Below are 82,847 nucleotides of genomic sequence, written 5' to 3'. Positions count from 1 at the left end.
AGGCCACCAAACTCCCGCTTGTCCCGGCAGTTTGATGGCCCCAGGCTTTTTGAATAAACAAGAGGCGGTCCTGGACGTACCGGCGGCAGGCAGATTCAGCTGCTATAGCTATATAAGGCTGTAATACTGTTCATCCGGCCCGTCCAGGACGCCGCAAAAAAGGGAGGAGTGATTAGGAGAAAACGGCCTTGATATCAAGCGGCTAAACAAGTTCTACCACGTCCGCCAGACCGAGACCGCCGGCGACACACAGGGTCGCCAGTCCATATCTGGCCTTGCGGCGCTTCATTTCATACAGCAGGGTGGTCATGATCCGGGCGCCTGTGCAGCCCAGGGGATGGCCCAGGGCGATGGCCCCTCCATTCACATTTACGATTGACTGGTCCAGATCCAATTCCTTAATACAGGCTAAAGATTGAGCAGCGAAGGCCTCGTTCAATTCAATCAGGTCAATTTGGTTCAGCTTTAATCCGGCCAGTTCCAGCGCTTTCCTGCTGGCGTTGACCGGCCCTATGCCCATAATCCGGGGGTCCACTCCGACTGCCGCCTGGCTGCGGAGTACAGCCAGAGGCTTTAGCCCTTCCCTTTGCGCTCTTTTGGCCGACATCAACAGCAGCGCGCTGGCCCCGTCGTTCCGTCCCGAAGAATTCCCGGCAGTGACGGTACCCCCCTCTTTGAAAGCGGGCGGCAGCTTGGCCATTTTCTCCAGGGTCGTCTGCTTGGGAAACTCATCCGTATCAAACAGCAGCGGTTCGCCTTTTTTCTGCTTGACGGGAACCGGAACAATCTCTTCCTTGAATCTTCCGGTTTGGATAGCCTTATTGGCTTTCTCCTGGCTCCTGAAGGCGAAAAGGTCTTGCTCTTCCCGGGCAATCCGGTATTTTTCAGCCAGGTTTTCTGCCGTCATGCCCATGTTAAAGACTCCAAACATGTCCTGAGGCTGGGACCTGAATTGGCTCTCCGTATTGGAATCCACCAGGACCCCGTTGCCGGACCGGTAGCCATACCTGGCCTGGCGCAAATAAAACACAGCATTGCTCATGCTCTCCGTCCCGGCAGCGAGAACCACCTCCGCTTGACCGCTCATAATGGCCTGCGCTCCGGAGTTAACTGCCTGCAGGCCGGACCCGCACTGGCGCGAGACGGTATAAGCCGGCACTTCTATGGGCACTCCCGCCATTAAAGCTGCCGTGCGCGCGATATTGGGCGCATCAGCGGAAATCTTCGTCTGCCCCACAATTACCTCGTCCACTGCGGCAGGATCCAGCTTCGTCCGTTCCAGCAGCGCTTTAAGCACCAAGCAGGCCAAGTCTTCCCCAGAGATATCCTTCAATGTCCCGCCCATGTTGCCGATGGGGGTCCGTATCGCGTCGACAATCACTACTTCCTCACGCATAATTTAATCTCTCCTTTTGCTTACAGTTTCTTCAACTGAATATCTCCACTTACCCAGTGGTCATCCGTCCTGAGCGACGTCTTCCAGGGCGCGTAGCCCGGCATCTCAATGGTGAGGAAATATTCCGCTCCCTTGGGAAGGTCCTCAAATTCAAAATCGCCGAAACCGTTGGCTGTTACGGTCTTAACGGTTCCGTCGCCCGACAGGGTAACGCGGGCGCCTTTGGCGCACTCTTTGACATCGGTCAGGAAAATGGTGCCGGCCACCAGCATGCCGGGCACATTAAGATACTTGACCAGCGGCATCATCGAGTCATTCCCCGGAGGCAGAACTACAGCCCCTCCAGCCATTTTTTTGGAAACCTCGCTTTCAGGATCGTCCAAATCTCCAAAAGTCAATGCTCCCGTGGGGCACACCTCCACGCAGCGCGGCTCTTTGTATCCCGCATCCAAGAAATGGGCGCACATCGTGCATTTTTGCGGCAGGCTTTCTCCCTCGTTCCAGTATACTGCACCATATGGACAGGCCTCTACCAGCTGCTTCTGCCCTTTGGCCTTAACCGGGTCAATCAGTACTATCCCGTCAGGCCGGCGCGTCACTGCCCCATTCTGGGCCGCTTTCTCGCACGGGGCATCCTGGCAATGCATGCAGGGCACCGGGATGGAGGCCACTTTGACCCTGGCCGTTTTTCCCCGCTCGATATCCCGGATGTTCATCCAGCGGTGTCCCATATGCGGCTGAGCGGCTGCCACGGGCAAGTGAGCCTGGTTGCAGTGTTCGTCTTTACAGGCCAGGAAACAGGCATAGCAACTGGAACACAAATTTATGTCAATAACCATGCCGTATCGTGCCATTTTACTGTCCCTCCCACTTTTCAATATCAATCAGACAAGAGTTGGGGGCAAATCCGGCAACATTTTTCGACATGAAACGTTTCGAGGTCAGGATGTTTACGCAACCGCCCTTGTCCGGACTTGGTTTCCCCGGTTCCAGAGGTCTGTATATCCCAGAGGACGTGTAAACATGGATCACATTGGGCCGCACCCTTTCCGTCAGGCGGGCAATGCCGAGCACCGCGCCCCGGTCATTGAACAGTTTCACAATATCCCCTTCTTTAATGCCCTTTGCTTGGGCGTTGTCGGGATGAATGCGCACCACGATATAGGGGTTGCCGTCCTTAATGACCCTGTGCTCGGGAATCTCCCACAGCCATTTGGCATGAGCGTCATAATGGGTATGGTAACCATAACGGGGGTGAGGACTGATCATGTGGAAGGGATATTTCTTGTAAAGCTCGGATTTATGGCCCTCCCAGCTGTCCTGGTAACGCGGCATGGGCCCGCGCTCGGTATCGTGCGGGGTGAAGTGTTTCAGGCTCTCGGAAACAAACTCGATCTTGCCGGTATAGGTGTGCAGCTTATCTGTCTTCTTGGGCGACGGATCGGGGGTATCGCACACCCGGTCTTCATAAAACCAGCGGTAGGCCGGGGTCGGCTTGTAATTTTCCGGCATGGGCACCACAAAATACCCCTTTTTATAGAACTCTTCCCAGCTGATGTATTTTGAAGCATCGGAAAACTCGAAAAAGCGTCTGCACCAGCCTAACTCGTCCAGACCTTCTGTGTACTGGTCCTTAAAGCCCAAGCGTTCGGCCAGCTCGGTGAAAATCTGGTAGTCGGATTTTGATTCGTACAAGGGTTCGATGCACTTTTTCTGCATTACGCATATCCGGCGATTACAGCCGCTGGACGCGTGCTGTGAATAACCACCCGAACTGGAGGCCTCCGCGATGTCATACCGCTCCAGGTTTGTGCAGGCCGGCAGGATGACGTCTGCAAACTTCATTTCGGGAGTCCACCAGATATCCTGGCCAACCACACATTCCAGCCTTGGACTCTGGTACATGGCGATATAATCGTTGGTCTCGCACATAGTGCCAAAGAACGAGCCGCCATAACGATAGAACATCTTGACTTCAGAGTGGCCGGCCATAGGATAGCGGTACGGAGTGAATTGCTGTTCCAAACTCTCTCCGCAAAAACCCTCGCCAAACCAGCTGACGGGCGGCTTGGTAAAGGCTTTCGGCAGCAACAGCCTGTAAAGTTTTTGTTTTACCGGGTTTACAGGCACGATTTTGGCCACCGCGGGGCTGGCAATATTGCCATATTTATCGGCATAACCCGGAAAGACAAAATCGGTGTTGCACGGCGCGCCCAGAACAGCGCCCCAGAAATTGGACCCCGGCCTGCCCATGCCCTGCATGGCTGCCAACAGCACCATCAGGCGCGCCCATTCATGGCCATAGGCCGTGCGCATGGCACCGCCGAATCCGCCCCGGGCGCCGCAAGCCAGCATGGTGCGGTGACTGGCCCATTCCCTGGCCAGGGCTTTGATGGTAGCCTCGGGAAGCTCGGTCAACTCCGCCCCATAGACTGGGTCTTTGGGTTTGCCGTCTGTCTGGCCAAGCACATACGCCTTGAATTCATCAAAACCATGGGCTTTCCTGGCTATGAAATCCTTGTCATATGTCCCTTCGGTAATCCAAACATAGGCGATGGCTTCCGCCAGGGCAGCTTCTGTCCCCGGGCGCGGCGCCAGCCATTTATAGGCATCCTTCACGGCCGTAAAGTTGCAGAAGGGATCGATATAGACCATTTTAATGCCCAGTTTTCTCATCCAGACCCGCCAGATGGCTGATTCCTGCCCTGCATAACCGCCGCGGATTGTATCCGGGTCATTGGCCCAGTGAACAATCATATCGGTATTTTTCAAACAATCCTCCAACAGATCATACGGCTCCGGAGCCCCCAAACGCCACCAATAACCGTATGTGTGGGTGGCTCCCCAATGAAATCCTTCCCAGCTGTCGGGATTGTCATATACTTGGGTATAACCGGTAAAACTGAAGAATCTTTTGAACGCGCTGGCCTTATAGCCCACCAGACCCCAGCAGTGGTGAGAAGAAGTCATGGCGCATAAGGCTTCTTTGCCATAGACGCTCTGAACCCGCTTGATTTCTGAAGACACAATGTCAAGAGCCTCATCCCAACTGATCCGGCGGTAACCGGACTTACCCCTGTTTTGAGGGTTTCTTTCGCCGTTTGGATTAAAATCCTCACGAATCATCGGATACTTTATCCGGTCTTCGGCATAAACCCGGTCTTTTTCAGTCATGGTGGGCTGGCCTACGGTAACCCGCCGGGGAGGCGTAAATCTATGTCCCCGGGCTTCAATTGTCCAGTCCTTGGGATCGCTGTCGTCCAACTGCAATGGCCTGATGCGGGTAATTTTACCGTCTTCCACATGCACATGCACCGGACCGCAAACGGTATTATTGGTAAATATCTGTTCTGCCATCCCGTTTCCTCCTTTGAAATAAAATAACGATAATACTAACCAATGGCTGTGAGGCCGCCGTCGGGGTAAATGATATTGCCGGTCACAAAGCAGGACGCTTCCGAGCAAAGAAATATTGCCGGCCCAACGCAGTCGGAGGGCAAGGCCATTCTCCTCAAGGGCAGCGCCTCTGCCAGTCTTTTTCTTTCGTCCGGCCCGCGGCTGTTTAGAATTTCCGTCATCATCGGCGTCTCAGTCACCGTCGGGCCAATGGCATTGACGGTAATACCATAAGGGCCGAACTCGGCCGCCAGTTGGCGGGTGATCATGTCAATAGCGCCCTTGGTGCCGCAATACCCTGCATTTCCCGGCCCCTTGGTGGCAATCCTGCCGCGGACGGATGACAAGTTAACTATCTTGCCATAGCCGTTTTTAATCATGTGTTTGCCAAAATGCTTGCAGCACATCATGACCCCAGCCACGTTGACGTCAAACATCTCCTTAAATACGTCCATGGGGAATTCTTCAGCGGGGAACTTTTTATTGTAACCCTGGGCGTTCACCAGAATATCCACCCTGCCAAAATCTTTCACTGTGGAGTCAACCAGGGCTTGGATGCTCTCCTCTGAGGTGGCGTCGACCGTGTAATATGTTACGTCGCAGCCGCTGGCTTCTTTTATTTCCTTAACAGCTCTCCTCAGGGATTCCTCTTTGCGGCTGGCAATCGCCACTCTGGCGCCCGCTTCGGCAAGACCCTGGGCTATTGCTTGCCCGAGGCCGCCGGCGCCCCCGATCACCACAGCGTTTCTCCCTGTCAAATCAAACAATTTCATGGTAAATGCCTCTCCCTAAATCAATAATTAAACTTCTTGATTCCGAGGATCGCCCTGGCTTCATCAGGCGTGCAGGGTTCAAGATTCAGTTCCCGGGCAATCCGCACCGTCCGCGCAACCAATTCGGCATTGCTTTTTGCCAGGCGGCCTTTGGCGTACATGATGTTATCTTCAATTCCAACGCGGGCATTGCCGCCGATAATCATCCCCATAGTGGTGATCGGCAGCTGGGCAGAGCCTACAGCCGTTACGTTGAACATGGCTTCCCTGGGCATAAGCTGCTTCATGGACATCAAATATTCCGGCGTAGCGTCAACCGCGCCCTGGTACTTCATGCCCATAACGAAATTGATCAAATAAGGTGTTTCCAGCAGCCCTTTTTTGATGAGATTTTGCACTTCCCTGAACATGGCCTGGGAATAGCACTCCATTTCAGGCTTTATTCCCAATTCTTTCATTTTTACAGCCCAGGCCTCGATATCTTCCGGTTTGTTGATCCACGGAGTCCCAGCCCCGGCCCCCGCCGTGCGCAGCATGGTGCCCATGTTCAAGGAGGCGCACTCTGGCATGGCTTCCAGGCATTTAATCCGTTCTTCGATGGTCAGATTGGAACCGCCGCCGGTAGTGGCGTTGGTGACGATGTCGCATTTTTTCCTGATCAGTTCAAATGTTTTGGCAAAATAGTCTTTGGAGCCGGTCGGCTTACCGTCGGCCTCCCGGCCATGGATGTGTATGACCGCCGCGCCCTCGTTATAGCACTCATAGGCGTCTTTGGCCACTTCTTCCGGGGTATAGGGCACAGCCGGGGTCATGTCCTTGGTCACAAAAGCCCCGTTGACTGCAACGGTGATTATTACTTTTCCTTTCGGCATATCCATGTCGATTTCAATCTCCTGTCATCTAGATTTTTTTATTCCTCAACAATAGCCACTAACCGCACCATACCGCCGTCGGCCACCTCGCAACGGAACGGGAAGGCCGCGATGGTGCAGCGTTTCCCCGTCACCAAGTCAACGTCTCCGCCGGCATTCTCAATAGTCACAATGCCGTTCCGCATCAAAGACCTGTGGCATGGTTCATAATCGGGGAACAATTCATCAGGGTTATTTCCCGTTTCTTTCCTGTACTCCCGGTCAAGCCAGGGCATTGTCTGCGCGAGAGGGTAGTGCCACAGCGGGCTGTCGGTTGCTCCCCATGTGCCGGCAACGCCTTTTATGCCTTTGTTGATTAACCAGTCGGCAGCTTCCGGGCCAAGACCCGCATAATGGTTAAAGTATTTATAGTTGTTATGGCGCCAATAATGATGCATGCCCGTATTGAAGACCACAAAATCGCCTTTTTCAATCTTGGGCGTCGCCTTTTCAAGATCATCCGGTGTAACAATGTGCCACTTCATATCCTTCATGTGACGAAAATCAACAATGACACCTGTGCCGTAGCAGTTTTCCAGCGGGACTTTGTCCAGCATGACGCCGCCTTCTTCCGGATGCAGAACATGGCTCGGCGCATCCATATGAGTGCCCGCATGCAGTGTTCCGGTGTAGACGACGCTCCTCTTGTGAAAGCGGCCTAAGTATTCTGCCCTTGGGAACATCAAATCTTGGCGCGGCCCAGGAAAAGGCCAAAGGGGTGTATCAACGCCAAAGGGCTGTGACAAATCATAGATTCTTGTTTTGCTCATTTCCTGATTCCTCCTTGTGCTGTACAACCTAATTCTTTAAGCTCATTCAGACTTTTTCATAGATGAATTCTTTGGTGTTTTTCAAGACCTTAAGCAGCATCTTGTCCCGTTTCTTCAGGACCTCCTCCAGGGACCGTCCGCTATAATCGTAAAACCCTTTGCCCGTCTTCGCGCCGTAATTACCGGCGTCCACCAGATCATAGATGCACCTGGGATGTTTATCCATGGGCGGGTCTATGACATCCTTGTTCTCCAGGTTTTTGGCGGTCAAGTCAATCCCGGTAAAGTCGTAGCGCTGAACCAGGCCCAAAACCATGCCCCTTGGCATCAAGCTCGCTTTTACAGCCAAGTCCAACTGTTCCGGGGTAATGTACCCGTTATCAAGCAGGTAAAAGGTCTCCCAGCCAAGCACCCGCTGAATCCGGTTTACAACAAACCCTGGAATGAACTTCTCCATAACAACCGGGACCTTGTCAACCTTTTTCATCAGGGCTACCACCAAGTCCAAGGTTTCTTGCAGCGTGCTTTCTCCCTTGCACACTTCCACCAGCGGGATGATATGCGGCGGGGCAAACCAGTGGGCGCTTACGGCAAATGGTTTTCTTCTCTCCGGAATAAAATCGTCGATATTCATGAATGAAGTATTGCTCGTCATTATAACATCAAGCCCGCAAAGTTGGTCCAATTCCTCAAAGATCGCCTTCTTGGCATCCTTCTTCTCAACGATGGTCTCAACAATATAATCTGCTCCCTTAACAGCTTCAGGGACTGAAGATGTGTAGTGAATTCGTTTTTGAATGCCATCGATCTGGTCGGCTTGAACCAATCCTCCTTCAGCAAAGGTCTCCAGGTTTGTCTTGACTATTGTTTTTGCTGTTTTCAGGGTCCCTTCCGAACGGGAATATATGCTTACGTCATACCCGGCCATGGCAAAGGTTTGGGCAATCCCCGGTCCCATGGTCCCCGCTCCCAGGACCGCCACTTTTTCAATATCTTTAAGCTGCTTCATTTTTTAACCTCGTCTTTCATAACCATGATCACCAAAACCCATGCTGCGACAAGGCCGTTAACGGATATGCTCCGCTTTTCACCGGGCGGGATATGGATCAAGTCATTTTCTTCCAGAACATGTTTGTTCCCTGTTTCGTCCTCAATGGTGACGGAACCCCTCAGGACGTAATAGATCCTCTCCTTGTCCGAAGAGGACATGGCAGCGCCGCCGTCCGGCAGGAACTCCGAAATAGAAACGTTAATCCCCTTGGCCCCTTCTGGTGGGCCAAACTTGCGAACCCCCCACATTCCATAATGATTGGGGGCTTCGTATACCGTACCCTCGTTAGCCTTAACAACTTTCACAGGATTTCGCACCCCCGACCAAGCTCATAATGCTTTTTATAAGGTCAACAACCAGTGTCAGGCCGAAAACAGCCATTCCTATTAAAACGACCAGATAGAAAGGATAAATCTTTATATACAATACGGCTGTTGTCATTTTTTCCTTCATCACGGTGACAGTCTGGAGATAGGTGGCATAAGTGATAATCGCCGTCATAACCACCGCCAGGGACAAGGTTATGATCCCAAAAAACCTTCTTACGGTTAAGGGCAGGATGTTGGTCACGACGTCTACTGAAACATGCCCTTTTTTCACTTGGGTCTGGGCAAAGGAGAAAAATACCACCACCACCATCATCAGCTCAACAATTTCAAAAGCCCCAAGAATCGGGGAACTGAACAAAAACCGCAAGGCAATGTCCGTCACCATTAAAAGCATCATTAAAAAAGTCGTCAACATGCTTATGATGTTCAGTCCAAAGCTAAGCTTTTCCACAAGTTTTTCAAAGGACCGCACAGCAACACCTTCTTTCGCTTGATAGCCAACAAAACTTTCTATAATGCCGGGGCTGAAACCGGGCACCTGTCGTTTCAGCCCCGGCATTAAAAGCCAGATGGTCTATTTCTTCGCAGCTTCAGCCTTTACGAAATCGAACACTTTTTGGGCCGGCAACCCTTTGGCCTCGCCAGCCTTAATCCATATGTCCCAGACAGATTTGGCGGCTTTTTCAAAATCTGCCTTCAGGGCCGGGGTCATTTCGTTTACATGGCCATTGTTCGCCTTGATCAAGCCAATTGTCTCGTCGCGGGTGTCTTGCCAGTTTTTGCCGGCCGCCGCAACAGCATACTGCCCTGCCTTTTCGTCGATGGCTTTCTTGGCCTCCGGCGGCAACGATTCATATACTTTCTTGTTCATGACACAGAACAGCGGGCCGGTGTATAGTCTTACGTCCAAATACTCCTTGGCCTGTTCAATAATCTTGAAGGACTTCAGGAGGTGCCAGTCGGCAGCTATACCGTCCAACACGCCTTTCTCCATGGATGTATATACATCCGTCGCAGGCATGGCAATGGGAGAAGCTCCCAACGCCTTAAAGAATTCAGTAGGCATGCTGCCGGCCACCCTGACCTTCACGCCTTTGAGATCGGAAGTTTTGGTTATGGCCTTGTTTTTCAGGGCCAGGGGTACATCGGCATGGCAGTGGAGAAAGAGCACCTTGAACGGTTCGTATTCTTTTTTCAGGTAATCGGTTTTAGTGTAGAGGTCCCAGAAAATCTGGCTGCCTTCCTCGGCTGTTTCAATACCCAACAGGGGAAGATTAAAAACGTCGGTCATGTCAAAACGTCCCGGGAAATAAGCCGTTACGCCCCAGGCCATATCAACTGTCCCGTTGACAACCATGTCATAAGTGTCCTTCGCGGAACCAAGCGCGCCGCCATGGAAAACAGTAATCTTCAATGTTCCATTGGAAGCGGCTTCAATCTCTTTGCACCACTTTTCAAAGAATTTGCCGGCAGCGCTGGTGGCTGGATCGTGGTGATGGAATTTCAGTTCTACAACCTTTTTCCCGGAAGCGGCCTGCTGTTGCTCGGCAGGTTTTGACTGGCCGCCGCCGCAACCCGTCACCATCAGCATTACAATCATCGCCAGGGCTATTAACCAGGTCATCTGCTTTTTACTTCTCATACCTCTTCATTCCTCCTAGTCAGATTGATTCATGAATTAGACCGGGGAAAAATAAAACGTAACCCTCCTTTCTCTGCCGTTTCATTTTCACGCATAGATTTCCCCGCATTAATAAAGGAGACCGGGAAGCCACAGGGAAAGCTGCGGGAAAGCGATCATAACGACGAGAGCCACGATAATTGCGAAGACATGGGGAATAACTCCCCTGAAAATGGTTCCCATGCTGACTTCGTCTCCTACCACACCCTTGATGACGTATATGTTCATCCCCACCGGCGGAGTGATCATGCCCATTTCCATAACCATTACCATTAATACCCCGAACCAGATGGGGTCAAAACCCAGCCCGATGATAACCGGGTAGAAAATAGGAACGGTCAGGAGAACCATAGCCAAAGAGTCCATTAAACAACCCAAAAAAGCATACATCAACATGATGATTGACAAGATGATATACCTGTTGACTGCCAGGCCCGAGATGAAAGCGGCCAGGTTCATGGGGATCTTCGTTACAGCCAGGAAATACCCGAAGACATAAGCGCCGATGATGACCAGGAAGATCATGGCTGTCGTCCGCATCGTATCCTGGAGGGATTTCATCACATTGCTCAGGGTTATCCGCTTGCACCAGCCAAGATAGAGGAACGTGCCGAAAGCCCCCACCGCCGCTCCTTCATTGGCCGTAAAAATGCCGGTAAAAATGCCGCCGATGACGAAGACAAACAACAGCAGCACCGGCAGAACGTCTTGAAGGGCTGCCAGCCGTTCCCGCCAGCTGAAGCGTTCCGACGGAGGCCCTATCTCCGGTTTTCTCTTGACTTGAAGCACAACAGCCGTCATGTAGCTCAGCGCAAGGATAAATCCCGGAATGAAGCCGGCGGCAAAAAGGCGGCCGATCGACTGTTCGGTTATGACCCCATAGAGGATGAATCCAACGCTGGGCGGTATCAGGATGCCGAGAGTGCCTCCCGCGACAATAGCCCCGGTTGCCAGCCCTGGTTCATAGCGGTACTTCTTCATCTCCGGGAAGGAGACGGTACCGAAGGTCGCTGCCGTAGCCGTGCTGGACCCGCAGATGGCCGCAAAAAAAGCGCAGGCTCCGATCGTGGCCACCGCAAGTCCGCCGGGCAGGTGTCCCAGCCATTTGTACGACGCATCGTACAGCTTCTTGCTTAGTCCCGAATAGTAAGCGAATTGACCCATCAATACGAAGAGAGGTATGACAGTCAAGGTATAATTACTGCCTGTGGTGTACAGTATAGTTTTCAACACTCCCAAGGCCCCTATCGGGTTGACCACATAAGCATATCCGGCAAAACCGACTATTAACATGGTCATGCCAACATGCAACCCCATGAACAACAATATGACCAACACCACAATCCCGATAAGCCCAACTATAATCGGATCCACAATCAATCCCCCCAAAAGAATTTGTCTGCCTTTCTTTCATGCTTGTCACGTGCGGTCACCAATCAAGACAACTTCATCCCCTTTGCTCCATTGTTATTTTCCGTAATTTTAAGAACATTGGTAATTAGACCCCAACCCCGGGCTTCATGTTTGACTATCAATCTCAGGGGGTTAAAGAATTCAGGTGTTTCATTGCGGTTGGGGTCTAAGATTGTCTCTTTGTCGACGCCTCATGATTGCCGTTTATCATTCCCGGCCTGAGATTTCCGGGGTGTTTCCAACCCCTCGCCTAAATTATGCAAACTGCATGCCAAGTCCAAGAACAACCGGGAAACATGTGAAAACCGGGACAAAGTCTGGCCTTTTACCTCGTCTTTTATCGGGAACTGTGCATCGTTGTTCCCATATTGCACATTCTCATGTGTATTTCTTCTCCCTGGCGTTATGCCGAGCTGGAATGCCTATCCAGCCTTATTCCATATTTTTTTATTTTATTGTAAAGCGTGCGGCGGTGGATTTTTAAAACCCGGGCCGCCTGCACCACATTCATGTTTGTCTGTCGGAGAATGCGGAGAATGTGTTCCTTTTCCTGAACTTCCACATGCTTAAACAACTGGCCGGAGTCTTCCGGTTTATTGAATCTGGGATATGATTCCGGGAGCTTGAGTAGTTCCCTGATATCCTCTTCCTCGATCATTTTCTTGTCTTTCAGGATATCCATGGCATTAACCATGTTCCGAAGCTGGCGCACATTGCCCGGCCAGTCGTAATTGATCAGCAGGTTCAGCGCTTGGGGGCTAAAAGGCATATTCAATCCGGCACGGCTCATAAAATGGCTCAACAAGAGCGGGATGTCTTCCCGGCGTTCCCGCAGAGACGGTATATAAACCTCAAAAGTGCACAGGCGATAATACAAATCAGAACGAAAATTCCCCTGCTCGCACAGGGCTTGAAGGTTTTTGTTGGTGGAGGCGATGATCCTGGCTTTCAGGGGTATCAGGCAGTTTCCACCCACCCGTTCGAATTCTTTTTCCTCCAGTACCCGCAACAGCTTAGCCTGGATCTTCAGGTCCATTTCGCCGATTTCGTCCAGCAGAATTGATCCGTTTTCGGCCAGTTCGAATTTCCCTTTCTTGCTGGAGACTGCGCCCGTAAAAGCGCCTTTTTCATGGCCGAAAAGCTCTGACTCCAATAACTCGCTGGGGATGGCCGAACAGTTTATTTTGACCAAAGGCGACCTGCAGCTCTGGCGGCCAGCGGCATGGATGCCGCTGGCCAGAATCTCTTTCCCGGTCCCCGTTTCGCCAATGATCAAGACAGAATGCTTCAGCGGGGCAAGCTTATTGCACCTTTCCAGGACCCTGCGCACCACCGGAGACTGGCCGATAAAATCGCTGAAGGTATAATTGGTCTCTATCCGGGCGATTTGGTCGTAAAGACTGTGATTATCCTCCTGCTCCACATTGTGTTCTAAAAGTATTTTCTTTAACCCCGAAAGATTTCGAAAAATGATCCCGCCCAGCACGGCGATCATCTCATTCCCACAATAAATGGGGATCATGTGTTGTATGCAGTTATGCCCTTGGATCATCGCAAAAGAATAGCGCGACGCTTTGCCGGTTTTAATCACCCCTTCGAAATCCGACACAGGGTCCAGTTCCTTGATGTGCCTGCCCGCCGCCTCCTCGGAACTCAGTCCGTTGCAGAGTTCGATTGCTCCCGCGCTGTGGTGTATGATTCGAAGATTCATGTCAATCAGAACGGCGGCATCAAAACAGTTATCCATCATCTCGTCGAACAGCCCGCCCCGGGTGTAAATGTCTTCCCTGGTTGCCTGGATCGCCATGGCATCTTCTCCTCCTTTAAATCATCTTTTTCCTACTCTCACTAAAAGCAGCCTTAACATGTACCTCCTTGGGATTTAGAGCAAATTAAAAAGCCCAGCCTCGAAAACACAACAATACAACTCGTCATGTTTTCATGAGCTAGGCTTGACTACTCAGTATTAAGAGATCGTCTTAATACCATATCCAAGCTACTCGTGATAACATCATCCAGCCTGGTATTCTTTTATCTTTATTTAATTATAACCTTTTATACAATACGCAATCAATAGTATTTAACAAACTAATATGCATTTATTAAACTGGAGTGTGTTCATTCTGTGATGATTTCCCCCCTAAATATTTTTATTTACAGTTGCCACACAATCAGCCGCCGCTTGGAACAGCAGAGAACAGATGAATGACGTCATGTTCATGGACTTCCGTGTCCATATTTTTTATTATTTTCCGGTTGACCAGAACCATTCCGACATCATTTTCATCTATTTCCAGGTGTGCAAAAACATCCTTGATTCTCATGTTCTCTTTACACTCGACCGTTATGCCCCTTTCACCGTCATAGTCCTGATATTTCATTCTTAATAAAGAATAGAGTTTTATTTGCATACTCAATTTGCATTATCCTGTTATCCTAGTATTGTACAGCTTTTTGCAGCTCGTCCCCGCTAATATCGAATATAGTGTTTTGCGGCGCCAAAGTTTCCTGATACATAAACTCCGGCAGTATATCGTCCTTTTCTGTAAAGCCCGCCTTTTTGTTAAAGTTTCTTTCCAGGCGCAATGTTTGCACTCCAATTCCCAACAGTCTCTGGACACTCCATTCCCCGCCCAAATAAGCTTCCATCATTTCTAGTAATGCCGCCATATTCTTGGGATCAGCCGTACAAAATTCTGAAAAATGGCACATCCCTAAGTTATCAAATGCGGCAACTTCTATCTGAGTGTTTTTGGACAATTCTACTTGCCCTTCTTTTTTATGAGGATCGACCGTGGGATTTCCTAGAGTATTGCCGCATGTATGATCCGCGCCCATCGGCGATGTGGCATAGGTAACTCCGGTTCCTTTCAAGGACCTGGGATCATATCCGGCCATAGACTGGCCTTTCACCGCAGGAATTCTTTTTACGCCCAGTTTTTGACCGACATACTGGGTGCCTTGGCCAAGGAGCTTGCCAAAGTCAGTTCCTTCCGCCATTTCCCGGAGCAAACCAAAAACCCCGTCAATATCCCCAAATCTCAGCTTGCCTGCTTCCATGCAAACAGCCATTGTACAACCGGTCTCCATAGTATCCAGGCCAAAATCATCACAAAACCTGTCTATCTTGGCAATGGCATCCAAGGAAGATATGCCACAGTTTGCACCGTTTAAGGCAATGGTTTCGTATTCTAATCCGGATGTGAGATAGTTGCCGTTTTCATCATTATAAATGTTCGAGCATTTTATTACACATCCGGGATGGCAATTGTGTCCGGTCTTGCCGTTTCTGGTTTTCTGCAATTCAGCCAGTTTTTCGCCGGAAATATCTTCTGCTTTGTCGAAAGACCCCTGTTGATAATTCATCGTCGGCAGTGCTCCCAGGGCGTTTACCATATTTACCAGGCTGGCTGTGCCTAAAGCCGGCAAACCTTGCCCGGAAACAGGATGCTCGGTGATACCTTTGGCGTACTTTCGGGCTGCCTGGGAAAATTTGGCCTGATCCAGATACTGAGGAACACTTTTGGGTGCATCCAGGATTATGGCTTTGATCCCTTTTGATCCCATCACAGAACCTAATCCGCCTCGTCCGGCAGCGCGGCTGGGATGTCCTAATGTATCAGTAATCTGGATACTGGAGTTTTTATAACCCCGTTCCCCTGCTCCCCCAATGGAAATTATGCCAATGTTCGAACCATAATCCTTTTGCAAAACACTTGTTAATTCATAATTATTCATTAAAGAAAACTTTTCGGCCGGAATCAGCTTGGCCCCATCTGCCCTAACCAAGAGAAAAAACAGTTCCCCCGGCTTGGGCTTTCCCTCAATAATTATCCCCTTTAAATTCAAGCGAGCGATCATCTGGGAGGCAGTACCACCGGAATTCGATTCTTTGATGGTTCCGGTCAACGGACTTTTTGCCCCGATTGATAAGCGGCCGGAGCAAGGCGCCATGGTCCCTGTCAACAATCCAGGACATACTATGAGTTTGTTTTCTTCACCGAGCGGATCACACTTGGGATCGATTTCATCATTTAAGATTTTGGCAATAAGACCCCGTCCTCCAAAGAAAGCATAATCGTTTTTCACGTCCTCATAGACAATGGACTTATCCTTCATATTTACTCGTAAGAATTTTAGCATCGGTTGGCCTCCTCGTCATCATTTGAAAACACTTGTCCTGGAATAATGAGACTATGTGCCCTGTTTACCTAAAAAGCTTGCTCCAGCAAAGCCAAAATTTCACCTTTGCTTGGCTTGCGGGGATTAAACATCAAAGCCCCTTCCTTCAAAGCATCCTCAGCAATTGTGTTAAAAATTGTCCTGGGCACACCAAGGTCTTTCAAAGTGCGTATTCCTATTTCCTTGGACAGCTCCTTAATCGCCTTAAAGGCCATATCCGCTGCTTCCGCCGCACTTTTACCCTCGACATCAATCCCCATGGCTTCGGCGATATCCTTGGTTTTTTCCGGCACCACAGCAGCGTTGTAAGATACAACATAGGGCAGCATAGCAGCATTGGCATCGCCATGAGCCAGACCGCAATGGGCGCTAAGCGGATGGGCAATGGCATGAACAAGTCCCAGGTCGGCGTTGCAGAAAGCGATACCGGCAAGCAGACAACCGAGCATCATGTTAGACCTTGCTTCTTTGTTGCTCCCGTTTTTGACCGCTTCGGGCAGGTTATTAACAATAATTTCGATTGCTTTAAGGGAGTTGATCTCAGTAGCTACAGAAGCTGTAACAGAAGTATAAGATTCAATTGCATGGGTCAAAGCATCCATACCGGTGGCGGCAGTGATGGCAGGCGGCAAACCAAGGGTGAGCAGAGGATCAATTAGAGCATATGTAGCGCCTACGTTTTGGCCGAGAATAACCATTTTCTTGATTTGTTTTGTATCAGTTATTACCGTAACTCTGGTTACCTCACTGGAAGTGCCGGCAGTAGTAGGAATGGCTATTAAGGGTTTGCCTGGATTTTGCACTTTGTTGGGACCATCATACTGGTTAATGGGAGATGGATTGGATAGCAGGATGTTGATAGCTTTGGCGCAATCAATCGAGCTGCCGCCACCGATAGCTACCACAATATCGACATTTGCTCCCCTGGCGATTTGGGCAGCCTCTTCGACGATCGTATCAGGCGGATTGGGCAGAACTCCGTCATATTCCATAACTTCAACGCCCGCGCCTTTAATAATCTCAATAAGATTGTCAACAATACCGGCAGCCTTTACCCCTTTATCATACACGCAAAAAGCCTTTTTACAATTTAAGGATTTAATAAGATCTCCGACTTGTTTTGAACTGTCCTCACCAAAAAAAGTAAAAGCAGGAATTCCAAACATAAAACTCATTTTTGATACTCCTCCTGGAATTTTTATCATAAATAAACAATTGAAAATTGCTTGCTGCCCTTTATTAACACTGGTTTAGCCTTCCCCAATGTTTATTATTACCTTCATGACTTTGTTGCTTCCGGATAAGATAAATCTATACGCCTCAAGGTATTCTTTCATCGAGAAGTGTGCTGTGATCAGGGGAGCCAACGCTACTTTGCCCCGTTGGATGAGGGAAATCGATTCAAGATAGTCTTGTTCCCGGTACATCTGCGATCCATACACCGTCAACTCTTTATCCTGGATGATGCCTACAGCGATCGAGAGTTTTTCCCCAATTACACCGGTTATTACTGCTTTTCCGCCTTTTCTGCAGTAAGCAAATGACTGGTTAACCGATGATTCCACTCCGATGCACTCGAACGTTACATCAGCTCCTTGCCCAAAAACCTTTTGCAAAGCGTTCCCCACATCTTCTTTAGAATCATTGATACAATAGTGAATGCCTAGCTGTTTAGCATACTCCAAACGGTAGTCCGTACGGCCGGTTATCATTACTTTGGCGTCTTTCGCTTTTGCAACCTGCGCAACAAGATTTCCAACGGTTCCTGCCCCAATTATCAAGACGTTTTTGTTTTCGACACTTCCAACCAAATTGACAGCATGAACAGCTACAGAAAGAGGCTCTATCATCGTCCCCACATCCAAGGGTATATCTTCGGGTATTATTACGGCCATTTTCTCAGGCACGGCTACATATTCCGAAGACAAGCCCGGGGTATGGATGCCCATAATCTGCAAGTTGTCGCAAATGTGATAACTGCCATTCCGGCAAGGATCACATCTTCCACATACCTTTTGCGGCCTAACTATTACTCTGTCTCCTACTTTGATTTTTTTGCAATCATTTGCTTCAACAACCACCCCTGTACCCTCATGCCCCTGAACTATAGGGTATTTAACAAAGGGGAGCTTGCCATGATAAACATGCAAGTCAGATCCGCAAATCCCGACACATTTCATCCGGATCAGAATCTCGCCAGGCTTTAAGCTTGGCTTTGGGCACATCTTCAAAGTTTATTCTTCCCGGAGATATCATTACTTCTTGAAGCATAATCATCTCCTCACCTTTCAGATTCCGACATTTTTCTACTTCATTGCTTCCATCAGCATATTATTCTTATCGCCGAGAGTTATTGTGGCATACAGGTTTTTGATCGTTGAGATATTATCATTCACTTGAGGGACCTCCTCAAACAGGCTCAACACCGGTAGGATAGCAGTTGTAACTCATTCTTTGAATAAATGAGCCAGCACGGGTGTTCTCAATTTTCCCGTCTTTGGTTATCCCAATGAATTTTCCTGTGCAACGCCCTATCTTGTAATCAAAGAAAAAGACGGAAGCGCAAGGGATAATCTTTTCCCTAAAAGTAAAAACATACATTTTATCTTCCAGTTTATAGTAACTGGCATAATCCATGTCACCGTGGCCCCGTTGCACACCGTTCAAGCACTGCCATGCGTAACGCTGCGAATTCACATAAATATGTTCATAAGTATGGTTGGGGCTGTACACATTGATTTGACGGTAACCAATCAAATCACGGGTGGGACCTGGCACTTCACCGCTGGGATTTCCGCCGAGGATGTCTCCTACAAGAAACTCCTGAGTCACACGCGGTTCGCCGGCAGGAACCTGCTCACGCACGATTGAGCGCACAGTGATTGCCCGTCGTGTTTGACTGTTCATGACAATTGTCAAGCATTCATTGGCTCTTTTGGCAAATTGAATGTCTATAAAGTAATGATTGGGAGAAGTGCAAACTTCTTCATAAGTATCTTTACCTGTTTCGCCGTTGTAATCCCATTTTACCTTTTCTCTTTCAAAAGACAGTTTCAGTGTTTTATGGTTTTCCAGTTTAATACTCAGTTCTTTTCCTACCCAATGGTCGGTATTTGGCAAGCGGTTTGTCTCTTGCCCGGCTGCAAAATCATCGTAGTTCTTCCAGCCTTTCTCAGCGCCTTCAGCCAATACGCCACTCATAACATCCTTCTCCTCCCATTCAAATTACCATACTTTGCTTAAAGCAAGGGAGTGAACGGGGGATCAATATAACAACGCAATTTCTTGACATAATATTTGTATATTTTCCCCCGCCCAGTTTACAGAAGATTAGTTGAATAGATTTAAGCGCCTATCGTACGGGTTTGTCCGTTGATTTATCAGAACCCTTGTTCGAGAAGACAAAATACGAAATTGCATAAATCAACATTACAACAATGACACCCATCATCCAATATTTGGTTACGATCACGTCTTCCATTAGCTCTTGCTCTCCTTCCCTCTAAACAGTAATGAGTAAAGCATCTGACCAATTACTACTTCAATCAACAAAATTATCAACACTTTTAGAAAAAACGGCCAAAACATCGATAATCACCTCTCCAAACAAAATTAATTCAGTAGTGGCGTGGAGTAATGCGCGGCCCAAAGCACTTTTCTTTTAATTATTCAGCACTGGATACAGAAACCAAATTTTCCTTGCGTTCTTTGAAAAGCCCGGGCTTTCCGTCCATAGCGGCAAACAAGACAATGCCCAATACCAAGGTTATCGAAACCGTTATATAGCCATTTATGTCCTGAGGCATATTTAAAAGTTTTGGCAATGAAGTGAATGACCATAAAATGTTTACTATCCATGCAACCAAAATAGTTATTGTACCCGCTGCCTCCGACCTTTTCCAGAACAGTCCTGCCACCAGGACAAAGAATAAAGGAGCCAAGAACGAATTCAGCCAAGATACAGCGGCCACAATAGTGGGAAGGAACGTGCCTACCGCGGTAGCCGAAGCAGCCAAAAGCAAAATCAGGATGCGGCAAAGCCTGGTCTGCTCTTCTTCTGTGGCATTTGGCTTGTAGCGGTTGACATAGATATCTTTGACAAACAATGTTGCCGTTGACATGGAGTGCATAGCAAAAGTAGATAAAACAGCCGCTAAAAAGCCGGCCAACAACCAGGCCACCAACCACGGCGGAAGGTAATTGACGATCATAGTGGGGCCAGCCATTTTCGGCCCTAATTTGGCATATTCCGGTACGCTTGCTGCCGCAATACCCATAGCAACGGTGAAAACACCAAACAGACCATTAACCGGCACAGCAACCCAGGTGGATTTTCTGATGCTTGCCTCATCATCTGCAGATATTGCAGATTGTAAAAGAGTCTGGCTGACAGCATTGGCAAAAGCTGTTGCTACCAGCAAACTCAAGGCAAAACCGTAGAGAATTTCCGGAGTTGACAATATGTTCAGCATCCATGCCTGGGATTTTTGCAAGTAAAAATTGTTTACTTGTTCCCAGTTTCCACCAGGTAATTTTGCGGAAAAGAAGACAATCCCCACGATTAAGCCACTATATATGACTACCGTATTTACCAGGTTAAGCCAGCCGATTTGTTTCATACCTGCCAGATAAACGTACAGAAGTCCAAGTACCGCACCCAGAATAATAGCAGGCTTGATATCCCACCCGGTAAACAACGAAAAAAGAATTCCTAAACCTTGTGTTTCTAAGGTTAAATATCCCCAAACCACGCCTACGGTACCACACACGGCAAGCAACCTAATCTTTTCGCCAAATATCGCAGCAAAAAACTCAGGCATCGTGGCAAACTTCAGCTTGCGTACCCACGGGCCTGTAAAGAATCCGGCGAGGACAATGCTGAAGGCAACGGCCAGGGAAAACCATATTGCCCCGGCGCCCATGATGAAGCCCATCTCCAGCAGTCCAAACACGTGTACCGCCCCGAGGACGGTCAATCCCATGGTTACCCCTACCACGTACCACGGCAAACTATGGCTTGCCAGCATAAAATTGTCTTTACCGGCCTTTTCATTTCTTTTTACTAAATAAGTAGTGATAAGCGATATTCCCACAGTATATACAATAACAGCGATTAAAACTCCCATATGGATATTCCCTCCCCTTCATATCTAACGTCATACGAAAGAACAAGTCTGATTTAAAGATAGACTAGGATCCGCGAGGTAATTATTAATATTTTCAGACATTCTTTTTACCGGAACTCAGTTAATCGCCTCCCCATGCAAAGATTTTTCTCGGATTTATAAACGCTATCACCTCCTTAATAATCAAACTGCGATTATATAATGTTTCAGGTTATTTGATAGAAGCAATTTCTATGCCAAAAACAGAGTTTGCCAATAATCACTTTGGCATGATTTTTTAAACATAAAAGAAACAAAAAAACCTAGTTAATTCAAGCCCTGAGCTATAATTATAAAAAATGTATCCGCATCAGGGGCGAGTAAAACACGCCCCTTCTTTTTAAAAATGCAAAAGGGCGTGTAAATTTTATTTACACGCCCAGCATTTCGAAACAGCATACAGACTTTTCTCAATAAAAAACAAGAGTTTTCTCCTATGTAAACATATTTTACACTTCGTATGGTTGTAAAACAATTTTACAACCATGCATCCTTAATCTACTTAATTTCATTTTCCTGCATTTTTTTATAAAGTGTAGGCCGGCTAATCCCCAGTCTTTCTGCAGTTTTTGTAATATTGCCCCCTTCTTCCTTTAGGATTGATTCAATCACATACTTTTCAATATCTCGGAGTATCCCCCTGCTCGCTTCATCTTTATTAGCTTTTATAATAGCTTCTATTTTCTGTTTTTTGCTGTGGTATTCATAGGATTTAATAATTCTTTCCGGCAAAGCCGCAATTGTCAATTGCCTTTCATTGCCTAACAATAGCATTGCTCTTTCGATGACATTCCTCAGCTCGCGAATATTGCCGCGCCAATTATAACTGGACAATGCCTGCATAAATTCGTTCGTTACAGTAACGCCTTCGATTTCCAGCTGCTTGGAAAACATGCGGATAAAATAACTTACCAACAAAGGAATATCTTCTTTTCTTTCGCGCAGGGGAGGAATCTTAAGGGTTATTACACTGATACGAAAATAAAAATCCTCCCTGAAACTGCCTTGCTCCACTTCTTTTAAAAGATCTTTCTTCGTAGCTGAAATTATCCTGACATCGATCGGCACCTCGTTTATACCGCCGATCTTTGTTATTTTATTGGTTGAAAGGACCCTCAACAGTTTTATTTGCACATGTAACGGCATGCTTTCAACCTCGTCTAAAAACAAAGTCCCGCCCGATGCCGCTTCCAGCTTCCCTATTTTTCCGCCTTTTAAGGCGCCGGTAAAAGACCCGGGTTCATAGCCGAAGAGCTCGCTTTCAATCAATTCTGAAGGAATAGCCCCGCAGTTTATGGCTACAAAAGGTTTATCCCTGCGCAAACTTGCGTTGTGTATGCCCTGGGCAAGCAATTCTTTCCCTGTGCCGTTATCGCCATAGATTAGAATCGCAGAAGATGACTTGGCAATTTTATTGGCCATTTTTTTAAGCTCTGTTATTTCTCTGCTCTCGCCGACAATATCCGCAAACGTATAGATGGCGCCGTCGCCTCTGAAAGTGTTGCGCAGGATTTTATGCGTATCTTCAAAAACAACTAATTTGCCTTTGATTTGTTGTTGTTTATCCAAGATATCTTTTATTGAAATGAGAAAAGACTTCTTAATATTGTTTACCTCTAAAACAATTTCCCTTTGATCGAGTTCTTTTTTGCTGGCAAGAGAGTCGATTTGTTTTAGATATCTTCCAAGCCTCTCTTTAGATAAGTTGTAGTCTTTATGAGCTTCTTCCATCTCCAACATGCGGAAAACCTTTTTATTGTAGCTCTCAATCTGATTCTGGCTGTTAACCCAGATTATCCCTTGGGGCAAGTATTCGATGATTTCATTTAAAGTTGAATTGTAAACAGTCAATTGATCCAACATATTCCTAATGAGCGTATAGTCATCCAGTATCTTGGCGATACTTGTCACTAAACCTAATGTTTCAACGGTCTGAGATTTACTGTGACTAACAATATTTATTGCCCCGATAATCTTCCCATTGACATCATGAATAGGAGCCGCGGAACAATTGGCATTTTGCAAGCCATGGTTAAAATGCTCCGGCCCTCTTAACTGAATGGGTTTTCCTTCTTTTAAAGCCAGGATAACCGCATTAGTCCCTATCTTTTCTTCGGATAAGTCCCGGAAGATAATATATTTTTGCTGGGGTTCCTTATTAAGATGAAAAACGCCGGAAAAAGCAAGGATGCCTTGAATTCTGGCGTTTTGATCAAATATTTCAACAGTAAGCTCCATTTCAAGAGCTACATCTTTGATGGCGCTCACTATATCTCCGTACGATTCTTTTATATGTTCAAGAGCCGATAATTTCTCTATTTCCTCATTAGACAAAAACAGTTCTTCGCTTATTTGATAGGGATTAACCTTAAAGGCAAGGCTTCTTTGCCATGATTCACGTATGTACGGTTTGACAATGTTTGTATTGACAGCTTGACCGTTGGTCATTTTTATCCATTCTTTTTTTATTTCATCCAAATCTGTTCTTAACATAGGCATCCTCCCTGTTGGTTTTAAAACTTGAGAGAATCATCCTGACAAAAAACAAAAGCCTAACTCTCCAGAACACATAACCATGCATTCAAAGAGCTAGGCTTGATTACTCTATATCGGAAGTGCGTTCCGATACCGTAGCCAAGCTACTCCATAATACCCATCGTACCTTGATTGATTGTTAAAGAAATTCTATCAAACCGGCTGAATTTGTCAAGTTTAACAGCCGGCTAGGTGTTAATTGCCGATTTCGTTCCCGTATATTTGCTTATCAGGGTTCCGATTATCATGGCAATTATGGTGGGAACCAGCCACGCAAAGCCCGAACTGGCCAAGGGCATTGCTTTTAGTATGTTGTTAAAAACCGGCACATTAAACCCGGCTACACCCACGGCTTCCATCGCCCCAAAGATTAGCCCCGCTGCAGAGCCCCAGGTCATGGACGCCCTGTTCTTCTCAAGTAAGCCGCAGACAGTACCCACAATCATCACAATCAAGGCAGGGTAAGTTAAATTCAGCCAGGGCACTGTCCACCTCACAATTTTGTCCAAACCAAAATTGGCCAGGGCAAAACCAACTAAGGAACTGGCAATAACGACTGACCTGTATTTTAACCGGCCCTGGCTCAAATCCTCAAAAAAATGCCCAGAGGTGGCTGTCAGTCCGGCAGATGTGGTAAAACAGGCCAAGGCCATTAGCAGGGCAAATATTACAACCCCGACCTGCCCATATAAACTAGTTGTAATTTTAACCGGCAAGGACCCCAAGGTGGCATCCTTCATTAAGCTGCCGGTAGACGCGCCAAGGTAAATCTCTGATGCCTGGGTAACAGCCAACAATACTACAGTTATTACTCCAACTTTGAGCAATCCTTCGTATTGAGCCTTTTTCTCCGTCACATTGCGTCTTTTAAATTCGGCCAGAATCCATCCCCCAAATAAAACTGCCCCAATAGCATCCATTGTGTTATAACCATATGTAAACCCTACTCCGAAAGGAGATTTGACACCCAAATCAACAGGAGCCGAAATGGGTGAAAAAATACCTTTTATGAGGACAAGAGCAATCGACAAAACCAATAGCGGAGAAAGTATCTGTCCCAGACGATCAACAACTTTGCTGGGGTTAAGGCAGACATAAGCATTCAACAGGAAGAAGACCGCTACGGTTGCCACCAGCGGCACTCCGGGAAATATTGGCAAAACAGACATTTCATGGGTTGCTGATGATACCCTGGGCAGGATAAAAACCGGTCCTATAATCAACATCAGAATCGTTGCATAAACTTTCCCGAAGGTAGGATTCAATACCCTAGAGGCTATGTTAACGATATTGTTATTCGTCATGGCTACAGCCAAATACCCCAGCATAGGCAACAGCGAATCGACAACGGCATAACCAATAGCGGCCATTAACCATGCCGTACCGGTTTCATGCCCCAGTTTCATGGGAAAAATGGTATTGCCAACGCCAAAATGACCAGCAAAAAGAGCAGCGCCAATAACAATTACCTCGCCTAGGGTTAGCTTTCTCATATAATTATTCACCTCATCCCGTTTATTTCTTTAAACTTCTAAACAGTATAGACATTGCCTGATGATAGATGATGAAAACGATCATTTAAAACGTTTTTCAGGACAACTTCGGCCTCGAAACCAGTGCAATGCCCGGCTGCAATCCAGGCAGGTCTTAAATCTTCCAAGGCTGACGCTGTCTTTGAAATTCGTTCCGGCCCAGATCCTACAAGGTGAAATCCCCCTAGTATGCCTTCGATCTTCTCAACCCCTGTCAGTTTTATGGCTTGCCGGCAAATATTGACAATTCCGGCATGACTGCAACCTGAAACAATCACTAATCCTTTCCCGGCTACATTGGCAATAAGGGCAAGATCATCCTTCATTTGGTCCGCTTCTATGCGGCCATTAGCCAAGGTGTACAACGGTATTCCCACTTCTTCAAAATCAGTTGTCCTTTCAATTTCGCCGCTGGTAATAAGCCCTTCCATTAGCTCCAGCGGTTCGGAAACTAAAAACAGTCTCCCGCCGTTTTTTACCACTTCGTCCGGCTGATCCCCGTTCATTACGCCGACATGCATCAAATATGGTCTTGTCACAAAATTCAGTCTGAACAGCGAAGGATGAGCCACCACAGGGACATTATCCTTTCCGATCCTGGAAAGGACTGCGGCCAAGCCTTTGGTGTGGTCGTAGTGACAATGGGTGAGCACAACCATGTCAATGCTGGCAGGGTCCACCTTTAATTGCTCCATATTATGCAAAAGTCCTTGGGGATTCTGTCCAACATCGACTAAGACATTTACTTTATGCCCGTTTTTAAATGCTTCAACCAAATAGGAAATACCGTGCTGGCCAGATAAGCGGCTCTCATAGGGTACGGAATCTTCAGCCAATACAGTAATTTCGAGAGCATCCAATTGACCCATATTGAACCTCATAAATATAATCTCACCTCCTCTCCCCATAATTTGCATCTGTTTTAAGCATATGCCCTAAACGTTTATTTGTCAATTAAATTAAATATAATAGTCAATGCCAACCATCTTGCAAAACGGCTATTATTGGCCATAATAACCTTTTGTATCAGAGCTTTTCCTCGATGGCGCCTTCCATTTCCAGGCTGGCCTCGCGGAGTTTTTCCAGCTCTTCGTCGCCGGCCAGCCAGTATCCTCGCTTGTTCGCTTCCAGCAGCCTGTCAATTATTTCGGCGGCAGCCCAGCGGTTGTTTTCCTGCAGCCGCTTCCTCATTTCTTCGTCGAACACATAGCGTTCGGCGACCTTGCTCCATATCCAGTTGTCGACCCTGTTGGTGGCCGCCGCCAAACCCAGCAGATTCTCCACCCGGTCTGAAATGTGCTGGACTCCGTGATAGTCGTGCTTCAGCAGACCCTTAATCCATTTGGGATTTAAAAGGCGTGTCCTCACCCCCCTGTTGATGGCCGCCGCCACATTCTCCGTAATGATCACCTCTTTTGTCGTGTCGTTGAACAGCATTTCCGGCTTCATCCCGCCGGCGGCCTCAACGGATTTGGCTAGCCCGCCAAAATACTCATAATAATGGTCCAAATCGGTGATTTCGTAGTCATGCGAACAAGGGGATTGATGCGCCGGGTCACCTGCAATCCTGTTTTTTGCACCCTGACGGCACGAACGCGCTCAGTCCTAACAACATCAACAATATCCAGGCAAATTTCCTCATTTTTTGACCCTCTTCATCTGATCATCTTACCCCTGTCAATATGCCCTGCAACTTCTGCCGGTCGAGGGCCGGCTCCTGAAAAGGCTTGCGGCGCATGCGGTGAAGCAAGGCCAAATCAACCGATTCCAGGACATCATCCTTGATTACCTCTACCCTGCCGTTCAAGGCGGCCGTGGTTTTGGCGGCCTTCATCATCACCAGGTCGGCCCGGTGCCCGTCCACCCCCATCTCCACCGCTATATGCGCAATCAGGTACAGCATATCGTCCGATATTGTCACCCGGGGCAAAAGCTCCATGGCTTTGCTTATCTGCAGCCTGAGCTTTTCCTCTTCCGGCTCCCAGCGCCTGATGAATTCATCCGGTCTTTCTTCAAAATCAAGCCGCCGCCGGACCACTTCCACCCGCAGGACCGGGTCAAGAATCCCGCTGATTGTTACGCACAAGCCGAAACGGTCCAACAGCTGGGGCCTGAGCTCCCCTTCCTCGGGGTTCATGGTGCCGACCAGGATGAAATTGGCGGGGTGGCTGAAAGACACCCCCTCCCTTTCCACAGTGTTAACCCCCATGGCCGCGGAGTCCAGCAGCACGTCCACGATGTGATCGTCCAGGAGGTTGACCTCATCGACATACAGAATGCCCCTGTTGGCCTGGGCCAGCACCCCCGGCTCAAAATGCTTTTCCCCCTTCTTGATAGCCTTTTCTATATCCAGGCTGCCGACCACCCGGTCTTCGGTGGCCGACACCGGCAGGTCGACAACCCTCATTTTGCGCCTGGCCCGCGGCAGTTTTTCGCCGGACTCCAACCGCTGGCGGCAGCCGCTGCACATGGTGGCAATGTCGCCTGGATCGCAGCTAAATACGCAGTCCGCCACGACCTCTATTTCCGGCAAAACTGCTGCCAGGGCCCGCACGGCGGTTGATTTGGCCGTCCCTTTTTCCCCGCGGATGAGGATCCCCGACAGTTTGGGGTTTATAGCATTCAGCAGCAACCCTTTTTTCATTTCTTCTTGCCCGACAATTGCGGCAAAGGGATATGTTTTATTCACGTCATTTTTACCTCCGTTCGCGCAACAGCTTGTTCTTTTTCCCGCACATACCGCAAAAACACTTGCTTGAGAAGACAGTCGCCCGAATATACCGCATCGACCCCGCCCGTATAGGCATAAGCACGGGCCAGACATCCTCCGCCGCAGAGCCACCGGTCAGGGCATTCCCGGCATCTTGCCGGCCCGTGGGCCGCACCCTTCAACGATGGCGTCCGGGATAAAGCTCTGGCCAGGGAAAAATCACGGTCAGCGATGTTTCCCTGGCAAAAGCCGGTAACATCAGCCAGAGAAGAGCAGGGATAAACCTCGCCCCGCGGCGTTACAGCCATGGATTGGCCTGTGGTGGCATAGCAATAATGTTTTCGGGCTATTCCGCGATGCAGTTGGTACTTTAGCCTCTCGACCTCCCTGAACCTGACCTGGCTGCCTCCCATACCGGACAACTCCTCGGCCCTGCTTAAAGCGGCTCTGACTTGGCCTGCCAGCAATTCCGGCGCCGGCGGCAAGACATTGTTTTGCGCGGCGCGCCCCAAGGGCCGTAACAAGTCAAGGGCAATGCCATAAATGTTCCCCAGGTAGCTGGCCAACTCCACCAATTGCGGCAACCCGGCAACATTATCTGCCGTCAAGACAGCGGTGAGTCCCACCTTTATCCCGGCCGACTTCAGGTTGTGCAAGCCCTGCAAGACGGCAAGAGCCGAACCGCCCCCATGGGCCGCGGGGCGCAACCAATCGTTGGTCTTGGGCATGCCGTCCAGGCTGACCCCTACGGCAACCCCCAGGTACTTCAATTCCCTGGCAATCCCCGGCGTAATCAAGGTGCCGTTGGTCTGCAGTTGGTAGACAACCGCTGATGAACACCGGCTGTTGGCATAGTCTATGATTTTTTTGATTAAAGGAAATTCCAGGAGTGGTTCACCGCCGGTAAACTGTATTTTAAATGACTTGCTGCGGGCGGCTGCATAATCAATCGCTTGTCGGGCGACATCCAGGCTCATGCGGTCGCGGTTGTCCCCGCCGCGGGCATAACAATACCGGCAGCGCAAGTTGCAGTCGTTCGTCACCCGCAGGACGAGAAGTTTGATTAACTCATTGCCGCCGTTCATTTGCTCATCCTGCTGCGCATCATTGTCATTGTATTTTCAAAACATAAAGGCCATGCCTGCCGAACTTATTGACGCCTACCCGGGTCGGCCAAGTGGTGGCGCAAATGGTCTGCCCGTCTTGCGAGGCGCCCAGGCAATCATAAAGAACAGCCCCATCCGTCCGGTAGAAACCGATATACCTGTCCACAACGCTTTTTTCCGCCATGTTCAGTTCTGTGCTCGAGGCCTCCTGGGTAAGGTCAAAGGCGTAAACCCCGCAATAATCATAGTCCATCGTATATTGGTTATGCATTGTTCCCAGCAAAAGAAATTTGCCTTTCACCAATAAGCTTGAGACCTTACCGCCCAAACGAAACTTCCATTTCATGTTTCCATTCAGGTCGTACACCATGATTGAATTGGCATCGGGATGCTCGACTTGCGCTTTTACATTGCTGGCGCCTTTGACAATGGTGCTGCCAGGGGCAATAATGATCTCGTCCTGGCCGGGGGCCAGGCCACTGTTATAAACGCTCGTGTACAAAGTGACATTCTGGTATTGCTCCGGTTTGAAAACAATAAAGTCTTTGATTTTCCGCCCATTGACATCCAGAATATACACTTTCCCGAAGTTGGCAACAGCTATTATTTTGTCACCCACCACATCGGCGGCTACGTTAGTGCTCTTTGAACTGGCCAGCCCCGGGTCGTTTTCGATATCATATTTCCATACTTCTTCCCCGGTATTAATGTCGAAGGCATGAACGCAGGCGGGCCCATTGATCTCGTCGCCGTAGCTGTAGTTTCCCATTACCAGCTTCCCCGCAACAACTTTCATATTGCTCATGCTGATTAAACCGGGATACCCATAATACTCCCTTTTCCAGATCTGCCGGCCGTTCTGGTCCAAGCACAAGAGTATTTCCGCCTTGTTTTTGTTTATGCCCTCACTCCACGAGGTGCTGCCGATCACGTAAACCTTGCCTGCATCCAAGGCCGTTTTTATATAACAGCAAATGTCCGGTGGCACAGCCTGGGGCTTATGTTTTGACACGGCGGGCGCCAGGTCTTTTTGAACGTCGTACTTCCATAGTTCTTTGCCGGTATCGCTGTCCAGGCAAATGATATAGCCGTGTTCTTTATCACGTTTGTTCGCGTATTTCTCAATCATGTACAACCGGGCATCATCGACAACGTAAGAGCTTATGCCTCCATAAGTCGCCCTGCTCCACTTTTCGGCCCCCGTGGAAATATCAAACCAGGACATCTTTTCTTCCTTAACCACCAGCACATGCTTGCCGTCCGGCGCTACCAGCGGCATGCTGGGCTGTACGCCGAACGACCACCGGTCCGTGGTAACGTCAGGAATCCTATCCTCCGCCGCATTGCCCAGCGATATTTCATGAACGAGTTCCAAATGCGGCTTTAGGCTTGCCGGTTTATGCCCTGATTTTCTGCCATCTTGACTGCACCCTCCAACCACCAGAACCAAAACTGCCGCCAGCACAAAGAGGCGGCTTTTTCCTCTTATTGGTAACCGCAACATCCTGATTTGCCTCCCTATAATTAACCTTTATTTCCTAACACTGATTCCATTCCGGTTTGTTTCCTGTACCAGCACAGCCCTCTGCCGGAAGAATATCTTCCGCGCTGCACTCCAGCGAGATCTTCCCGTCACGCATCACCACTATCCTGTCGCTGTATTCGGCAGCGACTTCAAAATCATGGGTTATAAAGACCACTGCCTTGCCCTGCTTGGCCAACTCCCGGCACAGCCCCATCAGCTTCCTGATATGCAATATATCCTGCCCGCTGGTAGGCTCGTCCAGCAGAATGACCGCCGGGCTCATGGAGAGAATGGCGGCAGCCGCGCATCTCAGGCGCTGGCCGCCTGACAAGGACTGGGGATGATATGGCGCCAAATCCTCCAATTCCATCAGCACCAAGCATTCGGCAACGCGATTGCTAATATCTTCTTTCCGCAATCTCAAATTCCGCGGCCCAAAGGCCACTTCGTCATAGACGGTGTCGCAGGTCAGCATTAACGAAGGGTTTTGAAAAAGAATCCCCGCCGTGCCCGCAAGCCGGTACGCATTATTCTTTATAGTGTCCTTTCCTGCCACCGTCACTCTGCCCTTTTGGGGCTTATGCAGCCCGGCCAGGTGATGCAGCAGGGTAGTCTTTCCGCTCCCGTTATTCCCCAGCACAGCGACAACTTCGCCCGCATATATATCCAGATCAATCCCTTTTAACACCCAATTTTCTTTGTTGCGCGCCTTCCTGGAGTTATAGGCAAACCATAAATCCCTCACCTCAATAAGCTTTCTTTGGCGTTTTGCGCTGTCGGCTCCCTCGTTCTCAATAACCTCGTTCTCAATAGCCTCTACTTTATGCTCTCCCTTCACCGCGCCCGGGAATATCATAGCCTGCATCACCGGCCTTAAGCCCTTCTTGACTATTGGATTTCTCAAGCCGAGCTTTTCGAAACAATCGAGGTGCTCGTGCACTTTTCGGGCCGACGTATCCAGTTCTATCATGCCGTCATTCATGACAATCACCCGGTCCGCCCATGAGGCAACCTCGTGAAGACGGTGTTCCACCAGGATGATGGTGATCCCCTCATCACTAAGTTTTTTCACCACTTCGAGGACTTCCTGGGCCCCTTGTGGATCCAACTGGCTGATCGGCTCGTCCAGCACCAGCACTCCCGGTTTCAAGGCCAGCATCGAAGCAACGGCCACCCTCTGTTTTTGCCCTCCTGACAGGGAATTGGTGCTGCTGTTTATGTGCCCGGCCATCCCTACCTTCTCCAATGCCCACTCTATCCTGGCCAGCATTTCATCTCGGCGGCAGCAGAGATTTTCCAGGCCGAAAGCGACCTCATCCACCACCCTGGTCGAGAAGATCTGCTCATCGGGGTTCTGGAACACCAGGCCAACCTTTTGGGCTAAGACCCTGACAGGGTATTCCCTGGTATTCAGGCCATCGATCCAGACCTGGCCGTGAAACTCTCCTGCGGATTCGTGGGGAATGATCCCGTTCAAGCATTTCAGCAAGGTCGTTTTGCCACATCCCGTAGGGCCGGCAAGCAGGACGAACTCGCCCTCATTTACCCGCAAATTGATGCCCTGTAAGGCAAAATCTTTTCTTGTCGGATACCTGAACGAAACATTTTCTATTATTATCATCGCCAATGCTCCTCGACCAGCATCCTCAATCAAAGGTATCTGTGGGCAATCCAATAGATGGGCAGCAGGGTGTCGTTCGTGTACCTGTCGGACACGGACAGATAAAACAGGAATTTGGAGGCCAAGACCATAAAAGTGGCGCCAACAAAGAACAGAATCATTATTCCATCCGCCGCCTTAATTTTAGTTTCCCGCAGTTCCGTCCGCTCTTCGGAGGCCCGGAAAGCCCGGGAATCGGCGCTCTTGGCCATATTGGCGGCCTTTCTCACGCAATTGGCCAGAAGAGGCATCATCACCTGCACTGTAGTCCGATAAATGCCGTAGCCAAGCAGGATGCCTTTTGGATCAAACGGCTTGTACCTGCGCAGGCGCTGCGAACCGATGGTTACCTTTGCTTCCGCAAAAGCGATGGGTATAAAGCGCAGGCAGGTCATCACCATAAAGGATACGGCGTAGGGAAGTTTGAGTTTGTTCAAACCTGTCAGCACCCTTACAGGGTCCTCCGTCCAGAAAATGAGCAGCCCGAGTGTCATGGGAGCGATCATCCGCAAGGACTGGGCCATTCCATAGGTGAATCCCTCGTAGTAAATGGCAATCCCCTCCCATAATCCGCCTATCACCGGCGTTGATGGATTAACCAGCATGGGCGGGAGCAGGTAAATGAGGGGAGTGCGGGGGTAGGCGTCATAAAAAACAGCCTGCACCCACATGATCCCCCACATTGTCAGGAAAGTAATGACGCCCAGCGCCTTCCACTTGTCGCCGGAAAGACGGGCCAGGGCGGCCAGGCTTAACACCGCCAGGTAAATGAAGGCCAAAGCCTTCCATTGATTCAAAGCCATCCCAAGCACGGCCACGCAAAACAGCATTATCAGCTTGGTTCGCACATCCAGCCGGTGAAACGGCGTCTCTTTCAGTTCCGCTTCGATAAACTTCAGGCGCACTATCCATTCACCCGCTTCAACCTGTTGCCCAGGTACACACCCATCACGGCACCCAGGGCGGAGTACGCTGCCGAAACAATGGCGCTGATGTTTATATACCAGTTCGGATAAAACAGACGATACAAATACATCCAGATGTAATAAAAGGTATAGGTCGAATAAACGTGCTGCATAGCGAAGATAACCCCCAACACGGAAAATGTCGACAAGCGCTCTTGAAAGGCCCTTTTTTGGCTGGTGAAACCGGTAAAATACAGCAGTGCATCGGCCAGAAAGGCATAAGAGAGCATCAGCAGGATGGTCACGGGATTAAATGTGCCAAAGGCAATGCCCTGCAGGATTATTCTCACCGCCGAGGAAATGATGACCACTCCCGGCTTGGAAATCAGGACAACCAAAGATACCAGAAACATGGCATTGATAATGTCCCAGAAAACGCCGGTGACAAGATGCATGAACGGACCCATCGGACCCAGGACAGCCCTGATCACATCGCCAAAAACAAACCAGGGAACATCCACAATTGAGAATTTTACCGCCGCAAACAGGGCAATCAGAATGATTTCGCTGGTCTTAAGCCGCCCCGCCCAGCTTTTGTTTTTAAGGACCATCAACAGTACGCTCAGCAAAGACAAGACAATGGCCAAAAATCCGGTAATTATCTGGATCTGGCTTTCCTTTTCTACATGAAGGTCGAATTCCCGAACGACAACATCAGTGCTGGTGCCGAACAGGGAAACCTTTAACACGGCCGGGTAGATGCCGGGTTTTACCGAGTAAGCGTCTGCAAACAGCGGCACCTTAAAGTCCTGGGCTGAGGCCGCCTCTACGCTTATTACGGTTTCCGGCACCGGCGGGGCTTCCGTTCCCCCTTCTCTTTGAAAATGTTCGCCCCTGAAACAAGGAATTTCTTGCCAGTTTGCATCCAGCACCGAGAGTTTCACCCGCAGGAGCAAGTTGTATGATGTGCCGTTTTCCAAAACCCCGCAGGCCATACCCGCCGGTTTGTCGTATTCCTCTTCGGCGCCAAACAGCTTGTGGAATGAAGAGAAAACGTCTTCTTTTACCTTGACATAATTTTTAAGCTCTTTTTTCAGGGTAACCTTATGCGAACTGTGCTGGACGGGATAAACCCCTTCCTTCCGCAGGCGGATGCTGCCGGAGATGCTCTCCAGTTCCGGGCAAGCCATATCCTTATCCACCCTCTGGGTTTCATCGCCCAACCGGGCTTGCGCCACTACCCTGCCAGGCCCGGAACCTTTCACCGTGACGGCGAAGGATTCTTCCGCATAGCCCGGCCCCATTGCCAGCGGCATTAGCAAAGTGTGACCCTCAACCAGCTTCAGCTTTGCATCATCGTAGGAAATTATCGTTACCGTTTCCGGAAGGGTAACGGTTAACTCTCCCTTTTGACTTTTGTCCAAAAACGCCCTTACCATTACCTGAATCGGAGATTCCACTCCTTTAATCAGGTAAAAATCCTTATCGTTGCCCTGAGGCACCTGCAATTGTAAATGTATGCCCGTTGGCAGGCCAGCCCCGTTTCCCCGGCCGGGATTTGGTTGTTTTGCATATTCCTCGATCATAAAATCTTTGATCTCTGTAAAGTCTGCAGCATTAAGGCCGATGCGCACATTCTCCACGCCGACTTCTTTTTGGCCGTAATACCGGCGATAGTCTTCCAGCAAGTCTACCAAAACCGTACCCTGGGGAAGTTCCAACACGGTGGGGACCATGATCCTGGGAACGCCATTCTGGTCAATAAAGGTTACTTTATCGGCCTTGGGCGGTTCAGAGCCTTTCATTATGTAATAAATGACATTCTTGTCGGTATACTCTGCCATCGCCCAGACCTGGCCGGCGCCGCGCCAGGCCCATTTCAGCTTCCGGGGATGCGCGTCTTCCTGAACAGCCAGCTGAAAAACCGCCCGGCCCTTATTGACGGATACGCCATTATCCCAGCGCAGGTCTCCTTCCACCGTATCAAAGCTCACGTTTCTTGAAGGCCCCACCGGCACGGCTTGCGCCGCAGGCCTTGCGCCTGCGATTCCGGACAACGCCAGGCATAGGCCTGAGAACAATCCCAAGATTAGTTTCGGATTAATCCAACGCTTAATCATCTGAATACGCCACCAACCCCGTACTTTGGGCAAAGCACCGCCCGGCAAACCTGCAAACAAGCCCATCCCCCGTCAATGACCGGTAGGCGCCTCCAGCTCTCCTTCCACATCCAGGTAAATCTCTTTTAGTTCCTCCGCCATCTCGGGGCTGGCTTCCCACATCCCCCGCTTTATGGCCTCAAGCAAGCGTTCAGTTATATTCTGCAGGGCGTACGGGTTGACTTTTTTAAACCATTCCTGCATCTTGGGATCCAGGGCGTAGGTTCGCGCCAGCCGCTCGTACATCCAGTCTTCCATCACCTCAGCGGTGGCATCCAGGCCAAAAATGTTGTCAACCAGAGCTGACATATCGCCGGCCCCTTTATAACCGTGTCTTTGCATGCTGGCGATCCACTTGGGGTTTAAGACGCGGCTGCGGAAAACATGCTTGGTCTCCTCTGCCGTGGAGCGCATTTTTACCCTGTCCGGGTCGGAACTGTCCCCGCTGTAAGCCCGGGGCAGCGCTCCCTTGAAGGCTTTAACCGCAGCGACCATCCCGCCGTGGTATGAATAGAAATCATCGCTGTCGAGGATGTCGTGTTCCCGGGTATCTTCGTTTTTTACTGCCAAATCCAGCCGGCTCAACCGTTTCTTGAACACTTCCGGGACGGTCTTGCCGTACACTTTGCGCCCGTATGCATACCCTCCCCAGGTCACATACACCTGCCCCAAATCCTTTTCGTCCTGCCAGTTCTTCGCCTCAATGACATTGCTTACCCCTGCGCCATATGCCCCGGGGCGGCAGCCGAAAATCCTGAAACCGGCCAATTCCCTGGCCGTTTTCTCGTCCAGGCCCGCCTTAACGTTCTCTTCAATTTCTTGCCGCACATGCTTGGCCAGGTAGTTTTCGTCGTCTCTTTCCTCCAGTCTTGCCACCATCTCCACCGCTTCATCCAGCAAAGCGACAATATTGGGGAAAGCGTCGCGGAAAAAACCGCTGATGCGCATGGTCACATCGATCCGCGGGCGGTTCAGCTCATCCAGCGGTATGATGCCAAGCCCTTTCACCCGCCCGCTCTTTTCTTCCCAGACGGGCTTGACCCCCATCAGGTATAATATTTCGGCTATATCGTCCCCTTTGGTCCTCATGGTCGGGCTGCCCCAGACTATGATGCCGATGCTCTCAGGGTAACGTCCCTCATCAGCCAGGTACCTTTCCAAGAGCGCATCACCCAGGGCAACTCCTGTTTTCCAGGCGGCTGGGGAAGGGATTGCCTGGGGGTCAACGGAATAGAAGTTGCGCCCCGTAGGCAGTATATCAGCCATGCCCCTGGTAGGCGCCCCGGACGGGCCAGGCGGCGTATACCCGCCAGCCAAAGCATTCAGGATATTGGAAAGCTCAGCGGTTGTCTCACCCAGTTTTTTCACCAGAGTCGTGGCGGCATAACGCAATGCCTCCTCGACGGGTGCTGCTGTTTTATTCAAGTACTGCCTGCAAATCGCCGGAATTTCTTCCGGGCAAAAGTTTTTTTGGTGCAGCTCTTCCATCATCTTCATAACAACGGCATTAATCTCATCCAGTATTTGCCCGCAGGTCCGTCCTGCCGCTGGAATCAACCTGCCCCTTTTGGCCAACAGGTCCTCATAATCATAGCCCAGCGCTTCGGCCACCGCCTGTCGCAAGGAAGGGACCGGGCCATTGGCCAGCCTGGTCAAGGCAACCAGCATTTCCACCAGCCGACCGTCACGCGGAGGCTCGCCCAAAATGTGCAGCCCGTCCCGGATCTGGGTATCTTTTATCTCACTTAAATAGCCGTGCAGCTTCTCCAGAAATCCGTCAAAATCCTGCAGCGCAGTTTGTTTATCCACAGCAAGGTCTTTATCAAGGTTGGCCTGGACGACCTTTTCCCAAATAAGCTTCTTAAAGTGCGGCAACTTATCCGGGTCAAGGGTTTTTGCCTGGTAATAATCCTCCAGCTGGACCTCAATCTCCGCCATTTCATCGTAGGAATCAGCATTGGTCATCACCGGAACCAAGTGGTCGATAATGCAGGCATAGCTCCTGCGTTTGGCCTGGGTTCCCTCCCCGGGATTGTTGATTATGTAGGGATAAATGTGCGGCAGGTCGGTGATGGCCAGATCAGGGTAACAGCTTGCGGAAAGGCCCACCGATTTTCCGGGCAGCCACTCCAAAGAACCGTGCTTGCCAATATGCAGAACCGCATCGGCCTTGAAATCATCCCTGATCCAGCGGTAATAAGCCAGGTAATGGTGTGTGGGCGATGCATCCGGGCTGTGGTAAATTTTGGCCGGGTCTTCCCCAAACCCCCGGGGAGGCTGCAAACCGATAAAAACGTTCCCGTTGATGATGCCGGGGATCAGCAGCCTGCCGCCATAATTGAACACCTCCCCCGGCGCCCGTCCCCAATCGGAGTTCATTTTTTCCCGCACTTCCGGGGGTAAACGCTCAAACCACGCTCCGTACTCTTGCGGGGTCACTCCGTCGACTGCCAGACCGGCCATCTGTTCTGCACTGGCCCAACGGCGGTCATTCGTCACCCTGTTAATAATCTGTTCCATCAATTCCTGCCCGTTTTCCGGCAATGATTCCAGCACATAACCCGCTTTTTGCAAGTCCTTCAAGATGTTCCACACGCTCGCGGCCGAATCCAGCCCAAAAGCGCAGCCGATCCGGTCGTTGCGGGGAGGATAATTATGGAATATGATCGCTATTTTCTTTTCAGCGTTGGGTTTATGCCGCAGCTTTCCCCAATTAACGGCCAATCCTGCCACTTTGTCCACCCGCTCAGGGACAGGCTTGTAACAAACGGGAGCGGCGCCGGTCGAAGCGTCCCGTTCCCCGTATTCCCTGGTAGCTACCGGCACGGTAATCAGGGTCCCGTCAAACTCGGGCATGGCCACGCTCATGCTCACATCCAAGGGGCCCAACCCCTGAATCGACCCGGACCACTCTTGATAATTGTTCATGGACGTAATGGCCTTGATGACCGGCACCCCTAATTCCAATAAACAGTTATCCGTGCTCGATTCTTTGATTTTATGGCCTAACCCTGTGAAAGGCGAAAAGCTCAGCAGGCTGACCAGAACATCAATCACCGGCCTTCCGCCCTGCATGAAATAGTTTTCTATCACCCACTCGAGGCCTTTGGTGCCGAGTTCCGCATCGCGGACAGCGTGAAGAAACACCGGAACAACGTTGACATCGCGCTTTTCCAAAGCCTCGATGAGGGCATCCACGAACAACGTATTTTCGGCTATCCAGTGGCTCCGGTAAAATGCTATCCCGACCGCGATGCGGTTCAACAGGCAGTTTTGCCGCCAATAGCTTGTTTGATCAATCCCGGCCGGAAATCGCGGATGATAAATCCCTTCCCAGGGCAGCATCTTCGGCTCCGCTGCCGCCAAGGCAAGCCCTCCAAAACGGTTGGCTGCCCACAGCAACAGGTTGATAAAATTTTCAGTCCCCCCGTAATGAATATACCTTTGCGCCAGGGAATAATCCTGAGCGGAAACCGTGGAGATTTTCCTCAGTTCCTGGCTGTTTTCGGCCGAGGAGGGTTGGGCGTGGAGAGGAACACCATTCTTAAGGGCCTCTTTCACCACCCGGTCGAAACCCGGCAGGCTTTCCTTGCCTCCCATCAGATTAAATATAACCAAACCGGCCTCCCTAACCTCATTAAGCAATCGAACAATATTGTCCTCATCAGCCAAGTCGCTTTTGGCCCGGGCGTAAACCCGGACAACCGGGCCATGTTCCTCTTTAATTCGATTGACAGCCTGGACCAGGGTATGAATGTCGTTTTCGATCGACGTAAGATAGATCACTTTGAACGACATGTTTCCATTCCCTCCCTACGCATCATTACCGCCCAATCTGGCTAGCCGGGCCGGACATGGGGCCATGACTGTGGTCCGTGCCCTGTGGTTGAACAAACCCGGGCAAGTCAACTTTGCGGCTGGTCAATTCCACAAACACGTCTTCCAGATTGCCCTCTCTGATCAACACGCTGCCCCTGAGGCCGGCGGCAAAGCTGATGGCGTCTTCCCGTCTGGAGAAAAACTTGTTCCTGGTGGTTCCGTCTTCCAGGTATTCCACCACTGTTTCTCCCACCTTCTGCAGCAGTTCCCGCGGGCTGCCCAGGGCAATCAGCCTTCCTTGATTAATCAGTCCCACGCAATGGCATAAGGCTTCTGCTTCCTCGATATAATGGGTCGTCAGAAGCACCGTCATCCCCATGGCATTCATATTCTTTATCAAGTCCCAGATGCTGCGCCGGGAATGGGGATCCAGCCCGACCGTCGGCTCATCCAAAAACAGGATCGACGGCCGGTGGATAAGGGCCCGGGCGATCATCATCCGCCGCTTCATCCCGCCGGACAAAACTCCCGCCAGATCATCCGCGCGGTCTGCCAGGCCGACAAACCGGAGCATCTCCTGTATCCGTTGGGCGCGCTCCGCGTGTTTTATCCTGTGCAACCGGCAGTGCAGGTCCAGGTTTTCCCGCACGGTCAGCTCAATATCCACATTAAGATGCTGGGGGACAACCCCGATCTGCCTTTTTATTTCGACCAGGTCGCGGTTCATGTTGTACCCATTGATGATAATCTGCCCGCTGCTGGGGCGGGCCAGTGTCGTCAGGAGGCGGACCGTGGTGGTCTTGCCCGCTCCATTGGGACCCAACAGGCCGAATACTGTTCCCCGCTCTATATGAAGATTCAAATCATTTACGGCAATTACGGATTTGTATTTTTTTACCACATGCTCAAGCCTGATCAAGAACCGACCCTCCCTGGACAGCATGTCACTCAACTCTCCTGGCAATATGGACTCCCCACCCGAACAGCACCGCCGAGTACAGCATTAAGACCAGCAGAGAGGCGAGCGGGAAACCGTGTCCCAGGGCAATCGATCGCAGCGACTGGCTGGCGTGAGTCAAGGGCAGGGCCCGGATCAGCCAGCCCGCCCATTCCGGCAGCTTGTCGACCGAGAAGAAAGTGCCGCACAGGAAAGTCATCGGCAGGATTACAAACGTCCCAAACTGGTTCATATCCTCATGGGATGTTATGATGAGCGCCGCCACCAGGCCCAGGGAAGCGAACAAAAAGCTCGTCAAAAAAAGTGCAACGAAAAACCACAGGTTTAATACCAACCGGGTGCCCATGCCGTAAGCAAGAGCAAGTATAAGCAAGGAAGAAAAGGAACCGCGTACGCAGCCGGCCATTATTTTACCCAGCACCAAAGAGAAGGGAGTGATGGGGGCTATCAGATACTCTTCCCAGGTCTTGTGGTAAAACCGGCTGATGTTTACCGGCACGCCGGTCGCGTTGTAGCTGCCGTTCATCGCGCTCAAGGCGATAATACCCGGCACCACAAACGCCAGGTAGTCGGTGCCGTTTGTCTGCAGGCCGCGTCCCAATCCCCAGCCGAAGGCAATCATGTACAACAGAGGGCTCACCATGCTGCCAGCGAAAAATTTAAACAGCCTCTTTTTTAAAACCACCATCTCACGCCAAAAAACCGTGTACCAGTCCATACTTCTCCCCTTCCCTGCCTGCTGTTCATTTTTTGCTGCCTGCTGTCTCTGCTTCTATAGCCCAATGCCCCGCACCGCTTAATACCCGCCTGACCTCAGACCTTCTTTACAGCCTGCACCAGCTCATCCGCTTTTAAATCGTCTATTTTATAATAGTCGCCGCCCAGGGCTTGAGCCAGTTCTCGGGCCAGGCCCAGGGAGACGAACCCGTCTTTTTCCACATCAATAACCAGCGTCTTAATCCTTTCCTCTTGTTGAATGATCCCTGCCATCTTCTGCACTTCAGACCAGGGCTTGTCGGTGCCCATACTCACGTTCCCTTTCCCGTCGGAGACAATAATCAACAGCGGGGAAATGTTCGGGTCTTTATGGAGACAGGTTTTCGCTGCCTCATAAGCCTTGCACAGGCCGGCGGATAACGGCGTCTTCCCACCCGTGGGCAGGTCCTCCAGCAGTTTCTGTCCCATCTCCACGCTATTGGTGGGCGGCAGGAGCATCTCGGCTGCATTTCCCTTAAAGGCGATCAGGCCGATTTTGTCTCTCTTCTGGTAAGCGTCCAGCAGCAAGGAAAGGATGGCCCCCTTGGTTTCCACCATCCTCTGCCGGGCTCCCATTGACCCGCTGGCATCAACCACGAACAGCAACAGATTTCCGATGCGTTTCTCCCGCACCTTCTCACGGATATCGGCTGGTTCGATGGCCAGCGCCACGCCCTTCTTGCAGCGATAGGGCTGGTAAGGGGCCGCGGAGCGCATGGTGGCATCGAAGGCCAGGTCGTTGTTCCTGCGCTGCGTGGTGCTGCGCACATAGCGCCCGGCCCGGGAAGCTGTCCTGGTGCGGGAACGCCGACCCGACCCCTGGCGCAGTACCCGGTCCCGTTCTTTGGTAATCTTCCGGACCGCAAACGGTTGGCCTACGGCAAACACCCTTTCGGATGCTCCAGCCGGGAGAATGGCGTTTGTCTCATCTTCGTTAGCCACCCTTTCGCCTTCACGCCGCTCGTTTTCTCCAAGCTCTTTTTGCTCTTTTGGTTCATACTCCGGCGGCGATTCCGGCCGGGCATCGCTCTCCCGTTCGGGCGGTTCCGGTTGTTCACCCCCGCTCTCCGCCTGCTCCAGCGGCGGCCGGGGGATGTTCCGGCAACGGTGGGGCAGGACCAGTTCCGCCGCCTCACGGACGTCCTCTTCCTTCACTTCCGTCCGCCCGTGCCAGGCCGCCAGGGTAAGGGCTGTCGTTATCAAGGCGATATCGGCGCGGTGCCCGGCCACGTTTTCCTGCAGGCATAACCTGGCGGCCAGTTCAAACATCTCCTGGGACGCTTTGACCTGGGGCAGCAGATGCCTGGCGGCAGCTATGCGTTCCTTCAGTTTCTGTTCTTCCCCGGCCCAGCGGGAAACAAACTCCAGGGGATTGGCGTCGAACTCTTCGCGGCGTTTGACGATTTCCACCCTCATCCTGGGGTCTTTAACCCCTTCGACCTGGACGCACAGGCCGAAGCGGTCCAACAACTGGGGACGAAGCTCTCCTTCTTCCGGGTTCATGGTGCCCACCAGGATGATCTCTGCCGGATGAGAAAAAGATATTCCTTCCCTTTCCACCACGTTTGTTCCCATGGCAGCCGCATCAAGGAGCACATCCACGATGTGGTCGTCCAACAGATTGACTTCGTCTATGTACAGGATGCCACGGTTGGCTCTGGCCAGAAGACCTGGTTCGAACCGCGGCCGGCCATGTTTTATGGCGTATTCAAAGTCCAGGCTCCCAACCACCCGGTCTTCAGTGGCCGAAACCGGCAGGTCTATTACCTGCACCCGGCGAAGTTTTGTTTCCAGTGCCCGTCCCGCTGAGATTTCGGCCCTGCAGGATTCGCACATCCGGGCCGGGTCGCCGGGATTGCAATTGTACGGGCATCCGGATACCGCCTCGATTTCCGGAAGCAGAGCCGCAAGCGCGCGGACGGCGGTTGACTTGGCCGTCCCTTTTTCCCCCCGGATCAAAATGCCGTTTATCTTCGGGTTAATCGCATTCAATACCAGGCCCGTTTGCAGTTTCTCCTGACCGATTATCGCTGTAAACGGGTAGACCACGCGACCGATATTTTCCATTTAGCCGACCACTCTTTGGGGAATGATATGAGGGCAGGCGTTGGTTTTGTCTTCGAGCATATCGGCTTCTATCCGGAATATCGTCTTTAACAGGTCTCCGGTTAAAACCTTTTGGGGCTCGCCAGCACTGCGGACTTCGCCGTCTTTGACCGCCACGATCCTGTGAGAATAACGGGCGGCGTGATTCAAATCGTGCAACACCATGACAATCGTCAACCCCAAGGTTTCGTTCAACTCCTTGACCAGTTCCAAAACCTCCAATTGGTAAGAAATATCGAGAAAGGCGGTAGGCTCATCCAAGAGCATGATTTCCGGTTTTTGGGCAAGAGCCATGGCGATCCACGCCCTCTGCCTTTCACCGCCGGAAAGCGTGGCCAACGGCCGGTGACGCAGTTCGGACAACCCTGTTCTTTCCAGGGCCCAGTCCACAATACGGTGATCCTCCTCGTTCATTCGCCGGCCAAACTTCAGATGGGGGTAGCGCCCATACTCTATCAAGTCTTTCACCTTCAAATCTCCGGCTGCGCTTTTTACCTGCGGCAGAACCGCTATCCTCCGGGCCACGTACCTGGTATTCAATTGGAAAATATCTTGGTCTTCCAAATACACCTTGCCTTGTTGGGGTTTCAAGTACCGGGCCAGGGATTTGAGTATGGTTGTTTTGCCTGAGCCGTTAGGTCCGATGATGCTGACGATTTCCCCCTTGCTGACATTCAAATTGAAGTCCTCCACCACACTCTTCTTCCCATAACCGAGGTAAACATGCTCGGCCCGTAGAACCATCCTCAATGCACCCCTTTTTCTCTCAACAAATACAGGAAAAACGGCCCGCCCAATATTGCCATGATAATCCCGACCGGGATTTCCACCGGATCAAACAGGAGCCGAGCCACAGTATCGCATAACACGACTGTTGCCGCCCCCAGGACGGCTGTGGCCGGGAATAAATACCGGTAGTCGGAACCGATCAAAAGCCGTGCCGTGTGCGGGACAATCAGTCCCACAAAGCCGAGAAGTCCCGCCACGCTGACAGCGCTTGCGGCCAGCAGCGAAGCTATAGCGATAAACAGCAGCCTGGTGCGCTCGACATTCAACCCCAGGCCGGTGGCAATCTCATCCCCCAGCATCAGGATGTTCAGCCTTTGCGGGAACAAAAAAGCCGTCACAATCCCCAGAGTCGCATAGGGCCACAACAGGTTGAAATGCGGCCAGGTCCTCCCCGCCAGACCCCCTACCATAAAACTTGTAATTCCCGCCAAACGGTCAGGGTAAAAGATCATCAGGGCATTGATCCCGGCACTGAGCAAGGACGAAATAGCTACGCCGGCCAAAACAAGCCGCATCGGATGAGCCCCCTGCCTCCAGGCCAGCAAATAAATGGCGAGCGTGGCCAGCAAGGCCCCGATGAACGCCCCGCCAGGCACCAGGTAATACCAATCCGGAAACAGTATCAGGACCAGGTAGGCCATAAAACCCGCGCCGGCTGAAACGCCGATTATGTTGGGCGCAGCCAGCGGGTTCCGCAAGACACCCTGCAGGATTGCCCCTGATAAGGACAGGCAGATGCCCACCATCCCGGCTGTCAGCGTTCTCGGCAGGCGAACGTTCCAAATGACCTGGTGGTTCAAGGTGTCAGTCTCCAAAAAAATGGCTTTAAGCACCTGTCCCATGGAGATGTTCAACGACCCTTTACCCACGCTGATTAAAAAACTCAAAAAACACGCCGCCAACAAAACAAACAGGATTGTAAGCCTTCTATTGCTTTCGTTTTGCACGTTTTCACCGTTTCCAGACCGTTGCATTCGCCAAGCTCCTTGAATTCTCCTTAAAAATAAGTTGGCTACTTGAACACTTCCGGGTAAAGTATCCTGGCCAGCCCCTCATAGGCTTCCGCATATCTTTCATTGGGCTTGTAAAGATAGAGGTCTTTCGGCAAAACTATGTACCGTCCTTCTTTAACGGCCCTCAAGGTTTTCCAGGCCGGATTGGCCGACGTTTCTTCCGCTACCCGGGCCTTGATCTTTTCCAAGTCGCTGCCCATAGTTTGCAAGAAAATGAAGTCCGGGTCCTTTTCCAGGATACGCTCCATGCTAAACACCTGCATTTCGGCTTCGGTCAAACGGGAATCCTGGGCGATATTCACGGTCCCCAAATCCTTCAACATATAGCCGACCGTGGTGTTGGGCAGCCTGACCCTTAAGCTGGTAGCCGTGCCGAAGAGCAACAGGACGGTTGGGTGTTTGTCTTTGGGAACCCTGGCCAGTATTTCGTTCACTTCCCGCTGGAGCTTGTTGCCTATCCTGTCGTACAAGTCGGGCCTTTCCGTAATTTCAGTCATGGTTTTAAGGACCTGCAGGTATTCTTGGAGGTTCTCATAGGATATGGCCATGTATGGTATGTTGTTCTGTTTCAAGATGGGGATCAGGGCTTTTTGCCCGCCTATTCCTGCCGACAAGAGCACCAGATCCGGTCTTAATGACAGTATTTTTTCCACGTTCGGATTGCCCATGCTGCCGCAGACCTCTGCCGAAAGGGCCTTTTTCGTCAATTGCTCAGTGCTGTCAATCCTGCCAATTACTTCCCCGCCCGCCGAATACCATACATTGGTGTAGGAGTTATACAGCGAAATCACTCTCTGCGGCCTCTTCTTAATACGGACCGTCTCTCCCAGGCTGTCCACAAAAGTCACATACTCACTCCCGCGGGATCCGGCTGGTTCCTGCCCACTTCCGCCCGCCGGAGGAGACGCCTCTTTCTCTTTGCCAGGCGTCTCAGAGGCCTCGCCCTGTCCATCCTGAATCTTGTTTTCTTCCGGACTGGTTTTCCCTACATTTTCTATATTTTCTTTTTGACCTTGAATCGCTCCACCGGCTGGCTTTCCTTCAGCCGCATCCACTTCCGGGGTACCCTTGCTGCCGCTGCTCGCTTCAGCGCCCGGGGCGACCTGTTGCGGCCCGGTCTTTTCGTCTCTGATGCAACCGGCGGACGAGAACAGACTTAACATCAAGCAGACCACCAGGATAACCGATATCCATCTTCTCATAGTGCGTACTTTGCCCCCCTTGAAATCTGTTGTTGACGACTTAACGCTTCATCCCATCATCAGCGGAGAGAGAGCCGGCTGCTTCACTGGCTGAATTCAACGCCCACCACCTTGTCTGAACTGTCAAGAAACGGCTCCACCGTTACCCCGAAGGCTTCCCCAATCACCCTGAACGGAATGAAGGTGCGGCCGTCAATTATCATCGGCACCCCGTCGGCCATGAAAGCCGGCCCGTAGCTCACCTTGACCAGGCTGCTGCCGATGGTTGCGGTCACGACCCTGTCCTCCCTCTTTAAAGTTACGGTCTGCGACTCTTCGTCCCACTCTGTTTCCGCCATCAATTCATCGGCAACCGGCCGCAGCGGGACATACACCCTGTTGGCCAGGATAAACGGCGCCCCCTCCATGGTTTTGACTTTGCCGTCCGCATAATAGCTGGTATTGCCTATAAACATCACGACCTTCTGAGCTCCATATTTTTCCCGGGATACAAAGCGCACTGTTTTTTCCTTGACGAAACGCAAATTATCTTTGCTGCTCCCGTCATTTTTATATTTCTCGATGTTAAGCGTTACGGCGAAGGTAACCTCGCCCGGCTTATCGCAAAAAATGTCAAACTTGCCGTAGCCGTAATCCTCCAGGTCGGTCAACAGGCTCTCGCTCTCCCGAAGATAAACCTTGGCCCCTTCAGGCTTTTGGGTTACTACATAATCAAAACTTACTGATTTTAAGTCTCCGGGGTATGTTTCCTTTCCCTCAACATCCAACAGCTTGATTTTCCCCGTTGTCTCCTTGTTTACAGGGATGTTGCCGTCCAAATCGCAAACCTTTATGCCGCTTAGCAGATCGTTGATCTCAATGTTGCAGGTTGCCGCCTTGTTGTTCACCGTATCAATCGCTGTTACAGTTATCGGCCCTTTGTTTTCCCTGGTAGCCGTCGTGTGGATTCGGCCTTTGGCCGCATTTAAATCCGCTTTGTTCGGATTCAGTTTGGTGATGTCGCTTACGGAAAAAACAATTTTGCTGCCGAAATCGCTGGAACTGACTGATTCAGACAAACCCGCGGCATTATAGCGGTACACCTTGGGATACACCGAGACGGAGTCCAGGGGCAAGGCTTTGCTGTAAGAAAGCGTTATTCTGGTCACTTCCCCGAAATCTCCGGCCTGAAAAACGAACTCGTGGGATTTGCCGCTGGTCAGAAGACACATCTTCAACACATACTCGCCTTTTTTGTCCAGTTTCGGCAGGGCGACAACGACATAGCCGCTGGAAGTATAGTACATGTGTTGATTGGGGCTGTTTTGGTCAGTCTGGAGCTTTCCGGACAGCAGGCCGTCAAATGCCCAGTCGTTGGCTAGATTTGAACCCTCGGGCTGCTTTAACCATTCAAAGGAGATGATGTTTTGAATCTGCAAATTGGCCGGGTTCACCAAACTGCCGTCACTGTCGTACAGTTTCAGGTACTGCTTGTCCGGCTTGTCGATTCCTACGGGGACCACGTCATCAATTTTCATGGAGGAGAGTTCCCAGGTTGCCGGGTTGTTGCTGGCAAAGCTGAAGTATACCTCTTTCGACTTGTCTCCCGCAGCCGCCTTGACCGCATATGTACCGCTTTTTTGGGCATAAATCCGGACTGCTGCCATCCCCCCCGCATCTGTGGTTGCGGAATTTTTGCTCAGGACTATTTGAGGGTAGTTCGTAGAAAACTGCACTTCAACTCCGGGGATAGGGGCTCCGTTATGCCCCTTTACCTTGAATTCGACTTCAAAATAATCAACTCCGTTCCCGTTCACTTCCGGTGAAGCGCCGCCGGTGTTCGCCTTGTAAGGCGACCCCTTCGTCCCGTTCCCGCTTATTGTCCCTTCATTGGGAACAGGCTTTCCGGAAACTTCGATCTCAGCGATGTCGGTGTCCACAAAGCGTATTTCAATTACCCTTATGAGGCCCACCGAAGAAGCGTTGGCCGCAGGGTTTTCAACCAGATACTGGTAGACGCTGCTGGCATCGCCTGCCGGTTGGACCAGGCCGACTCCAATTTTGGCCGTGCCGGTTATAGAAGACTTAACCTTGAATTCCGCTTTTCCGTCCGCAGCGACAGGCGCCTCGAAAACATTGGGCTGCCCGGCAGCCGCAAGCGGTGTGACGCCGTCATCCGCAAAGAACTTGTCGACTGTGCCTCCCCGGCTGGAAGCGACAAACACTTTCTGGTTATCGGCAATCTGATTGGTCCCGTCCAGCAAGTATACCGTAAACTTTACAAATTCCGAACCGTCCGCCTGCAAACAATCCCTGTCCGCCGCCACTATTGAAGCAAAACGGTTGGCTTCAGCGGCATATGCTGCTTCAAGCAGCATCGCCAGTGAAAACACGAGCATGATAATTAATACCGCTAATACCGCCGAAAATCTTTTCAGCACTGTTTATCCCCCCCTTTTTTCTCCAAAAAAACATAGTCTCTTAGTTTCCTAAGAGACTTTTCCCATCTTAAAGCCGCCGGCTGGTGAAGGCAACGAAATCTTCCCCCTTTCGTCAACCATCGATAATAATTCAAGGCAGGTCTCCTGACTCGCGGCTTGTCCTCCTCCCCGCCTTCCCGGCTCAACCCAGTGGCATTTTCCGGGGATTTGTAACCGCTTACAGTGGTGGGTCCGTGCCGGACTTTCACCGGCTTCCCTATTCTCCCTCTCTCAAGGGCACCTTGAATCTGGCATGTATTAACTTTTCATCAATAATTTTAGTTCTGCGCCCCTGCTTTTGTCAATAAAAATCCGCCTGGGGTCTACCTGGGTCGTGTCCATTTGTATTAAGCCAGCCGGAAATGCGGGCTTGCTTTTTTGGCCGCCATCAGTGCTGCCCGGTATTCATGTTTCGTGATCCGCCGGTTTAGCTCGGGATGGTCTTTTGCTTTGTGGGCAGGGTAATACTGGTCCATAATGTTGACATAGGAACGAGGCGATATTTCCCTGGCGATGAAATCAAGCACCTCCGCAGTCCCCGCCAAACCACCCGGCAAAACCAGGTGACGGACGATCAGGCCGCGCTTGGCGATTCCCCGCTTATCCACCGCCAGATCGCCCACCTGGCGGTGCATTTCTTTTATGGCGGTTTTCGCAATTTCAGGATAAGAGTCGACGCCGGACAGCTTCTTCCCCACTTCCGGGTCGGCGTACTTGAAATCCGGCATGTAAATGTCCACCAGCCCATCGATTTGTTCCAGAGTAGCCTTTTCGTCGTATCCCCCGCAATTGTATACCAGGGGTATCCGCAGGCCCCTGCCGGCTGCCGCCGCCAGGGCGGCTACAATCTGCGGGACATAGTGCGATGGGGATACGAGATTGATATTGTGGCAGCCCTGGCGTTGCAGAGCGAGCATGATGTCCGCCAGTTCCTCCGGAGTTGCCTCCTGGCCGTGCCGGCGACTGGTGTCCCAGTTTTGGCAATACACACACCCCAAATTACAGTGGCTAAAAAAGATGGTACCTGACCCATAACTACCCACTAGCGGGGGCTCTTCTCCGAAATGTGGTCCATAACCGCTGATTTCTGCATCCCAACCCGCGTGACAATAGCCCAGTTCACCTTTATGTCGGTTGACGTGGCAGTGATGTGGGCAAACGGTGCAATCCTCTAAGCAGGACATAAGCACTTGTGCCTTTTGTCGCAGGCCTTCTCCATCAAGATGTGTCAGATAACTGGGATATTTATTCATCATTATTACCCATTCCTTTCGCTTCGCTCAAGGCACAAAACGGCATGAAACCGTTGCCCTTGAGCTTTTTTTATTTTAAAACTATCTTGTTGAGATTACAGGCAACTACAAATCACGTGGAGGTGAGTGCGCTGCTCCTTTGGGAGTAGACCGCATTATTATATGTGTAGGTTGTCCTATCAAGCACAAATAAGTGTGCCACCTGAGCACGAAGACTTATCTTTGTATAAACAACTCGTTTATAGCTGGACAATCAGTCAATGCCTGCTTTTCTCAATAATTTTTTTTGCGAAGGGAGACATTCATGTTAAAAATCGTTTACCCCATCTGTTGTGGAATTGATGTCCACAAAAAGTTTCTTGTTGCCTGTATTGCCATTACCAATGACAAAGGGGTTACCACTTACAAGTCCAGACGCTTTTCTACCTTCACCAACGATTTGCGAAAGCTCTCGGAGTGGCTTTTCTCTAATTCCTGTACACAAGTTTGCATGGAATCTACTGGTAAGTACTGGATACCTGTGTACAATATTTTGGAAGCTACCTGTAAAATTACCCTGGCCCACCCAAAGTACGTAAAGGCGATTCGCGGCAAGAAAACCGATAAAAAGGATGCCAAGTGGATTGCTGACCTGTTTAAGCACGACCTCGTTGCCGGAAGCTTTATGCCCCCCCTTCCAATTCGTCAATTGCGTGACTTGATGCGTTACCGTTTTAAGCTCACAAACTTTTGTTCCAGCGAGAAGAACCGGATTCAAAATTGTCTTACTGTATCAAATATCCAGCTTGCCAACGTGGTATCTGATACTTTCGGTAAGAGTTCAATGAGAATCATTGACTACTTGCTTGAAAATCCTGATGATAAGGATTTCGATTTTGTTCCTCTTCTTCACCCATCCATGCTGGATAAGGTGGATAAGATCCGCCTTGCTTTAGACGGAATGATTACACCCGAACAACAGCAAAAAATGAATATTATCCTTCAGCATTACGACGGATTGGAAAAGTGCAAGTCCAATCTTGAATCCTTAATTCTTTCGCTTTCAGAGCCCTATGCCAGGGAACTTTCTTTAGTGTCGACTGTACCAGGTATCAAAAATCTTTTTTCTGCCATCGCTATAATCTCAGAAATCGGTGTTGATATGTCTGCGTTCTCCTCAGCCAAACACTTGTGTTCCTGGGCAGGGGTGACTCCTCAAAACAACGAGAGTGCGGGCAAGAAACTTTCTGTTCGCATTTCCCGTGCCGGTGTTTATATCAAACCTCTTTTAGTCCAATGCGCGAACGCGATTGTTAAAAGTGATAAACACCCTGAAATCAAAGGCCGCTATTTATCTATTAAAAAGCGACGTGGTCATAAGCGTGCTATTATAGCGGTTGCTCGAATGTTGCTTACTGCTATATATCACATCCTGAAAAAAGGGGAACCTTACAATCCCGAACTATACAAAAAGGCGGAAATTATGCCGCAGACTCGCAATATCACTGTAGAGCAAGCTATTTTAATAGCTCAAAGACACGGGTACTCAGTAATTAAAGGTTGATAGTAATTCAAAGTTATCCTTATTAAATTTTCAAAAACCGTCCCATGGATGGTTTGTTTGCTATACCCTTTTTTAGGTAATATCACCCGCGGGCATAGTTTCAGACTTTATCTCTCCTCCTGTTTTTAATACTATACCAATAAAATAAAATGGCTATACTGGTCCGTATAGCCTGAAGAATTGGAGAGTACTTTAGATAATACTTAGTCCACTTAATTCTATTGCCGGACTTAGTACCTGGCCCCCACCTCTCCTTTAATCTTGGGCGGCACCTGCGGTTTCACGCGTTTTTTCGGATAATAGCTGCTGAAAGTCCTTGTATGGCATAACATTTTCGAATCGCATGGACAGTTTGAGGATTAACGTGGTACTGTTCAGCAATTTCCTTTTCACTGAGTTTGGGGTTGCTGATGGTTTCGTCAGCAGAAAGAAGCACATTGGCATGCATGATTGCTTTAGCCGAAACAAATCCTTTAGTAACCAACTTGCTAGTCTAAAGATGAATAATCCCTTCCTAAAGGCAGAGAATAATGATGACTATTCTTATGTTGTCTGAGGGAGGATTCTTCTAATATGTCTGAAAAAAACATCTTGGCTTTTTTTAAAAGTCCTGAACTGGCCCAAAGGGCTGCTAAGACTTTACAAGAGTTAGGTATCGAAGAAATTCAAATTGATCGTTATCAAAGTTATCCAGGTGACGGGATTAATCGTTTTATGAATCCCCTTACTGGACAAACAGAAAGCCTGGCCGGATTAACCCTGGGACTTGAAGAGACAGGCCCTGATTCCAGAGTATTATTGGATGCCAGTGTTAGTGCAAGCGGTATGAGCGATGGAGGAAATGACGTTGTTTCAGGACATGACATCCTTTTAACGATAGTAGTCGATGAGTCCCTTCACCATCAAGCACTAAAAGTCCTAAAGGATTCAGGGGCATTAGTATAAAATGGTATTACGGTAAGCTGCTGTTAATATTGCTAGTGTTAATGCAAAAAGACCGCCACAGGATGTGTGCGGTCTTTTTCATATTATTTCTTCCAGAAGCTGCTCAGCTTGTTTTCCCACAGGCGCGGGTCGTCCACTTTCACTTCCGTGGGGACCAGGGGACCCTGCAGGATCATATAACCGCCTTCTTCAGCCCAGGGATTCTTGACCACCGTAGCCGGGGACCAGATTGCGCCGTCCTGTTTCACCGTGTCACCGATTTGGGGAATGGGTTTGCCTTTCTTCAGGTCATATAGATACTGGACAGCCAAAACGGCAGAATCGTAGGCAGGCTGTTCGACAGCCGCCAGCATTTTACCCTGTTTTATCAGGTCAATACCTTCCGGTCCGATGCAGATCCCGGCGATACCGAAATCTTTGGGATCGAGCTTGTGGGATTCAATAGCAGTAACTACACCCGGGGCCATGATGTCAGGAGTATGTACGTAAATCCCCAGGACTTCTTTGCCGTAACGTGTCAGGAGGTCGCTGGCCCGTTCATGGGAGATGGTATTGTCCCATTTGCCCTCACCCTGTACCACCTTGAGCTGGGGATACTGGCTGATGACTGCCTGGAAACCCTTGTTGCAGGCCCGGGTGAACATGTCTTCCAGGGCGCCGGTGATTTCGATGACTACGCCGTTGGGCACCTGGCCGCCGTTGCGGTCCTTGATACCCTGTACAAATGCTTCGGTGGCCTTCTTGCTGGCCTGTTCAATGTCAAAGGAAATGAAAAGGTCTACCTTACCGCCTTCCGGGGAGGTATCCAGCGCCATGATAGGGATCTTGGCTTCGTTCAGTTTCTTGACGCCGGGCACGATGGCTTTAAGGTCAACAGCCCCAGCCATGATGAAACCATCTACCTTCTGTGTAATGTAGTTGTCCATCAGTTCCATGATTTTCAGGGAGTCGGCCTGGCCGTCCTTGATGTCAACGGTAATGCCCAATTCCTTGGCCTTGGCCTTGGCTCCTTCGGCAAAGGCCACTTCATAGGGCGCCGTCGGGTCTTTGATGACCATTCCGATGGTCATGGGTTTTTCCGCCTGTGTCTCGGCCTTTTTCTCGGCAGGCTTTTGAGCGCAGCCAGCAAAGAGGGCAACCGCCAGCGCAACGATAAATACAGGCAGGATGTTTTTCTTCACCATAATAGAATGCCTCCTTGATAATTTATTTGTCTGTAACCAGTTAAAAGAACGGAGCAAACACGGTTTGCCGGAAAAATATGCACTTTGCGGTATAACTCAGGCGACCGGGCACGGCAGGTCAGCCGGAGACGGGAGGCGCCGCACCCCCTTCGTCTTCACGCTGCTCCAGGGCCAGTTTGCGCAGCTGCTCCTGGTGAAGCAGGCGGTTGCGTATGTAAATTCGCAGACGGTCAATGATGATGGCCAGGAATATCAAGGCGCCCTGGGTCGCATAGACCAGCGTGGCCTGCACCCCGAGCAGCGTCAGGGAGTTGGAAATCATCCCCAGCAGGATAGCCCCGCCCAGCATGCCGACAGGCGTGCCTTTGCCGCCTTCCAGGCTGGCGCCGCCCAGGATGGCGCCGGCGAAGGCCAGCATGACCATCCCGGTCCCCATGGAGTTATTGACGGAACCCTGCCGGCCGGCTGCCAGCAGCCCGGCCACGGCTGCCAATAACCCGCTCAAAACAAAAGCGATAATTACCATGCGGGAGGTGTTAATCCCGGAGACGAAACTGGCCTTTGGGTTGCCTCCCGTCGCCATGTACTTGCGCCCGAAGGTGGTGTACTGGAGCACGAGATGGAAGCCAAGATAGATGACAAAAACCGCCAGAATAGCGGCGGGGATTTTATCGAAAACCCAGCCCTGCCCTAAATAGGCGTAAGTCTCTGGCAGCGGGAAGATGGAAAACGGGACCAAAAAGAGGACCAGTCCCCGCAACATTATCAGCATGGAAAGCGTCTGCAAGAAGGGATTGACCTGAACCCGGGATATCAGGATGCCGTTAAACAGCCCTATCAAAGCCCCAACCAGCAGGGTAATGAGGATGCAGGCCACAGGCCCAAAGGCGCCCGGAAACCACTTGACTGCCAGGAGCATGGCCATCCCGGGCGCAAAGGCCAGGATGGATTCAAGGGATAAATCCAGGTTCCCGATGATCAGGATCAGTCCTTCGCCCAGGACCAGCATGCTCATGATCGACGAATGGTACAGTATATTGATGATGTTGCGGGTTGTGGCGAAGTTGGGAGTGACGATGGCGTTGAACAGGAAAAAAAACGCGACCAGGACCCAGATCAGGTTTTCCAATAAAAACAATTCGATTTTCAGCTTTTTTGACATGCCGTTCACCCTCAATAATTCAATTGGCTGTTGCGCCGGTATGGGACGATTGGGCCAATTCGCCCTGCATGGCCATAAAAATCTGCCCCTCGTTGAACTCCGCACGCTCAAACCCGGCGACAATCCTGCCTTTATACAGGACAAGGATGCGGTCACAGATAAGCAGGAGGTCATCGAGGCCGGGCGAGGTTATGACAACGCCGGCCTGGGCGGCCAGTTTTTCGCGAATGGTGCGCAGGATGCTGTCCTTGGTGGCGATGTCGATACCCCGGGTGGGTTCGTCCAACAGGTAAACCAACGGTCCGAAGGCCGAAATCCTGCCTACCACCACCTTCTGCTTGTTGCCTCCGCTCAACTGGCCTACTTCCTGTGCCGGGGCGGCGGTCACAATCCCAAGTGTTTTTATCAGGCGTGAAACCAGGCTGTCTTCCTTTTTCCGGTCAATAAGCGTGGCCTTGCTAATCTGGGCAAGGGAATTAAGAACCAGGTTTTCCCGCACGCTCAAACCGGCAACCAGTCCTTCCTTCTCCCTGTCTTCCGGCAAGTAAACAATGCCCCGTTCCAGGGCCTGCGAGGGCGAGGCCACCGTGCATTTGCAGCCGGCGATCTCAAGTGTGCCCGCATCGTGGGGGTCAATGCCCACTATGCTTTTGAAGAGTTCCGTGCGGCCGCTGCCCCGCAAACCGGCCAGCCCCACGACTTCCCCTTTCTTTAAAGCAAAATGGACATTCTCAAAACAGCCTGCGCGGGTGAACCCTTCCACCTTCAGGACAACCTCGCCCCCCGCCTGAGCCCGCGAACTCCCGGCCATAACATGTTGCTCCCGGCCGGACTCATCTCCTACTATCAGGGCGGAAAGCTGCTGCCTGTCCAATCCCTCACAGGATATGGTCTTGACCGAGCGCCCGTCACGGATCACGGTGACCCGGTTGCAGACCTTAAGTATTTCATCGGTGCGGTGGGAAATGAGGATAATGGTCTTGCCCATCCTTTTTTGCTCCCCAAGGAGGGAGAAAAAAACGCTCTCATCATCATGGGAAAGGGAGGCCGAGGCCTCGTCCAGAATGATGATGTCGGCTTGTTCCACGCCGCAGGCTTTCGCCAGCAAAAGGAGCTGCTGCTCACTAATGGACAGCTCCCCCGCCTTGGCCCGGGCGTTGATATTTAGCCCCGTCCGCCGCAAGATGTCCTCGGCGCGGCGGAACATTTCCGGCCAGTTGACCAATGGCCCCTGGTGTGGATAGTCGCCCAGGAAGAGGTTTTCCGCGACTGTGAAATCGCTGATCACCTGGGGTTCCTGAGGCACAATGGCAATCCGTTCCCGCTTGGCGTCCAGCCTTGAAAGATGGGCCAGTTTGCGCCCTTTAATCAAAATCTCTCCGCCGGAGGAGGCAACCATCCCGGAGATGATGCCTACCAACGTGGATTTGCCGGCGCCGTTCTTGCCGATGATGCCGTGAACCTCGCCCCGCATTACCTCCAGGTTGACCTTTTGCAAGGCCACGGTGCCCGGATAGATTTTGGTTATGTTTTTCAGTTGCAGGATGACTTCCCGCTTGGGCTGTTCTCCCTGCAACAGGTCATGCGCTCCCCTTTTTGCGGCGTTCATTTTATGCTGCAGCTCCTTAGCTCTGATTCCCGTCCATATTGCTTTCCCGTCAATCCCTGGCAAACCGCTCCAGGATGGCGTTTCCATGGGCGGGGAAGCCTTCGTAGTCGGCCAGTTTGACCATGGCGTCCTTGAGATTGGTCAAACCTTCTTTGGAAAAATATTCAAAGGTAACGTGCTTGACGAAATCCAGGGTCTTTAAGCCCCCGGAGACGGTTGCTTTACGGCCGGTGGGCAGCACATGGTTTGGCCCGGAGCCGAAACAGCCTGTAGAGAGGGGGGTGTAGTGACCCAGGTAGATGCCGCCGGCATTCTTGACTTTCTGCATGTCGTGGAGGGGGTCTTTGGTCATTAGTTCCAGGTGCTCCACCGCATATTCATTGGCATAAGCAAGGGATTCCTCCAGGGAATCGGTTAGGATAATGGCCCCGTACTTGCGCAGGGACTCCACCACGAAGTCCCGGCGGTAATCGCTGAGCCGTTCGATGTGGCGGCCGATGCGTTTCTGAACCTCGTAAGCCAGTTCCGGAACATGGGTGACCAGGACGCCAGAAGAATCAAGACCGTGTTCCGCCTGGATGCAGATGTCGGCGGCGGCAAATTCCGGGTCAGCCGACTCGTCGGCCACGATAAGCCCTTCGCCAGGACCGGCGTGGGTGCCGATTTCCACCTGCCCGTAAAGGAGTTTAAAGGCTGCCAGGACCCACTTGCTGCCCGGTCCCACTATCTTGTCAACCTTGGGCACCGTCTCGGTCCCATAGGCCATAGCCGCTACAGCCTGGCTGCCGCCGATGCGGAAAACGGCGTCTGCGCCGCAGATGTCGCAGGCGATGAGGGTACCTGCAGGCACGGAGCCGTCGGGTGTCGAAGGGGTACAGACCACAACCTGGGACACCCCGGCCACCTTGGCCGGCAGTACGGACATCATCACGGCCGAGGGGAACCATCCGCGGCCGCCCGGCACGTAACAACCCACTTTTTCCAGGGGGATCAGAACCTGCCCGGCCACCAGCCCGGGGGAGATTTCCATGGACCACATCTTTTGCGGGAGCTGGGCGGCATGGAATCTCTTGACGTTGCCGGCAAGCGTCTCAATGGCCTCAACCGTATCCTGGTCAACCTTGTCATAGGCGTCCTTGATTTCCCTGGCCGAAACCTGCACCTGGTCCTTTGTGATGTCGATGCCTTCAAACTGCTTGGTATACTCCACCAGCGCAGCGTCGCCGCGCGCCCTGACTTCATTGATGACCTTTTCCACGGCGGGCAGTATATCGGCGGTCTCCGTCTCGCTGCGTTTCATGATGCGTTCGTAGTCCTGTTTGGCCATCTCCTTAAGCCTATAGACCGGAATATACATTAACATCTCCTCCCATCTTGCTTGTTGCTGCTTAATCCGTCTTTCACCACATAAAACAGGCACACTCCACGCCTACGGGAGCCTGCCCGCTTGCTCTCTCTTAATAATGCAACAAAAATCCCCATCAAGAGTTGTTATTATTAAAACCGGATTCATTATATTGGTATTATATTAGCAATTCAGCGCTTTAATAAAATAATACAACCCGCACGGTTGTTGTGTCAACCAACGTCTTGGGTGACTTCTTTTATTTATGCGCCAGCACTGTTAGGTGACATAAAAAAACAGGTTATCAACTTTCAACCTGCCAAATCGACATCAAACCAGAACTCGACGCCTTCTTTCACGTTGTTGACCCCGTATTCGTTCCGGTGGGCTTCCTGGATGGCCTTCACAATGGATAATCCCAAACCCATCCCGCCGCTTTTTCTCGTCCGCGCCTTGTCAACCTTATAAAAGCCGGTCCAGATCTTGTCCAGGGACTCAGCGGGAATGCGGGCGCCGGTATTGTACACCGAAATCCTGGCTTTGCCGTTAACCCCGCTTATGCTTATCCTGACGATTTTTCTGCCGCCCGCATGGTTTATCGCATTGTTGAGATAATTTACCAAGACTTGTTCGGTCCGCACCGGATCGGCGTTAACCATCAAGCTTTCCGGCGCCTGCGTTTCCAAACTGATGCCCTTTTCCGCAAAGGAGGGTTCGAGTTTTTTGAGCACGTCTTTCACCAGCAGCGCAAGGTCAAAATCAACCCTCTTGATTGAAAACATGCCGGATTCCATCATTGATAAATCCAGGAGGTCCTTAACTAGGATGTCCATTTTATTCGCCTCGTCCATAATGACGTCGCAGTAGAAATTTCTTTTGTCTTCATCGTGGGCGATATTGCTCCTCAGCCCCTCCGCGTATCCTTGAATCAAAAAGAGGGGTGTTTTCAGCTCGTGCGAGACGCTGGAAATGAATTCGCGCCTCATTCTGTCCAGCTTTCTTTCGCGGTCGATGTCCTGTTCCAGCTGCTTGTTCTTTTGATCCAGTTCTCGGATGGCCTTGTCCAGCTTGCAGGAGAGGTTGTTAATGCTTTGCGAGAGCTGGCTGATCTCGTCTTGGCCGGCAACCTGCAGCGTCTCTGAAAAATCAAGCTCCGACATCTTCCTGGTGATCCTGTTCATCTGTTTTATCGGCCGGGTAAACTTTTCGGAGATGAACAGCGCCCATATCCCGGTCACGAAAACGGTAAGCACCGCAATGAGGGCGGTAAAGTTGTTGGATATGGCTGCGCTTTCCGCGATTTCCGCCATCGGCACCCACAGAAGCAGTATAAGCCCGTTGTCCAGCTCCGCTTGGTATCTCAGGGTGTCAATCATTAATCTCGGGTCCTTGGTGATGATGAAGAACGAATTATCCGGGCGCACCTCCCAGCTTTTAATGCCATTGGGGGGAGGCGCCGGAGACTTCTGCGCCGGTTTTGGCGGCCCGTCTCCACTCCTGTCGATGACAAAAAAGGGGTTGTTGTCGCCCGCTTTTTTGGGGAAACCACCAAACTCATGCGGGAAGGGGTAATAAATGTCGCCATCCAGCGTGCCGATGCTGATGGCTATTCCCCTGCTCTTGCCGATCTTTTCCAAGGCAAAAACAAGGTCCTCGTCTTCGAAATCTTCATGCCTGGTCTTTCCCTCTGTCAACCGGCTCAACTCTTGCCTGACCTCGATCAGCGCCTCTTTCTTATGATTGGTGTAATACCTCTCAATAAAGAAGATGTTGAAGCCGTACAACAGGGCGGCAAAAAGCAATATGCCGGCCGTCATGTACAAAAACAGTTTGAGGCGGATGGACATGCTCATAACCTATCCCTCAAAACGGTAGCCAAAACCGCGGATGGTGGTGATGGCGTTCCCCTTTTTTCCCAGTTTCATTCTCAGCCTGTTGATATGGGTATCCACGGTCCTAAGCCCTCCGTAATACTCATACCCCCAAACCTGGTTCATCAACTCTTCGCGGGAAACGACCCGCCCCTTCTTTTCGACCAGGATGTACAATAGCGCATATTCCTTGGGACTTAAAATTATTTCTTTTTTGTCCACAGTAACCACATGCGAGGCGTCGTCAATTTCTAACCCGCCTGAAACCAGCCGTTTTTTTTCGTCCCTGTGCTTCTCTATCCGGCGAAACAAGGCATGAACCCTCGCAATCAAAGCCGTGAGTTTCACCGGTTTGACCACGTAATCGTCCGCGCCGATCTCAAAGCCGTGCACCTCGTCAAACTCTTCGCTCCTGGCGGTAAGCATAATCACCGGCACGTTGGACCTTTTCCTGATCTCCCTGCATACTGTCCAGCCGTCATAGCAGGGCAGCATTACATCGAGCAAAACAAGGTCAACCTTGTTCAAAGACTGAAAAATGTGGAGAGCCTGTTTGCCGTTCTCTGCTTCAACCACATTGAAACCTTCCTTTTCCAGGAAGTCCCTTAGCAATACCCGTATCTTGAATTCATCGTCCACTACCAGCACGGTTTTCTTTTCCACAAGACAACATCCCTCTGACCGCAATATCTCTCACTCATTTTATAACACTTTTCGAATTTTATGTCCATCGACCGGCCGCATTGTTGACAATACTGTAACCAAAAGTTTTTATTCCTGTAACACTCCAAACAAATTGCTGTGAAATTGGAAGGCTATATTGGTAGTGTAAACTTGCCAAAAAGAGGCAAAAACTCGTCAATACTCTACTTTACTTGCGGGGAGAGATGCATGTGATCAGGATCATAAACCGTCTGAAGCCTGGCCGGTGGTCAAGAAAAAGGCTGATAATTGCCGCTGCCGCCGCAACTGCCGTCTTGCTTGCTTCCTTTTTGTTCGTTTATAAAAGCAGCAAGGCTGGCGCGGCTGCCGCAAACTTCGCCACGGCAACAGTACAGCGCGGCACCATCGAGTACAGCATTGACGGCACCGGCACTTTGAGACCTGCCGAACGTTACGCCCTAAAAACGTGGGCCGGCGGCACAGTCACAGAAGTTCTGGTGACGGAAGGAGAACAAGTAAAAAAAGGCCAGCTTCTCATGCGTGTGAAAAACAACGAGCTTGACTCCGCTGCCAAGCAGGCCGCCCTGGAATGGGAAATCGCCCAAAGCGATCTGGAGGAAATGTACAGTCCCCCTTCCGAAACCAATTATGAGCGGCGGGCGGCGGAATTAAAAGTGGAGCAGTACAGGCTGTCCTTGGAAGACAAAAAAGAACAGCAAGAAAAGCTGACGATCAAGGCGCCTTTTGACGGCACTCTCCTGGAAACCAAACTGCTGTTGGGACAGAGAGTGAATTCCGGTGTAACGGCGGCAACCTTCGCCACCACTGACGTGATCGAGATGGTAGCCGACTTTTCCTCCGAGGACGTTCTGGTGATAAGCCCTGGAAAAGAGGCCAACATAAACGTATCAGGCCTCAACAGGACATACAAAGGCCATGTCAGGGAAGTCGCTTTCGTGGGCGATTCTTCCAGCGGGACCTTTGAAACGATAATTGAGATCGACGACCCGGACGAGTACCTGCGCGAGGGCATGAAAGCATATAGCATTGTGATAATAGCAAGGGATCCGGACCAGGACATTTTTATCTTCAAGTCTGCTTCAGGTTATCTTCGCTACGCCCAGTCCGAGGACATAGTCACCGAAGTGAGCGGCACGGTGGCGGAAATCTACCATAAACCGGGGGACAGGATCTTAAAAGGCGAACCGATCATGCGCCTGGCCAACGACGAGTATGCCCGCCAGGTGAAAGAAGCGGAAAACCAGCTGGCTAACGCCGAAGAGGAACTGCGGCTCCTGCTCCATCCGGATCAGGACACGATAAAGGCGCAGGAACTGAAAGTGGAACAGAATTACCAGAAAGTGCTGGCGGCGAACAAAAAATTGGAGAGCCTGAACGTGATCGCTCCTATCGACGGGGTGGTGACCAGCATAGCGGTCAGCCCAGGCGACGAGCTGGGCGAAGACACCTCCAGCGCCGGCCAAGAACTTCTGGTGGTTTGCAACTTTGAAAAGAACTACCTTGAAATACAAGTGGACGAGCTGGACATAAACAAAATAAAATTCGGGCAGGAGTCCTCAGTTAAAATCGATGCCCTGCCGGACGCCGTCGCCACCGGCAAAGTGATCGGGATTGCCCAGGAGGGCACCACCAGCGACGGGGTGACAACCTACACCGTGACCCTGGAGGTGGGCTATGTCGAAGGCATCAAGGGCGGCATGTCGGCCACGGCGACCATCTCCCTGGAGAAAAAAGAAAACGTGCTGCGCATCCCGTCGGAAGCCTTGGTAACCAGCAACGGCGCCAGTTCGGTCCAGGTGCTGGAAAACGGCCAGGCAATAACCAAGCCCGTGAAAACCGGCGTCAACACCGGCAGGTGGGTGGAAATCACCAGCGGCCTGGAGGAGGGAGAGCAGGTCATCATCGCCAAAGTTTCCAGCACCTCCACCACCCAACAGGCCGGTCCGCCGCCGGATATGGGCGGTCCGGGCGGCATGGGCGGCGCACCCGGGCAGCAGCGCTCCACCACCACTAAGAAGTAGAAAGGGACGTGAACGAAGATGCTGCAGGTCAAAGACCTTTACAAGGAATACTCGATAGGCCCCAACACGGTAACCGCCCTGCAGGGCATCAACCTGGCCGTGGAAAAGGGCGAGTACATCGCGGTCATGGGGCCGTCCGGCTCGGGGAAATCAACCTTCATGAACATTTTAGGCTGCCTTGACCGGCCAACGAAGGGCACCTATTGCCTGGCCGGCGAAGATGTCGGCGCGAAAAGCGATGACGAACTGGCCTTGATCCGCAACCAATACATCGGGTTTATCTTTCAGAGTTTCAACCTCCTCCCCAGACTGAACGCCCTGGAAAACGTGGCCCTGCCCTTGATCTACCGCGGGCTGCCCGCCGGAGAACGCATCCGCAAAGCCAAGGAGGCTTTGGAAGCCGTCGGCTTGCACGAGCGCATCCATCACCTGCCGTCGGAGCTGTCAGGCGGGCAACAGCAGAGAGTGGCCATTGCCAGGGCCCTGGCCGGCAACCCGCTCCTGATCCTGGCCGATGAACCGACGGGCAACCTGGACAGCCGTTCCGGCTCCGAAGTTATGGGCATCTTCCGAAAACTGAACATGGAAGGCATCACCATCATTCTCGTCACCCATGACGAACAGGTCGCCTTGCAGACCAAAAGGGTCATCCGTTTTAAAGACGGCGTGATGCAAAGCGACGAAAGGACAGGTCAGCCCTCTCCATTGAAAACGCATCCGGCCGGCGGGGTGGTGAACCTATGAGTTTCCTGGAAGTGCTGAAAATGGCTTTTGCCGCGATGCGCGGCAACAAGCTTCGATCCCTGCTGACCGCGCTGGGCATCATCTTCGGGGTTGGGGCGGTTATCGCCATGATCTCCATCGGCCAGGGCGCCTCGAAAGATGTCTCGGACAGGATTTCCAACATGGGCTCGAACATGATCATCGTCTCCCCGATGAGGGGAACCAGGCTGAGCCTGGACGACGCCCAGGAACTGCTGGAACGGGTTCCCAGCGTCACCAACGCCATGCCTTATGTTTCGTTTTCGGTAACGGCCAAGTGGTCCAATCAAACCTACGACACCTCCGTGCAGGGCGTTACCGAGGACTATACGGTGATCAGGTCCGCCGGCATTGCCTCAGGCCGGCTTTTTACCCGGGATGAGGTGTCCAACAGGGAACTGGTGGCGGTAGTCGGCCAGACGGTGGTCAAAGAACTCTTCTCGGGAAAATCGCCGCTGGGAGAAAAAATCATGATCAAGGGCAAGTCTTTCCTGGTGGTCGGAGTGCTGGCGGCAAAAGGTTCCAGCATGGGGAGAGACAGCGACGACACCATCCTGATACCAGTTACGGTCGCTCAGCGGATCACCGGTTCCACCCAGGTTAACTCCATTTACCTGAAAGCGGCCAGCGCCGATAAGGCTGCCCTGGCCGTGGCGCACATCACTTCTATTTTCAACCAGAAATTCAAGAGGGAAAACACGGTCAGAGTGACCAGCCAGGACGAACTGTTGGAAACCATTAACACGACCACCCGCACCTTTACCATCATGCTTGGCGCCATAGCCGGCATCTCCCTCCTGGTGGGCGGGATCGGCATCATGAACATCATGCTGGTTTCAGTCACTGAACGGACGCGGGAAATCGGCATCCGCAAAGCCCTGGGCGCCAAGCGCAAAAACATCATGTGGCAGTTTCTGGTCGAGTCGGTATTTTTGAGCGTGAGCGGCGGGATTTTAGGAGTCTTTTTTGGGATAGGTGTTTCCAAGGCCGTGTCTTACCTGGCCAAATGGACCACTGTCATTTCCTTTGCCGCTGTTTTTGTTTCCTTCCTTTTCGCCTTGGCGGTCGGCCTCTTCTTCGGGGTTTACCCGGCCTATAAAGCGGCCAACCTTGACCCGATCGTGGCCTTAAGGCACGAGTAATCCGTTTAACAAAACTTCAGGCTAATGTCCAAGGCTTTAGCCGAATGGGTTATCGCTCCTACGGAAATGATATCGACGCCGGTTTCCGCCACCTGACGAACATTGGCCAGGCTGATGCCACCCGAAGCCTCGAGGATCGCCCTGCCTTTGTTCCGCCGAACCGCTTCTTTCATCGTCGCGACATCCATATTGTCCAGCAAGACAATATCCGCTCCCGAGCTTACCGCCTCTTCCAGCTGTTCCAGCGTTTCCACCTCCACCTCTATTTTCATGGTATGGGAAACCGCTTTCTTAATCTTCCAGACGGCTTCCTTAATGCCGCCGCTGGCTTTGATATGATTGTCCTTAACCAGCACGGCCTCGGACAAATTGAAGCGGTGGTTACATCCGCCGCCAACCCGCACCGCGTACTTCTCCAAAATCCTCAATCCCGGCGTCGTCTTTCTGGTATCCACCAGCTTTGTGTTCAACCCTCGCAACAGCTCCACGTATTTGGCGGTTTCGGTGGCAATGCCCGACATCCGTTGCAGAATATTCAGGGCCAGCCGTTCGCCCTGCAGGATGCTCCTGGTCTTGCCTTGAACAACAGCCAGGACCTTTCCTTTTCCCATCCGCTCGCCGTCTTTTTTCAGGCTGTCGACGACAATGCCGCCATCAAGGATTTGAAAGACCCTCTTCATAACCTCCAGCCCCGCTGCCACGCCGCTTTCCCTGGCAATTAATCTTGCTGCGGAAACGGCATCCTCATCGATTAAAAAATCGGTGGTCACATCGCCGTTGTTCATGTCTTCTTCCAGCCACTCCCTGATTTTTCTATCTATTATCAACCAGTTCATCCTCAAAATCGCCCCTTCCCTCGCTTAAATAATGCGCGCCAATGCTTTTGGGCCGCTGCATCGCCTGGCGGACAACCAGCCGGGCAACGGTCAACATGTTCAAGCATTCCATGAACTCTTTGTTAAGACAACTTTTTCCCTGAAGGCTTTTTTCTGTCTTGGCCAGCTCCGCCAAGCACCTTTGCAACCCCTCCCGGTCCCTGATTATCCCCGCATATTGCCGCATGGCCGCCTGGATGCTCTTTTTTTCTTCTGAGACATCGCACCGCTTTGCCTGGCAATGTCCTGCCTTTCTACCCGTTTCGCCACCGGCAGCAACGGCTTCGATCCCTTCAATGCTGTCGTTGATCGCCCGGGCAACCCTGCCGGCAAAGACCAGGGCTTCCAGCAAAGAATTAGAGGCCAGGCGGTTGGCCCCGTGCACGCCTGTGCAGGCCGCCTCGCCGCAGGCGTACAGCCCGGGGACGCTTGTCCGGCCCCACGTGTCGGTCTTAACGCCGCCCATCAAATAATGCTGGGCGGGAGAAACCGGGATCATATCCCTCGATAAATCGAGGCCGTATTCCCTGCATTTTGCTGATATATGCGGGAACCGCTTGAATATGTGTTCGCTGTTCAAGTGGGTCAGGTCAAGGAAAACGTGTTCCGCACCCGTTCTTTTCATCTCCCGGGTTATTGCCCGGGAAACAACGTCCCTGGGCGCCAGTTCCTGCCGTTCGTCATACCTGGGCATAAACCTTTCGCCGTTGATGTTCCTCAGGACAGCGCCCTCACCTCTTACGGCTTCCGAAATCAAAAACCTCCTCTGCTCCTTGTTATGGAAAACCGTGGGATGGAACTGGACGAATTCCATCCCGGCTATTTCCGCTCCCGCCCTTGCGGCCATGGCCACCGCATCGCCCGTAATGGTGAAAGAGTTGGTGGTAACCCCGTAGACCATCCCGATACCACCCGCCGCCAGGACAACAGACCGCGCATAATAGTTCGTCAAGCCGTTTTCCTCCAGGGCTGCGGCACCAATACACCGGCTGTTTTTCAGTAAAAAGTCCAGGCAGAAGCTGTATTCTTTTATTTCAATATTCGGCCTTTGCCGGGCATTCTTAAACAGCGTTTCCATGATGCCCTTACCGGTGGCGTCGCCACCGGCGTGAACGATTCTCGCCCTGCTGTGACCGCCTTCGGTGGCCAGGGACAGTCTGCCGTTTTCCCGGTCAAAGTCTACGCCCATCCTTTGCAAAATAGTGATGTTTTTTTCCGCCTCGTTCACCAGTATGCGCAAAGCACAGAGATTGCAGGCGCCCGCGCCGGCGCGGAGCGTATCGTGAAAATGGAGTTTTCGGCTGTCGTTTTCTTTGTCAAGAGTAACGGCAATCCCTCCTTGCGCAAGGTATGAGTTGGACTCTTCCTTCCGGTCTTTCGTCAAAACGACCACCTTTAAGGACCCATCAAGCCGCAAGGCTGCATAAAGCCCGGCCAGCCCGCTGCCGATTATGACCACATCGCATTTTTTATCCATGACATCACCTTATGATCACGTCGTGAAATACAAATCAGGAAAACTGCAGCATCTTATTCAATGCTGCAACCGCTTTTTCGCGCGTTTTATCCTCCACCTCGATCTGATTTCCCATTGTCCGCAGGGCTTTATACACATCTTCAAGCTTCGTCTTCTTCATATTTGAACAAACCAGGCGGGGTGAAAGCAAGTAAAAATTCTTTCGAGGATTTTCCTTTCGAAGCCTGTACAATACTCCCATCTCCGTGCCGATAATAAAATTCTCCGCGCTGCTTTCCTTGGCATATTTCAAAATGCGGGAAGTGCTTCCCACAAAATCCGCTTTCGCCAAAACCTCCGGCCGGCATTCCGGATGGACCAGGATGAGGGCTTCGGGGTGTTCACGCCTTACCTCATCCACGTCTTCTTCCGTGATGCCGTGGTGAACATAACAAACGCCTTCCCACAGGATAATCCTTTTTCTCGGCGCGTGTTGGGCCGCAAACCTGCCCAGGTTCGCATCCGGGACAAAAATCACCTCCTTTTCCGGTATGTTACGGACAATGCCAACCGCGTTGGAAGAAGTGCAGCAATAATCGCTGACCGCTTTAACCTCGGCCGGAGAATTGATGTAGCATACCACCGCCGCCCCGGGGTTCTCTTCTTTCAGCCTGGCGACGTCTTCCGCGGTGATCATGCCGGCCAGCGGGCAATACGCGTCCATAACCGGCAGCAAAACCGTTTTATCTGGGGAAAGTATCTTGGCTGTCTCCGCCATAAACCTCACGCCGCAGAACACAATTGTCTCAGCATCCGTTTCAGCCGCCTTCCTGCTCAGTTCCAACGAATCGCCCGTATAATCCGCTGTTTCCTGGACCTCCTCGACCTGGTAAAGGTGAGCGAGGATCACCGCTTTTCTTTGCTTCTTCAGTCGCTTTATTTCTCCCGCCAGCTGTTTTGTATCCATAATACCCCCACATCCGGCTGTCTTGTCATCTGTCTTGTCAGTTGTAAATTATTATAAATTGTTATAGGTAATTTTGCAAACCAAAGATCCCGCTTAATAAAGAAAAAAAGGATTCAAATCAGAATCCTTAACACTGCGCGCCTGCCGTTTTAAGACCGGTATCGTGCCGCTTTTACTCTATCAGCCTTGGAGTTAGAACATATCCCTTTTAACAAGATAAACAATTGCCGTGCCGCTTAAAACGACAGAAAACGCTACAATAATGGCAAAACCATACGGAGACTGTTGAAACGGCAAATCCACGTTCATGCCGAAAAAACTGGCCACCATCGTGGGCAGGGCAAGGACAATCGTCACCGCCGCAAGAAACTTCATGACTATGTTTAAGTTATTTGAAATAATTGAAGCAAAAGCGTCCATCATGCCGCTGAGAATATTGCTGTATATGTTGGCCATCTCAATCGCTTGCTTGTTTTCGATGATAACATCTTCAAGGAGGTCTTGATCTTCTTCGTACATCTTGATCAGCTTACCCCGCAGCAGCTTTTCCATAACTATTTCATTTGACCGCAGCGAGGTCGTAAAATAGACAAGGCTTTTTTCCAGGTTGAGAAGCTTGATCAGTTCCCTGTTTTTCATTGACTTGTGCAATTCCAGTTCTATTTCATCCGTCTTTTTGTCAATTTCCCTCAAGTATTTCAGGTACATGGCGGAATTTTTAAACAGGATCTGGAAGACAAAGCGCGTCCTTTTATTCGTGGCAAAGCCCTTTATTCTTCTTGAATAAAAATCTTTTATTATTTCGACTTCCTCCAGGCAGGCAGTAACAATATGGTCATCCGTTACAATTATCCCCAGAGGGATGGTTTCGTAAATAACGTCTCTATGCCGGATCACCGGAACGTTGATCAGTATCAACAGCTGGTTATCCTCAAATTCGATATGGGGTCGTTCTTCTTCGTCAAGCGGGTATCTGATGAATTCATTGTAAATGCCCGTATGCGCCGAGACGATATTTATTTCCTCTTCGGAAGGGTTGACCAGATTAATCCACGTTCCTTTTTCAAAGTTCCGGACTTCAAATATTTCGTCTTCGTTTCCACTTTTGTAGATTTTTAGCATGATTCTCCCTCCTAATATTAGGAGGTTCGCCGCAATTGGCGATTTATATGCAGCGGACCTCGCCGGTATTTGATTTTTTGTGTAGTTCGATCAGGCCCAGGGTCCATATAAATCACCTCCCTAAAACATAAAATCCCCACTCCGTTAGCGGGTGAGGAAAAAAGGTGTAATGACCGTCTTTTCCCCCTCGTAAAAGCTTTAGCACTATACAACGTAGGGTTTCCCCCAGCTACATTAGGTAACACCTTAAGCCGATGTTGCCTGCTGACCCTTTGGCATCTCTCGATGTTTCAGGGTAGTAGCATCTTTTTGTATAGTAACCTCACCTAACGGAGTTTTCAAAGCCTATTATACTACTTCTGATAAAATATTCAACACTGTCCAAATTTCTTTCCAATCTCCATATAACCATCATACATCAACATTGCCTTCAACCAGGCTTCTTGTTCTTTACCCTTGGGCTCGTGGCTGTATCGGTAATCCGTTTTCCGGAAATACTCGTCTAAATCGGCGCTGATTTCTTCGATATTTTTTATTGCCGCCCCCAGCAGGACCATTTTCTTGCTGTGGTCACAGGCTTCCAGGGCTTCAAAGAGGTGGCTGCGGCAAAGTCCCGGCGATTTTCTGTACAGGCGCACGTTCTCCTCATCGTCCAGGCTTTTGATCAACCTGTCTATGATATATTCGCCCGAAATTTTTCGGGAATCACAAAATGGGCAGCTGCGTTTTTGTTTCTTTATTAGATCTTCTTTTTTATCTGGAAATAAAAACGAAAAAAACCGTTTAATCCCCTTTTGTTCGCTTATACTCTTTCCAATATTATCTTTTAAGTGCCTCAACACGTTCCCATAATGTTTTATTACAGCCCTGTAGGCGAACGACATCTCCTTACCATGCGGCCCGTTAATTATTTGCCAGGAGTGAACCGGGCACAAGCCGCCTTCGGCCAGCCTCTTAATAAAGGGGGCTGAAGAGCGGTATTCAATGAAAAGCCAGCGAAACTGCCTGTCCAAAGACTCGTTTATATAAAAGCAGACCGGGCAATACGGTTGTTTCAGCAATTCCTTTATATCGGCAAAGGAATCCAACCGGCTCACTCCTTTCTTTCAAATCATTTGACGACCAACACCGGTATTTTCGAGTAACTGACCACTTTTTGGGCCACACTACCAATGACCAGACTTTTAAACCCGCCAATGCCGCGAGTCCCCACGATGATCAAATCCGCCTTGCACTCCGCTGCAAATTTGACGATGCTTTCCGCAGGATGTCCTCTTAAAATAGCGGTCTCAATCTCTACTCCTTGAGCCGAGTATACTTTTTTCAATTCGTCAAGCCACGGTCGAACCTGTTTTTCCGCGTGGGTGAAAGACTCGTCTATTTCATCTATGGTCGCGCTGAATTCCGGATTTCTCAACACCGTCACTACCACCAGCGAGGAGCCCAGCTTTTGGGCCATAACCAGGCCGGTATCAAGAGCTTTCTTGCTGTATTCCGAACTGTCATACCCAATAACTATTTTGCGAAAAGACATATTAACCTCCATTCCGCCGCTACCGCCGGCGGCACAAATAGTAATGAAAAAATAGTGTGCGGTTTTCACCACTTTGTTATCATTAAGCTGAGGGGCGAAGATATACTACAAAGCACGGTGGGGTGAGTCGTAGACTGCTCTTCTCAGCTTAAATCAGTATATTAACCAGTGTAAGAATCACCTTTCAAGCACAAATAAGTGGCTCTATAAGACCGCAAGCTAATCATTGCTTTAGCTTCTCGTTAAATGTGTGGTGATTCAGTCAATGTCTTCCTCCTCAACTACTAATTTCTCAAAGGAGGTTGGGCCATGAAAGTTGTTTACCCTATCTGCTGCGGCGTCGATGTTCATAAGACTTTTCTCGTCGCCACGCTCATTACTACACAGGGAATCGTCCCACATTACTCAAAAAAGCGATTTTCCACCTTCAACAATTCCATCTTACAGTTTAAACAGTGGTTAATCGACAACAACTGCTTTGACATCTGCATGGAATCCACCGGGAAGTATTGGGTCCCAGTCTACAATCTTTTGGAAGATACCATCCGTATCACTGTCGCCAACCCCAAATGGGTGAAGGCTGTAAAAGGAAACAAGGATGATAAGAAAGATTCCAAGTGGATCGGAGACCTCTTCCGCCTCGGTTTAGTCCCGGGAAGTTATATCCCCGACAAACCAATCCGTATTCTTCGTGAATACACCCGATACCGTTACAAACTTGTTTGCTGTAAAAGCAGTGAAAAGAACCGTTTTCAAAATGCTTTCACTGTTTGCAATGTAGCCCTTGATGCTGTCGTCTCCGACATGTTTGGCAAATCTGCCTCTTCCATCACGGACTACTTGGTTTCCTCTGATTCCTTTGACCCGGTACACTGTTCGTCCCTTCTTCACAAATCCTTGAAGAAAAAAGCAGATACCGTGATTGAATCCATTGAAGGATACCAGATGACCCAGGAACAAAAGGAACGTATCGGAATGGTCCGCTCCCATCTGGAATTCGTCCAACAGTCTATTGCCAAGCTGGATGAAAAGTTAGACAAAATGGTTGCTCCTTATGAAAGCGCCATTAGTCTACTCTGTACCATTCCCGGAGTTGATAGGGAATCTGCCATCACCATCATCTCCGAGATTGGCACAGATATGTCTCAGTTTGCCAACTCCAAGCGTTTGTGTTGTTGGGCGGGACTAACCCCGGGCAACAACGAATCTGCCGGTAAGAAGAAATCTGTCCGGATTACACGTGCCGGTGTCTACCTCAAACCTGCATTGGTGCAAGTTGCCCATGCAGCCGTGAAATCGGATAAGGCTCCTTACTACAAAATCAAGTACGAACGTCTTTATAAAAGGAGGGGCAAAAAAAGAGCCATTATTGCTATCGCAAGGATGATACTCACCGCTATATACAATATGTTTGTTACCGGCGAAGAGTGGAATCCAAGCGATTTGTACAAAATTGACATGCCACAAGAAATGCTGGAAAAACAGAAGGAGAAAGCAATTAAACAGGCTGTAAAACTCCTCGTTTCCAATGGTGTGATAAAAGCTACTGACATTTCTGTGGCTTAAACTTACAGCTATTAAATTTTCAAAGGATAATAGTACCTTTATTTAAGTGCGCCCATTTTTAAACTACGTTGAGTTATTTTTCAAGCTAGCTAATACCTCCAATCTTTAATCCGCATTAATCCACATTATCGTTTCCATTAGGCATTGGATAAAAAAACTTTTGGGCAATCAGAGTCGGCACAACGGCGCTCAGGATTACTGCGGCCACCAGCACGCTGTACTGATCCCTGGTTATATAATGATGCGTGTAACCATATAAGGACGAGATCGTGCCGAAAGTTAAACCGGTGCTCATCAAAAGGGTGGTATAGATTCCCCGTCTTTTGCCGTAACCAAAATATTTTGTGGTCGGCAGCACTCCAATAAATTTTGCGAGTGTTTTAAACAACAGGTAGACTAAAATGGCTCCCGCCGTCGCAACCAACGCGTTAAAGGAAACAAGAATACCGGCTTTAATAAAGTAGAACGGCGTAAAAGCCGTGAAGATTATGGCCCGGATTTTGTGAAGTGTTGCTTTGTACATAGTAAAAAAACCTGCCATGACCATCCCCAGGATATAAGCCGGCAATACCGCTTCGCTGCCGCCGTACAAGGCTGCATAAGCCAGCAATGCCAGCACGAAAAAGATGAATTTTATTTCGGGTTCACTGACTTTGCCGCTGTATTTTTGAAATATCCTAGAGGCTAATGGTGTGCTAACCAGCACGGTGACTACCAAAACTATCGAAAACATGAGGAGTTTCATGGTGAAACCTGTAAACAACAAACCAAGCGCCAAAACAGTGCCAAGGTCATTGACAAAGCAAGCGGCTAGTATAGCCTGCCCAAGCGAAGTTGATGACAGCCCGCTCTCAATCATGACAGCATACACAACCGCCACGGAAGTTGTCGATAAAGCGATGCCGGCAATCTTGGAAGCATTCGGGTCCCAGTGAAACACATAATATGCTCCTGCCATGCAGACTAAAAAGGGTAATAGAAAAGCCAATGTTCCGATGATGATGCTCTCCCAGAAGTGTTCTTTCAATGTCCTCGGTTCAATTTCAGCCCCCGCCATAAAAGTCAAAATAACGGCTCCAAACCCGGCCAGAAAATTTACCCATTCAGTAATTTCTAGCTGGATAATATTCCCTGCCATTATTCCCACCATTATTTCGATCAAAGCCACCGAAATGCCGACGCGAATGGAAATTAGACTGGCAACAAGAGCGCAGAACAACCATTGCGCGGCTACCAGGTAATTGTGCTCTATCAATTCATACCTCCGTTTCAAAATTTTAAACTGCTGGCACTGGATTGTTTTAGAAATAAATTGTCTTTGCCTCCTTTCATAAGCATCTTGGGCAGGAGTCATTAACTGCGCGGCAGTGGTTTATGGTGAACTCCATCACCGTAACAATTGTTTCTTAATACTTTCTAGTTTCTCCACATCCGCCTCGCATTTCCTCATATGTTCTCCTTGTTCCTTCTCCGTTTTTTCTTTGAGTTTCACAACCCGCTCAATAATGCTGCGAATGGCGGCCAGAACGGTTTCATACTGTTCGCCCAGCTGCCTGGTATATGCCTGGACGCTTTTCATGACCCTTTCCGAATAGTCCGCCTGAAGCCGGCCACAGGTGCGGTCCACATCCCATTCGATATTTTCCAGGTTCCGTTTGCGAAAAGAAGGGCGGACAATAAATTTCGGCAGCAGTGAAGCAAGAGCCAGCAAGGACAAATTCATTAACTCGACTTTCTCTGTAAATTTATAATAAAAGTCCAGTGAAGGGACAATGGGCTTTATATCGCTGTCAATATCGATCCGGACTTCGAAAAGCTCCCTTACAAGGCTGTGAATTTCTTCAATTGCCTGGTTTACCGCTTGCGTGTATCGCTGGAGCATTTTCCCGTAAATATCTTGAATTTTTCTTTCCTCATCGCTCCTCCAGCCGTCATAGAATTCCGCAATGTTTTTTTGGGCGACAGTATTTAATTCGTTGTACTCTTGCAGGACAGGCAAGCGCGCCACTCGCTGGTAATGGGCCTTGATAATCTCTTTCGTGTCGGCAATAAGAGGAGCGTTTGTGTTTTCCAGGTCTTCCTGGATTATTTTTATCAATTTAGTGGTCTCGGCCTTGAGGAGGATGTCGTTGTCTTCTTTCAGGCGGTTGATCTGGTGCAGTTTGTCCAGAAATATTCGTTGTTTTTCCTGCAGTTTTTCCAGGGACAGGCGTGCAGTGCTGAGTTCCAGCGAGCGGTGATAACACAGCTGGTCAATGATGCCAGCCGTCCTTTTGGCAGCCGCCGCCAGCGATTCATGCGCCTTTTGGGCGTAAAAGAACTCCTTTAAACGCTCTTCAAAACTCATTAATCCACTTTCCTTATACTCGCCAGCACACCCCTTTTGTTTTGCTTTAAGGGCGCGTTTGGCGGAAAGCGAATAAAACTCCACGTCCTTTCCGGTAATTTCCCGGACAATATTCTTGTTGAAGGAACAAGCTTCCTCGGTTTCGTCCGCGTCAAGAGCATCAATCTTGTTTAAGACAAAGAAAACAGTGCGCACATGTTTGGTTATCTCATGCAAATATTCACGTTCCGCCTGGCTGATGGGCGGGTCGGCGGACAAAACGAAGACCACGGCATCAGCCATTGGAAGATATGCGTAAGCCTCATCCGTATTATGCACAAAAGTCGACCCGATCCCCGGGGTGTCAACGAGCACGATCCCGTTCCGCAAAAAATCGGCCTTAATCTTAACTTCGGCTTTGGTCACCTTCTTTTTGTTAAAAGGATTCCCCTTTTCCGTAATATAATTGCCTAAATCATCTATTTCCGTTACCACAGGCGAACCATTTTGAAAATGTATGACGGCCTGCTCCCGCTCCCCGAAAGAAACTTCCGTAACAATGGACGTGAGGGGGACAACGGCGCTGGGCAGCAGTTCTTGGCCTAACAAAGCGTTGATCAAGGTGGATTTGCCCCGTTTAAACTGTCCAACAACCACCAGCACGAATTTCTTTTCCTTTAATCTTTCTATCGTTTCTTCAATTTGTTTGATCAGCACGGGAGAGTCGCCGGGACCGCAAAGCTCCCTGAGCTCTTCCAGTTTTGACAACAGTTTTTCCGCGCTTTCAATGTTACTAGACAACATACCAATCTCCCTTTTAATTATTGGCAAAACAAAAAGCTCCCGCCCGTATGACTTACGGGTAGGAGCTATTAGCCTTATCGCGTTTATGGTGAGCTCCATCACCTATTTGTATGGTTATATTATACAAGAAACAGCCGCGTTTAGGCTATAGATTTGTTTTAATTGTTTTTGGTTTATATTTTGTGATATATTATTTAATGTTGATGGAGCCCATCGATGAGCATTAAGAAATATTAAGGAGTTAAAGTTATGTCCGGCGCGCAGGAAGAAAGCAGAGTCAAAAAGCCCCTCAAATTCGTTTTATTATTAGGCGTGGTTAGTTTATTTGCCGATATGACCTACGAGGGAGCCCGCAGCATTATCGGCCCCTACCTTGCCGTTTTGGGAGCAAGCGGCGCAGCGGTTGGCGTCATCGCCGGGCTGGGCGAATTATTGGGCTACGGCGTGAGACTGCTGTCTGGATATATAAGCGACAGAACGGGAAAGTACTGGTTCATCACGTTTTTCGGTTATTTTTTAAACTTGTTCGCTGTTCCAATGTTGGCTTTAGCCGGAAGATGGGAAACTGCCGCCATTCTGATGATGGCTGAAAGAATAGGCAAAGCGGTCCGCGTTCCACCCCGTGACACCATGCTCTCCCATGCCACAAAAGAAATCGGCAGGGGATGGGGATTCGGGCTGCATGAAGCCCTTGACCAAACTGGAGCAATGTTAGGACCTTTAATTGTCTCTTTGGTTATGGTTATCAACGGCCGGTACGAGAGCGGTTTTGCCGTGCTCGCCGTCCCCGCTGTTTTGGCAATCAGTGTACTTGCAACGGCAAGGCTCCTGTACCCAAATCCCCGTGATTTTGAAAAGTCGATTGATAAAATTGAATACAGCCGTTTCCCGAAAAAGTACTGGTTTTATCTTCTGGCAGTTGCTTTCATCGCTTTTGGATATGTGGATTATCCATTGATTGCCTTTCATTTCAAAAAAATCTCAATGGCGGCTGATAATCTGATTCCCATTTTTTACGCTGTGGCCATGGGCGTTGACGCCCTGGCGGCCCTGATCTTGGGCCGTTTGTTCGACCGGTATGGGCTTGCGGTTTTGATCGTCGCGGCGGCCTTCTCCATGTTTTTTGCCCCGCTGGTGTTTGGGGGAAGTTTCTATTTCGCTCTTATCGGAATGGTCTTGTGGGGAATTGGTATGGGCGCCCAGGAGTCGATCATGAGAGCGGTTATAGCGGAAATGATTCCCTTGAACAAACGAGGCTCGGCATACGGCCTGTTTAACGCCGGGTACGGGCTTTTTTGGTTTATGGGAAGCGCTTTGCTGGGGATCGTTTATGATATTTCGATACCAGCTTTGATAGCGGTATCCGTTTTAGCCCAGCTGGCTGCCCTACCGCTGCTTATCAAGATTATTAAGCTGAACGAATAGGGAACAGGCAATCAAGATCAAACCCTTATTTTGCAGGGCTTGTATTAGGATTGGTTTTGGGGGGAGTTCCATGCTCGAAGTCGACATACCCGGCTTGGGACGGCAAAACTTTGAAATTCTCGTGCTTGATTACAATGGGACGCTGGCCCTGGATGGAATGCTTCTCCAGTCCACCCGCGAAGCTTTAACCGCCCTGTCAGACCTTCTTGAAATCCACATCCTGACCTCCGATACCTTTGGAACCGTTCAGGAACAATGCAAACTCCTGCCGGTCACTGTGCACGTCCTGAAAAGCGGCAACCATGCCGAAGAAAAAGCGCAATACCTAAACAGATTCGCCCCCCAAAAAATTGTGGCGATAGGCAACGGTGCAAACGACAGGCTGTTGATCGAGAAATCCCACCTGGGCATCGTGGTCATGGGGCCGGAAGGATGTTCCGCCCGAACGCTCCAGCAGGCGGATGTCGTCGTCAGCCACATTGACGCTGCGCTGGGTTTGCTGTTAAACCCCAAAAGACTGGCCGCCACTTTAAGATGTTAGGAAAAAGCAAAGAACCTGTTTACCTCCCGGTAGACAGGTTCTTTTCCCTTTTGCCCGTCATTCCAGGCTGCTGTAAATCTGCCTGGCTTCAGGCTGGTCTATTTGGAAAAGTCTTTCGATGTCCTCGCTGATGAAATCGTTTATATCGCCGTCCAACCGGAATTTGACCCCAATGCCGCAGTTGGAGCTGAACCTGCGGGGCACGGGCATGGTTTCAGCCGCAATCCCTTTCCCCTGCAGGTACCGGCAATATTTCAACGCCCCGGAGTGGGTGTGAAAGGTGGCCAGGTATTCCATCGAACCACCCGCCTGCCTATTCCCTGGTTATCGTCAAAACATAATCGTTGCCGTCCTGTTCCACCTTAACCCGGTAGCCGTTCCCTCGGGCGAACCTGCTGACATTCTCCCGGGCCGTATTATTGTCCACAATGACCTGGAAACCTGCCGGCGATTCGCCCATAGCCTTTTTGGTCATCAATAACGGTTCCGGGCAGGACATACCTCTTGCGTCAACCTGCATTAGAGTCAACTTTTATTCCTCCCTTCATTTTTACCGCCGGGCTTCTGTCCATATTGAAATAAGCGACGGCAAACACCACCACAAAGCCAATGATTACGGCCACCTGCCCATTAAAGGTGGGCCCGTTGGTCGAAGAAGCCAGGTTGAAATTGTGGGCGAAGGCCGCTCCTGCCGCCATGCCCAGCACGGCAATCACGGAGTCGATGTTCCCTTCCCCGGACAAGATGAGCTGTCTCAACGGGCAGCCGCCCAGCAGGACAGACCCCCAACCGGCCAAAGCCATGCCCAGAAAATTCCACAGGCCGTCTGTATGGGCGATGGATTGCCCCGCAAAGCCGGGGTTGAACTTGCCCACCGCCAGGTTGCCAGCCAAAGCGGCGGCGAATATGGCCAGGAAGCCCAGGAGAAGATGCCATTCACGGAAAAGAACAGCGTCCCTGATCCCGCCGACCATGCAAAGCCTTGTTCTTTGCGCGGCAGCCCCCACAACCAGACCGGCGGCCAGGGAAATCAAAAGCGGCGCATGAGCGGCTCCCGGTCCTTTAACGCTGAAAAAGATAAACGGAGGCGTAGCCGTCAGCAATGCAAGGACGACCAGGTTTATGCCCGGAAAAACATACCCTTCCGCTTGGGAAAGCGCATACGTCCTTTTTAGGCTAAAGCCCCTGTTCAAGAACTGGATGCCGGTGACAATGCCGGCGATGAAGCCCAACAGCCCAAAGACAGCATTGAGGTCTCCCCCGGCAAGCCTGAGGACCATCCGCAGGGGACAGCCCAGGAACATTAAAGCACCGATGATTACAAAAAAACCCAGGATAAAACGTATTAACGGCGCCGATCCGCCGCGCGGGGAGAATTCCTTCTTGACTGCGGCCGTAAGAAAAGCGCCCAGACCTATTCCCAGCAGTTCCGGCCTGATATACTGCACAACCTCGGCCCTGTGGAGCCCCAATGCCCCCACCGTATCGCGAATAAAGCAGGCTATGCAGATCCCGTAATTGACGGCATTGCCCGCCTGTACCAGGACAACCGCAAGCGCGCCTATGACCGCGCCTGCTAAAACGATCCCTCTTTTATCGTCCAAATCCCATCACTCCCAATTTCTATAGTCATGATTCTATTATAGTGCTCCGGAGGATTAACTTTGATTGTATCTGTCTATGCGACCGCAAGAAGGTATTTGAATTATCTATCGAAAGGGGTAACCCGAACACAAATCGCACGTCAATAATGTAAAATGAGGAGAGAGACTAACCGGAAAGGAGAAAAACCAAATGAGCGCGCCCCGTGATTTTATATACCTTGATAACGCGGCCACCAGCTTCCCCAAGGCGCCCGGTGTAGTGGAAAAAATGAAAAACTACCTGGAAAACGTGGGATGTAACATTAAAAGAGGCAGCTATGCCAGCGCATTCTCGGCAGAAGAGATTGTCCTGGAAACCAGGGAAAAACTGTGCCGGCTTTTTAACTTTCCCCAACCGGACAACGTGGTCTTTACTCTGAATGTAACCCAGGCCTTGAATTTCCTGATTAAAGGGCTTCTCAAACCCGGCGACCACTGCATCGTGTCCTCCATGGAACACAACGCGGTTATGCGGCCCCTTTCCCAAGTCGCCGAAATGGGGGTACAGTTCACCAGGGCTGCCTGCGACCGGCTGGGTAGACTGGATCCGGAAAACATAACGAAAGCTTTCCGGGACAATACGAAAGCGGTGATCATAGCGCACGCCTCCAACGTTTGCGGTACCATCCTGCCCCTGGAAGCGGTCGGTGCTGCCTGCCGGAAAAACGGCGCGTTTTTCCTGGTCGATGCCGCCCAGACAGCGGGAACCATTGAGATAGATTTTCAAAAGTCCGGCCTGGACGCACTGGCTTTTACAGGTCATAAAGGACTTTTAGGTCCGCAGGGCACGGGGGGATTTATCATTTCCGACCGTCTTGTTCCTGTCCTGGACACCCTTATCAGCGGCGGCACCGGAAGCCTGTCGGACAGGGAGGAAGTGCCGCCGTTCATGCCGGACAAATACGAAGCCGGGACACCGAACATACCGGGACTGTTCGGTCTCCACGCCGCCTTGAGCTACCTGGAAAAGGAAGGGTTGGAAAGCATCAGGCAAACAGAGTTTGAATTGACGGCCCAGTTCCTTAAAGAAGCCGGGAACTTGCCCAAGGCGCGGTGTGTGGGTCTGGAAGACCCAGAAGGAAGAACGGCCGTAGTATCGCTTGATTTCCCGGGCAAAGACAACAGCGAGGTGGCCTATGAGCTTAGCAAAACTTACGGTATTATGACCCGCTCAGGCATGCACTGCGCCCCTTCTGCTCACAAGACCCTGGGAACCTATCCTGGGGGCACGGTGCGTTTCAGTTTCAGTCATTTCAATACAAGAAAAGAAATTGCCCTTGCCATCGAGGCCTTGCATAAGATAACTAAAACGGGCTAGCCTGGAGGGCCGGCCCGTTTCTGCATTAAGTTTTTTTCTTTTCTCCAGCCGCCTTTTGCAAATTGCCCGCGGTCTTTCCCTGGAAATAACTCGTTAAAAACTCTTTAAAAGCCTGGACTACGGGTGACAGCGGCCTGTTTTTAACCGTAACCATATAAAACGCCCGTTTTAGTTCCAGGTCCTTTATTCGAAACGCACGGATCAAACCGAGATTCACATAATCCGATATGCTCAAGGAAGACACAACGGAGACCCCCACTCCCTGCCTTACGGCCTGAATCACTGCCTCCGTGCTGTTTGCCTGGGCAATGGTTTTTAACCGCCCGGGGTCATATCCCTTGTTCTGCAGGGCCTTTTCAAACTCCTTTCTGGTCCCCGAGCCAGACTCCCGCATAATAAAAGGCTCTCTCTCGATTTCCTGCATCGAGAGCGTCCCCGAGCGTTTGCCGCTGAACACGCTGTCATCGCTGGGGGCGATAAGGACCAGTTCATCCTCGCACAACAGGCGGCAAACCATTTTGTCTCCATCCGGCCGGGACCCCACCACGCCGATTTCAAATTCCTTCTCCAGAATCCTCTCCAAAACCTCTCTTGTGTCCATCTGGACCAAGGAGTACTTAACATTTGCGTGCTTTTGGGAGAAAGCTTTAATGACCCCGGGCAGCAAATACTGCGCCGGGATGGTCGACGAAGCGACCTCCAGCCGCCCTTCGATCCGCCGGGTATAGTCGTTTAGTGAGAATACGGCCGTATCCCGTGTATTGATCATATCAACAGCGTAATCGTAGAATATTTCCCCGGCCCTGGTAAGCGTGATATCTTTGCTGGACCTGTCGAACAGTTTTACTCCCAGTTCGCTTTCCAGGGAATTGATATGCGCGCTTATGGTCGGCTGGGTCAAATACAGCGCATCGCCCGCTTTCGAGAAGCTCTTCAGCCTGGATACATGAAGGAATGCTTCAATCTGCCGGAAATCCATCACACTCACCACACAATTGCATTATGCTATATAAGCATTTTATCACAATTGTGCGGGTTACGGGTTGAATACTCGCGCAGAAGACTTTTAAATGAAAATGCCAAAGAAAATTAAAATGTATTTTAGCGAAACATACAAGAACAAAGCCCCGAAAAAGGTCTTCAGCGTAGCCGGCTTGAATTTTGCGACGAGCCTGGCGCCGTATACGGCGCCGATGGCCGCGCCAATACCTAGAGTAACAGCTACGGGGATATTCACCACTTGCTCATAAAGCTTAAAACCAGCGCCAACCAGCGCCATCCAAATAAACGAGGCCATTGACGTTCCTATGGCTAATCTCATAGGCGCCTTAAACAAATAGAGATACGATGGCACTAAAGCATACCCGCCGCCTAACCCGATAATACCGGTTAAAAAACCAATCACGGAGCCCAGTACTGTGCAGGGTCAAAATGGAACCCGAACCGGATTACCGGCATCAATCAAGAAACAAATTATTCACCCTCGTCCGGTATTGCTTTTTTTTTATCCGGTTGCGTAATATAATCTAGGTGATATAATTATATAAGAATTTATTTATATAATTTACAGCGAGGAGATGGATAGAATGGCAAAAAACTGGTACCCCGTTATAGACTATTCCCTTTGCAGTGAGTGTATGATATGCGTAAACTACTGCACTCACGGCGTCTACGACAAGGAAAAGAGCCTGCCCTCCGTTATTAACCCGGACGGTTGCGTCGACGGCTGCAGGGGCTGCCAGAAAAAGTGCCCCCAAGGAGCTATCAGCTATTTCGGCGACACGGGCGAAAGGAAAGTCCCGGCATGCTGCTGCTCTTAAGTCATGTGATTACGCATTGAAGAGAGGTGTTTTTTTATGGAAATCAAGATCGTGAGCACCAGATGAGCCAAATGCAAAAAACTTGAAGAAATCGTCCGTGAGGTCGTACAGGAAATGAACGTGAACGCATCGATCGGCAAAATCTCCGATATTAATGAAATAGCTCAGACAGGCATATTGATGACCCCCGCCCTGATCATTGACGGAAAAGTGAAGCTTTTGGGGAAAGTGCCTTCCAGGGAAGAGGCGGCCAAAATAATCAAGGCCTCCCTGGCTAAATAACATCCTTCAAGGATGTTATTTAATTAAAAAATAATATATCGGTCTGAGCATGGTTTCATAGATCACATTCCCTTTAATCTGAGCACACGGGCAACCTGTTCAGCCTGATCGGCCAGAAAAGCTCCCCCTTCTTCCAGGGCTTCCTTCAGGGTCAAGGGGCGGGGAACGATGCTGAAATATGCGTCAATCCCGTTGTTCAATACTTCTTCCGCCCCTTCACCAACAGAACCCACCAAGGCAATAACAGGGACCTGGTATTTTTTGGCCAGCCTGGCCACCCCGACAGGCACCTTGCCGTAAACGGTCTGGCGGTTTATTTGCCCTTCGCCGGTTATAACCAGGTCCACGTCCTTTTTAAGCAGCTCTTCCATTTTAACCATTTCCAAAGCGATTTCCACCCCTGACTTGATTTCGGCGTCCAAAAAAGCCGCCATTCCCCCGCCGAGCCCGCCGGCTGCTCCCGCCCCGGGTATTTCCTTAATGTCTACACCAAGATCCCGCTCCACAATCCCCGCATAATGGAACAAAGCCTGGTCCAGCACAGGTATCATGTCCGGCGTTGCTCCCTTTTGCTTGGCATATACATAAGACGCTCCCCTTGGACCGCACAGCGGATTGTCCACATCGGCAGCAATCAATACTTTCACCTTATTCAAATCAATACGAAAATCTCCCGTGTCAATCCGGTGCAGCTTTTGGAGCCCGGCCGCGCCGCGCTCGATTTCGCGGCCATCTTCCGTCAAAAGTTTCGCCCCGAGCGCCTGCGCCATACCGGCGCCGCCGTCATTGGTCGAACTGCCGCCAATGCCGACGATCACCACCGCAGCTCCCGCATCAACAGCATGAAGTATCAACTCCCCAACCCCGTAAGTCGTCGTGAACAGCGGGTTTCTTTTTTCCGGCGGAACAAGCGCCAACCCGGCGGCTGTGGCCATCTCCAGCACCGCCGTCTTGCCGTCGCCCAGCAGTCCATAACACGCCTCCACGGGCGCGCCCAGAGGCCCCGTTGCCATGCACTTGTGGATACGGCCTCCTGTCGCCGCCGCCATGGTTTCAGTAAAACCCTCTCCGCCGTCCGACATCGGCACAAGTACTGTTTCCAGCTCCGGAAAGACTCTTGTAAAACCCTCCTTAATCTTATTTGCCGCCTGCACGGCAGTCATGCTTTCCTTAAAAGAGTCGGGTGCAATAATTACCCTTTTCATTGACTTTCTCTCCTCGTATCCCAACTATTTAAACCATGCTTGCAGATAATTATAACATACAGATTTCCTATTAGCCGACATTATTATTATGAGCTTTTTGCGATGTAAGCTATTTTTATGATTTTCTAATCGCAAATCAAG

67 protein-coding genes, 1 pseudogene and 4 riboswitches are annotated in these 82,847 nt (G+C 50.5%); of the genes and pseudogenes, 11 read left to right on the top strand and 57 right to left on the bottom strand.

The window, feature by feature from the left end; translation table 11 throughout:
- Window positions 1–202: 202 nt before the first annotated feature.
- From NUV48_06555 to NUV48_06375, 37 genes are all read right to left on the bottom strand, one after another.
- Complete coding sequence (locus tag NUV48_06555) at window positions 203–1,396, bottom strand: thiolase family protein (GenBank protein ID MCR4441798.1); 1,194 nt, start codon at window positions 1,394–1,396, stop codon at window positions 203–205.
- 20 nt (window positions 1,397–1,416) lie between these two features.
- The gene (locus NUV48_06550) at window positions 1,417–2,250 is read right to left on the bottom strand and encodes a carboxypeptidase regulatory-like domain-containing protein (GenBank protein ID MCR4441797.1); all 834 of its coding nucleotides are present in this window, start codon (window positions 2,248–2,250) and stop codon (window positions 1,417–1,419) included.
- A 1-nt stretch (window position 2,251) separates the two neighbouring features.
- Window positions 2,252–4,753, bottom strand: coding sequence for a molybdopterin-dependent oxidoreductase (locus NUV48_06545; GenBank protein ID MCR4441796.1), 2,502 nt, complete (start codon window positions 4,751–4,753; stop codon window positions 2,252–2,254).
- 35 nt (window positions 4,754–4,788) lie between these two features.
- Window positions 4,789–5,565, bottom strand: a complete 777-nt coding sequence (locus tag NUV48_06540; GenBank protein MCR4441795.1) for a glucose 1-dehydrogenase — start codon at window positions 5,563–5,565, stop codon at window positions 4,789–4,791.
- Window positions 5,566–5,585: 20 nt separating this feature from the next.
- A complete protein-coding gene (locus NUV48_06535) occupies window positions 5,586–6,443 on the bottom strand; it encodes a 3-keto-5-aminohexanoate cleavage protein (GenBank protein MCR4441794.1) in 858 nt (285 codons plus the stop codon).
- A 32-nt stretch (window positions 6,444–6,475) separates the two neighbouring features.
- Complete coding sequence (locus NUV48_06530; protein MCR4441793.1) at window positions 6,476–7,246, bottom strand: cyclase family protein; 771 nt, start codon at window positions 7,244–7,246, stop codon at window positions 6,476–6,478.
- Window positions 7,247–7,292: 46 nt separating this feature from the next.
- Window positions 7,293–8,255, bottom strand: a complete 963-nt coding sequence (locus NUV48_06525; protein ID MCR4441792.1) for a 3-hydroxyacyl-CoA dehydrogenase family protein — start codon at window positions 8,253–8,255, stop codon at window positions 7,293–7,295.
- Complete coding sequence (locus NUV48_06520; protein MCR4441791.1) at window positions 8,252–8,602, bottom strand: cupin domain-containing protein; 351 nt, start codon at window positions 8,600–8,602, stop codon at window positions 8,252–8,254. The genes NUV48_06525 and NUV48_06520 overlap by 4 nt, the downstream gene beginning before the upstream one ends.
- Window positions 8,589–9,098: a TRAP transporter small permease gene (locus NUV48_06515; GenBank protein MCR4441790.1), complete on the bottom strand. Its 510-nt coding sequence runs from the start codon at window positions 9,096–9,098 to the stop codon at window positions 8,589–8,591. Before NUV48_06515 ends, NUV48_06520 begins: the two co-directional genes overlap by 14 nt.
- Before the next feature lie 102 nt (window positions 9,099–9,200).
- Window positions 9,201–10,268 carry a TRAP transporter substrate-binding protein gene (locus NUV48_06510; protein MCR4441789.1) on the bottom strand — a complete coding sequence of 356 codons (1,068 nt, stop codon included), beginning with the start codon at window positions 10,266–10,268 and terminating at the stop codon, window positions 9,201–9,203.
- A 108-nt stretch (window positions 10,269–10,376) separates the two neighbouring features.
- Entirely contained in the window at window positions 10,377–11,681 is a 1,305-nt protein-coding gene (locus tag NUV48_06505; GenBank protein ID MCR4441788.1) for a TRAP transporter large permease, read from the bottom strand.
- Between the two features lie 442 nt (window positions 11,682–12,123).
- Complete coding sequence (locus NUV48_06500) at window positions 12,124–13,527, bottom strand: sigma 54-interacting transcriptional regulator (GenBank protein MCR4441787.1); 1,404 nt, start codon at window positions 13,525–13,527, stop codon at window positions 12,124–12,126.
- A 364-nt stretch (window positions 13,528–13,891) separates the two neighbouring features.
- Entirely contained in the window at window positions 13,892–14,131 is a 240-nt protein-coding gene (locus tag NUV48_06495) for a MoaD/ThiS family protein (GenBank protein ID MCR4441786.1), read from the bottom strand.
- 25 nt (window positions 14,132–14,156) lie between these two features.
- Complete coding sequence (locus NUV48_06490; protein MCR4441785.1) at window positions 14,157–15,863, bottom strand: aldehyde ferredoxin oxidoreductase; 1,707 nt, start codon at window positions 15,861–15,863, stop codon at window positions 14,157–14,159.
- A gap of 68 nt (window positions 15,864–15,931) precedes the next feature.
- Window positions 15,932–17,077: an iron-containing alcohol dehydrogenase gene (locus tag NUV48_06485; protein ID MCR4441784.1), complete on the bottom strand. Its 1,146-nt coding sequence runs from the start codon at window positions 17,075–17,077 to the stop codon at window positions 15,932–15,934.
- A gap of 75 nt (window positions 17,078–17,152) precedes the next feature.
- Window positions 17,153–18,127 (bottom strand): alcohol dehydrogenase catalytic domain-containing protein, encoded by a 975-nt coding sequence (locus NUV48_06480; GenBank protein MCR4441783.1) that lies wholly within the window; start codon window positions 18,125–18,127, stop codon window positions 17,153–17,155.
- Between the two features lie 184 nt (window positions 18,128–18,311).
- On the bottom strand, window positions 18,312–19,103 hold the full coding sequence (locus NUV48_06475; GenBank protein ID MCR4441782.1) for a molybdenum cofactor biosynthesis F family protein: 792 nt from the start codon (window positions 19,101–19,103) through the stop codon (window positions 18,312–18,314).
- Window positions 19,104–19,567: 464 nt separating this feature from the next.
- On the bottom strand, window positions 19,568–21,028 hold the full coding sequence (locus tag NUV48_06470; GenBank protein MCR4441781.1) for a sodium:solute symporter family protein: 1,461 nt from the start codon (window positions 21,026–21,028) through the stop codon (window positions 19,568–19,570).
- A gap of 537 nt (window positions 21,029–21,565) precedes the next feature.
- Window positions 21,566–23,560: a sigma 54-interacting transcriptional regulator gene (locus NUV48_06465; GenBank protein ID MCR4441780.1), complete on the bottom strand. Its 1,995-nt coding sequence runs from the start codon at window positions 23,558–23,560 to the stop codon at window positions 21,566–21,568.
- 230 nt (window positions 23,561–23,790) lie between these two features.
- Window positions 23,791–25,095, bottom strand: coding sequence for a branched-chain amino acid transport system II carrier protein (gene brnQ / locus NUV48_06460; protein ID MCR4441779.1), 1,305 nt, complete (start codon window positions 25,093–25,095; stop codon window positions 23,791–23,793).
- Between the two features lie 38 nt (window positions 25,096–25,133).
- Complete coding sequence (locus NUV48_06455; GenBank protein MCR4441778.1) at window positions 25,134–26,015, bottom strand: MBL fold metallo-hydrolase; 882 nt, start codon at window positions 26,013–26,015, stop codon at window positions 25,134–25,136.
- A 145-nt stretch (window positions 26,016–26,160) separates the two neighbouring features.
- A complete protein-coding gene (locus NUV48_06450; GenBank protein ID MCR4441777.1) occupies window positions 26,161–26,700 on the bottom strand; it encodes a cobaltochelatase subunit CobN in 540 nt (179 codons plus the stop codon).
- Window positions 26,701–26,797: 97 nt separating this feature from the next.
- Entirely contained in the window at window positions 26,798–27,823 is a 1,026-nt protein-coding gene (locus tag NUV48_06445; GenBank protein ID MCR4441776.1) for an ATP-binding protein, read from the bottom strand.
- Complete coding sequence (locus NUV48_06440) at window positions 27,820–28,929, bottom strand: radical SAM protein (protein MCR4441775.1); 1,110 nt, start codon at window positions 28,927–28,929, stop codon at window positions 27,820–27,822. Before NUV48_06440 ends, NUV48_06445 begins: the two co-directional genes overlap by 4 nt.
- Window positions 28,930–28,954: 25 nt before the next feature.
- Window positions 28,955–30,454, bottom strand: coding sequence for a PQQ-binding-like beta-propeller repeat protein (locus tag NUV48_06435; protein ID MCR4441774.1), 1,500 nt, complete (start codon window positions 30,452–30,454; stop codon window positions 28,955–28,957).
- Window positions 30,455–30,488: 34 nt separating this feature from the next.
- Window positions 30,489–32,096: an energy-coupling factor transporter ATPase gene (locus NUV48_06430; protein ID MCR4441773.1), complete on the bottom strand. Its 1,608-nt coding sequence runs from the start codon at window positions 32,094–32,096 to the stop codon at window positions 30,489–30,491.
- A gap of 29 nt (window positions 32,097–32,125) precedes the next feature.
- Window positions 32,126–33,040: an energy-coupling factor transporter transmembrane protein EcfT gene (locus NUV48_06425; protein ID MCR4441772.1), complete on the bottom strand. Its 915-nt coding sequence runs from the start codon at window positions 33,038–33,040 to the stop codon at window positions 32,126–32,128.
- Window positions 33,040–35,160, bottom strand: a complete 2,121-nt coding sequence (locus NUV48_06420) for a hypothetical protein (GenBank protein MCR4441771.1) — start codon at window positions 35,158–35,160, stop codon at window positions 33,040–33,042. The genes NUV48_06425 and NUV48_06420 overlap by 1 nt, the downstream gene beginning before the upstream one ends.
- A 72-nt stretch (window positions 35,161–35,232) precedes the next feature.
- A complete protein-coding gene (cobN, locus tag NUV48_06415; GenBank protein MCR4441770.1) occupies window positions 35,233–38,997 on the bottom strand; it encodes a cobaltochelatase subunit CobN in 3,765 nt (1,254 codons plus the stop codon).
- A gap of 25 nt (window positions 38,998–39,022) precedes the next feature.
- Window positions 39,023–39,937: an ABC transporter ATP-binding protein gene (locus tag NUV48_06410; protein ID MCR4441769.1), complete on the bottom strand. Its 915-nt coding sequence runs from the start codon at window positions 39,935–39,937 to the stop codon at window positions 39,023–39,025.
- 25 nt (window positions 39,938–39,962) lie between these two features.
- Window positions 39,963–40,694, bottom strand: coding sequence for an ABC transporter permease (locus NUV48_06405; GenBank protein ID MCR4441768.1), 732 nt, complete (start codon window positions 40,692–40,694; stop codon window positions 39,963–39,965).
- 95 nt (window positions 40,695–40,789) lie between these two features.
- Complete coding sequence (locus NUV48_06400; GenBank protein MCR4441767.1) at window positions 40,790–42,799, bottom strand: putative cobaltochelatase; 2,010 nt, start codon at window positions 42,797–42,799, stop codon at window positions 40,790–40,792.
- Window positions 42,800–43,582 carry an ABC transporter ATP-binding protein gene (locus NUV48_06395; protein ID MCR4441766.1) on the bottom strand — a complete coding sequence of 261 codons (783 nt, stop codon included), beginning with the start codon at window positions 43,580–43,582 and terminating at the stop codon, window positions 42,800–42,802.
- Between the two features lie 2 nt (window positions 43,583–43,584).
- Window positions 43,585–44,601, bottom strand: coding sequence for an iron ABC transporter permease (locus NUV48_06390; protein ID MCR4441765.1), 1,017 nt, complete (start codon window positions 44,599–44,601; stop codon window positions 43,585–43,587).
- 38 nt (window positions 44,602–44,639) lie between these two features.
- Window positions 44,640–45,842 (bottom strand): ABC transporter substrate-binding protein, encoded by a 1,203-nt coding sequence (locus tag NUV48_06385; protein ID MCR4441764.1) that lies wholly within the window; start codon window positions 45,840–45,842, stop codon window positions 44,640–44,642.
- 83 nt (window positions 45,843–45,925) lie between these two features.
- On the bottom strand, window positions 45,926–48,262 hold the full coding sequence (locus NUV48_06380; GenBank protein ID MCR4441763.1) for a stalk domain-containing protein: 2,337 nt from the start codon (window positions 48,260–48,262) through the stop codon (window positions 45,926–45,928).
- A gap of 116 nt (window positions 48,263–48,378) precedes the next feature.
- Window positions 48,379–48,561, bottom strand: a riboswitch (cobalamin riboswitch).
- Between the two features lie 87 nt (window positions 48,562–48,648).
- Complete coding sequence (locus NUV48_06375) at window positions 48,649–49,485, bottom strand: radical SAM protein (GenBank protein MCR4441762.1); 837 nt, start codon at window positions 49,483–49,485, stop codon at window positions 48,649–48,651.
- A 373-nt stretch (window positions 49,486–49,858) separates the two neighbouring features.
- Between NUV48_06375 and NUV48_06370 the strand changes: the two genes are divergently transcribed.
- Together NUV48_06370 and NUV48_06365 are read left to right on the top strand one after the other, a co-directional pair.
- On the top strand, window positions 49,859–51,097 hold the full coding sequence (locus tag NUV48_06370) for an IS110 family transposase (GenBank protein MCR4441761.1): 1,239 nt from the start codon (window positions 49,859–49,861) through the stop codon (window positions 51,095–51,097).
- A 573-nt stretch (window positions 51,098–51,670) separates the two neighbouring features.
- On the top strand, window positions 51,671–52,042 hold the full coding sequence (locus NUV48_06365; GenBank protein MCR4441760.1) for a hypothetical protein: 372 nt from the start codon (window positions 51,671–51,673) through the stop codon (window positions 52,040–52,042).
- 83 nt (window positions 52,043–52,125) lie between these two features.
- Here the strand turns inward: NUV48_06365 and NUV48_06360 are convergent, their stop codons facing one another.
- The 6 genes from NUV48_06360 to NUV48_06335 all read right to left on the bottom strand — a co-directional run bounded on the left by NUV48_06360 (window position 52,126) and on the right by NUV48_06335 (window position 59,876).
- Complete coding sequence (locus tag NUV48_06360) at window positions 52,126–53,226, bottom strand: sugar ABC transporter substrate-binding protein (protein ID MCR4441759.1); 1,101 nt, start codon at window positions 53,224–53,226, stop codon at window positions 52,126–52,128.
- 118 nt (window positions 53,227–53,344) lie between these two features.
- Complete coding sequence (locus NUV48_06355) at window positions 53,345–54,388, bottom strand: ABC transporter permease (GenBank protein ID MCR4441758.1); 1,044 nt, start codon at window positions 54,386–54,388, stop codon at window positions 53,345–53,347.
- Between the two features lie 19 nt (window positions 54,389–54,407).
- Entirely contained in the window at window positions 54,408–55,997 is a 1,590-nt protein-coding gene (locus NUV48_06350) for a sugar ABC transporter ATP-binding protein (protein ID MCR4441757.1), read from the bottom strand.
- Between the two features lie 49 nt (window positions 55,998–56,046).
- Window positions 56,047–57,354, bottom strand: a complete 1,308-nt coding sequence (gene hisD, locus NUV48_06345) for a histidinol dehydrogenase (GenBank protein ID MCR4441756.1) — start codon at window positions 57,352–57,354, stop codon at window positions 56,047–56,049.
- A gap of 299 nt (window positions 57,355–57,653) precedes the next feature.
- On the bottom strand, window positions 57,654–59,195 hold the full coding sequence (locus NUV48_06340; GenBank protein MCR4441755.1) for a HAMP domain-containing histidine kinase: 1,542 nt from the start codon (window positions 59,193–59,195) through the stop codon (window positions 57,654–57,656).
- A 3-nt stretch (window positions 59,196–59,198) separates the two neighbouring features.
- Window positions 59,199–59,876: a response regulator transcription factor gene (locus NUV48_06335; GenBank protein ID MCR4441754.1), complete on the bottom strand. Its 678-nt coding sequence runs from the start codon at window positions 59,874–59,876 to the stop codon at window positions 59,199–59,201.
- A 230-nt stretch (window positions 59,877–60,106) separates the two neighbouring features.
- Here NUV48_06335 and NUV48_06330 point away from each other — a divergent pair, with 230 nt between their 5' ends.
- Genes NUV48_06330 through NUV48_06320 form a run of 3 tightly spaced genes read left to right on the top strand, consistent with a single transcriptional unit; the run spans window position 60,107 to window position 63,822 of the window.
- Window positions 60,107–61,918 carry an efflux RND transporter periplasmic adaptor subunit gene (locus NUV48_06330; GenBank protein MCR4441753.1) on the top strand — a complete coding sequence of 604 codons (1,812 nt, stop codon included), beginning with the start codon at window positions 60,107–60,109 and terminating at the stop codon, window positions 61,916–61,918.
- 18 nt (window positions 61,919–61,936) lie between these two features.
- A complete protein-coding gene (locus NUV48_06325; GenBank protein ID MCR4441752.1) occupies window positions 61,937–62,662 on the top strand; it encodes an ABC transporter ATP-binding protein in 726 nt (241 codons plus the stop codon).
- On the top strand, window positions 62,659–63,822 hold the full coding sequence (locus tag NUV48_06320) for an ABC transporter permease (protein MCR4441751.1): 1,164 nt from the start codon (window positions 62,659–62,661) through the stop codon (window positions 63,820–63,822). The genes NUV48_06325 and NUV48_06320 overlap by 4 nt, the downstream gene beginning before the upstream one ends.
- 5 nt (window positions 63,823–63,827) lie before the next feature.
- On the opposite strand, the gene nadC is transcribed toward NUV48_06320, so the two are convergent.
- The 6 genes from nadC to NUV48_06290 form a co-directional block, all read right to left on the bottom strand.
- A complete protein-coding gene (nadC, locus tag NUV48_06315; protein MCR4441750.1) occupies window positions 63,828–64,658 on the bottom strand; it encodes a carboxylating nicotinate-nucleotide diphosphorylase in 831 nt (276 codons plus the stop codon).
- A complete protein-coding gene (gene nadB / locus NUV48_06310; protein ID MCR4441749.1) occupies window positions 64,636–66,174 on the bottom strand; it encodes an L-aspartate oxidase in 1,539 nt (512 codons plus the stop codon). Before nadB ends, nadC begins: the two co-directional genes overlap by 23 nt.
- A gap of 34 nt (window positions 66,175–66,208) precedes the next feature.
- Window positions 66,209–67,120 carry a quinolinate synthase NadA gene (gene nadA, locus NUV48_06305; GenBank protein ID MCR4441748.1) on the bottom strand — a complete coding sequence of 304 codons (912 nt, stop codon included), beginning with the start codon at window positions 67,118–67,120 and terminating at the stop codon, window positions 66,209–66,211.
- Between the two features lie 192 nt (window positions 67,121–67,312).
- Window positions 67,313–68,242 carry a magnesium transporter CorA family protein gene (locus NUV48_06300; GenBank protein ID MCR4441747.1) on the bottom strand — a complete coding sequence of 310 codons (930 nt, stop codon included), beginning with the start codon at window positions 68,240–68,242 and terminating at the stop codon, window positions 67,313–67,315.
- Window positions 68,243–68,418: 176 nt separating this feature from the next.
- A riboswitch (M-box (ykoK) riboswitch) is annotated at window positions 68,419–68,583 on the bottom strand.
- A 30-nt stretch (window positions 68,584–68,613) separates the two neighbouring features.
- Window positions 68,614–69,330, bottom strand: coding sequence for a DUF6062 family protein (locus NUV48_06295; protein ID MCR4441746.1), 717 nt, complete (start codon window positions 69,328–69,330; stop codon window positions 68,614–68,616).
- A 23-nt stretch (window positions 69,331–69,353) separates the two neighbouring features.
- Window positions 69,354–69,776 (bottom strand): universal stress protein, encoded by a 423-nt coding sequence (locus NUV48_06290; GenBank protein MCR4441745.1) that lies wholly within the window; start codon window positions 69,774–69,776, stop codon window positions 69,354–69,356.
- Window positions 69,777–70,085: 309 nt separating this feature from the next.
- On the opposite strand from NUV48_06290, the gene NUV48_06285 reads away from it, so the two are divergent.
- Window positions 70,086–71,342 carry an IS110 family transposase gene (locus NUV48_06285; protein MCR4441744.1) on the top strand — a complete coding sequence of 419 codons (1,257 nt, stop codon included), beginning with the start codon at window positions 70,086–70,088 and terminating at the stop codon, window positions 71,340–71,342.
- Between the two features lie 115 nt (window positions 71,343–71,457).
- Here NUV48_06285 and NUV48_06280 read toward each other — a convergent pair whose 3' ends face one another.
- Window positions 71,458–72,615, bottom strand: coding sequence for a cation:proton antiporter (locus NUV48_06280; GenBank protein ID MCR4441743.1), 1,158 nt, complete (start codon window positions 72,613–72,615; stop codon window positions 71,458–71,460).
- Window positions 72,616–72,679: 64 nt separating this feature from the next.
- A riboswitch (Fluoride riboswitch) is annotated at window positions 72,680–72,743 on the bottom strand.
- Window positions 72,730–74,472, bottom strand: a complete 1,743-nt coding sequence (locus tag NUV48_06275; protein MCR4441742.1) for a dynamin family protein — start codon at window positions 74,470–74,472, stop codon at window positions 72,730–72,732. It overlaps the preceding riboswitch by 14 nt.
- A 52-nt stretch (window positions 74,473–74,524) precedes the next feature.
- Window positions 74,525–74,584: riboswitch (Fluoride riboswitch) on the bottom strand.
- A gap of 137 nt (window positions 74,585–74,721) precedes the next feature.
- Here NUV48_06275 and NUV48_06270 point away from each other — a divergent pair.
- On the top strand, window positions 74,722–75,897 hold the full coding sequence (locus NUV48_06270; protein ID MCR4441741.1) for an MFS transporter: 1,176 nt from the start codon (window positions 74,722–74,724) through the stop codon (window positions 75,895–75,897).
- A gap of 70 nt (window positions 75,898–75,967) precedes the next feature.
- A complete protein-coding gene (locus tag NUV48_06265; protein ID MCR4441740.1) occupies window positions 75,968–76,438 on the top strand; it encodes an ATPase P in 471 nt (156 codons plus the stop codon).
- A 57-nt stretch (window positions 76,439–76,495) separates the two neighbouring features.
- Here the strand turns inward: NUV48_06265 and NUV48_06260 are convergent, their stop codons facing one another.
- The 3 genes from NUV48_06260 to yedE are packed head-to-tail and all read right to left on the bottom strand — an operon-like array spanning window position 76,496 to window position 78,042.
- Complete coding sequence (locus NUV48_06260; protein MCR4441739.1) at window positions 76,496–76,735, bottom strand: DUF3343 domain-containing protein; 240 nt, start codon at window positions 76,733–76,735, stop codon at window positions 76,496–76,498.
- 16 nt (window positions 76,736–76,751) lie between these two features.
- Window positions 76,752–76,958, bottom strand: coding sequence for a sulfurtransferase TusA family protein (locus NUV48_06255; GenBank protein ID MCR4441738.1), 207 nt, complete (start codon window positions 76,956–76,958; stop codon window positions 76,752–76,754).
- On the bottom strand, window positions 76,948–78,042 hold the full coding sequence (yedE, locus tag NUV48_06250; GenBank protein MCR4441737.1) for a YedE family putative selenium transporter: 1,095 nt from the start codon (window positions 78,040–78,042) through the stop codon (window positions 76,948–76,950). Before yedE ends, NUV48_06255 begins: the two co-directional genes overlap by 11 nt.
- A gap of 190 nt (window positions 78,043–78,232) precedes the next feature.
- On the opposite strand from yedE, the gene NUV48_06245 reads away from it, so the two are divergent.
- On the top strand, window positions 78,233–79,399 hold the full coding sequence (locus NUV48_06245; protein ID MCR4441736.1) for an aminotransferase class V-fold PLP-dependent enzyme: 1,167 nt from the start codon (window positions 78,233–78,235) through the stop codon (window positions 79,397–79,399).
- A gap of 25 nt (window positions 79,400–79,424) precedes the next feature.
- On the opposite strand, the gene NUV48_06240 is transcribed toward NUV48_06245, so the two are convergent.
- Both NUV48_06240 and NUV48_06235 read right to left on the bottom strand, forming a co-directional pair.
- On the bottom strand, window positions 79,425–80,378 hold the full coding sequence (locus tag NUV48_06240) for a selenium metabolism-associated LysR family transcriptional regulator (GenBank protein MCR4441735.1): 954 nt from the start codon (window positions 80,376–80,378) through the stop codon (window positions 79,425–79,427).
- 87 nt (window positions 80,379–80,465) lie between these two features.
- Entirely contained in the window at window positions 80,466–80,804 is a 339-nt protein-coding gene (locus NUV48_06235) for a TSUP family transporter (protein MCR4441734.1), read from the bottom strand.
- Window positions 80,805–80,985: 181 nt separating this feature from the next.
- On the opposite strand from NUV48_06235, the gene NUV48_06230 reads away from it, so the two are divergent.
- Together NUV48_06230 and NUV48_06225 are read left to right on the top strand one after the other, a co-directional pair.
- Window positions 80,986–81,219: a 4Fe-4S binding protein gene (locus NUV48_06230; protein ID MCR4441733.1), complete on the top strand. Its 234-nt coding sequence runs from the start codon at window positions 80,986–80,988 to the stop codon at window positions 81,217–81,219.
- Between the two features lie 81 nt (window positions 81,220–81,300).
- Window positions 81,301–81,501: pseudogene (locus NUV48_06225) on the top strand (thioredoxin family protein).
- A 62-nt stretch (window positions 81,502–81,563) separates the two neighbouring features.
- Here the strand turns inward: NUV48_06225 and NUV48_06220 are convergent.
- On the bottom strand, window positions 81,564–82,706 hold the full coding sequence (locus tag NUV48_06220) for a glycerate kinase (protein ID MCR4441732.1): 1,143 nt from the start codon (window positions 82,704–82,706) through the stop codon (window positions 81,564–81,566).
- Between the last annotated feature and the right edge of the window lie 141 nt (window positions 82,707–82,847).

The organism is Peptococcaceae bacterium, from assembly GCA_024655825.1.
In the GTDB taxonomy this organism is placed as follows: Bacteria; Bacillota; Peptococcia; order DRI-13; family PHAD01; genus JANLFJ01.
Note: the sequence above shows the minus strand (reverse complement) of the source record. Positions and strands in the feature narration are given on the sequence as shown.

Excerpts from the sequence above, each read along its gene's own strand:
- NUV48_06440 (MCR4441775.1), bottom strand. The coding sequence starts at position 28,929 with ATGAACGGCGGCAATGAGTTAATCAAACTTCTCGTCCTGCGGGTGACG.
- NUV48_06385 (MCR4441764.1), bottom strand. The coding sequence starts at position 45,842 with ATGAGAAGATGGATATCGGTTATCCTGGTGGTCTGCTTGATGTTAAGT.
- NUV48_06435 (MCR4441774.1), bottom strand. The coding sequence starts at position 30,454 with ATGTTGCGGTTACCAATAAGAGGAAAAAGCCGCCTCTTTGTGCTGGCG.
- NUV48_06325 (MCR4441752.1), top strand. The coding sequence starts at position 61,937 with ATGCTGCAGGTCAAAGACCTTTACAAGGAATACTCGATAGGCCCCAAC.
- NUV48_06510 (MCR4441789.1), bottom strand. The coding sequence starts at position 10,268 with ATGAGAAGTAAAAAGCAGATGACCTGGTTAATAGCCCTGGCGATGATT.
- NUV48_06400 (MCR4441767.1), bottom strand. The coding sequence starts at position 42,799 with ATGGAAAATATCGGTCGCGTGGTCTACCCGTTTACAGCGATAATCGGT.
- NUV48_06370 (MCR4441761.1), top strand. The coding sequence starts at position 49,859 with ATGTTAAAAATCGTTTACCCCATCTGTTGTGGAATTGATGTCCACAAA.
- NUV48_06340 (MCR4441755.1), bottom strand. The coding sequence starts at position 59,195 with ATGAGCATGTCCATCCGCCTCAAACTGTTTTTGTACATGACGGCCGGC.
- NUV48_06500 (MCR4441787.1), bottom strand. The coding sequence starts at position 13,527 with ATGGCGATCCAGGCAACCAGGGAAGACATTTACACCCGGGGCGGGCTG.
- NUV48_06395 (MCR4441766.1), bottom strand. The coding sequence starts at position 43,582 with ATGGTTCTACGGGCCGAGCATGTTTACCTCGGTTATGGGAAGAAGAGT.
- NUV48_06270 (MCR4441741.1), top strand. The coding sequence starts at position 74,722 with ATGTCCGGCGCGCAGGAAGAAAGCAGAGTCAAAAAGCCCCTCAAATTC.
- nadB (MCR4441749.1), bottom strand. The coding sequence starts at position 66,174 with ATGGATAAAAAATGCGATGTGGTCATAATCGGCAGCGGGCTGGCCGGG.
- NUV48_06430 (MCR4441773.1), bottom strand. The coding sequence starts at position 32,096 with ATGATAATAATAGAAAATGTTTCGTTCAGGTATCCGACAAGAAAAGAT.
- NUV48_06285 (MCR4441744.1), top strand. The coding sequence starts at position 70,086 with ATGAAAGTTGTTTACCCTATCTGCTGCGGCGTCGATGTTCATAAGACT.
- NUV48_06485 (MCR4441784.1), bottom strand. The coding sequence starts at position 17,077 with ATGAGTTTTATGTTTGGAATTCCTGCTTTTACTTTTTTTGGTGAGGAC.
- NUV48_06260 (MCR4441739.1), bottom strand. The coding sequence starts at position 76,735 with ATGGAATACCTGGCCACCTTTCACACCCACTCCGGGGCGTTGAAATAT.
- brnQ (MCR4441779.1), bottom strand. The coding sequence starts at position 25,095 with ATGAGAAAGCTAACCCTAGGCGAGGTAATTGTTATTGGCGCTGCTCTT.
- NUV48_06265 (MCR4441740.1), top strand. The coding sequence starts at position 75,968 with ATGCTCGAAGTCGACATACCCGGCTTGGGACGGCAAAACTTTGAAATT.
- NUV48_06480 (MCR4441783.1), bottom strand. The coding sequence starts at position 18,127 with ATGTGCCCAAAGCCAAGCTTAAAGCCTGGCGAGATTCTGATCCGGATG.
- nadA (MCR4441748.1), bottom strand. The coding sequence starts at position 67,120 with ATGGATACAAAACAGCTGGCGGGAGAAATAAAGCGACTGAAGAAGCAA.
- NUV48_06525 (MCR4441792.1), bottom strand. The coding sequence starts at position 8,255 with ATGAAGCAGCTTAAAGATATTGAAAAAGTGGCGGTCCTGGGAGCGGGG.
- NUV48_06475 (MCR4441782.1), bottom strand. The coding sequence starts at position 19,103 with ATGAGTGGCGTATTGGCTGAAGGCGCTGAGAAAGGCTGGAAGAACTAC.
- NUV48_06355 (MCR4441758.1), bottom strand. The coding sequence starts at position 54,388 with ATGTCAAAAAAGCTGAAAATCGAATTGTTTTTATTGGAAAACCTGATC.
- hisD (MCR4441756.1), bottom strand. The coding sequence starts at position 57,354 with ATGTATATTCCGGTCTATAGGCTTAAGGAGATGGCCAAACAGGACTAC.
- NUV48_06455 (MCR4441778.1), bottom strand. The coding sequence starts at position 26,015 with ATGAGGTTCAATATGGGTCAATTGGATGCTCTCGAAATTACTGTATTG.
- NUV48_06530 (MCR4441793.1), bottom strand. The coding sequence starts at position 7,246 with ATGAGCAAAACAAGAATCTATGATTTGTCACAGCCCTTTGGCGTTGAT.
- NUV48_06390 (MCR4441765.1), bottom strand. The coding sequence starts at position 44,601 with ATGCAACGGTCTGGAAACGGTGAAAACGTGCAAAACGAAAGCAATAGA.
- NUV48_06290 (MCR4441745.1), bottom strand. The coding sequence starts at position 69,776 with ATGTCTTTTCGCAAAATAGTTATTGGGTATGACAGTTCGGAATACAGC.
- NUV48_06465 (MCR4441780.1), bottom strand. The coding sequence starts at position 23,560 with ATGTTAAGAACAGATTTGGATGAAATAAAAAAAGAATGGATAAAAATG.
- NUV48_06405 (MCR4441768.1), bottom strand. The coding sequence starts at position 40,694 with ATGGACTGGTACACGGTTTTTTGGCGTGAGATGGTGGTTTTAAAAAAG.
- NUV48_06245 (MCR4441736.1), top strand. The coding sequence starts at position 78,233 with ATGAGCGCGCCCCGTGATTTTATATACCTTGATAACGCGGCCACCAGC.
- NUV48_06275 (MCR4441742.1), bottom strand. The coding sequence starts at position 74,472 with ATGTTGTCTAGTAACATTGAAAGCGCGGAAAAACTGTTGTCAAAACTG.
- NUV48_06220 (MCR4441732.1), bottom strand. The coding sequence starts at position 82,706 with ATGAAAAGGGTAATTATTGCACCCGACTCTTTTAAGGAAAGCATGACT.
- cobN (MCR4441770.1), bottom strand. The coding sequence starts at position 38,997 with ATGTCGTTCAAAGTGATCTATCTTACGTCGATCGAAAACGACATTCAT.
- NUV48_06535 (MCR4441794.1), bottom strand. The coding sequence starts at position 6,443 with ATGGATATGCCGAAAGGAAAAGTAATAATCACCGTTGCAGTCAACGGG.
- NUV48_06240 (MCR4441735.1), bottom strand. The coding sequence starts at position 80,378 with ATGGATTTCCGGCAGATTGAAGCATTCCTTCATGTATCCAGGCTGAAG.
- NUV48_06300 (MCR4441747.1), bottom strand. The coding sequence starts at position 68,242 with ATGCTAAAAATCTACAAAAGTGGAAACGAAGACGAAATATTTGAAGTC.
- NUV48_06350 (MCR4441757.1), bottom strand. The coding sequence starts at position 55,997 with ATGAACGCCGCAAAAAGGGGAGCGCATGACCTGTTGCAGGGAGAACAG.
- NUV48_06320 (MCR4441751.1), top strand. The coding sequence starts at position 62,659 with ATGAGTTTCCTGGAAGTGCTGAAAATGGCTTTTGCCGCGATGCGCGGC.
- NUV48_06470 (MCR4441781.1), bottom strand. The coding sequence starts at position 21,028 with ATGGGAGTTTTAATCGCTGTTATTGTATATACTGTGGGAATATCGCTT.
- NUV48_06490 (MCR4441785.1), bottom strand. The coding sequence starts at position 15,863 with ATGCTAAAATTCTTACGAGTAAATATGAAGGATAAGTCCATTGTCTAT.
- NUV48_06545 (MCR4441796.1), bottom strand. The coding sequence starts at position 4,753 with ATGGCAGAACAGATATTTACCAATAATACCGTTTGCGGTCCGGTGCAT.
- NUV48_06495 (MCR4441786.1), bottom strand. The coding sequence starts at position 14,131 with ATGCAAATAAAACTCTATTCTTTATTAAGAATGAAATATCAGGACTAT.
- NUV48_06360 (MCR4441759.1), bottom strand. The coding sequence starts at position 53,226 with ATGGTGAAGAAAAACATCCTGCCTGTATTTATCGTTGCGCTGGCGGTT.
- NUV48_06365 (MCR4441760.1), top strand. The coding sequence starts at position 51,671 with ATGTCTGAAAAAAACATCTTGGCTTTTTTTAAAAGTCCTGAACTGGCC.
- NUV48_06255 (MCR4441738.1), bottom strand. The coding sequence starts at position 76,958 with ATGCAGGTTGACGCAAGAGGTATGTCCTGCCCGGAACCGTTATTGATG.
- NUV48_06230 (MCR4441733.1), top strand. The coding sequence starts at position 80,986 with ATGGCAAAAAACTGGTACCCCGTTATAGACTATTCCCTTTGCAGTGAG.
- NUV48_06420 (MCR4441771.1), bottom strand. The coding sequence starts at position 35,160 with ATGATTAAGCGTTGGATTAATCCGAAACTAATCTTGGGATTGTTCTCA.
- NUV48_06555 (MCR4441798.1), bottom strand. The coding sequence starts at position 1,396 with ATGCGTGAGGAAGTAGTGATTGTCGACGCGATACGGACCCCCATCGGC.
- NUV48_06540 (MCR4441795.1), bottom strand. The coding sequence starts at position 5,565 with ATGAAATTGTTTGATTTGACAGGGAGAAACGCTGTGGTGATCGGGGGC.
- NUV48_06550 (MCR4441797.1), bottom strand. The coding sequence starts at position 2,250 with ATGGCACGATACGGCATGGTTATTGACATAAATTTGTGTTCCAGTTGC.
- NUV48_06375 (MCR4441762.1), bottom strand. The coding sequence starts at position 49,485 with ATGTCCTGCTTAGAGGATTGCACCGTTTGCCCACATCACTGCCACGTC.
- nadC (MCR4441750.1), bottom strand. The coding sequence starts at position 64,658 with ATGAACTGGTTGATAATAGATAGAAAAATCAGGGAGTGGCTGGAAGAA.